The sequence below is a fragment of the Stagnihabitans tardus genome (genome assembly GCF_009925085.1).
GTDB classification, from domain to species: domain Bacteria; phylum Pseudomonadota; class Alphaproteobacteria; order Rhodobacterales; family Rhodobacteraceae; genus Stagnihabitans; species Stagnihabitans tardus.
Genome location: NZ_JAABNR010000006.1, coordinates 112224 through 225216 on the forward strand (window position 1 = coordinate 112224; position 112993 = coordinate 225216).

At 66.0% G+C, this 112993-nt stretch carries 104 protein-coding genes, 1 tRNA gene and 1 pseudogene (2 of these 106 only partly in view); 34 read left to right on the top strand and 72 right to left on the bottom strand.

Annotated elements, in window-relative coordinates:
• From ligA to sciP, 3 genes are all read right to left on the bottom strand, one after another.
• Window positions 1–189: the start of an NAD-dependent DNA ligase LigA gene (gene ligA, locus GV832_RS08010; protein ID WP_168774326.1), read on the bottom strand. It extends 1917 nt beyond the left edge of the window; 189 of the gene's 2106 nt are visible here — the first part of the coding sequence; it begins with the start codon at window positions 187–189; the stop codon falls past the left edge of the window.
• 614 nt (window positions 190–803) lie between these two features.
• A complete protein-coding gene (gene ctrA, locus GV832_RS08015; protein WP_168774327.1) occupies window positions 804–1514 on the bottom strand; it encodes a response regulator transcription factor CtrA in 711 nt (236 codons plus the stop codon).
• A gap of 89 nt (window positions 1515–1603) precedes the next feature.
• On the bottom strand, window positions 1604–1882 hold the full coding sequence (sciP, locus tag GV832_RS08020) for a CtrA inhibitor SciP (RefSeq protein ID WP_168774328.1): 279 nt from the start codon (window positions 1880–1882) through the stop codon (window positions 1604–1606).
• A gap of 127 nt (window positions 1883–2009) precedes the next feature.
• Here sciP and mnmA point away from each other — a divergent pair, with 127 nt between their 5' ends.
• Complete coding sequence (gene mnmA / locus GV832_RS08025) at window positions 2010–3140, top strand: tRNA 2-thiouridine(34) synthase MnmA (RefSeq protein ID WP_227754316.1); 1131 nt, start codon at window positions 2010–2012, stop codon at window positions 3138–3140.
• Between the two features lie 247 nt (window positions 3141–3387).
• Window positions 3388–4986, top strand: coding sequence for a peptide chain release factor 3 (locus GV832_RS08030; RefSeq protein ID WP_168774329.1), 1599 nt, complete (start codon window positions 3388–3390; stop codon window positions 4984–4986).
• 469 nt (window positions 4987–5455) lie between these two features.
• On the opposite strand, the gene GV832_RS08035 is transcribed toward GV832_RS08030, so the two are convergent.
• Window positions 5456–7126 (bottom strand): DEAD/DEAH box helicase, encoded by a 1671-nt coding sequence (locus tag GV832_RS08035; RefSeq protein WP_168774330.1) that lies wholly within the window; start codon window positions 7124–7126, stop codon window positions 5456–5458.
• 164 nt (window positions 7127–7290) lie between these two features.
• Between GV832_RS08035 and GV832_RS08040 the strand changes: the two genes are divergently transcribed.
• A complete protein-coding gene (locus GV832_RS08040; RefSeq protein WP_168774331.1) occupies window positions 7291–7806 on the top strand; it encodes a PepSY-associated TM helix domain-containing protein in 516 nt (171 codons plus the stop codon).
• A gap of 223 nt (window positions 7807–8029) precedes the next feature.
• Here the strand turns inward: GV832_RS08040 and GV832_RS08045 are convergent, their stop codons facing one another.
• The 30 genes and pseudogenes from GV832_RS08045 to GV832_RS08190 form a co-directional block, all read right to left on the bottom strand.
• On the bottom strand, window positions 8030–9715 hold the full coding sequence (locus tag GV832_RS08045; protein ID WP_168774332.1) for a ribonuclease J: 1686 nt from the start codon (window positions 9713–9715) through the stop codon (window positions 8030–8032).
• Window positions 9693–10487 carry a type III pantothenate kinase gene (locus GV832_RS08050; protein ID WP_168774333.1) on the bottom strand — a complete coding sequence of 265 codons (795 nt, stop codon included), beginning with the start codon at window positions 10485–10487 and terminating at the stop codon, window positions 9693–9695. The genes GV832_RS08045 and GV832_RS08050 overlap by 23 nt, the downstream gene beginning before the upstream one ends.
• Window positions 10488–10580: 93 nt before the next feature.
• A complete protein-coding gene (locus tag GV832_RS08055) occupies window positions 10581–11321 on the bottom strand; it encodes a biotin--[acetyl-CoA-carboxylase] ligase (RefSeq protein ID WP_168774334.1) in 741 nt (246 codons plus the stop codon).
• A 4-nt stretch (window positions 11322–11325) separates the two neighbouring features.
• Window positions 11326–12756, bottom strand: a complete 1431-nt coding sequence (nuoN, locus tag GV832_RS08060) for an NADH-quinone oxidoreductase subunit NuoN (protein ID WP_168774335.1) — start codon at window positions 12754–12756, stop codon at window positions 11326–11328.
• A gap of 9 nt (window positions 12757–12765) precedes the next feature.
• Window positions 12766–14319, bottom strand: coding sequence for an NADH-quinone oxidoreductase subunit M (locus tag GV832_RS08065; protein WP_168774336.1), 1554 nt, complete (start codon window positions 14317–14319; stop codon window positions 12766–12768).
• Entirely contained in the window at window positions 14319–16319 is a 2001-nt protein-coding gene (gene nuoL / locus GV832_RS08070) for an NADH-quinone oxidoreductase subunit L (RefSeq protein ID WP_168774436.1), read from the bottom strand. Before nuoL ends, GV832_RS08065 begins: the two co-directional genes overlap by 1 nt.
• A gap of 4 nt (window positions 16320–16323) precedes the next feature.
• Window positions 16324–16632, bottom strand: a complete 309-nt coding sequence (gene nuoK / locus GV832_RS08075) for an NADH-quinone oxidoreductase subunit NuoK (protein WP_168774337.1) — start codon at window positions 16630–16632, stop codon at window positions 16324–16326.
• A gap of 77 nt (window positions 16633–16709) precedes the next feature.
• Window positions 16710–17294, bottom strand: coding sequence for a hypothetical protein (locus GV832_RS08080; RefSeq protein WP_168774338.1), 585 nt, complete (start codon window positions 17292–17294; stop codon window positions 16710–16712).
• A gap of 166 nt (window positions 17295–17460) precedes the next feature.
• Window positions 17461–17964, bottom strand: coding sequence for a hypothetical protein (locus tag GV832_RS08085; protein ID WP_168774339.1), 504 nt, complete (start codon window positions 17962–17964; stop codon window positions 17461–17463).
• 30 nt (window positions 17965–17994) lie between these two features.
• On the bottom strand, window positions 17995–18609 hold the full coding sequence (locus GV832_RS08090; RefSeq protein WP_168774340.1) for an NADH-quinone oxidoreductase subunit J: 615 nt from the start codon (window positions 18607–18609) through the stop codon (window positions 17995–17997).
• Window positions 18606–19013, bottom strand: coding sequence for a carboxymuconolactone decarboxylase family protein (locus GV832_RS08095; RefSeq protein ID WP_168774341.1), 408 nt, complete (start codon window positions 19011–19013; stop codon window positions 18606–18608). Before GV832_RS08095 ends, GV832_RS08090 begins: the two co-directional genes overlap by 4 nt.
• A 4-nt stretch (window positions 19014–19017) precedes the next feature.
• Window positions 19018–19512 (bottom strand): NADH-quinone oxidoreductase subunit NuoI, encoded by a 495-nt coding sequence (gene nuoI / locus GV832_RS08100; RefSeq protein WP_168774342.1) that lies wholly within the window; start codon window positions 19510–19512, stop codon window positions 19018–19020.
• Between the two features lie 3 nt (window positions 19513–19515).
• The gene (gene nuoH / locus GV832_RS08105) at window positions 19516–20550 is read right to left on the bottom strand and encodes an NADH-quinone oxidoreductase subunit NuoH (RefSeq protein ID WP_168774343.1); all 1035 of its coding nucleotides are present in this window, start codon (window positions 20548–20550) and stop codon (window positions 19516–19518) included.
• 24 nt (window positions 20551–20574) lie between these two features.
• Window positions 20575–20958 (bottom strand): YNQ4 family lipoprotein, encoded by a 384-nt coding sequence (locus GV832_RS08110; RefSeq protein ID WP_435531752.1) that lies wholly within the window; start codon window positions 20956–20958, stop codon window positions 20575–20577.
• Window positions 20955–22973, bottom strand: coding sequence for an NADH-quinone oxidoreductase subunit NuoG (gene nuoG, locus GV832_RS08115; protein ID WP_168774344.1), 2019 nt, complete (start codon window positions 22971–22973; stop codon window positions 20955–20957). The genes GV832_RS08110 and nuoG overlap by 4 nt, the downstream gene beginning before the upstream one ends.
• Window positions 22974–23096: 123 nt before the next feature.
• Window positions 23097–23495 (bottom strand): DUF5333 domain-containing protein, encoded by a 399-nt coding sequence (locus tag GV832_RS08120; protein WP_168774345.1) that lies wholly within the window; start codon window positions 23493–23495, stop codon window positions 23097–23099.
• Between the two features lie 89 nt (window positions 23496–23584).
• Entirely contained in the window at window positions 23585–23926 is a 342-nt protein-coding gene (locus GV832_RS08125) for a hypothetical protein (RefSeq protein ID WP_168774346.1), read from the bottom strand.
• Window positions 23923–24240: a hypothetical protein gene (locus GV832_RS08130; RefSeq protein WP_168774347.1), complete on the bottom strand. Its 318-nt coding sequence runs from the start codon at window positions 24238–24240 to the stop codon at window positions 23923–23925. Before GV832_RS08130 ends, GV832_RS08125 begins: the two co-directional genes overlap by 4 nt.
• On the bottom strand, window positions 24237–25532 hold the full coding sequence (gene nuoF, locus GV832_RS08135; protein ID WP_168774348.1) for an NADH-quinone oxidoreductase subunit NuoF: 1296 nt from the start codon (window positions 25530–25532) through the stop codon (window positions 24237–24239). The genes GV832_RS08130 and nuoF overlap by 4 nt, the downstream gene beginning before the upstream one ends.
• Before the next feature lie 25 nt (window positions 25533–25557).
• Window positions 25558–25776 (bottom strand): DUF5337 family protein, encoded by a 219-nt coding sequence (locus GV832_RS08140; protein ID WP_227754306.1) that lies wholly within the window; start codon window positions 25774–25776, stop codon window positions 25558–25560.
• A complete protein-coding gene (locus GV832_RS08145; RefSeq protein WP_168774350.1) occupies window positions 25773–26006 on the bottom strand; it encodes a hypothetical protein in 234 nt (77 codons plus the stop codon). The genes GV832_RS08140 and GV832_RS08145 overlap by 4 nt, the downstream gene beginning before the upstream one ends.
• 10 nt (window positions 26007–26016) lie before the next feature.
• Window positions 26017–26718: pseudogene (gene nuoE / locus GV832_RS08150) on the bottom strand (NADH-quinone oxidoreductase subunit NuoE); the annotation flags it as partial.
• Entirely contained in the window at window positions 26718–27962 is a 1245-nt protein-coding gene (locus GV832_RS08155; protein WP_168774352.1) for an NADH-quinone oxidoreductase subunit D, read from the bottom strand. The pseudogene nuoE and the gene GV832_RS08155, both read right to left, overlap by 1 nt.
• 1 nt (window position 27963) lies before the next feature.
• Entirely contained in the window at window positions 27964–28557 is a 594-nt protein-coding gene (locus GV832_RS08160; protein WP_168774353.1) for an NADH-quinone oxidoreductase subunit C, read from the bottom strand.
• A gap of 3 nt (window positions 28558–28560) precedes the next feature.
• A complete protein-coding gene (locus GV832_RS08165) occupies window positions 28561–29091 on the bottom strand; it encodes a NuoB/complex I 20 kDa subunit family protein (protein ID WP_168774354.1) in 531 nt (176 codons plus the stop codon).
• Window positions 29082–29447, bottom strand: coding sequence for an NADH-quinone oxidoreductase subunit A (locus tag GV832_RS08170; protein ID WP_168774355.1), 366 nt, complete (start codon window positions 29445–29447; stop codon window positions 29082–29084). The genes GV832_RS08165 and GV832_RS08170 overlap by 10 nt, the downstream gene beginning before the upstream one ends.
• A gap of 629 nt (window positions 29448–30076) precedes the next feature.
• Window positions 30077–30976, bottom strand: coding sequence for an NAD(P)-dependent oxidoreductase (locus GV832_RS08175; protein ID WP_168774356.1), 900 nt, complete (start codon window positions 30974–30976; stop codon window positions 30077–30079).
• A gap of 5 nt (window positions 30977–30981) precedes the next feature.
• Window positions 30982–32544, bottom strand: a complete 1563-nt coding sequence (locus GV832_RS08180) for a trimethylamine methyltransferase family protein (protein WP_168774357.1) — start codon at window positions 32542–32544, stop codon at window positions 30982–30984.
• 64 nt (window positions 32545–32608) lie between these two features.
• On the bottom strand, window positions 32609–35056 hold the full coding sequence (locus GV832_RS08185; RefSeq protein ID WP_168774358.1) for a GcvT family protein: 2448 nt from the start codon (window positions 35054–35056) through the stop codon (window positions 32609–32611).
• A gap of 120 nt (window positions 35057–35176) precedes the next feature.
• Window positions 35177–37615 carry a GcvT family protein gene (locus GV832_RS08190; protein WP_168774359.1) on the bottom strand — a complete coding sequence of 813 codons (2439 nt, stop codon included), beginning with the start codon at window positions 37613–37615 and terminating at the stop codon, window positions 35177–35179.
• Between the two features lie 97 nt (window positions 37616–37712).
• Here GV832_RS08190 and GV832_RS08195 point away from each other — a divergent pair, with 97 nt between their 5' ends.
• Window positions 37713–38558, top strand: a complete 846-nt coding sequence (locus GV832_RS08195) for a LysR family transcriptional regulator (RefSeq protein WP_168774360.1) — start codon at window positions 37713–37715, stop codon at window positions 38556–38558.
• A gap of 45 nt (window positions 38559–38603) precedes the next feature.
• On the opposite strand, the gene hutC is transcribed toward GV832_RS08195, so the two are convergent.
• On the bottom strand, window positions 38604–39299 hold the full coding sequence (hutC, locus tag GV832_RS08200) for a histidine utilization transcriptional repressor HutC (RefSeq protein WP_168774361.1): 696 nt from the start codon (window positions 39297–39299) through the stop codon (window positions 38604–38606).
• Window positions 39299–40621, bottom strand: coding sequence for a formimidoylglutamate deiminase (locus tag GV832_RS08205; protein WP_168774362.1), 1323 nt, complete (start codon window positions 40619–40621; stop codon window positions 39299–39301). Before GV832_RS08205 ends, hutC begins: the two co-directional genes overlap by 1 nt.
• A gap of 67 nt (window positions 40622–40688) precedes the next feature.
• Between GV832_RS08205 and hutI the strand changes: the two genes are divergently transcribed.
• The 5 genes from hutI (at window position 40689) to GV832_RS08230 (ending at window position 45861) form a co-directional block, all read left to right on the top strand.
• Window positions 40689–41870 carry an imidazolonepropionase gene (hutI, locus tag GV832_RS08210; protein WP_168774363.1) on the top strand — a complete coding sequence of 394 codons (1182 nt, stop codon included), beginning with the start codon at window positions 40689–40691 and terminating at the stop codon, window positions 41868–41870.
• Window positions 41863–43389 carry a histidine ammonia-lyase gene (gene hutH, locus GV832_RS08215; protein ID WP_168774364.1) on the top strand — a complete coding sequence of 509 codons (1527 nt, stop codon included), beginning with the start codon at window positions 41863–41865 and terminating at the stop codon, window positions 43387–43389. The genes hutI and hutH overlap by 8 nt, the downstream gene beginning before the upstream one ends.
• A gap of 56 nt (window positions 43390–43445) precedes the next feature.
• Complete coding sequence (hutU, locus tag GV832_RS08220) at window positions 43446–45125, top strand: urocanate hydratase (RefSeq protein WP_168774365.1); 1680 nt, start codon at window positions 43446–43448, stop codon at window positions 45123–45125.
• A gap of 66 nt (window positions 45126–45191) precedes the next feature.
• Entirely contained in the window at window positions 45192–45485 is a 294-nt protein-coding gene (locus GV832_RS08225) for a DUF1330 domain-containing protein (RefSeq protein WP_168774366.1), read from the top strand.
• Between the two features lie 43 nt (window positions 45486–45528).
• A complete protein-coding gene (locus GV832_RS08230; RefSeq protein ID WP_168774367.1) occupies window positions 45529–45861 on the top strand; it encodes a DnaJ family domain-containing protein in 333 nt (110 codons plus the stop codon).
• Window positions 45862–46105: 244 nt separating this feature from the next.
• Here the strand turns inward: GV832_RS08230 and GV832_RS08235 are convergent, their stop codons facing one another.
• The 3 genes from GV832_RS08235 to GV832_RS08245 all read right to left on the bottom strand — a co-directional run bounded on the left by GV832_RS08235 (window position 46106) and on the right by GV832_RS08245 (window position 48422).
• Window positions 46106–47053: a PHP domain-containing protein gene (locus tag GV832_RS08235; protein WP_168774438.1), complete on the bottom strand. Its 948-nt coding sequence runs from the start codon at window positions 47051–47053 to the stop codon at window positions 46106–46108.
• 172 nt (window positions 47054–47225) lie between these two features.
• Window positions 47226–47867, bottom strand: coding sequence for a ChrR family anti-sigma-E factor (locus tag GV832_RS08240; protein ID WP_168774368.1), 642 nt, complete (start codon window positions 47865–47867; stop codon window positions 47226–47228).
• Window positions 47868–47870: 3 nt separating this feature from the next.
• The gene (locus GV832_RS08245; protein WP_168774439.1) at window positions 47871–48422 is read right to left on the bottom strand and encodes a sigma-70 family RNA polymerase sigma factor; all 552 of its coding nucleotides are present in this window, start codon (window positions 48420–48422) and stop codon (window positions 47871–47873) included.
• A gap of 191 nt (window positions 48423–48613) precedes the next feature.
• Between GV832_RS08245 and GV832_RS08250 the strand changes: the two genes are divergently transcribed.
• The 4 genes from GV832_RS08250 to GV832_RS08265 are packed head-to-tail and all read left to right on the top strand — an operon-like array spanning window position 48614 to window position 52057.
• The gene (locus GV832_RS08250) at window positions 48614–49909 is read left to right on the top strand and encodes an NAD(P)/FAD-dependent oxidoreductase (protein WP_168774369.1); all 1296 of its coding nucleotides are present in this window, start codon (window positions 48614–48616) and stop codon (window positions 49907–49909) included.
• Window positions 49906–50769, top strand: coding sequence for a DUF1365 domain-containing protein (locus GV832_RS08255; protein WP_168774370.1), 864 nt, complete (start codon window positions 49906–49908; stop codon window positions 50767–50769). The genes GV832_RS08250 and GV832_RS08255 overlap by 4 nt, the downstream gene beginning before the upstream one ends.
• Window positions 50766–51338, top strand: a complete 573-nt coding sequence (locus GV832_RS08260) for a DUF3833 domain-containing protein (RefSeq protein ID WP_168774371.1) — start codon at window positions 50766–50768, stop codon at window positions 51336–51338. The genes GV832_RS08255 and GV832_RS08260 overlap by 4 nt, the downstream gene beginning before the upstream one ends.
• Window positions 51335–52057: an SDR family NAD(P)-dependent oxidoreductase gene (locus GV832_RS08265; RefSeq protein ID WP_168774372.1), complete on the top strand. Its 723-nt coding sequence runs from the start codon at window positions 51335–51337 to the stop codon at window positions 52055–52057. The genes GV832_RS08260 and GV832_RS08265 overlap by 4 nt, the downstream gene beginning before the upstream one ends.
• Before the next feature lie 236 nt (window positions 52058–52293).
• Here GV832_RS08265 and GV832_RS08270 read toward each other — a convergent pair whose 3' ends face one another.
• Window positions 52294–53523: a transcription antitermination factor NusB gene (locus GV832_RS08270; RefSeq protein ID WP_168774373.1), complete on the bottom strand. Its 1230-nt coding sequence runs from the start codon at window positions 53521–53523 to the stop codon at window positions 52294–52296.
• 58 nt (window positions 53524–53581) lie between these two features.
• Here GV832_RS08270 and GV832_RS08275 point away from each other — a divergent pair, with 58 nt between their 5' ends.
• A complete protein-coding gene (locus GV832_RS08275) occupies window positions 53582–53785 on the top strand; it encodes a DUF1674 domain-containing protein (RefSeq protein ID WP_168774374.1) in 204 nt (67 codons plus the stop codon).
• Between the two features lie 108 nt (window positions 53786–53893).
• Here the strand turns inward: GV832_RS08275 and GV832_RS08280 are convergent, their stop codons facing one another.
• The gene (locus GV832_RS08280) at window positions 53894–54781 is read right to left on the bottom strand and encodes a cation diffusion facilitator family transporter (protein ID WP_168774375.1); all 888 of its coding nucleotides are present in this window, start codon (window positions 54779–54781) and stop codon (window positions 53894–53896) included.
• A gap of 184 nt (window positions 54782–54965) precedes the next feature.
• Here GV832_RS08280 and infA point away from each other — a divergent pair, with 184 nt between their 5' ends.
• The 7 genes from infA (at window position 54966) to GV832_RS08315 (ending at window position 59578) form a co-directional block, all read left to right on the top strand.
• The gene (gene infA / locus GV832_RS08285) at window positions 54966–55184 is read left to right on the top strand and encodes a translation initiation factor IF-1 (RefSeq protein WP_008028414.1); all 219 of its coding nucleotides are present in this window, start codon (window positions 54966–54968) and stop codon (window positions 55182–55184) included.
• Entirely contained in the window at window positions 55181–55756 is a 576-nt protein-coding gene (locus GV832_RS08290; RefSeq protein WP_168774376.1) for a Maf family protein, read from the top strand. The genes infA and GV832_RS08290 overlap by 4 nt, the downstream gene beginning before the upstream one ends.
• Window positions 55753–56787, top strand: coding sequence for a ribonuclease E/G (locus GV832_RS08295; protein ID WP_168774377.1), 1035 nt, complete (start codon window positions 55753–55755; stop codon window positions 56785–56787). The genes GV832_RS08290 and GV832_RS08295 overlap by 4 nt, the downstream gene beginning before the upstream one ends.
• On the top strand, window positions 56784–56987 hold the full coding sequence (locus GV832_RS08300; protein WP_168774378.1) for a DNA gyrase inhibitor YacG: 204 nt from the start codon (window positions 56784–56786) through the stop codon (window positions 56985–56987). The genes GV832_RS08295 and GV832_RS08300 overlap by 4 nt, the downstream gene beginning before the upstream one ends.
• A gap of 251 nt (window positions 56988–57238) precedes the next feature.
• Window positions 57239–57314, top strand: a tRNA-Phe gene (locus GV832_RS08305).
• A gap of 238 nt (window positions 57315–57552) precedes the next feature.
• Window positions 57553–57807: a helix-turn-helix transcriptional regulator gene (locus GV832_RS08310; RefSeq protein WP_168774379.1), complete on the top strand. Its 255-nt coding sequence runs from the start codon at window positions 57553–57555 to the stop codon at window positions 57805–57807.
• A gap of 4 nt (window positions 57808–57811) precedes the next feature.
• Window positions 57812–59578: a DUF927 domain-containing protein gene (locus GV832_RS08315; protein WP_168774380.1), complete on the top strand. Its 1767-nt coding sequence runs from the start codon at window positions 57812–57814 to the stop codon at window positions 59576–59578.
• 137 nt (window positions 59579–59715) lie between these two features.
• On the opposite strand, the gene GV832_RS08320 is transcribed toward GV832_RS08315, so the two are convergent.
• Window positions 59716–59895: a hypothetical protein gene (locus tag GV832_RS08320; protein ID WP_168774381.1), complete on the bottom strand. Its 180-nt coding sequence runs from the start codon at window positions 59893–59895 to the stop codon at window positions 59716–59718.
• 90 nt (window positions 59896–59985) lie between these two features.
• Between GV832_RS08320 and GV832_RS08325 the strand changes: the two genes are divergently transcribed.
• The 8 genes from GV832_RS08325 (at window position 59986) to GV832_RS08360 (ending at window position 73546) form a co-directional block, all read left to right on the top strand.
• Entirely contained in the window at window positions 59986–60960 is a 975-nt protein-coding gene (locus GV832_RS08325; RefSeq protein WP_168774382.1) for a recombinase family protein, read from the top strand.
• Between the two features lie 78 nt (window positions 60961–61038).
• A complete protein-coding gene (locus GV832_RS08330; protein ID WP_227754309.1) occupies window positions 61039–61452 on the top strand; it encodes a helix-turn-helix domain-containing protein in 414 nt (137 codons plus the stop codon).
• A gap of 7 nt (window positions 61453–61459) precedes the next feature.
• Window positions 61460–61675 (top strand): hypothetical protein, encoded by a 216-nt coding sequence (locus GV832_RS08335; protein WP_168774229.1) that lies wholly within the window; start codon window positions 61460–61462, stop codon window positions 61673–61675.
• A gap of 417 nt (window positions 61676–62092) precedes the next feature.
• Entirely contained in the window at window positions 62093–66349 is a 4257-nt protein-coding gene (locus tag GV832_RS08340) for a calcium-binding protein (protein ID WP_168774383.1), read from the top strand.
• Between the two features lie 948 nt (window positions 66350–67297).
• A complete protein-coding gene (locus GV832_RS08345; protein ID WP_168774384.1) occupies window positions 67298–67516 on the top strand; it encodes a hypothetical protein in 219 nt (72 codons plus the stop codon).
• Window positions 67517–67563: 47 nt separating this feature from the next.
• On the top strand, window positions 67564–67776 hold the full coding sequence (locus tag GV832_RS08350; RefSeq protein WP_168774385.1) for a hypothetical protein: 213 nt from the start codon (window positions 67564–67566) through the stop codon (window positions 67774–67776).
• Between the two features lie 889 nt (window positions 67777–68665).
• The gene (locus GV832_RS08355; RefSeq protein WP_168774386.1) at window positions 68666–69748 is read left to right on the top strand and encodes a GIY-YIG nuclease family protein; all 1083 of its coding nucleotides are present in this window, start codon (window positions 68666–68668) and stop codon (window positions 69746–69748) included.
• A gap of 1011 nt (window positions 69749–70759) precedes the next feature.
• A complete protein-coding gene (locus GV832_RS08360) occupies window positions 70760–73546 on the top strand; it encodes a DUF3427 domain-containing protein (protein WP_354001941.1) in 2787 nt (928 codons plus the stop codon).
• Window positions 73547–74417: 871 nt separating this feature from the next.
• Here the strand turns inward: GV832_RS08360 and der are convergent.
• The 5 genes from der to GV832_RS08385 all read right to left on the bottom strand — a co-directional run bounded on the left by der (window position 74418) and on the right by GV832_RS08385 (window position 82135).
• Window positions 74418–75881 (bottom strand): ribosome biogenesis GTPase Der, encoded by a 1464-nt coding sequence (gene der / locus GV832_RS08365; protein WP_168774387.1) that lies wholly within the window; start codon window positions 75879–75881, stop codon window positions 74418–74420.
• Between the two features lie 44 nt (window positions 75882–75925).
• Window positions 75926–77272 carry an outer membrane protein assembly factor BamB family protein gene (locus GV832_RS08370; RefSeq protein ID WP_168774388.1) on the bottom strand — a complete coding sequence of 449 codons (1347 nt, stop codon included), beginning with the start codon at window positions 77270–77272 and terminating at the stop codon, window positions 75926–75928.
• 11 nt (window positions 77273–77283) lie between these two features.
• The gene (locus GV832_RS08375) at window positions 77284–77964 is read right to left on the bottom strand and encodes a hypothetical protein (RefSeq protein WP_168774389.1); all 681 of its coding nucleotides are present in this window, start codon (window positions 77962–77964) and stop codon (window positions 77284–77286) included.
• A 26-nt stretch (window positions 77965–77990) separates the two neighbouring features.
• Window positions 77991–79859, bottom strand: a complete 1869-nt coding sequence (locus GV832_RS08380) for an ABCB family ABC transporter ATP-binding protein/permease (protein WP_168774390.1) — start codon at window positions 79857–79859, stop codon at window positions 77991–77993.
• Between the two features lie 482 nt (window positions 79860–80341).
• On the bottom strand, window positions 80342–82135 hold the full coding sequence (locus tag GV832_RS08385) for a LysM peptidoglycan-binding domain-containing protein (protein ID WP_168774391.1): 1794 nt from the start codon (window positions 82133–82135) through the stop codon (window positions 80342–80344).
• Window positions 82136–82295: 160 nt separating this feature from the next.
• On the opposite strand from GV832_RS08385, the gene GV832_RS08390 reads away from it, so the two are divergent.
• Window positions 82296–82796: an LOG family protein gene (locus GV832_RS08390; protein WP_265332505.1), complete on the top strand. Its 501-nt coding sequence runs from the start codon at window positions 82296–82298 to the stop codon at window positions 82794–82796.
• Here the strand turns inward: GV832_RS08390 and rarD are convergent.
• The 9 genes from rarD to GV832_RS08435 form a co-directional block, all read right to left on the bottom strand.
• Window positions 82751–83623 (bottom strand): EamA family transporter RarD, encoded by an 873-nt coding sequence (gene rarD / locus GV832_RS08395; RefSeq protein WP_168774393.1) that lies wholly within the window; start codon window positions 83621–83623, stop codon window positions 82751–82753. The genes GV832_RS08390 and rarD overlap by 46 nt on opposite strands.
• Before the next feature lie 173 nt (window positions 83624–83796).
• On the bottom strand, window positions 83797–84396 hold the full coding sequence (locus GV832_RS08400; protein WP_168774394.1) for a superoxide dismutase: 600 nt from the start codon (window positions 84394–84396) through the stop codon (window positions 83797–83799).
• Between the two features lie 210 nt (window positions 84397–84606).
• Complete coding sequence (locus tag GV832_RS08405) at window positions 84607–85020, bottom strand: hypothetical protein (protein ID WP_168774395.1); 414 nt, start codon at window positions 85018–85020, stop codon at window positions 84607–84609.
• An 87-nt stretch (window positions 85021–85107) separates the two neighbouring features.
• Entirely contained in the window at window positions 85108–85500 is a 393-nt protein-coding gene (locus GV832_RS08410) for a hypothetical protein (protein WP_168774396.1), read from the bottom strand.
• A gap of 297 nt (window positions 85501–85797) precedes the next feature.
• Window positions 85798–86361: a sarcosine oxidase subunit gamma gene (locus GV832_RS08415; RefSeq protein WP_168774397.1), complete on the bottom strand. Its 564-nt coding sequence runs from the start codon at window positions 86359–86361 to the stop codon at window positions 85798–85800.
• The gene (locus tag GV832_RS08420) at window positions 86354–89353 is read right to left on the bottom strand and encodes a sarcosine oxidase subunit alpha family protein (RefSeq protein ID WP_168774398.1); all 3000 of its coding nucleotides are present in this window, start codon (window positions 89351–89353) and stop codon (window positions 86354–86356) included. The genes GV832_RS08415 and GV832_RS08420 overlap by 8 nt, the downstream gene beginning before the upstream one ends.
• The gene (locus GV832_RS08425) at window positions 89350–89673 is read right to left on the bottom strand and encodes a sarcosine oxidase subunit delta (protein WP_168774399.1); all 324 of its coding nucleotides are present in this window, start codon (window positions 89671–89673) and stop codon (window positions 89350–89352) included. The genes GV832_RS08420 and GV832_RS08425 overlap by 4 nt, the downstream gene beginning before the upstream one ends.
• A gap of 16 nt (window positions 89674–89689) precedes the next feature.
• Window positions 89690–90199, bottom strand: coding sequence for a hypothetical protein (locus GV832_RS08430; protein WP_168774400.1), 510 nt, complete (start codon window positions 90197–90199; stop codon window positions 89690–89692).
• A gap of 64 nt (window positions 90200–90263) precedes the next feature.
• On the bottom strand, window positions 90264–91532 hold the full coding sequence (locus GV832_RS08435; RefSeq protein WP_168774401.1) for a sarcosine oxidase subunit beta family protein: 1269 nt from the start codon (window positions 91530–91532) through the stop codon (window positions 90264–90266).
• Between the two features lie 221 nt (window positions 91533–91753).
• Here GV832_RS08435 and ccmI point away from each other — a divergent pair, with 221 nt between their 5' ends.
• From ccmI to GV832_RS08450, 3 genes are read left to right on the top strand one after another with little or no spacing between them, the layout of a single operon-like run.
• Window positions 91754–92962 carry a c-type cytochrome biogenesis protein CcmI gene (gene ccmI, locus GV832_RS08440; protein WP_168774402.1) on the top strand — a complete coding sequence of 403 codons (1209 nt, stop codon included), beginning with the start codon at window positions 91754–91756 and terminating at the stop codon, window positions 92960–92962.
• Window positions 92959–93447, top strand: a complete 489-nt coding sequence (gene ruvX / locus GV832_RS08445; RefSeq protein ID WP_168774403.1) for a Holliday junction resolvase RuvX — start codon at window positions 92959–92961, stop codon at window positions 93445–93447. Before ccmI ends, ruvX begins: the two co-directional genes overlap by 4 nt.
• Window positions 93437–93670 (top strand): DUF1289 domain-containing protein, encoded by a 234-nt coding sequence (locus GV832_RS08450; RefSeq protein ID WP_168774404.1) that lies wholly within the window; start codon window positions 93437–93439, stop codon window positions 93668–93670. The genes ruvX and GV832_RS08450 overlap by 11 nt, the downstream gene beginning before the upstream one ends.
• 1181 nt (window positions 93671–94851) lie before the next feature.
• On the opposite strand, the gene GV832_RS08455 is transcribed toward GV832_RS08450, so the two are convergent.
• The 3 genes from GV832_RS08455 to GV832_RS08465 form a co-directional block, all read right to left on the bottom strand.
• The gene (locus tag GV832_RS08455) at window positions 94852–96120 is read right to left on the bottom strand and encodes a PAS domain-containing protein (RefSeq protein ID WP_168774405.1); all 1269 of its coding nucleotides are present in this window, start codon (window positions 96118–96120) and stop codon (window positions 94852–94854) included.
• A 67-nt stretch (window positions 96121–96187) separates the two neighbouring features.
• Window positions 96188–96454, bottom strand: a complete 267-nt coding sequence (locus GV832_RS08460) for a hypothetical protein (RefSeq protein WP_168774406.1) — start codon at window positions 96452–96454, stop codon at window positions 96188–96190.
• The gene (locus tag GV832_RS08465; RefSeq protein WP_168774407.1) at window positions 96441–99191 is read right to left on the bottom strand and encodes a [protein-PII] uridylyltransferase family protein; all 2751 of its coding nucleotides are present in this window, start codon (window positions 99189–99191) and stop codon (window positions 96441–96443) included. The genes GV832_RS08460 and GV832_RS08465 overlap by 14 nt, the downstream gene beginning before the upstream one ends.
• 480 nt (window positions 99192–99671) lie before the next feature.
• Here GV832_RS08465 and GV832_RS08470 point away from each other — a divergent pair, with 480 nt between their 5' ends.
• Window positions 99672–101522, top strand: a complete 1851-nt coding sequence (locus tag GV832_RS08470) for an ABC-F family ATP-binding cassette domain-containing protein (protein WP_168774408.1) — start codon at window positions 99672–99674, stop codon at window positions 101520–101522.
• A 217-nt stretch (window positions 101523–101739) separates the two neighbouring features.
• On the opposite strand, the gene GV832_RS08475 is transcribed toward GV832_RS08470, so the two are convergent.
• The 13 genes from GV832_RS08475 to GV832_RS08535 form a co-directional block, all read right to left on the bottom strand.
• Window positions 101740–102840, bottom strand: a complete 1101-nt coding sequence (locus GV832_RS08475; RefSeq protein WP_168774409.1) for a cystathionine gamma-lyase — start codon at window positions 102838–102840, stop codon at window positions 101740–101742.
• A complete protein-coding gene (locus GV832_RS08480; protein WP_168774410.1) occupies window positions 102837–103031 on the bottom strand; it encodes a hypothetical protein in 195 nt (64 codons plus the stop codon). The genes GV832_RS08475 and GV832_RS08480 overlap by 4 nt, the downstream gene beginning before the upstream one ends.
• Before the next feature lie 62 nt (window positions 103032–103093).
• Window positions 103094–103738: an SMC-Scp complex subunit ScpB gene (gene scpB, locus GV832_RS08485; protein ID WP_168774411.1), complete on the bottom strand. Its 645-nt coding sequence runs from the start codon at window positions 103736–103738 to the stop codon at window positions 103094–103096.
• Window positions 103735–104493 (bottom strand): segregation and condensation protein A, encoded by a 759-nt coding sequence (locus tag GV832_RS08490; protein ID WP_227754310.1) that lies wholly within the window; start codon window positions 104491–104493, stop codon window positions 103735–103737. Before GV832_RS08490 ends, scpB begins: the two co-directional genes overlap by 4 nt.
• Window positions 104480–105454: a glycoside hydrolase family 3 protein gene (locus GV832_RS08495; protein WP_168774442.1), complete on the bottom strand. Its 975-nt coding sequence runs from the start codon at window positions 105452–105454 to the stop codon at window positions 104480–104482. The genes GV832_RS08490 and GV832_RS08495 overlap by 14 nt, the downstream gene beginning before the upstream one ends.
• Window positions 105455–105489: 35 nt before the next feature.
• Window positions 105490–106437, bottom strand: a complete 948-nt coding sequence (locus GV832_RS08500; protein ID WP_168774413.1) for an SPOR domain-containing protein — start codon at window positions 106435–106437, stop codon at window positions 105490–105492.
• A gap of 71 nt (window positions 106438–106508) precedes the next feature.
• Window positions 106509–108251 carry an arginine--tRNA ligase gene (gene argS, locus GV832_RS08505; RefSeq protein ID WP_168774414.1) on the bottom strand — a complete coding sequence of 581 codons (1743 nt, stop codon included), beginning with the start codon at window positions 108249–108251 and terminating at the stop codon, window positions 106509–106511.
• Window positions 108252–108646: 395 nt separating this feature from the next.
• Entirely contained in the window at window positions 108647–109084 is a 438-nt protein-coding gene (locus GV832_RS08510; RefSeq protein WP_168774415.1) for a 3TM-type holin, read from the bottom strand.
• Window positions 109085–109095: 11 nt separating this feature from the next.
• On the bottom strand, window positions 109096–109707 hold the full coding sequence (locus GV832_RS08515; protein ID WP_168774416.1) for a holin-associated N-acetylmuramidase: 612 nt from the start codon (window positions 109705–109707) through the stop codon (window positions 109096–109098).
• Window positions 109708–109815: 108 nt separating this feature from the next.
• The gene (ccmE, locus tag GV832_RS08520; RefSeq protein WP_168774443.1) at window positions 109816–110259 is read right to left on the bottom strand and encodes a cytochrome c maturation protein CcmE; all 444 of its coding nucleotides are present in this window, start codon (window positions 110257–110259) and stop codon (window positions 109816–109818) included.
• Window positions 110260–110281: 22 nt separating this feature from the next.
• Entirely contained in the window at window positions 110282–111310 is a 1029-nt protein-coding gene (gene argC / locus GV832_RS08525; RefSeq protein ID WP_168774417.1) for an N-acetyl-gamma-glutamyl-phosphate reductase, read from the bottom strand.
• Between the two features lie 58 nt (window positions 111311–111368).
• A complete protein-coding gene (locus GV832_RS08530) occupies window positions 111369–112235 on the bottom strand; it encodes a DMT family transporter (RefSeq protein ID WP_168774418.1) in 867 nt (288 codons plus the stop codon).
• Window positions 112236–112872: 637 nt separating this feature from the next.
• Window positions 112873–112993, bottom strand: the 3' end of a protein-coding gene (locus tag GV832_RS08535) for a DUF1684 domain-containing protein (protein ID WP_168774419.1). 614 nt of this gene lie beyond the right edge of the window; 121 of the gene's 735 nt are visible here — the last part of the coding sequence; the start codon falls outside the window, past its right edge; it ends in the stop codon at window positions 112873–112875.

The window sequence follows — 112993 nt, forward strand, 5'->3', positions numbered from 1 at the left end:
GGCGCGCTTCAGATGCGGAAACCGCGCCTCGATGGCGGCGTTGCGGGCCTTGAGCGCGTCATACGCGGCGTCCGAAATCTCCGGCGCATCGGCGCCGTGGTAGGCCTGGTTGGCGCGGGCCAGACGCTCTGCCAGAAGCGCCAATTCGTCGCGGGCCTGCGCCTCGGTCATCTCCGCCAGATCTGCCATCTTCTCCCCCGTACCGCACCTTTGCCCGACCCTATAGAACCGGCCAGCGGTTTTCCAGAACCCCTCCCCAGCCAAAAGGAGCGGCTGCGCCGCAAGATCATGCCTCGCCTCTGGGGCTGCGCCCCAACCGGCTCAGGCGGCCCGAGCGGAGAGGGCAGGTCTGCGAGCAGCGAAGACGTCGTGGGCCCCTGGGAGGAAGCAGGGGCATGCCCCTCTGCTGGTTGCGCGAAACGGAGGGGCGGAGAGATGACCAGGGCAAGAAGGCTCCGCCCGCCAAGCGCCCATGGGCCAGAACGCGCGGAACTTTCGCCCGATATCCCCGCAGCGCCGCTTTCCGTCTCGCCCCCCTCTTTCACACTGGCTCAAATATCCCCGCCGGAGGCCGTCCTGAAATCCCCTGGATTTCAGGACCCGAGCCGGTTGGGCCGCAGGCCCAGAGGCGAGAGATAATCTTGCGCGCCTTGCGCGCTCAATTTGGCAAGGGCTGGTCCCATGGGAATGGCGTCGAAGCTCGAGCGCCACAGACCGACGACCTGCCCCTCAAGGCCCAGCCTTCCCGCCATGAAAAAGGGCCGGGAAAACCCGGCCCGAGGTGATGCGACGGAAGGTGAAACTCAGGCGCTGGCCGCGAGCTTCGGCTGTTCGTCCGGCGTGGGCTCGCGCAGCACATAGCCGCGGCCCCAGACGGTCTCGATATAGTTCTGGCCCCCGGTGGCCTCTGCCAGCTTCTTGCGCAGCTTGCAGATGAAGACGTCGATGATCTTCAGCTCGGGCTCGTCCATGCCGCCGTAAAGATGGTTCAGGAACATCTCTTTCGTCAGGGTCGTCCCCTTGCGGAGCGAGAGAAGCTCCAGCATCTGGTATTCCTTGCCCGTCAGATGGACGGTCTGGCTCTCGACCTCCACCGTCTTGGCATCCAGGTTCACGCTGATCTTGCCGGTGCGAATCACCGATTGCGAATGGCCTTTCGACCGCCGGATGATCGCATGGATCCGCGCCACCAGCTCTTCACGGTGGAAGGGCTTGGTCAGGTAATCATCGGCGCCGAAGCCGAAGCCCTTGATCTTGTTCTCGGTATCGTCAGAGCCCGAAAGGATCAGGATGGGCGTCTCGATCCGCGCGAGGCGCAGCTGGCGCAGGACCTCATGCCCCGACATGTCGGGCAGGTTCAGGTCCAGAAGGATCAGGTCGTAATCGTAAAGCTTCGCCAGGTCGATGCCGTCTTCGCCAAGGTCCGTGCAATAGACATTGAGGTTGGCATGGGTCAGCATCAATTCGATGCTGCGCGAAGTGGTGGGGTCGTCTTCCACAAGAAGGATTCGCATCTGTTGCTCCGTCGCGTCTCTTCGTTAACGACTTTGGCGGTCAATGGTTAACGGAGCGTTACTCTGCCAGAACGAAAACGGAAAACAACTTAAAGTTGTCGATATTTCTGGATCGAGGTGACGCGCAGCGCCTTTTCCCCATGTTTTTCCACGGCATCGCGCCAGAGGGCGAATTCTTCCTCGCTCAGGCTGTAGCGTTCCAGCACCTCGGACTGGGTGACCAGGCCATAGATCACCGCCTTGACGACGATGGCCTTGCGGCTGGCGACCCAGCGGCGGGTATCGACAGGCGGCAGATCGGCGCGGGACAGAATACTGCCATCCGGCAGGGTAATCTGGCGCGGGCCATCGACTTTCTTCAGATACATGAGCGGCGTTCCTTCAACGATTGGGCTGAAAATGCCGCAACTGACTTAAGCAAGGGTGAAGCCTGCCCTTGTTACTTCGGCGTTTTTTCCTATATTCCCCCGATAAATCCTCAAGATGGCCGCAATCATGCTGGACAAATCCCTAAATTCGCTGGGTTTCGCGAAACCGCCCAGCGAGACCCGCGTCGTCGTTGCCATGTCGGGCGGCGTCGACTCGTCGGTCGTTGCGGCCATGCTGAAGGAAGAGGGTTACGACGTCGTGGGCGTCACCCTGCAGCTTTACGACCATGGCGCGGCCTTGGCCAAGAAGGGCGCCTGCTGTGCGGGGCGCGATATCCATGACGCCCGCCGCGTGGCCGAGACCATGGGCTTTCCGCATTACGTCCTCGATTACGAGAACACCTTCCGCGAGGCGGTGATCGAGGAATTCGCCGACAGCTACCTGGCGGGTGCCACCCCGGTCCCCTGCATCCGCTGCAATGAGCGGGTGAAGTTCAAGGACCTGCTGGCCACCGCGAAAGACCTGAACGCCGATTGCATGGCGACGGGCCACTATATCCAGCGGAAAGTCGGCGCGGCGCCCGAGCTGCATCGCGCGACCGACCCGAACCGCGATCAGAGCTATTTCCTCTTCTCCACCACGCCCGAACAGCTGGACTACCTGCGTTTCCCGCTGGGGCACCTGGCCTCCAAGGCGGAAACCCGGGCCTTGGCTGCGAAATACGGGCTCTTGGTTGCCGACAAGCCCGACAGCCAGGACATCTGCTTCGTCCCGAACGGCTCCTACGCCGATGTGATCCTGAAGCTGCGCCCCGAGGCGGCCGACCCCGGCGAGATCGTCGACCTCGAGGGCCGCGTCCTTGGCAACCACAACGGCGTCATCCACTACACGGTGGGGCAAAGGAAGGGCCTGGGCGTGGGCGGCCTGGCCGAGCCGCTCTATGTCCTGCGCCTTGACCCCGAAAACCGCCGGGTGGTCGTGGGGCCGAAATCGGCGCTTGCCACCCGACGCGTGCCGATCCGCGAGGTCAACTGGCTGGGCGACCTGCCCTTCGACGCGGGGGAACACCACATCGAGGTCAAGGTCCGCTCCACCAAGCCGCCGCGCCCGGCGATCATCCGGCCGATCAGCGCCACCGAGGCCGAGGTCGAGCTTCTCGACCCCGAGGACGGCGTCTCGGCCGGCCAGGCCTGCGTCTTCTACGAGCCGGGATCGACCCGGGTCCTGGGCGGCGGCTGGATCTGGCGGGGGCGGTAGGCCCGGGGTATACCCCGGGCTACGCGGGTGGAGATGGAGCGCTTGCCTGTCAACCCCCGTCCCGGCGGCCAAGTCCCGGGGGGCGCTGCTCCCGGATCCCCGGGATATTTTCGGACCAATGAAATCGAAAGGGCAAGGCTCTTCTTCATTGGTCCAGAAATATCCCACGGGGAGGTCTGGAGGGGTGTGAAACCCCTCCAGAGCGCACCACATGGACCCGCGCTGCAAAATAGGCTACACGGCCCCCATGCTCGACAATGCCCCCAAACTCCCGCCTGAAATCGCCCGCCGCCGGACCTTTGCGATCATCTCGCATCCCGACGCCGGCAAGACCACGCTGACCGAAAAGTTCCTGCTCTTCGGCGGCGCGATCCAGATGGCGGGCCAGGTGCGTGCCAAGGGCGAGGCGCGGCGCACAAGGTCGGACTTCATGAAGCTGGAGCAGGAGCGCGGGATTTCCGTCTCCGCCTCGGCCATGAGCTTCGACTTCCGGCATTATCGCTTCAACCTGGTGGACACGCCCGGCCACAGCGACTTTTCGGAAGACACCTACCGCACGCTGACGGCGGTGGATGCGGCCATCATGGTCATCGACGGCGCCAAGGGCGTCGAAAGCCAGACGCGGAAGCTGTTTGAGGTCTGCCGCCTCCGCGACCTGCCGATCCTGACCTTCTGCAACAAGATGGACCGGGAATCCCGCGACACGTTCGAGATCATCGACGAGATCCAGCAGAACCTGGCGATCGACGTCACCCCCGCGTCCTGGCCCATCGGCGTGGGGCGTGACTTCATCGGCGCCTATGACCTGCTGCATGACCGGCTGGAGATCATGGACCGCGCCGACCGCAACAAGGTGGCGGAGTCGATTGCGATCAAGGGCCTGGACGATCCGGCCCTGGCCCTCCATGTCCCCGCCGATCTCCTGGCCAAGTTCCACGAAGAAATCGAGATGGTGCGGGAGCTTCTGCCGCCCTTCGACCGCAAGTCCTTCCTGGAAGGCCACCTGACGCCGATCTGGTTTGGCTCCGCCATCAACTCCTTTGGCGTCAAGGAGCTCATGGACGGCATGGGCGAATATGGCCCCGAACCCCAGCCGCAAAAGGCGGCCGAGCGCCATATCTCGGCCGAAGAGACCCCGGTCACCGGCTTCGTCTTCAAGGTCCAGGCAAATATGGACCCCAAGCACCGCGACCGCGTGGCCTTCGTGCGCCTGGCCTCGGGGCATTTCCAGCGCGGCATGAAGCTGATGCATGTGCGCTCGAAGAAACCGATGACCGTGACCAACCCGGTCATGTTCCTCGCCGCCGACCGGGAACTCACCGAGGAAGCCTGGGCCGGCGATATCATCGGCATCCCGAACCACGGCCAGCTCCGCATCGGCGACGGGCTGACGGAAGGGGAAACGCTGCGCTTCACCGGCATCCCCTCCTTCGCGCCGGAATTGCTGTCCACCGTCCGGGCGCTCGATCCGATGAAGGCCAAGCACCTGGAAAAGGCGCTCACGCAATTCGCCGAGGAAGGCGCCGCCAAGGTCTTCAAACCCATGATCGGCTCCGGCTATGTCGTGGGTGTCGTGGGCCAGCTGCAGTTCGAAGTCCTGGCCAGCCGGATCGAGGAGGAATATTCCCTCCCCGTCCGCTTCGAGCCCTCTCAGTTCACCTCCGCCCGCTGGGTGATGGGAGCGAAGGAGGCCGTGGAGGCCTTCGTCAATGTCAACAAAGGCCATATCGCCCATGACAGCGACGGCGACCTCGTCTACCTGACGCGCCTGCGCTGGGACATCGACCGCGTCGAACGCGACCACCCCGAAGTCAAGCTCACCGCCACCAAGGAAATGATGGCCTGAGGTCAGAGCCTCCGGCGGGGAAATTTGCACAAAGTTCATAGCAGGGCGCAAAGGCGTCCTGCTTTGTCTTTCGGACCGGGCGCAGATGAGTATTTGCGCCAAATTGAAAGCCGAAATCCGCCGCGCAACCTCCTGCTTCTGGCAAGGGCAGAGCGTATTTGCGCAAGCATGAAAGCCCAAGCCGCGCCATCCAGAGCCTAGAGCCATTCGGCTTTCAATTTGGCCCAAATATCTCCGGGGGGCCGAAGGCGGGGGCAGCGCCCCCTCCGCCCTCAAGTCCAAAGCCGCGCCCGACCTCTCCAGCCCCTCTTTCATACTGCCCCAAATAGACCGGGGGGCTCCGCAGGAGCGGGGGCAGCGCCCCCTCCGACCCCAAGCAAAAGGCGCGCCGGGTTCCCCCGACGCGCCCTCTTGATTTCACACTGACCGAAATATCCCGGGGGTTTGGGGGCAGCGCCCCCAAGCGACCTCAGGCGGCGTCGCTGTCTTCCGCGGCTTCATCCACGACCGGCGCCGCGATCTTGAAGCTGCGCAGGATGAAGTCCGGCACATGATCTCCCATGCCCACGATACGTTCGTGCTGGCCGGGATAAGAGCGGTTCACCGGACGTCCCTCGTCGCGGCGCTCGCCATAACGCTCGGAGCTGCGCTCGCCACTGCGTTCCGGCCCACGGTCAGAGCCCCCACGCGCGCCGTTGCGGTCGCGGTAGCCCGCGCCACCCGAACTGCGCTCACCCGTGCTGCGCTCCGCCTCGCGGCGCGGCTCGCGGACGGGCTCGGCGCGGGGCGCTTCGCGGACCGCTTCCACCGCCTCGGCCGGAGCGGCTTCAGCCTCGATCACCGGGATCGGATCGCGCGGTGCGCCAGAGCCGGAGCGGCTGCGCGAACGGCCGCCTTCGCTGCGACCAGACTCGCCACGGCCCCGCGAGGAGCCGCCACGCGAGGAGGAAGTCCGGGCACGGTCGGAATTCTCGGAAGCGCCTTCCAGCGCGCCCTCGGGCAGATCGGCGCGCGGAATGGCCATCTTCAACAGGCTCTCGATCTGGCCGATGTACTTGTCATCCGCCGGAACCGCGAGGGTGAAGGCCTTGCCGAGACGCCCGGCCCGGCCGGTGCGGCCGATGCGGTGGACATAGTCCTCCGGGTGCGTCGGCACGTCGAAGTTGAAGACATGGCTCACGGCCGGGATATCCAGGCCCCGTGCCGCAACGTCCGAGGCGATCAGCAGGCGCAGCGTCCCATCGCGGAAGCCTTCCAGCGTCCGGGTCCGCTGCGACTGGTCGAGGTCGCCATGGATCGGCGCCGCATCGAAGCCATGGGCTTTCAGCGACTTGGCCACCACATCCACATCCATCTTGCGGTTGCAGAAGACGATGGCATTGGTCAGGGCCTCACCCTCGCCGGTGATCAGCGCCCGCAGGGCGGCGCGCTTCTCGGTGAAGCTGCGATCCTTGCGCGAAGGCGTGAACTGGAAGAGCTTTTGCTCGATCGAGGTATTGGCGGTGGCCTGGCGCGCCACTTCGATCTTGACCGGGTCCTTCAGGAAAGCCTTGGTGATGCGCTCGATCTCGGGCGCCATGGTGGCACTGAAGAACAGCGTCTGGCGCGTCGGCGGGGTCAGGGTGAAGATGCGCTCGATATCGGGGATGAAGCCCATGTCGAGCATCCGGTCGGCCTCGTCGATCACCATGATCTGGACGCCGTTCAGCATCAGCTTGCCACGCTCGAAATGGTCGAGGAGCCGGCCCGGCGTGGCAATCAGCACATCGACGCCCCGGTCGATGGCCTTGTCCTGGTCGCCGAAGGAGACGCCGCCGATCAGCAAGGCCTTGGTCAGCTTGGTGTGCTTGGCATAGGTGTCGAAATTCTCGGCCACCTGGGCGGCCAATTCGCGCGTGGGGCACAGGACCAGCGAGCGCGGCATCCGGGCGCGGGCACGGCCCTGGCCCAGGATGGTGATCATCGGCAAGGAGAAGCTCGCCGTCTTGCCGGTGCCGGTCTGGGCGATGCCCAAAACGTCGCGGCCTTCCAGCGCGGGCGGGATCGCCTGTTCCTGGATCGGGGTCGGGGTCTCATACCCGGTTTCCGCCACGGCTTGCAGCACGCGGGGGTCAAGAGCGAGGTCAGCGAATTTGGTCATCAGCATCCTGAAGGCGGACAGGGCCGCCCATGCAAATGGGACGCAACTTCCGGGCGCCCCGGCGTCTGGGGCACAATGCCCCTCTGGCGCCATTACCGGAATTTGTCCACAGGGTCAACCTTGCATCCTTGAGGATTGTCCCTTGCTCTGCCATGGATGGGTGCATGTGGCACAGGCGTATCAAGACCTTGCATGGCTGGCTCGGGCTGTTCGCCTGGCCCTGGGTGGTGATGATCGCCCTGACCGGGCTTTACCAGAACCACGCCAGCGCCATCGACCCCTTTCTGCCGGGCGCCCCCCTGACCGAGGCGCAGCTCTCCGCCCTGCCCGCTTCACCCGTCACCGAGGTCGAGGCAAGCGCCCTCTTGACCGAGCCCGAACCCGTCACGGTCTTCGGCCGCCCCGGCTGGCAAGGCGCGGATGGGCGCGGCATCGACCAGGCCACCGGGGTCCGCTGGGAGCCCGGGCCCTGGATGACGCTCTGGCGCGACCGGGGGGGAGAGGTCATCGCCTGGCGGGTGGAGTGGCAGAAGCTCTTCCTGCGCCTTCACCGCGCGGGCTGGGCCGGGGAGAACCTGGGGACCTGGCCCGCCGACCTCGTGGCCCTGGCGCTGACGCTTTTCGGTCTCTCGGGGCTTTGGCTCTTCCTGGCGCCCCGGTTGCGGCGTTGGCGGAGGTAGACCCGGGGTATACCCCGGGCTACGCGGCGGAGAGAGAGCGCTGAAAGCACTCACCGCTTGCGGCTGGGACCCGGGGTGCCCCCGGGCTACGGGACCCGCCAGCCCGCCCAAGCGCCCCAAACGAAAAGGGCGCCAGGTCAAGACCCGCGCCCCTTGCCTCTTTCACATTGGCACAAATATCCCACGGGGGTCCGGGGGTGTGAAACCCCCGGGCTCTCTGCGCTCACTCCGCCGACAGGCGCGAGATCACGATGGTGACTTCCGGCTTCTTGCCGATCTCTTCCATGGCGACCTGGCGGACGACGCGCTTCAGGGCCTCCTCCAGCTTGTCGTCATCAGCGAGGATCTTGCGGCCCGCCGAGCCCACGAACTCCGCGAGGTCGCCTTCCAGCGTCTCGACGAAATCGCGCCCGCCCTTGCCGGTGGGGGGCAGGCCCATCATGTCAGCCCAGGGCTCGCCCAGGGCAGAGCCATCCTCGTCCACGATCATCGTGACCGTGACATGGCCGTTCAGCGCCATGCGGATCCGGTCTCGGATCACGCCGTCCATGGCGCCGACCAGGGCCGTGCCATCGAGGTAGACCCTTCCCATCTGGAAATAGCCGCAGACGCCCGGCACATCGCCCGTCAGATCGATCATGATCCCATTGGTCGCCACGACCGACTGGATCCCCGCATCGGTCGCGATCTTGGCATGTTCGCGCAGGTGGCGGTGCTCGCCATGCATCGGGATCACCATATCGGGCAACAGCAGGCGATGCACATGCTCCAGGTCCGGCCGGTTGGCATGGCCCGAAACGTGATAGAGCCCGCCCGACTCGTCCACGATCTCGACGCCCTTTTCCGAGAGCTGGTTGACCACACGGCCGATGTCACGCTCGTTGCCCGGAATGGTGCGGGAGGAGAAGAGGAAGGTGTCGCCTTCCCGCAGCTCCATCCCCAGGTATTTGCCGCGCGCGAGCTGGGCCGAGGCGGCACGGCGCTCGCCCTGGGAGCCCGTCACGATCAGCATCAGGTTGCCGCGCGGGATATCGACCGCCTCTTCCACGGTCACCGACTTGGGGAAGCGCTGGAGGATGCCGGATTCCTCGCCCGCCGTGATCATCTTGCGCATGGCGCGGCCGAGGAAGCAGACCGAACGGCCAGCCGCCTTGCCCGCCTCGGCCAGGGTCTTCAGACGCGCGACGTTGGAGGCGAAGGTCGTGGCCACCATCATGCCGGAGGCATTCTTGATCAGCTCGGAGAGATTGCCGCCGATGGAGCTTTCCGACCGCCCGGGGGATTTCGAAAACACATTGGTCGAATCGCACATCAGGGCCTTGATCGGACGTTCCTTGGCCAGGGCCTCGAAGACCTTGTCGTCCCAGGGCTCGCCCACGACCGGGTTGGGGTCGAGCTTGAAGTCGCCCGAATGGATGATCCGCCCGGCAGGCGTGTCGATGCAAAGCGCGGCGCTTTCCGGGATCGAATGGCTGACGGGGACATATTGCACCGAGAAGGGGCCGACCTCGATCGGCGTCATCGGGCCCACGACACGGATGGCATCGCGCGAAAGCCCCGCCTCCTCCATCTTGCCGCGCCCCAAGGCCGCCGTGAAGGGCCGCGCATAGACCGGCTTCTTCAACAAGGGCCACAGATGCGGCAGGGCGCCGATATGGTCCTCGTGGCCATGGGTGATGAAGATCGCGTCCAGCCGGTCCAGGCGGTCCACCAGCCAGGAGATATCGGGCAGGATCAGATCGACGCCGGGCGACGAGTCCATATCCGGGAAGGCCACGCCCATGTCGACCAGGATCAGGCGCTCGCGGTCCTTGGGGCCATAGCCATAGATATAGGCGTTCATCCCGATCTCGCCCGCGCCTCCGAGCGGCATATAGATGAGGCGGTCAGGAGAGGTCTTGGGGGCCATCGGGAAACTCTTTGTTATGGGCATGGATCAGGACGAGGCCATGCATGGTCAGATCATCTTCGACCGCGTCAAATAGCGTCGTGCCTTGCGAGAACAAGGAGGCGAGGCCGCCGGTCGCGATGACTTTCGCGTTGGGCGGGCGCTCCTTGCGGACTTCGCGGACGATGCCTTCGATCAGGCCGATATAGCCCCAATAGACGCCGGATTGCATACAGGCAACCGTGTTCGTGCCGATGGCGCGGGCGGGGCGGGCCACATCGACATGGGGAAGCGCCGCTGCCGCCATATGCAGCGCCTCGAGCGAGAGGTTGGCGCCAGGGGCGATGACGCCGCCGATATAGGCGCCGTCATGATCCACGACGTCGAAGGTCGTGGCGGTGCCGAAGTCCACCACGATCAGGTTGCCGCCATGGCGGGCAAAGCCTGCGACCGTGTTGACCAGGCGGTCGGGGCCCACCGTGACGCCCTGATCGACGCGCGGGGCCTGCGGCAGGCGGCATTCGGGCTTGCCCACGACCAGGGGGCGGCAGTTGAAATAGCGGTTGCACAGGACGCGGAGGTTGAAGACCACGCGCGGCACGGTCGAGGAGATGATGGCCTCGGTCACATCGGCCTCGGTCTTGGTCAGCGCCATGAGGCTTTGGAGCCAGACGAAATACTCGTCCGCCGTGCGCTTGTGGTCGGTCGAGATGCGCCAGGTGGCGCGGAAGCGGGTGCCGTCCCAGATCGAGAAGACGGTGTTGGTGTTGCCGCAGTCGATGGCGAGGAGCATGGGGCTTGTCCTGGAGCTTGGGCTTTTGCGGCAAGCCCGGGGGTTTCACACCCCCGGACCCCCGTGGAGATATTTGAGCCAAATTGAAAGGCGTTAGAAGAAGACTTCGGCGGCGGGGATGGGCGTGAGGCCTTGCGCGGTTTGCAGGAGGAGGGCGCCGGTCTCGTCGAGGCCCCGGAAGGTGCCGTGGAGGGTCTGGCTGCCGGTGCGGGCGCGGATCGGTTCGTTGAGCTTCGCGGCGTTCTGGAGCCAGGCTTCGCGAAGGGGGGCGAAGCCCTGGGTTTGGAAGAGGCGCTCCCAGTGGTCATAGGCGGGGGCGAGGGCGTCGAGGAAGGTCTCGGGCGTGACGCGCAGGCCGGTGGCGGCGAGGAGCGTCGTGGGCGGCAGGGCATCGGGGTCGAGGAGCGCGGGATCGGGGGCGGCGATCAGGTTGACGCCGATGCCGATGGCGAGACAGGGCAGGTTCGCCTCCAATAGGATCCCCGCGATCTTGGCGCCGTTGCAGAGCACGTCATTCGGCCATTTCAACGCGAAGGCCTGGGGTGTCTCGGTCAGGCTGGTGAAGGCGTCGCGGAGCGCCAGGGCGGCGGCGAAAGAGCGGAGCGCCACGGTGGCGGGGGGCTCTGACGGGGCCAGAAGCAGCGAGGCGTGGAAATTGCCGCGCGGAGAGGCCCAGGCCCGGGCCCTCCGCCCCCTGCCCGCGCTTTGCTCATGGGCCAGCACCCAGGCCGGAAACGACTCAACGCCCATGCGGAGTGCATGGGCGTTGGTGCTGTCCAGGGTCTCGAACAGGTGGCGGCCGAGGCCCACTGGCCATTGGGGCTTGGCCGACACGCGCTTAACCGATCAGCGCCTGGGCCGCCGCCATCGCCGCGGGCTCCAGCCCGAAGAGATTGAGCACCGCCGCCAGGATCACGAAGGCCACGCCGAAGAGCGCCACGGCCTCCATCGGCGAGCTGCGCGACTGCGATTGGCCCTCGGTGGTGCCGAAGTACATGTAATAGACGACGCGCAGGTAGTAGAAGGCGCCGATCACCGAGGCCACGACGCCCGCCACCGCAAGCCAGGTCATCCCGGCATCGACGGCGGCCTTCAGCACGTAGAACTTCCCGAAGAAGCCCAGCATCGGCGGCACACCGGCCAGCGAGAACATCAGGATCAGCACGGCCAGGGCCTTGCCCGGCGACCGCTTGGCGAACTGGTTCAGCCCCTCGATATCCGAGACGGGAACGCCGTCCTTTTGCAGCGAGAGGATGAAGGCGAAGGTGCCGATGTTCATGGTCACATAGATCGCCATGTAGATCAGCATGGCCTGCACGCCGTAGGCCGTGCCCGCCGCCAGGCCCATCAGCGCAAAGCCCATATGGGCGATGGAGGAATAGGCCATCAGGCGCTTGATGTCCTTCTGCCCGATGGCCGCCACGGCGCCCACGAACATCGAGACCACCGAAAGCGCCGCCAGGACCTGGGCCCATTGGCCGGGGATGCCGCCGAAAGCGTCCCAGGTCAGGCGGCCGATCAGGGCCATGGCCGCCACCTTGGGGGCGGTGGCGAAGAAGGCGGTCACCGGGGTCGGCGCGCCCTCGTAGACGTCGGGGGTCCACATGTGGAAGGGCGCGGCCGAGATCTTGAAGGCCAGGCCCGAGAGCATGAAGACCAGGCCGAAGATCAGGCCCACGGGCAATTCGCCCTGCAGGGCCGTGGTGATGCCCGAGAAGAGCGTCGTGCCGGCATAGCCATAAACGAGGCTCGCGCCGTAAAGCAGGAGGCCCGAGGAGAGGGCGCCGAGGACGAAATACTTCAGCCCCGCTTCGGTCGAGCGCAGGCTGTCGCGCTGGATCGAGGCCACGACATACAAGGCCAGCGATTGCAGCTCGAGCCCCATGTAAAGCGCCATCAGGTCTCCGGCCGAGACCATGGCCATCATGCCGACCACCGAAAGCGAGATCAGCACCGGGTATTCGAAGCGCGCAATCCCGCGCTTGGCCATGAAGCTTTGCGACATGACCAAGACGGCCGCGGCCGAGAGAAGGATCGTCACCTTGGCGAAACGGGCGAAGGCGTCATCGGTGAAGAGCCCGCCGAAGGCCGTGGCCGAGCCCTCGCGCGTGCCGATCAGCACCGCCAGGGCCACCATGACCGCCGCCGTGGCCCAGGTCAGGAAACCGGTCATCCCGTCTTTCACGGTATAGACCGCCAGCATCAAGGCCCCCATGGCGTAAAGCGCGAGGAGCAGTTCCGGCAGGATGGTTGTCAGGTCTTGGGTCATCTCTGCCTCTTAATGCGATTGTTCTTCGGTGACAGCGACCGGAGCCGCCTCCACCAGGGGCACGGCGGCCCGGACATGGGTGACAAGGGCGCCGACGGCGGGCCCGGTGATATCGGTCACCACCTTGGGATAGATGCCCAGAAGCAGCGTCATGATGATCAGGGGGGCGAAGATCGCCCGCTCCCGCCGGGTCATGTCAGAGATGGTCTTCAGGCTTTCCTTGACCAGGGCGCCCAGCGTCACGCGGCGGTAAAGCCACAGGGCATAGGCCGCCGAAAGGATCACGCCGGTGGTCGCGATCGTGGCGATGACCGTATCGACCTGGAAGATGCCCATCAGCGTCAGGAACTCGCCGATGAAGCCCGAGGTGCCCGGCAGGCCCACGTTCGCCATGGTGAAGAAGAGGAAGACCAGGGCATAGGCCGGCATCCGGTTCACGAGGCCACCATAGGCGTCGATCTCGCGGGTGTGCATGCGGTCATAGATCACGCCAACACACAGGAAGAGCGCGCCGGAGATGAAACCGTGGGAGATCATCTGGAAGATCGCGCCGTCCAGGCCCTGCTGGTTGGCCGTGAAAATCCCCATGGTCACGTAACCCATATGGGCAACCGATGAATAGGCGATCAGCTTCTTCATGTCGTTCTGCGCCAAGGCCACCAGCGAGGTATAGACGATGGCAATCGCCGACATCCAGAAGACCAGGGGCGCCCAAAGCATCGCAGCCTCGGGGAACATGGGCAGCGAGAAGCGCAGGAAGCCATAGCCGCCCATCTTCAACAGGATCGCGGCCAGGACGACGGAACCGGCGGTCGGCGCCTGAACGTGGGCATCGGGCAGCCAGGTATGGACCGGCCACATCGGCATCTTCACCGCAAAGCTCGCGAAGAAGGCGAAGAAGAGGAGCGTCTGCATGCCCCCCATGACCGTGATGCCAGCCACCACCATGGGCTCGGAGGCGAAGTCATAGGTCATCAGCGTCGGAATGTCGGTGGTGCCCGCCACGAAATACATCGAGACCATGGCGACCAGCATCAGGACCGAGCCGAGGAAAGTGTAGAGGAAGAACTTGAACGAGGCATAGATCCGGTTCACCCCGCCCCAGATGCCGATGATCAGGAACATCGGGATCAGGCCGGCCTCGAAGAAGAGGTAGAAAAGCACCAGGTCCAGCGCCGTGAAGACGCCCAGCATCAGCGTCTCCAGGAGCAGAAACGCGATCATGTAGTCCTTCACCCGGTCCGTCACGCCCCAGCAGGAGGCGATGGTGATGGGCATCAGGAAGGTCGTCAGCATCACGAAAAGCACCGAGATCCCGTCGACGCCCATCTTGTAATGCAGCCCCATGATCCAGGGCCGATCCTCGACGAACTGCATGCCGGTGTTGGCGGGGTCGAAGCCCTTCAGCACCAAAAGCGAGACGAGGAAGGTGAGCGAGGTCGCGAACAGCGCCAGCCACTTGGCATTGCGCTGCGCCGCCGGATCATTGCCGCGCAGGAAGACCGCCAGGATGACGGCGGCCACTGCCGGGATGAAGGTGATGATGGAGAGGATATTGGACATCAGTGCGAAGCTCCGGCGATGGAGACCCAGGTGATCAGGGCAGCAACGCCCAGGACCATCGCGAAGGCATAGGTGAAGACATAGCCCGATTGGGCGCGGCCCGCGAGCCGGGTGAAGTAGGGGATGATCCCCAAGGCAACGCCATTCAGCGAACCGTCGATGATCTGCTCATCGCCACGCTTCCACAGGAAGCGCCCCAGCGCCTTGGAGGAGCGGACGAAGAGCATGTCGTAGAGCTCGTCGAAATACCACTTGTTCAAGAGGAACTGGTAGAGCGGCTGAAGCTCGCGCACCCAGATGGCGGGCAGCGAAGGCTTCCAGACATAGAAGGTCAGCGCGGTCAGAAGGCCCAGAACCATGGCCACGAAGGGCGAGACCTTGACCCAGGTGGGCGCCTCATGTGCGGCCTCAAGCACATGCATCCCCGGGCCCATGGCGATGGCGCCCATCGAGACGGCATGTTCGCCCTCGCCCTCCGTCATGGCGAAGAAGTGGAGCATCGTATGATGGTCGCCGAAGAAGTCATTGTACCAGAGCATGCCCGCAAAGACCGCACCCAAGGCCAGCACCACCAGCGGCAAGGTCATGACCCAGGGGCTTTCATGGGCATGGTCATGGGCGTGATGGTCGCCCCGCGCCTTGCCGAAGAAGGTCAGGAAGATCAGGCGCCAGGAGTAGAAGGAGGTCATGCAGGCCGCCGCCACCAAGAGCCAGAAGCCATAGGACGACCCGCCGGCATAGACCGACTCGATGATCGCGTCTTTCGACAGGAAGCCAGCGAAGCCGATATGGGTGAGCGGGATGCCGACGCCGGTGATGGCAAAGGTGCCGATCATCATCATCCAGAAGGTCAGCGGGATCTTCTTCCGCAGCCCGCCATAGTTCCGCATGTCCTGTTCGTGGTGCATCGCGGTGATGACCGAACCGGCGCCGAGGAAGAGCATGGCCTTGAAGAAGGCATGGGTAAAGAGGTGGAACATCGCCGCGCCATAGACGCCCGAGCCTGCCGCCGCGAACATGTAGCCCAGCTGCGAACAGGTCGAATAGGCGATCACGCGCTTGATGTCGTTCTGCACCAGGCCCACGGTGGCCGCGAAGAAGGCGGTCGAGGCGCCGACCACGACGATCAGGGCCTTGGCCTCGGGCGCATATTCATAAAGCGGCGACATGCGGCAGACGAGGAAGACGCCTGCGGTGACCATGGTTGCGGCGTGGATCAGGGCGGAGACCGGGGTCGGCCCCTCCATCGCGTCCGGCAGCCAGGTGTGCAAGAGCAACTGCGCCGACTTGCCGCAAGCGCCGATGAAGAGAAGCACGCCGATCAGGTTGGCCGCGTTCCAGTCGGTCCAGAGGAAATGCAGGTTGGTCGTCGCCAGCTCGGAGGTGCGGGCAAAGACCTCGTCGAAGCGGATCGAGTCGGTCAGGTAGAAGAGTCCGAAGATGCCAAGCGCAAAGCCGAAGTCGCCCACGCGGTTGACCACGAAAGCCTTGATCGAGGCGGCGGTGGCCGAGGGCTTGCGGTAGTAGAAGCCGATCAGGAGGTAAGAGGCGACGCCCACGCCCTCCCAGCCGAAGAACATCTGCACCAGGTTGTCGGCCGTCACCAGCGTCAGCATGGCGAAGGTGAAGAACGAGAGATAGGCGAAGAAGCGCGCCCGATAGGGCTCGTCATGGCCCCAGTTCTCGTCATGGGCCATGTAGCCCCAGGAATAGAGATGAACCAGCGCCGAGACCGAGTTCACGACGATCAGCATGATCGCGGTCAGCCGGTCGAGCCGGATCGACCAGTCGGTCGAGAGCGAGCCGGACTGCACCCAGTCCAGAAGCACGATCTGCTGCGTGACCCCGTCGAAGGTCAGGAAGGTGTACCACGAGAGGCCTGCGGCCAGGAACAAGAGGCCGGTGGCAACCAGCTTGGCCGCCCGCTCGCCGATGATGCGCCAGAAGAAGCCGCAGATGATGGCGCCGACCAGCGGCGCGAGAAGGATTACGGTCGGGATCATGTCAGCCCTTCATCACATTGGCGTCTTCGACTTCGATCGTGCCGCGGTTGCGGAAGAACACGACCAGGATGGCAAGGCCGATGGCGGCCTCGGCGGCGGCGACGGTCAGGATCAGCATGGTGAAGATCTGCCCCACCAGGTCGCCCGACATCGAGGAAAAGGCCACCAGGTTCAAGTTGACCGCCAGCAGCATCAATTCGATCGACATGAGAATGACGATCACGTTCTTGCGGTTGAGGAAGATCCCGAAGATGCCGATGACGAACAAAGCCGCCGCCACCGCGAGATAATGTTCCAGTCCGATGTTCATTCGTCAGTCCCTCCGGGAGATTTGCCCCGTTTCATTTCCATCGCGGGTTTTCCCCGCCACCCGAGGCCTGGGGCCCCTTATTTCGACCCGGGAGACCCGGGGTAGAAGAGTTTGCACGCCCGGCGCATCGGATAATGCTGCCAAGGCGCCCATCGATCGCCCTCGGATCCCTTGATGACATATCGCAGGTCATTGGCTTCGGCAGCAGCAGTCAGGCTTTCGATAGAGGCGGAGCCATCGACCCGGATCTTGCCACGCGGCGCAAGGATTTCTTCAACGAGATAGGCTGAGACCCCAGCGATCACGGGCGTATTGGGGACTATGGGCGGCGCCTCCCCCCTGAGCGAAATCGCTTTTCCATCCAGGCAAGAGGTCACGACGAGATACTGGGTAACACGGCACCCCGATTTTTCGCGAACAAGCTGCGAAACAAGGCCATTGCCAAGGTCTGCTACAGGCGCACCAGAGACGGTGTCGCGCCCATATTCCCCAGGCTCACTGTCAGCGTTGACGAAACTGCCATCCGCAGAAAAGGCGATAAGATTGTTCCAGCGGTCGGTCAGGAAAGAACAGGCGGCAGCCGGGCCAGCAGACAGAAAAACGACGACGCCGAGCATCGCTGCCCGTCCTGCCGTCTTGATCTGAGCCGCCGTGGTCACCATGTCTTCCTTCACAAGCGGTGCGCCTGAGCTCACCCTACGCGGGAGGCGGGTTGCGACCCGCCCTGCCCCTGTCTTCCCGGGCGCGGTGCGCTGAAGCGCACCCTACGCGCTACCCGCCCCGCCTGCGTAGGGTGCGCTTCAGCGCACCGCCACCCGTCACAACCCGTCACTTCCAGAGGCTGCGCGCCTCGGGATAGAAATCGTCGCAGCCGCATTCCGCCCGCGCCGCCTTGTCGTCGCCCACCTTCGGCAGCTTGCCGCTGGTCACCTCGTAGCCCGCCTGCGAGGCCAGCCCGGCGAAGAGATCACCATTCGCCAGCTTGCCCTGCTTCTTCAGCTTGTCGACGAAGGCGAACATGTCGCCGCTGGCCGGGATGCCCTTGGAGCTGTCCTTCAACAGATACTCCGCATTCAGCTGCACGATGGCCCGCGTCGCGCAGTTGATCAGCGAGAAGCGCTCTTTCAGACCATCGGCATTGGCATCCTCGGTCTTGAAGCCGACGAAGCCGTTGCCCAGGTCCATGGCCGGGTATTCCTTGTGCACGCCGAAGCTGTTCTTGGCCTCGGACCCGCAATGCGGGAGCTGCTTGATCGTTTGCAGGGTCGAATCCTGCGCCATGGCCGCGCCAGCCGCCAGGATCGCCAAAGTCGCCAGAAGAATACGCATCATCACCCTCCGAAAAACGCGAGCCCTGCCCGCTTACAAACCCTGGCCCGGCTTGACGTCCACCATCTCCAGCGCCTTGGCCGGATCGCGCCACATCTGGTGCAGGACGTTTTGCCGCTTGATATCCTTGCGATGCCGGAGCGTCAGAACGATGGCGCCGATCATGGCGACCAGAAGGATCAGACCCGACAGCTGGAAGAGATAGAGATAGGTGTCATACATCAAGAGCCCGAGCGCCTTGGTGTTTTCCGTCACCGCCGCATCGGGCGTCACGGCCTGGCGGAGCCCCATTGCCCCCTCGGAGGTCGCCCAGGCGCCGAGGCCGAAGCCCAACTGGATCAGCACCACCACCGCGACCAGAAGGCCCAGCGGCATGTATTTGACCATTTCGGATTTCAGCTCGGCGAAGTCGACGTCCAACATCATGACGACGAAAAGGAACAGAACCGCGACGGCGCCGACATAGACGATGATCAGAAGCATCGCCACGAACTCGGCCCCCAAGAGCACCATGAGCCCCGCCGCCGAGAGGAAGGTCAGGATCAGCCACAGGACCGAATGGACCGGGTTGCGCGAGAGCGTCACCATGAGGGCCGCCACGACCCCCACGATGGAAAAGGCATAGAATGCCAGAACTGCCACAGTCATTCGGGGCTCTCCTCGGTTTCGGCAAAGACGGCGCGTGCGGTTTCCAGCGCCTTCTGCGTGGCGGGCAAGCCGCCGAACATGGACATCTGCCAGATCGTCTCGGCGATCTCGCGTTGGGTGGCGCCGGCTTTCAGCGCGTTCTGGATGGTCAGCCGCATCTGCGGCTCCCCGACCGGGCCAAGGACGGTGAGGGCGGCGACCGTCACCAGGAAGCGCGTGCGCGCGTCCAGCCCATCGGGGTTGAAGGTCTTGCCGAAGAAAGCCTCGATCATTTCCTTCGGCATCGAAGGGAAGAACTTCTCGAAGGCCTTGGGGTCTGCGCCAATGCCCCCGGTGAAGGCGCGGGCCATCTGCTGGCCGCTCTCCATCATGGTCTGGAAGAATCTGGCGAAATCTTCGGTCATTGGGTCACCGATAGGGCGCGTCGAGTTCAAGATTGCGGGCGATCTGGGCTTCCCAGCGCGCGCCGTTGTCCAGGAGCTTTTCCTTGGTGTAGAAGAGCTCTTCCCGCGTCTCGGTCGCGAATTCGAAATTCGGCCCCTCGACGATGGCATCGACCGGGCAAGCCTCCTGGCAGAAGCCGCAGTAGATGCATTTGGTCATGTCGATGTCGTAACGCGTGGTGCGGCGCGAGCCGTCTTCGCGGGGTTCGGCATCGATGGTGATGGCCTGGGCCGGGCAGATCGCCTCGCAGAGCTTGCAGGCGATGCAGCGCTCTTCGCCATTGGCATAGCGGCGCAGCGCATGTTCGCCGCGGAAGCGCGGCGACAGGGGCCCCTTTTCATGCGGATAGTTCAGCGTGGCCTTGGGTGCGAAGAAGTATTTCATCCCCAGGCCGAAACCCTTGATGAAGTCCATCAGCAGGAAATACTTGGTCGCACGACCCCAATCGACAGATGCCATGGATCAGCCCCCCATCGTGTAGCGGGCCCAGAACGACCCAAGGATTTCGAACTTCGCCAGGAAGGCGATGATGACGACCCAGCCCAGCGACATCGGCAGGAAGACCTTCCAGCCGATCCGCATCAGCTGGTCATAGCGGTAGCGCGGGACGATGGCCTTCACCATGGCGAACATGAAGAACCAGAAGACCATCTTGATCAGCAGCCAGCCGAAGCCATCCGCCACCCCGGGGATGGGCGAGAGCCAGCCGCCGAAGAAGAGGATCGACAGAAGCGCGCACATCAGCCAGATCGCGATATACTCGCCCGCCATGAAGAGAAGATAAGGCGTCGAGGAATATTCCACCATGAAACCGGCGACGAGTTCTGATTCCGCTTCGGGCAGGTCGAAGGGCGGGCGGTTGGTCTCGGCGAGCGCCGAGATGAAGAACAGAACGACCATCGGCAGGTGGGGCAGCCAGTACCAGCCCAGCATGCCGTAACCCGTGTCCTGCGCGGCCACGATATTGCCGAAGTTCATCGAGCCGGTCGAGATGATGATGCCGATGATGATCAGGCCCAGCGAGACCTCGTAAGAGATCATCTGCGCGGCAGAGCGCAGCGCCCCCAGGAAGGGATATTTCGAGTTCGAGGCCCAGCCGCCCATGATCACGCCGTAGACCTCGAGGCTGGAGGCGGCGAAGACGAAGAGGATCGCCACGTTCACATTGGCGAGCACCCAGCCGTCATTGAACGGGATCACCGCCCAGGCCAGGACCGCCAGCACGAAGCTCAGCATCGGGGCGAGGAAATAGACCGGGCGATCCGCGCCCGCAGGCACCACGATCTCTTTCAGGATGAACTTCAGCGCATCGGCCACGGTCTGCAACAGACCCCAGGGCCCCACCACGTTCGGACCGCGCCGCATCTGCACGGCGGCCCAGATCTTCCGGTCGCCATAGACGAGGAACAGAAGGCTGATCATGACGAAGCCCACGATCAGCAGGCTTTGCAGCGCCATCAGCACGCCCATGCCCAAGGTTGTTTCGAAGAATCCCATGTCTCCGTTCCCTTCTTTCGGCCCTCAGACCGTCGGTATTCCCTGCGCGGCGCAATCGCGCACCGTCACTTCCGCATCGATGTTGCGCAGCCCCAGGGGCAGCGCCGCCGAGATGGTGTAAACCGCATCTCCGCGCCAAATTCCACCGCTTTCCGCGATATTGGTCCGCAAATGACGCGCGAACCCATAACCGCGGATCAAGGCATACTGCGCCGCAGCGCAACGGGCATAGGCTGCGACATCGTCCTTCGCCCTTGCCCCCTTCATCGCCACCCGGAAAGTGACCAGATCATCGTCCATGAGGATGGTCTGGACACCCTGATACTCCGGGTGGAAGTCGGATTGGCTCTGCTCCGCGCCGGTGGCGCAGCCCATGAGGGCCAGGAGGACCAGAGCCCGCTTCATCATTCCGCCGCCAGCTTGGTCATGCGGGCGGCATCCATCGCCGCAAGTTCGCCCATCGTGGTCGAGGCGCGGGCAATCGGGTTGGTCAGGTAGAAGGACCCGCGCGACAGACGGAAGCTCGCCGCCCCCATGTCGCGCAAGTTGACCGGCGTCCAGCCATTGTCGGCGACCTGGTCCACCGCGCCCAGGTGCGGATGCGCCGCAACCAGGGCCTGACGCAGCTGCGCCAGGCTGTCCCAGGGAAGCTGCTTGCCCGCCTCGGCCGAAAGCGCACGCAGGACGGCCCAGTTCTCTTTCGCCTGCCCCGGCGCGAAACCGGCGCGCATGGCGAGCTGAGGCCGGCCTTCGGTGTTCACGAAGAGCCCGTTCTCCTCGGTATAGGCCGCCCCCGGCAGGATCACATCGGCGCGGCTCGCACCGCGATCGCCATGGCTGCCCTGGTAGATGACAAAGGCGCCAGCGGCGATATCCACCTCGTCGGCGCCAAGGTTGTAGATCACATCGGCGCCCTCGGTGGCGGCCAGAAGGCCCCCCTCGGTCACCGCGCCCACATCCATGGCCCCAACCCGCGAGGCCGCCGTATGCAGGACCAGGAGCTTGGCGTCCTGCGAGGCGGCAATCGCCATGGCATGGGCCAGCACGGCCTCGCCATCGGCCTCGTTGATCGCGGATTGCCCGACGATCACAACGCCGCCCGCCGGACCCTTGTTGGCCAGGGCAAAGGCCAGGTGATCGGCCAGGGCTTTGCGGTCCGTGCCGAAGTGGTGGTAATCATAGGTCAGGTCCACGGCCTCGCCGATCAGACCCACCTGGGCGCCCTTGGACCAGGCCTTGCGGATCCGGGCGTTCAGCACCGGAGCCTCGTTGCGCGGGTTCGACCCGATGATCAGGATCCCCTTGGCCGTGTCGATATCGGAAATCCTCGCCGTGCCGACATAGGCCGAGCGGTTGCCAATCGGCAGCCGCGCCCCATCGGTGCGGGATTCCACATGGCCGCCGAAGCTTTCGACCAGGGCCTTCAGCGAGAAAGCCGCCTCGACCGGGGCGAGGTCGCCCACCAGGCCCGCCAGCTTCTTGGCACCAGAGATCGCCTTGGCCGCAGCCTCCAGCGCCTCGGGCCAGGTGGCCTTCCGCAGCTTGCCGTTCTCACGAATGTAAGGCGTGTCCAGCCGCTGGCGGCGCAACCCGTCCCAGATGAAACGCGTCTTGTCCGAGATCCATTCCTCGTTCACGTCATCATGGTTGCGCGGCAGGATGCGCATGACTTCGCGGCCCTTGGCGTCGATGCGGATGTTCGACCCCAGTGCGTCCATCACGTCGATGGATTCCGTCTTGGTCAGCTCCCAGGGACGCGCGGTGAAAGCATAGGGCTTCGAGGTCAGGGCGCCGACCGGACACAGGTCGATGATATTGCCCTGCAGGTTCGAGGCCAGCGTCTCGTTCAGGTAAGAGGTGATCTCGCTATCTTCCCCGCGCCCCGTCTGGCCCATCTGGGTGATGCCCGCGACTTCCGTCGTAAAGCGCACGCAGCGGGTGCAAGAGATGCAGCGCGTCATCTCGGTCTTGACCAGGGGGCCGAGGTTCAGGTTCTCGCTGGCGCGCTTGGGCTCGCGATAGCGCGAGAAGTCCACGCCGTATGCCATGGCCTGGTCTTGCAAATCGCATTCGCCGCCCTGGTCGCAGATCGGGCAGTCGAGCGGATGGTTGATCAGCAGGAATTCCATCACGCCTTCGCGGGCCTTCTTGACCATGGGCGTGTTGGTCTTGACTACGGCAGGCTCGCCATTCGGGCCGCCGCGCAGGTCGCGGACCTGCATGGCGCAAGAGGCCGCAGGCTTGGGCGGGCCGCCCACGACCTCGACGAGGCACATGCGGCAGTTGCCCGCGATGGTCAGCCGTTCGTGATAGCAAAAGCGCGGCACCTCGATGCCCGCGACCTCGCAGGCCTGGATGATGGTCATCGCGCCATCCACCTCGACCTCGATGCCGTCGATCAGCACTTTCTTCAGGTTCGACATGCCCATGCACCCTTCATCTTGACGCCGACAGGGCTGGCCCCCGTTTGGCGTGTTCTTCCTTCTTCGGCGCGCCAAAGGCAACATCGCCCAAGCCCGCCCACATAAATTCTTTCCGCGCCCCGGTCATTGCGACGACCTCAGAAGGCTGCCCGCCAGGGTCCCCGCCGCGATCTCGGCCCGGCCTGCCACGCAATAGCTTTCGACATCGCCTTCCTTGGCCCCCGCCTTGGCGAGGTAGCTGGCGGCAAGGGCCTTGATCCGCGCCTTTTCGGCAGGGTCCTTGAGGAAAGCCTTCACCTCGGCTTCCGAATAGCCCTGCGCGATGGCATAGGCCTTCAGGTCGCTCATCGCGCCCAGCACCACGAACATCCGCGCCGAGATCGAGGGGCAGGTGTTGCGGATCACATCGCCCACGCGGGCGGCCAGAAGCACGTCGGTCACATGGGCATCCGCCGCGATCTTGCTTTCGGCAAAGGCGGGAGCGGACAGGGACAGGATCAGGGCAAGGGTCAGGCTGCGCATGGGTTTCTCCTTTTGGGAAGAAAACCCTGCGGCCCTGGCGCCCGTCATGCCATCACGGGGGCGCGTCTTGCGGGTGATATCCGATATCCTCATGCGCAATCCCCGTCGAAAACCCAGGAATTGGGCTGCGAGAAGCGCCCCATGGCCGTGGCCGAAAAGCCCCGGTTGAACTGCGCGCAATAGGCTTCGGCCGCCTTCTTGGCCACCAGCCCCTCGGAATAGTCGAAATCGCGGCCCATGCGGGTGACGCGGAATTCGAAGCCATGGGCGGTTTGCGTGCGCGAGACGGAATAGTCGAAAGGATCACGCCGCACGAGCGAGGACCTGCCATCGACCAATGGCAGCGTCAGCGGACCATCCGCGCGGTTCTGCGGGATATCGGCGGGCAGGCAGCCCGAAAGCGCAAGGGTCAGGGCAAGGGCGCGCTTCACAGGCAGGCCCCCCGCCAGGTCCAGGCACGGGCCCCGGCCTCGACCTCTGCCGGAGCGAATCTGCGGCCAAGGACTGCGCAGGCCTGGCGACCCGCCGCCTCGGCCATGCGCTGATCGACCCGGGCCCGGTCGGCAAGCTCGACGGTCACATCGCCCGCCCCTGCCCCCTTGGTCCCGGCGACGGCCACGCGCCACAGCACCCAGCCCGAGATCACCGGAAACCGCACCGCCAGCGCGCCCTTCGTATCGGCATGGCAAACCGGGGCCGAAAGCCCCAGTGCCAGCACCAGAAGAACGCGCGCGCCCCGCATCATTCGGCCGCAATCGCCGAGAGACGGCCGGTCTTCCTGGCCTTGATCCGGTCCTCGATCTCGCCCCGGAAGGCGCGCACCAGGCCCTGGATCGGCCAGGCCGCCGCATCGCCAAGGGCGCAGATCGTATGACCCTCGACCTGCTTGGTGACCGACAGAAGCATGTCGATCTCTTCCAATTCCGCGTCGCCCGTGACGATGCGGTTCATGACGCGCATCATCCAGCCCGTGCCCTCGCGGCAGGGCGTGCACTGGCCGCAGGACTCGTGCTTGTAGAACTTGGAAAGCCGCGCGATGGCCTTGATCACATCGGTGGACTTGTCCATGACGATGACCGCCGCCGTCCCCAGACCCGAGCGCTGTTCCCGCAGCCAGTCGAAATCCATGATGGCGTTGTCGCACTGCTCCTTGGTCAGCAAGGGCACCGAGGAGCCCCCCGGGATCACCGCCTTGATATTGTCCCAACCGCCGCGCACGCCGCCGCAATGGGTCTCCAACAGTTCCCGGAGCGTGATCGACATCGACTCTTCGACCACGCAGGGGTGGTTCACATGGCCCGAGATGCCGAAAAGCTTGGTGCCGGTGTTGTTCGGACGGCCAAAGCTTGCAAACCACTCCGCACCCCGGCGCAGGATGGTCGGAACCACCGCGATCGACTCCACGTTGTTCACCGTGGTCGGGCAGCCATAAAGCCCCGAGCCCGCCGGGAAAGGCGGCTTCATCCGGGGCATGCCCTTCTTGCCCTCAAGGCTCTCCAGCAAAGCGGTCTCTTCGCCGCAGATATAGGCGCCGGCGCCGTGGTGCAGGTAAAGGTCGAACTTGTAGCCCGAACCGCAGGCGTTCTTCCCAAGGAACCCCGCCTCATAGGCCTCGTCGATGGCGCGCTGCAGCGCCTCTTTCTCGCGGATATACTCGCCACGGATATAGATATAGCAGGCATTGGCCCCCATGGCGAAGGAGGCGATCAGGCAGCCCTCGACCAGGGTATGGGGGTCATGCCGCATGATCTCGCGGTCCTTGCAGGTGCCGGGCTCGGATTCGTCGGCATTCACCACCAGGTAGGACGGCCGCCCATCCGACTGCTTCGGCATGAAGGACCACTTCATCCCCGTCGGGAAGCCCGCGCCGCCACGACCACGCAGACCCGAGGCCTTCATGATGTCGATGATCTTGTCGCGGCCAAGCGCCAGGATGCCCGCCGTGCCATCCCAATGGCCCCGCTTCATCGCCCCTTTGATCGAGCGGTCGTGCATCCCGTAGAGGTTGGTGAAGATGCGGTCCTTGTCGTCAAGCATCCGTCTGCTCCTTCATCTCCGGCCGTCAGGGCCTGTTTGTCTGGCCCAGACGCCAGAGCCGGTAAGTTGCGACCAACGTCCAGAAGAACGCGGCCAAAGCGGCGAGATCCGCCAGCAAGGCATATTTCGGCGGCCAGCCATATTGCGCCCCGATCTCCTGCACGATCAGCCAGAGCCCCATCGTCGCCACCAGGGCGACACCGATGCGCTTGGCCATCCGCGCGCGGAGATCATCCGCGCTCAATGGTGCCCGTGCCCGTGATCGTGGTCGTGATCCCCGGAGGCAGGCGCCTCCCAGAACTGTGCCAGGAGCACGGAGAAAACGACGAAGACGCCAAGCGCCAGAACCACCGATCCGGTGATCGGCGCGCCGAACCAGCGCGCCAGGGCCGCCGTGACAACAGCCGCCACCAGGGCCCAAAGCCAGCCGCCGGGGAAAGGGCCGTCGCTCTCGATATGATCGTGATGATCCATGTTACGCCTGCACCCAAGGAGTGGTGATCGGAACTTCCGTCCCGTCGATCCGCTTGACCGTATCGCCGACATCGACCGCAATCTGGGCCGAGCCGTTGTATTGCGTCTTGCCGCTTTCGAAATCCTTCAGCGAGGTCAGCCCCCCCAAGGGCTCCGAGGCATAGCGGCCATTCTGCGGACCGGGGACCGGAACCTCGCCCTTGCCGAAGCGGGCGATGAGGTCGCGCAGCTTGTCGGCCGTCAGGTCCTCGTAATAGTCCTTGCCGATCTGGGCCATGGGCGCATTGGAGCAAGCCCCCATGCACTCGACCTCTTCCCAGGAGAACTTGCCATCGGCCGAGACCTGGTGGGCAGAGGGCGCAATCAGCTCCTTGCAGACCGCGATGAGTTCTTCGGCGCCGCAGATCATGCAGGAGGTCGTGCCGCAGACCTGGATATGGGCCACGGTTCCAACCGGTTGCAGTTGGAACATGAAGTAGAAGGTCGCCACTTCCAGCGCGCGGATATAGGCCATGCCGAGCATCTGGGCCACATATTCGATGGCGGGACGGGTCAGCCAACCCTCTTGCTCTTGCGCCCGCCACAGAAGCGGGATGATCGCCGAAGCCTGACGACCCTCGGGATATTTCGAAATCTGCCCCTTGGCCCATTCGAGATTCTTCTCGGTGAAGGCGAAAGAGGCGGGTTGGTCTTTATGCAGGCGGCGCAGCATCAGCGGTCGACCTCTCCGAACACGATATCCATGGTGCCGATGATGGCGGCGACGTCGGCCAGTTGGTGGCCCTTGCACATGAAGTCCAGCGCTTGCAGGTGCATGAAGCCCGGGGCGCGGATCTTGGAGCGCCAGGGCTTGTTGGTGCCATCAGCCACGAGATAGACGCCGAACTCGCCCTTGGGCGCCTCGACGGCGGCATAGACCTCACCAGCGGGGACGTGGAAGCCTTCGGTGTAAAGTTTGAAGTGGTGGATCAGGCTTTCCATCGAGGTCTTCATCTCGGCGCGCTTCGGCGGCGAGACCTTGCCGCGTGCGAGCACGTCGGTCTGGGCGGCAGGCTCGCGCAGCTTGGCGGTGGCCTGGGTGATGATCTTCACCGATTCCTCCATCTCGGCCATGCGGACGAGATAGCGGTCATAGCAGTCGCCGTTCTTGCCCACGGCCACCTTGAAGTCGAATTCGTCATAGCATTCATAGGGCTGCGCGCGGCGCAGGTCCCAGGCCAGGCCCGAACCCCGCGCCATGACGCCCGAGAAACCCCAATCCTGGATGTCCTGCTCGGAGATGATCCCGATATCGGCATTGCGCATCTTGAAGATGCGGTTCTCGGTCAAGAGCCCATGCAGGTTGTCCAAAGTCTTCTGGAACTGCGCGGCCCAGGCGTCGATATCGTCCAGCATGCCCTTGGGCAGGTCCTGGTGGACGCCACCGGGGCGGAAATAGGCGGCGTGGAGACGGGCGCCACAGGCGCGCTCATAGAACTCCATCAGCTTTTCACGCTCTTCAAAGCCCCACAAAGGAGGGGTCAGCGCGCCCACGTCCATGGCCTGGGTCGTGGTGTTCAGGATGTGGTTCAGGATCCGCCCGATCTCGCAGAAGAGCACCCGAATGAGGCTGGCGCGGCGGGGGATCTGGATGCCCGCCAGCTTCTCGATGGCCAGGCACCAGGCATGTTCCTGGTTCATCGGCGCCACATAGTCGAGGCGGTCGAAATAGGGCAGGTTCTGCAGGTAAGTCCGGCTCTCCATCAGCTTCTCGGTCCCGCGATGCAAGAGACCGATATGCGGGTCGCAACGCTCGACGATCTCGCCGTCAAGCTCCAGCACCAGGCGAAGAACGCCATGCGCCGCAGGGTGTTGCGGGCCGAAGTTCAGGTTGAAGTTGCGGATGCGCTGCTCGCCCGTCTCGCGGTCGGTCGTGCCATCGTCATAGGCATTCACGCGGATATCGCCGTCCATCATCTCAAGCCTTCTTTTCATCGCCCGGAAGGATGTATTCGGCACCCTCCCACGGCGACATGAAATCGAACTGCCGGTATTCCTGCACCAGCTTGACCGGCTCGTAGACAACGCGCTTCAGCGCCTCGTCGTAGCGAACCTCGGTATAGCCGGTGGTCGGGAAGTCCTTGCGCAAGGGATGGCCGCGGAAGCCATAGTCGGTCAGGATGCGGCGCAGGTCGGGGTGGCCCGAGAAGAGGATCCCGAACATGTCGAAGGTCTCCCGCTCCATCCAGTTGGCGGAGGGGTGGATGCCGATGGCCGAGGGGACCATGTCGGTCTCGGCCACGGAAGCCTTAACGCGGATGCGCGCGTTGGTGTACATCGAGAGGAGGTGGTAGACGACCTCGAAGCGCGCGGGCCGCTCGGGGTGATCAACGGCGGTGATGTCGACGAGACTGTTGAACCGGCAGGCCTGGTCGGCCTTGAGGAAAGACAGCACCGGCAGAAGATCGGCCAGGGTGACGACCACGGTCAGCTCACCGAAGGCGATTTCCGGGCAGACTTTCTCGCCCAGTTTTTCGACCAGGTGGGCCGAGAGATTTTGCAGCTTTTCCATGGGTTACCTCACCAGGGTGCCGGTGCGGCGGATCTTCCGCTGCAATTGCAGGATGCCGTAAAGCAGTGCCTCGGCCGTGGGCGGGCAGCCCGGGATATAGATATCCACCGGGACGATGCGGTCGCAGCCACGGACCACCGAGTAGGAATAGTGGTAATAGCCGCCGCCATTCGCGCAGGAACCCATCGAGATCACGTAGCGCGGCTCGGGCATCTGGTCATAGACCTTGCGCAAGGCCGGCGCCATCTTGTTGGTCAGCGTGCCCGCCACGATCATCAGGTCGGACTGGCGTGGGCTCGCGCGGGGCGCGGTGCCGAAACGCTCGAGGTCATAGCGCGGCATGGAGACATGGATCATCTCGACCGCGCAGCAGGCGAGACCAAAGGTCATCCACATCAAGGAGCCGTTGCGCGCCCAGTTGATCACATCCTCGGTCGAGGTGAGCAGAAAGCCCTTGTCCTGCAGCTCGGCATTCAGGGCCTGGGTGGCAACCTCGCGGTCCACCCCCGCAGCGTTTCCGGTCATCACGCCCATTCCAAGGCCCCCTTCTTCCATTCATAGGCGAAGCCCACGGTCAGCACGGCCAGGAAGACCATCATCGACCAGAAGCCCAGCATCGAGATATCGGCAAAAGCCACGGCCCAGGGGAAGAGGAAGGCCACTTCCAGGTCGAAGATGATGAACAGGATCGAGACGAGGTAGAAGCGCACGTCGAACTTCATCCGCGCATCGTCGAAGGCGTTGAAGCCGCATTCATAGGCCGAGACCTTTTCCGGGTCGGGATTGCGCACCGCGAGGACGGCGGCGGCCAGGATCAGGATGATCCCAAGGCCGACAGCCACGGCCAAAAGCACGAGAATGGGGAGGTAGTCGCTTGAGAGCGTATCCACGAAGGGCTCCTTCAACCGGATTGAACGGGCATGGCGCGCCCGCAGCATTGGGCTTGGGTTTAGCGCCGTGGTGGGGCGGGGTCAACCAAGGGGAGGTTAATTTGACCCCGGGGGCAAAGATTTTGCGGTTGCCAAAGGGTTGAAGGCGCTGGTGTTTTTCTTGAGTGTTTTTATCGGGAATGCAGGTGCTGTTGGCGCTAACGGAGCGCGGGTCGGGGGGCTGTCTGCCCCCCGGCGCCTTTCAGGCGCTCCCCCCGAGGATATTTGCGCCAGTGTGAAAGGAAAGAGGCGTTCGGCTTGAGGCAGCCGCAGGTCTTCTCTCCCCCGCCGTCCCGGGCTTGACCCGGGACCTTGACGCTTTGGACTTGCGCGCGGCGCAGGTCTTCTCTCCCCCGCCGTCCCGGGCTTGACCCGGGACCTCGATGCTTTGGGGGCAAGCCTGCCATGCTCCAATCCTGCGGCCCCACGCGACTCGGGGGGCTCTTGCGGGTCGAGGTCCCGGGTCAAGCCCGGGACGGCGGGGATTAGGGGCAGCGGTGTGCCCGGCTGGGGACGCGGTGCAGCCAGGGTCGCCCTGCGAAACCCGCATGGCCCGGGATCGTGACCCCGGGGCCCTCTCAAGGGCGGGGTTACTCCAGCCGCGCCGGGAAGCCCGGGGCGCGCAGGTCGACCCCCAAAGCATCCTCCAACAGCTTGACGATCTGCGTCGATTGCGCCGCCCCGCCATAGACCGCCTTGCCCTTCAGGAAGGTCTGGTTGGTCATCGAGGCCAGGTCCAGGGGCACGCCGAATTCGCGGCCAAAGCCCATGGCGAAGCCCAGGTCCTTCAAGGCCAGGTCCATGGTGAAGGCGATGTCATAGGACCCGTTCAGGATCAGCTGACCTTCCGTCTCATGGACGAAAGAGGTCCCCGAGGAAGCCGCAATCGCCTCCCAAGCAGTCTTGAGGTCGAGGCCGCCCTGCTTGGCCAGCATCAGCGCCTCTCCGTCCGCCACAAGGTGGATGAAGGCCAGCATATTGGTGATGACCTTGATCACCGCGGCCGAGCCCAAGGGCCCCATGTGGAAGATCCGGTTGCCGATGGCCTTCAGGGCCGCCTCGTGCAGGTCATACAAATCCCGGTCTCCGCCGACCAGGACCGTGATCTCGCCCCGTGCCGCCAGGTGGACACCGCCCGTGACCGGCGCCTCCAGCATCCGCACGCCCATGCTCCGCGCCAGGCCCGCGAGCCGCAGCACATCGTCGCGGCCGAGGGTCGAGTTCTCGACCCAGGTCGCCCCGGGCTTCATCGCGGGCAGGACCTGGGCCAGCACGGCCTCGGAGACCGCCGGAGAGGGCAGGCAGGTGAAGACATGATCCACCTGCCCCGCGAGTTCGGCGGGCGTGGCGGCCGGGGTCGCCCCCATCTCCACCAACCGCTTGGAGAGCTCCATGTTGCGGTCGTGGACCACGACCTCGTGGCCCGCGCGGATCAGGCTGGCCGCAAGATGGCCGCCGAGGTTTCCAAGTCCGATATAGCCGTAGCGCATGGGGATCACCTGAAATGCATGGGATATTTGGCGCGGATCGCCGCGTCGATGGCTGGGTCGATCACGTTGCCCGCCTTGGCCCAGATCTCGTTCTTGCGGCGGATGGCCGTATCCAGAAGCACGGGCTTGCCGGCCTCGTTCCACTCTTTCGGAGACATGCGGTTGGCGACCTTGGGATAGACATATTCGGTCTGCATCAGCTGCAGGGTCTGTTCACTTCCCAGGTAATGCCCCGGGCCCCCAAGGCAGACCTGCTTCATCGCCTCGATCGAGGTATTGTCCTCGGTCACCTCGATGCCCCGCACGCAGCGCATGGCCTGGCCCAGAAGGTCATCGCCCATGATCAGGCTTTCGTGACAGAAGCCCAAAAGCGAGGCATGCATCCCCACCGCCTCATAGCACATGTTCAAGCCCGCCAGACCCGCGAGCGTATTGGTGATCCCCTGCTCCCAACCGGCCTGCATATCGGGGAGCTTGCTGTCCGAGATCCCCGAAGCCGCCCCGCCCGGCAGGTTGTAGAACCGGTGCATCTGCGCGCAGCCCGCCGTCAAAAGCGCCTGTTCGGCCGAGCCCCCCGACATGGCGCCGGTCCGCAAGTCACTGACAAAGGGCCAAGTGCCAAAGATGAAGGGCGCACCCTTCTTGATGGCGTTGACATAGACGACGCCCGCCAGGCATTCCGCCATGGCCTGCACGATGGCCAAGGCGATGGGCGCAGGCGCCGTCGCCCCCGCCTGCCCTGCGCTGAGGAGCAGCATCGGCATGCCGCGACGGACGCAATCCTCCATCACCCGGCAGGACTCTTCGGCGAATTTCATCGGAGGCACGACGAAGCAATTGGAATTGCTGACGAAAGGCCGCTCCAGCCATTTCTCCTCGCCCCCCGCCACCATGTGCAGGATGTCGAAGGCAGGCGCCACCGCTTCGGGGTCAAAGAACGATGTCCCCACATGCTTCCGCGTGCCAGCCAGGCAGGCGTAAAGCGTGTTCAGGTCCATGTCGCGGTTGTCGATGACATCGCGGCAAACCATGGTCCGCTGATAGAAATGGATGTTGTCCAGATGCTCCACCAGCCGCGCCGCGTCATAAAGATCCTGAGCGGTGGAATCGCGATACTCATGCGTCACCGGATCGACGATATGCACCGCCGCCCCCGCCGTGCCGAAATGCACATTGGTCCCCGACAGATGCAGGTCATGCCGAGGGTCCCGCGCATAAAGCGTGATATCCCGCGCCGCCACCGCCAGCATATCCTCGACGAGCGCCCGCGGAAAGCGGATGCGCCCGTCATCGCCCAAGACCGCCCCGGCGCCCGTCAGGATCTCCACCCCTGACGCCGGAGCATTGGAAAACCCGATGACCTCCAAGGCCTGCAGGGCAGACTCATGGATCTTCGCCATCCCCGCCTCGGTCAGGGGCCGATACTGCCCCCCCGCCATGCCGCCACGGATCGGCCGCACATCATCGGCCAAGGGCGCCGCCCGCAGGGCCACCCGCGCCGAGCGCCCGCCCGACCTCCCCGAAGCCCTCGCCCGCGCCGGTTCGCAAACCTCTCCGATATCGCTCATCTCATGGCCTTTCATACTGGCTCAAATATCCCGGGGGTCCGGGGGCAGAGCCCCCGGCGCTTGGTCACCCGCGCACGCGTTCCGATTTGGGGTCATACATCGGCACCAGCGACGCCACCGCCTCATGCCGCACCCCCGCCACTTCGATCTGGTAGGAGGACGCAAGGACCTCCTCCGCCTCCTGACCCTTGCAGGGCACATAGCCCAGACCCACGGCGCCGCCCAAGGCATGGCCATAGTTGCCAGAGGTCACCGGCCCGACGATCTTGCCATCGCGCACCACCGCCTCGTTGTGGAACAACAGCGGCTCGGGGTCCTTCAGGCGGAACTGCACCAGGCGCCGGTTCAGCCCCGACTCCTGCTTGCGCAGAACCGCCTCGCGCCCGATGAACCCGGTCTTCTTCTTGCCGACCGCAAAGCCCAGGCCCGCCTCCAGCACATGATCCTCATCGGTGATGTCATGGCCCCAATGGCGATAGGCCTTCTCGATCCGGCAGGAATCCAGCGTGTGCAGCCCGCAGAGCTTCACCTCCGGAGCGGCCTCCATCAGGGCCTCAAAGACATGGGCGGTCTGGTCGGCGGGGACATAAAGCTCCCAACCCAGTTCCCCCACATAGGTCACGCGGTGCGCGCGGCCGAGGCCCATGCCAAGCTCGATCTCTTGCGCCGTCCCGAAAGGAAAAGCGCCGTTGGAAAGGTCATTCGGCGTGATGCGGCTCAGCACCTCGCGCGATTTCGGCCCCATGACGCAAAGCACCGATTCCCCCGCCGTCACATCGGTGACGACCGCGAAGTCATCCCCGACATGGCCCCGCAGCCAGGCGAGGTCCTTCTGCAAGGTCGCCCCCGGCACAACCACCAGGTAAGAGGTCTCCGACAGCCGCGTGACCGTCACATCCGCCTCGATCCCGCCCTTCGGGTTCAGGAACATCGTATAGACGATCTTGCCCGGGGCCACATCGACCTCGGCCGAGCAGACCCGGTTCATGAAGCGGCAAGCATCGCGACCCTCAACCCGGATCTTGCCAAAGGAAGTCATATCGAAAAGTCCCACGCTCTCGCGCACCGCCATATGCTCGGCCTTCTGGTTCTCGAACCAGTTCTGCCGCTGCCAGGAATAGCGATATTCCCGCTCCTGCCCCTCACGGGCGAACCAATTGGCCCGCTCCCAGCCCGCGACCTCGCCAAAGACCGCGCCGCGCGCCTTCAGGTGTTCATGGATCGGAGAGCGCCGCACCCCGCGCGAGGTCGCCATCTGCCGATAGGGGAAGTGGTCGGCGTAAAGCAGCCCCAGGGTCTCCGAAACCCGCTCCTTGAGGTAAGCGCGGTTCTTCTGGAAGGGCTGGGCGCGGCGGATATCGACCTCCCAAAGGTCGAAGGGAGCTTCGCCCTCGGTGATCCAATGGGCGAGCGCCATGCCCGCGCCGCCCGAAGAGACGATCCCGATCGAGTTATACCCGGCCGCGATCCAATAGCCCTGCACCTCGGGCGCGGGCCCCAGGTAATAGCGGTCATCGGGGGTAAAGGACTCCGGCCCGTTGAAAAACGTATGAATGCCCGCGCTTTCAAACAAGGGCATCCGCTTGGTGGCCATCTCGAGGATGGGCATGAAGTGGTCCCAATCCTCGGGGAGCGTATCGAATTCGAAATCGGCCCGGATGCCCCCCATGCCCCAGGGCTTGGCCTTGGGCTCGAAGGCGCCGAGCATCATCTTGCCCGCGTCCGACTTGTAATAGGCGCATTCATCCGGCACCCGCAGGACCGGCAAGTCCCCCAGCCCCTTCACGGGCTCCGTCACCAGGTAGAAATGCTCGCAGGCATGCAGAGGCAGCGTCACCCCGTTCTGCGCCGCAAGGTCCCTGCCCCACATGCCGCCGCAGTTCACCACCACATCGGCCTCGATATGGCCAGGCCCCTCGGGTCCTTCATAGTCCACCCCGGTGACCTTGCCCCCGGCGGTGGTGATCCGCGTCACCGATGTCATCTCGAAAATCTGGGCGCCCTTCATCCGAGCCCCCTTGGCGAGCGCCATGGCGATATTGGCCGGATCACACTGCCCATCCAAGGGCAGCGCCACCGCCCCCACGACATCGCCCACTTCCAGATGCGGATAGCGCGCCTTCACCTCCGACGGAGAAATCTCCGCCACATCCACCCCGAAAATCCGCGCCACCGTGGCCTGACGCAGCAATTCCTCATGCCGCTCCTTCGTCAAAGCCACCGAGATCGAGCCCACCTGCTTCATCCCCGTGGCCACCCCGGTCTCGGCCTCGAGCCCGCGATAGAGGTCCGCCGAATACTTCGCCAGCCGCGTCATATTCGCGCTGCCCCGCAACTGCCCGATCAAGCCCGCCGCATGCCAGGTCGTGCCCGAGGTCAACCGCCGCCGCTCCAAGAGCACGACATCCGTCCAGCCCGCCTTGGCCAGGTGATAGGCCACCGAGCAGCCGGACACCCCGCCCCCCACCACAACCGCCCGCGCCTTGTTCGGTATCATAGTTCCGTCTTTCATCTTTTCATAAATATCCACGGGGATTTTCAAGGGGAGCGTGCTCCCCTTGAAGCGGGGGGCTCGGGGGGCGGCAGCCCCCCGAACGCGGGGGTCCGGGGGCGGCAGCCCCCGGCTCCGGTCTCACGCGCGGATGCGCTCGTTCTTGGGGTCCCAAAGCGGCTGATCGGCCATGACCTTGGCCGGATAGCGCGCCCCGAATATTTCCACCTCGACCTCGGTCCCCGGCAGGTTGACCTCCGTCTTCAGCATGCCGAGCCCGATACAGGCCCCGACCCTGTGCCCGTAGTAACCGCTCGTCAGCTCGCCCACGATCACGCCATCCTTCCAGATCGTCGCCATATAGGGCGGGTCCTGCTCGCCCGCCTCGATGACGAGCGTGCAGAAGCGCTTCGCCACCCCGCGCTGCTTTTCGGCCTCCAGGGCCGCCTTGCCGCGGAAGCTCTTGCCCCAATCGACGAACCGCTCCAGCCCGCCCTGCAGCACGGTGTAATCGGTCGACAGGTCCCCCTTCCAGGCGCGGTAGCCCTTTTCGACCCGCAGCGAATTCAGCGCGAACATGCCGAAGGGCTTCAACCCCAAGGGAGACCCCGCCGCCATCACCGCATCGAAGACCTTTGCCGTCACGCCCACCGGCGTGTGGATCTCCCAACCCAGTTCGCCGGCGAAACTCACCCGGAAGAGCCAGACCTCCTCCCCCGCGATCTTCGCCTGCTGGAAGGTCAGCCAGCCCTTGGAGAGGTCGGCATCCGAACAGGCGGCGAGTATCTCGCGGGACTTGGGCCCGGTGAGGATCTGGCAGGACCAGGCTTCGGTGGCATCCATGAGGCTCAGGCCCGGGGCGAGGTGGCGCAGAAGCCATTCCTTGTCATGGGACTGGGCGGTCGCGGCGGTGATCAGCAGGAACTGCTCCTCCCCCATCCGCGCCACCGACATTTCGGTGACGATCCGCCCCTTGTCATCGGCGAAATAGGCGAGCCCCAGGCGGCCAACCGAGGGCAGCTTGCCGGTGATCTGAGCGGACAGCCACTCCGCCGCCCCCGCCCCGGTCAGCATGAAGCGCGAGAAGCCCGGCAGGTCGAGGATCCCGGCGGCATCGCGCACGGCCTCGCATTCCGCCTTGACCGCGCCGAACCAGGGGCCTGCGCGGTCCCAGGTGCGCTGGGATGCCTCGGTGGTGTCATCGCCGGGGCGGGCATACCACAAGGCGCGCTCCCAGCCGTTATAGGGGCCGAACTGGGCGCCCATGGCCTCGGTCCGGTCATGCACGGCAGAGAGCTTTTTGCCGCGACCCTCGGGCCAGGCGTGGTGGGGGAAGTGGATGGCATATTCGTGGCCATAGACCTCCATCCCCTTTTTGACGCAATAGTCCGGGTCCTCGAAGCCCGTGAAGCGGCGGGGATCGCAGGACCACATGTCCCATTCGGTCGCCCCTTCCGTCACCCATTCGGCCAGGACCTTGCCCGCGCCGCCCGCCTGGCAGATGCCGAAAGTGAAGACGCAGGCCTCATAGGCGTTCGGGAGCCCCGGCATGGGCCCGATCAGCGGATTGCCGTCGGGCGTATAGGGGATCGGGCCGTTGATCACCTTGGTCAGGTTCGCCTGCCCCAGCAAGGGCACCCGCGCCATAGCGTCGTTGATATGCCACTCCAGCCGCTCCAGGTCGTCGGGGAAAAGCTGGAAGCTGAAATCATCCGGGAAAGGGTCGGACTTCTCGACCCAATGGGCCTTGCAGTTGCCCTCATAGGGGCCAAGGTTGAAGCCCATCTTCTCTTGGCGGAGGTAGTAAGAGCTGTCCACGTCGCGCAGCAAGGGCAGCTTGTGGCCGACCTCTTTGCTCCAGCTTTCCAATTCCGGGATCGTGTCGAAGAGCATGTATTGATGGCTCATCACCATCATGGGGAGTTTCCGGCCGAACATCTCGGCCACCTTGCCGGCATAGTAACCAGCGGCATTCACCACCTTTTCGCAGCGCACTTCGCCCTTGGGGGTGACCACGACCCATTCGTCGCCCTCGCGACGGACGGAGGTCACCGGACAAAAGCGCTCGATCTTTGCCCCCATCTGGCGGGCACCCTTGGCCAGCGCCTGGGTCAACTGCGCCGGGTCGATGTCGCCGTCATAGGGGTCATGGAGCGCGCCGGTCAGGTCATGGGTCTCGACGAAGGGATAAACCCGCTTGATCTCGTCGGGGGTCAGGATGTTCAGGTCCATCCCCTGGTAGCGCCCCATGCCAACAACTTTTTGGAACTCCATCAACCGTTCCCGGGAATGCCCCAGACGGACCGATCCCGTGACATGGTAGTTCATCGGATAATCGACCTCCTGGCCCAATTTCCGATAGAGTTCCGCGCTGTAGCGCTGCATGTTCATGATCGACCAGGAGGAGGAAAAGGTCGGCACATTCCCCGCCGCATGCCAGGTGCTGCCAGCCGTCAGCTCGTTCTTTTCCAGAAGCAGGCAATCCGTCCAGCCCGCCTTGGCGAGGTGGTACAGGGACGAGACGCCGACCGCGCCGCCTCCGATGATGACGACACGCGCTTGGGTTGGGAAATCGGACATGGGCGCCTCCTGCTTGACCCTTTATCCCCCGATGCGGCCCGGCTTTCAATTCGGGCGAAACCCCGCTATTGATCGGAAAATCCGATCAGAGGCTCAAATGCAGATCGAACTCATCGAGACCTTCCTCGACCTGGTGGAGACCCGCAGCTTCCACCGCACCGCCGAGCGCCTGTCGGTGACGCAGTCCACCGTCTCGGCCCGGCTTGCGGCCCTGGAAACGGCCCTCGGCGCCCGCCTCTTCACAAGGTCCCGGGCGGGCACTGAACCGACCACCGAGGGCACCCGCTTCGAGCCCCATGCCAGGATGCTGCGCCACGAATGGCACCAGGCGCGGCGGCGCATCCAGGTGCCGCAGCGCGCGGCGCATCTGGTGCGGGTGGGCATCCAGAACGACCTTTCGGCGCTTTACCTCGGCGGCTGGGTCGCCGATTTCCGCCGCGCCGCGCCCGACACCGCCTTTTACATCGAGCCCGATTACTCGAACCAAATGTGCATGGACCTGTTGCACGGCACGCTGGATTTCGCCGTGATGTTCTCGCCCAAACCCCATCCCGACCTGCATTTCGATTCTGTCGGAGAGGTGGGCTACGCGATGATCTCGACCGAGACCGACCGGATGGAGGGCCTGCGCCCCGAGACCTTCGTCTTCGGCCATTTCTCCCCGGCATTTGAGGAGATGCACCGCCAGCTTACCCCGGACCTGGCCCAGGCGCCGGTGTCGGTGGGCCAGTCGGCCTCGGTGGTCTCGCTGATCCTGGCCTCGGGAGGCGCGGGCTATGTGCTTGAAAAGACAGCGGCAGAGCTCGTCACCCAGGGCCGCGCGCGCCGGGTCGAGGATGCCCCGGCGCTGCGTCAGCCGATCTATGCCGCCATGCATTTGCGCGACCGGATCACGCCGCTGCACCGGCGCCTGACACGGATCGTCGGGCGGGCGCTGGCGTAGGGTGGGTGCAACCCACCGTCGCGCGGGCGGTGGGTTGCACCCACCCTACACCACCGTCTTCACCCGATAGCCCGGCGCATGGGTCAGCCGCACCCAGGTCACCGGCGCCGCCTCCCCCCAGGTGCAGCGCTCCGTCACCAGGACCGGCGTCGCGGGGTCCAGACCCATGGCGCGGCCCACTTCCTCCCCCGCAGCCTCCGCCGAGAAGGCGATGTCGCCCGTGACGAAGGGCACATGCGCCACCAGCCATTCATTCGCACTGACCGCGCCGAAATCCGGGCGCGGATCGGGCAGGACGCCCGGGTTCAGCCAGCGCAGCTCATGGGCAAAGGGCCGCCCATCGGCCAGGTGCAGCGTCTCGAGACACAGCATCGCCCCCTGCGCCTCCCCCCCCAGGATCGGCCAACCCAGTTGCGCGGCAATCGCAACGGGCGGGCGGCTGATCTCTTCGCGCAAGAGCCTTATGCCGTAAGCCTGGCCCCTGCCCTGGACCTCGGCCCGGATCACCGGAATGTCGAAGGTCGCCCGCCGCACCGGCAGCGCCGCCACCCGCGTCCCCGCCTTGCGCTTGCGCTCCAGGACCCCGGCGCGGGCCAATTCGGTCAAGGCGCGGTTCACCGTCGCGCGGGAGACGCCGAATTCCTCCGCCAGCGCCTCCTCCCCCGGGATCACCGCGCCGGGCGCCCAGGCCCGGGCCCGGATGCGCGAGAGCACCTCGGCGCGGATCTCTTCCCAGCCCATCAGAGCGCTTCCGAGAGCCGCGCCATGACGGCGGCAAAACGCGCCCGCACCGCGTCCCGCGCGATATGGCGCCCCCCGGTCACGATATGCCGCCCGGCCGACCAGAGATCGCTGACCATCCGGTCATCCCCCGCAAAGGCAAAGGTATCAAGCAGCCGATCCCCCTGCCGCCCCGCCATGTCCGGCCCCGAGGCGTCCAGCGCCAGCAGGTCGGCCCAATCGCCCACCCTTATCGCGCCGGATTGCCGCCCCGCCGCCTGGGCCCCGCCCTTGACCATGCCCTCGAAGATCACCCGTCCGACCGAGCGCTGATCGGCCAAGACCGCCCGGGCTTTGCCCCCAAGCCGCTGCGAATATTCCAGCATGCGGATCTCCTCCGACAGGCTGATCCGGATATTGCTGTCCGACCCGATGCCGAAGGCGCCGCCATGGGAGAGATAGCGCGCCCCGTCGAAGATCCCGTCGCCGAGGTTCGCCTCGGTGATCGGGCAAAGCCCCGCCACCGCCCCCGAGCGCGCGAGGCCCTCGGTCTCTTGCGGGGTCATCTGGGTCGCATGGATCAGGCACCAATCCCGGTTCGCGCCATGGTCCAGCACCCATTCCACCGGCCGCGCGCCCATGAAGGCGCTGACCTCTTCGACCTCGGCCACCTGTTCGGCCACATGGATATGGACCGGCCCCCTGGGCAGGTGAGCGAGGCTCTCCGCCCGCACCGCGCGAAGGCTATGCGGCGCGGCCCCTAGACGGTCATCTGCCCGCGTCAGATGCCGGGCCGAGGCCTCGTGCAACGCCACGAAGCTGTCAAGGTCATTGCCGAACCGCAGCTGGCCGCCTTGAAGCGCGCGGTTGTCGCAACCGCCCCGTTCATAAAGCACCGGCAAGAGCGTCAGCCCCAGGCCCGTCTCGCGCGAGGCCTGCGCAATCCGCCCCGCCATCTCTGAGAGGTCGCTGTAAGTCTGGCCGCCAAGGCCATGATGCAGATAGTGAAACTCCGCCACCGCAGCATAGCCCGCCTCGGCCATTTCCACCATGACCTGGGCCGCGATCACCTCGACATCCTCGGGCGTCAGACGCTCCAGGAAGCGATACATCAGGCTCCGCCAGGTCCAGAAAGAGTCCTGACCCGCCGTCCGATACTCCGTCAACCCGGCCATGGCGCGTTGAAAGGCATGGGAATGCAGGTTCACCGGCGCCGGAAGCAGCACATCGACCGAGGCCCCCGTGCCGTGACCCACCGAGACGATCCGGCCACCCTCGACCTCGACCACAACATCCCTGGCCCAGCCCTCGGGCAAGAGCGCCTCTTTCGCCGCGATCCGCATGGAACCTCCTTGACGCCGCATTATGTCCAGACATAATACGAAATAACCCAGACATAAGGCAAGTCAAATGAGTCGCCCCCTCGTCCTGACCAATGCGACCCTCGCCACGATGGAGAGCGGCTATGGGCTTGGCCCGACGGCGCTGGTGGCAGAGCAAGGCGTGATCACCTGGCTGGGGCACGACCTGCCCGAGCGCTTCGCCCCCCTGGCGCAGGACCTGGGCGGCGCCCTTGTCACGCCGGGCCTGGTCGACGCGCACAGCCATATCGTCTTTGGCGGCAACCGGGCGGCGGAGTTCGAACTGCGGCTGAACGGGGCGAGCTATGAAGAGGTGGCGCGGGCCGGCGGTGGCATCCTCTCGACCGTGCGCGCCACGCGGGCGGCCTCCGAGGAAAGCCTTCTGGAACAGTCGCTTGCCCGGGCCGATGCCCTGATTGCCGGGGGCGTCACGACGCTGGAGATCAAGTCGGGCTACGGGCTGACCGTGGCGGACGAGCTGAAGATGCTGCGCGTGGCGCGCGAGATCGGGCGCGCCCGCCGCCTGCGCGTGGTGACGACGCATCTCGCCGCCCATGCCATTCCGCCCGAGTACCAGGGCCGCGCCATGGCCTATATCGAGGAGGTGGCCGTGCCCTCCCTGCGTCTGGCCGTGGACGAGGGTCTTGTGGATGCCGTCGATGCCTTTTGCGAGAAGATCGCCTTCCAACCCCATGAGGTGGAAGTGCTTTTCCAAGAGGCCCGCGCCCTTGGCCTGCCCGTGAAGCTCCATGCCGAGCAGCTCTCCGACCTCGGAGGCGCCGCCTTGGCCGCCCGCCATGGCGCGCTCTCGGCCGATCACCTGGAATATCTCTCCCCCGAGGGGATCGCGGCCATGGCCAAGGCGGGCACGGTCGCGCAGATCCTCCCCGGCGCGTTTTACACCCTGCGCGAGACGCAACTCCCCCCCATCGCGGCGCTCCGCGCGGCGGGCGTGCCCATGGTCGTGGCAAGCGACTGCAATCCCGGCTCCTCGCCGATGACCTCGCTGACATTGGCGATGAACATGGCCTGCACCCTCTTCCGCATGACGCCGCTGGAGGCCCTGCAAGGCACCACCATCCACGCCGCCCGCGCCCTTGGCCTGACCAGCGGCATCCGGGTCGGCGCGAAGGCTGATCTGTGTCTCTGGAACGCCACGCATCCCGCTGAACTCTCATATAAAATCGGCCAGACCCCCTTGGCCCGCATCTTCGAAGGTCACCATGACTGAGATCCTGATCCCCGGCCAAACCTCCCTTGCCCAGCTGGAGCATATCTGGCGGACCGAGGCCCCCGCGCGGCTGCACGACAGCGCCCGCCCCGGCATCGAGGCCGCCTGCGCCCATATCGCCAAGGCCGCGGCGGGCAGCGCCGCCGTCTATGGCGTGAACACCGGCTTCGGCAAGCTCGCCAGCCTGAAGATCGCCCCGGAAGACACAGCCACGCTTCAGAAAAACCTGATCCTGTCGCATTGCTGCGGCGTGGGCGCGCCGATGCCCCGCCAGACCGCCCGCCTGATGATGGTCCTGAAGCTCCTCTCCCTCGGCCGAGGCGCTTCCGGCGTCCAGCCGCAAACCGTCGCCCTCCTCGAGGCCATGCTGGAGCGTGGCGTCACCCCCGTGATCCCCGCCCAAGGCTCCGTCGGCGCCAGCGGAGACCTCGCCCCCCTCGCCCATATGACCGCCGTGATGATCGGCCATTCCGAGGCCGAGCACCAAGGCCAGATCAAATCCGGCCTCCAAGCCCTTCAAGACGCAGGCCTTTCCCCCATCACCCTCGGCCCCAAAGAGGGCCTGGCGCTGATCAACGGCACGCAGTTCAGCACGGCCTATGCGCTCGCCGGCCTCTTCGGCGCCCAGAACGCCGCCCGCAACGCGCTGGTCACCTCCTGCCTCTCGACCGACGCGATCATGGGCTCCACCGCGCCGCTGCACCCCGAAATCCACGCGCTGCGCGGCCAACCCGGCCAGATCGAGGCCGCCCGGATCATGCGCGCCCTCCTTGACGGCTCCGAAATCCGCGAGAGCCACCGTGAGGGCGATACCCGCGTCCAGGACCCCTATTGCATCCGCTGCCAACCCCAGGTCACCGGAGCCGCGATGGATGTCATCGCGCTGGCCGCAAGAACCCTCGAAATCGAGGCCAATGCCGCCACCGACAACCCCCTGGTGCTCTCGGATGGCCAGATCGTCTCCGGTGGCAACTTCCACGCGGAACCCGTTGGATTCGCTGCCGATATGATCGCCATGGCGATCTCCGAGATCGGCGCCATCGCGCAGCGTCGCGTCGCCCTGATGGTCGACCCAACCCTCTCCTTCGACCTCCCCGCCTTCCTGACGCCAAAGCCCGGCCTGAACTCCGGCCTGATGATCGCCGAGGTCACCACGGCGGCGCTGATGAGCGAGAACAAGCACCTCGCCCATCCGACGGTGATCGACAGCACCCCCACCTCCGCCAATCAGGAGGACCATGTCTCCATGGCCGCCCATGGCGCCCGCCGCCTCGGCCAGATGGTGGATAACCTGAACGTCATCCTGGGCGTCGAGGCCATCACCGCCACGCAAGGCATCGACTTCCGCGCGCCGCTGAAAACCAGCCTCCCCCTGCAACGCGCCGCCCAAAAGCTGCGCGAGACCATTCCGCCCCTCGGCGATGACCGCTACATGGCCCCCGACCTGAAAGAGGCCGCGCGCCTGATCGAGACCGGCGCCCTCACCGAAGCCACCGGCATCCAATTCATCTTTTCATAAATATCCCACGGGGGTCTGGGGGTGTGAAACCCCCAGCCCGTGCCGAAAGGACCGACATGACCCGCCACAACACCCGCGACATCTACCCCGCCACCGGCACCGAGATCACCGCCAAGTCCTGGCTGACCGAGGCACCCCTGCGGATGCTGATGAACAACCTCCACCCCGACGTCGCCGAAAACCCCCACGAGCTGGTGGTCTATGGCGGCATCGGCCGCGCCGCCCGCACCTGGGAGGATTTCGACCGCATCTGCGCCGCCCTCCGAGACCTCAACGCCGATGAGACCCTCGTCGTCCAATCCGGTAAACCGGTGGCCATTGTCCGCACCCACACGGACGCCCCCCGCGTGCTGATCGCCAATTCCAACCTCGTCCCCCATTGGGCGACCTGGAAGCATTTCAACGAGTTGGATGCCAAGGGCCTGATGATGTATGGCCAGATGACGGCCGGGTCCTGGATCTACATCGGCACGCAGGGCATCGTGCAGGGCACCTACGAGACCTTCGCCGAAGCGGGCCGCCAGCATTACGAGGGCTCGCTCAAGGGCCGCTGGATCCTCACCGGCGGCCTTGGCGGCATGGGCGGCGCACAGCCCCTGGCCGCCGTCTTCGCGGGCGCCTCCTGCCTCGCCGTCGAGGTCGACGAGACCCGCATCGACTTCCGCATCCGCACGAAATACCTCGACGCCAAGGCCAAGACCCTGGACGAGGCGCTGGCCATGATCGCGGAATGGACCGCCAAGGGCGAGGCGAAATCCGTGGGCCTCCTCGGCAATGCCGCCGAGATCTTCCCCGAGATCTACGCCCGCATGGCCAAGGGCGGCATGCGCCCCGATATCGTCACCGACCAGACCTCGGCCCATGACCCGCTGCACGGCTATTGCCCGGCGGGCTGGACCCCGGCGGAGTGGCGCGCCAAGCAGGAGACCCACCCGGAGGAGGTCCAAAAGGCCGCCCGCGCCTCGATGCGCGCCCATGTCGAGGCCATGGTCGCCTTCTGGAACGCCGGCGTCCCCACGCTGGATTATGGCAACAACATCCGCCAGGTCGCCAAGGAAGAGGGCATGGAGAACGCCTTCGCCTTCCCGGGCTTCGTCCCCGCCTATATCCGCCCGCTCTTCTGCCAGGGGATCGGCCCCTTCCGCTGGGTGGCGCTCTCGGGCGACCCCGAAGATATCCGCAAGACCGATGCGGCGATGAAGCGCCTCTTCCCCGAGAACCAGCACCTCCACCGCTGGCTGGACATGGCGGGGGAACGCATCGCCTTCCAGGGCCTGCCCGCCCGCATCTGCTGGATCGGCCTCGGCGACCGCCACCGCGCGGGGCTGATGTTCAACGAGATGGTGGCCAGCGGTGAACTCAAAGCCCCCATCGTGATCGGCCGCGACCACCTCGACTCAGGCTCCGTCGCCTCTCCCAACCGCGAGACCGAAGCCATGAAGGACGGCTCCGACGCCGTCTCTGACTGGCCGCTTCTGAACGCCTTGGTCAACACGGCCTCCGGCGCCACCTGGGTCTCGCTGCACCACGGCGGCGGCGTCGGCATGGGCTTCTCGCAGCACTCCGGCGTGGTCATCGTGGCCGATGGCACGCCCGAAGCGGCCAAGCGGCTCGAGCGCGTCCTTTGGAACGACCCGGCCTCCGGCGTCTGGCGCCATGCCGATGCGGGCTACGAGATCGCCCGCGACTGCGCCATCGCGAACGGCCTGCGCCTGCCCGGCATCCTCGGCAATTGAGTCAATTACGCTAACCGATCGTTAATGGTTTTGCCCGATCTTCGGGCAAAACCGAAATAGGCCGCCATGCCCGTCACTGTCCTTGCCCATCTGACCGTCGCCGAGGATCAACCCGTTGCGCTGGCCGCCTATTTCAAGGTCACCCAACCCCTGCTCGAAGCCGCCGGCGGCCGAATCATCAAGCGCTTCCGGCTGACCGATCCGGTCGTGGGCCAGATGCCCTCGCAAACCGTGGTCATCGTGGAATATCCCTCGCGCGCGGCGGTGGCACAGGTCTTCGACAGCCCGGAATACCAGGCCATCATCCCGATCCGCGACATTGCCTTTCCGACATACCGGATATCCATCGTCGAAGAGTGACAGGCCCCGCCCGCAGGTCTAGACTGACGACCGGAGGTGACCCATGTCCTGGCTCTCGCGTCTCGCCGAAAGGCAAATCCTGAAAACCCAGCTCAAGGGCGGGTTGCAGGGCCTTGAGGGCGAAGGCAAACCCCTGCCCGACCGCCCCGGCGATGCCTTTGTCAGCGCGGGCGATGCGGCGGGCTTCCGGATCATGGCCCAGGCCGGGGTCCTGCCCGAGGAGATCACGCTGAAAAAGCAGGTCCAGGCGCAGGCCGCGCTCCTAGCCACCCTCCCCGAGGGACCCGAGCACAGGCAGGCCATGGCCAAACTGGCCGAGCTTCAGATGCGCCAGGCCATCGCCGAGGAATCGCGCCGCCGCTTCCTGAAAGGGTAAAAGGCGCGACGCCCCGCATCCAGGCAGGCCCAGCCCAAAGTCCGGCCGACAAAGCCCAGGATCGTCTGTCACCCGCAGCCGCATTGCGCCGCCCAAGACACGCTCCGCCTCTTCCCGCGCAAGCCGCTCCCCGGGCCCCGTCTTTCATCTTTTCACAAATATCCCGGGGGGAGAGGCCGCAAGGCCTCGGGGGGCAGCGCCCCCCCGAATGCATCTCTTGCGGCAAAGCCGCTCCGCTTGGGTCTCAGACGCGCGGGTTCTTCTCCACCGCTCCGGTCCAGATCGGGTTCGACCAGGCCCGCTTGCCCGCCGCATCGATCACCGCGGCCCGGACCCAGGGCGAGTTGTTCAGCCGCTCCAGGGGCACTTCGCCCCGCGTCAGGCTCTCGCCATGGACGGCCTTGGCCCCCGTCCCCCAGCCGATCGCCACGATGGACCGCACGGCCGAGCATTCGACGACGAGTTTCCCATCCTCGACCCGCACATCGCGCAATTCCGGCCCAGTGGAGGAATAGAAGGCCCCCGCCTTCAAGGCCGCAAGCAGGGCCTCGGGCGTGTTCTCTTCCGCCTTGACCATGGTCCAGCCGCCGAAATGGTCGGGTTCCGAGAAATGCGCATCATCCGTGGCGATCAGCGTCAGGCGCCGCCCCTCGGTCAGAAGCTGATCGGCGACGAAGAACCCATCCGCCCGGTCACAGCCCATGGCGCAGCCGTGGTTATAGATCTCGACCGCATGGGCGGCGGAGATCGACCTGGCATCGTCGAAGGTCAGCGAGGACCATTGCGGATGGGCAATCGCCACGAAGGCCCCCGCCGCCACGGCCCGCGCCGCGATCTCGGGCCCCGTCTCCTGCCCCGCCACCGGCACGAAATCCGGCGTATGCGAGGGCGCGAAGTCGGGCGGGAGCCCCACGGCCAGGATATGCCAGAGCTCGCCGTTTTCCATCGCGCCCGAATGCAGCTCGGCGCCGAGGATCGTGGTGAAGTCGCGGTCGCGGAAGCCTGTCGTGTCGGTGATCGGATAGCCGAAGCGGCCGACGAAATGGTCGGTCAGGGCGATGAAGTCATAGCCCTCCGCCTTGTAGCGGCGGCAGACCTCGGCGGGGGCAAGAACTCCATCCGAATTGGTCGAATGGGTGTGCAGGTTGCCGCGCCAGAAACGGCCGGGATTGGTGAAGGCGGGAAGGGTCAGGGTCATGGGATCACTCCGGTTTTTCCCATGGTTACACGCTGGGCCATGACGCTTCCACGACAGAAGCGACGCAGTCCCAGGTCGCAGACGCAAGCCGACGCGCCAGCGTCGGCCCCCCGGAGCCCGAAGTGCCCCCGTCTCACCCGCGCCAAGGTGTCAAGCCAGCGCCCCCTCAGATGCGGAAGAAGGGCTGCATCAGGCGCGGGATGAGATCGGTGAAGCGCAGGGGCGCATCGGTCACGGCCAGGCAAATGCAATCCACCCCGGGCTCTGCCACGGGCTGATGCTCCAGCTCTTCGCCCGCAATCTCGACATCCCCCGGCCCGAAGCGGTCCGTGGCATCGCGGAAGGCGCCTTGCAGCACCAGGGTCAGCTCGCGCCCCCGGTGGCCGTGGTCGGGAACGGCCTGGCCCGCCGGAATATGCAAGAGCCGCGCCGAGGCCCTGCGCGAGGTGGGAAGGATCGCCTGCCGGACCCCCATGCCCAAGGTCCTCCATTTCACCGCCTCAAGATCGCCGCCGACATAGTCCAGAAGCGGCGCCGGAAGCACCGACTTCGGCGCCCGCGCCACGGCGCGCGGGGCCTGCGCCACACCGCCGATCCGCGCCATGGCCCGCGCCAGCGCGTCATCGGCCATGGCGGCGGTCTCTTGTTCCAGCACCGCCCCGCCGAGAACCTCATAGGCCATCAGCCGCGCCCGGCATTCGTCGCACATAGACACATGGGTGGCCACGATCAGCGCAAAGGCCTCGGGCAGGTTTCCCGCCGCGTGACCCAGGAGCAGGTCTTCCGAAAGATGGTGGCGAATCGTCATGTCTTACCCTTCAGCCAATCGAGCCCGCAGGCGGTCCAGCGCCAGGCGGATTCGCGATTTGATCGTGCCCAGCGGCAGCCCGGTCTCGGCCGCGATCTCGCTTTGGCTGAGATCGCCCCAATAGGCGCGCTGGATGAGGCTGCGCTGCTTTTCGGGCAGCTCGCCCAAGGCCGCGGCCAGGCGGCGGTTCTCTTCGGCCGTGGCGTAAAGATCGGCCTGGTCCGGCTCTTCTTCCAGGTCCCAGGGCGCCGGTTCCGCCTCGGGCCTGCGGTCGCGGCGGATCATGTCGATCATCCGGTTCCGCGCGATGGTGAAAATCCAGGTCGAGACCGAGGCCTTGACCGGATCATAGCTTGCCGCCTTCTGCCACAGCGTCGCCATGACATCCTGGGCGCATTCCTCCGCCAGGGCCGCATTGGCGCCGTTCTTGATCAAAAAGGCCTTCACCCTTGGCGCGAAATGCCGGAACAGCACGGCAAAGGCCGCGCGATCGCCCGCCTTGACCGCCGCCATCTCGGTGATCCAGTCGCCCTGCACCCGTGCTGTCCCCGCCATTGCCGCCTGACCCGCAACATAGGCGGGCGGATCGAAAAGGCCAGAGCGGGTTTGCGGCATCACCAACATGAGCTTTCTACGCCGCAACTTCCGGCCCGGATCACCCGGGGCGAAACTTTTCTTCCCGCCCCCCCGTTGGTGATCCAAACTGACCCGGCAGCCGTATCAGGCTGACAACACCAGGAGAGACCATGCCCTTCGAGACCCGCTTCCCGCCCTCCCGCATCGCTGTCATCGGCGGGGGCATCTCGGGCCTCGCGGCCGCCCATCTCCTGGCCAGCGATCACGCGGTGGTGCTTTTCGAGGCGGCGGACAGGCTCGGCGGCCATGCCCATACGGTCTGGGCGGGGAAGCGCGGTGACCAGCCGGTCGACATGGGCTTCATCGTCTTCAACCGGGTGAACTATCCGCTTCTCTCCGGCCTCTTCGACCGGCTCGGCGTGCCCGTCGCGCCCTCGAACATGAGCTTCGGCGCCTCGATCCAGGGCGGAGAGATCGAATATGGCCTGAAATCGCTGAGCTCGCTTTTCGCGCAGCGCAAGAACGCCTTCAGCCCCTCTTACCTGCGCATGCTGGCCGATATCCTGAAGTTCCACCGCAAGGCCGACCAGGTCCTGCGCCCCGGCATGACGCTGCGCGACCTCCTCGCGGCCCTTGGCACCTCCGACGCCTTCCGCGACCATTACATCACCCCCTTCACCGGCGCGATCTGGTCCACGCCCACCGAGGGCGTCCTCGACTTCCCCGCCGAGGCCCTGATCCGCTTCTTCGTCAACCATGGCCTGATGGGCGTCTTCCGCCATCACCAATGGGAGACGGTCAAGGGCGGCTCCATCGAATATGTCCGCCGGGTCGAGGCCGACCTGACCCGCCAGGGCGTCGAAATCCGGCTCAAGGCCCCCGTCGCCGCTGTCCGCCGTCTGGCCGAGGGCGTCCTTGTCCGCGCCGAGGGCGGCGAATGGGAGGCCTTCGACGAGGTGATCTTCGCCAGCCATTCCGACCAGACGCTCGCCATGCTCGCGGATGCCACCCCGTCCGAGACCAAGGCGTTGAAGGCGATCCGCTACCAGCCCAACACGGCGATCCTGCATTGCGACGAAAGCCTCATGCCGCGCTCGCGCCGGGCCTGGGCCTCCTGGACCTATGCCGAGCCCAAGGGTCCGCGCGCCCCGCGCATCGACCTGACCTATTGGATGAACTCGCTGCAACCCATCCCCAAGGAGGACCCGCTCTTCGTCTCCTTGAACCCCAACCGCGCCATCGACCCCGCCAAGATCTACGAGACAAGGACCTTCCACCACCCGGTCTATGACCTTGCCGCGCTCAAGGCCCAGGAGGAGATCCGCGCCTTCAACGGCACCGCATCGACCTGGTTCTGCGGCGCCTGGATGAAGAACGGCTTCCACGAGGACGGCTTCGCCTCGGCCCATGACGTGGCCCTGGCCATCCGCGCCCGCCGCCCGGCCCTGGTCGAGGCCGCCCAATGAACGACCAGCCAACCGCAGCCTCCCCCAAGGCGCCCCCTTCCTTTCAAATTGGCACAAATACTCCCGGGTGGGTCGGGGAGGGCAGGCAGCCCTCCCCGGGTCTGCCGCCAGCGCCCGCCCTGCATCTGCGCGGCCAGACCGTCCACTCCCGCACGGGCTCCGTCGCCAATGCCTTCCGCTATGGCATCGACTATGTCCTGACCGATGCCGAGGCCGCAGCCCCTGGGCCTTGGGCCTTTTCCCGCAACCGCGCCAACCTCGCCAGCCTTCACGACCGCGACCATGGCGGGCCTCCTGGCCAGGGCCGGGGCGCCCCTTGGGTGCGTGAGACCCTCGCCGCCCATGGCCTCCCCGCCCCCAGCCGCATCCGGCTGCTGGCCCAGCCGCGCATCCTGGGTCATGTCTTCAACCCGGTCTCCTTCTGGCTTTGCGAGGATGACACGGGGCTGCGCGTCGTCGTGGCCGAGGTCACCAACACCTATGGCGACCGGCATTCCTATCTCTGCCACCGCGACGACCTCGGCCCCATCGGCCCCTCGGACCGGCTGAGCGCGCAGAAGGTCTTCCATGTCTCGCCCTTCCAGGACATCGCGGGGGGCTATGTCTTCCGCTTCGACATAAGGCCCGACCGGCTGAACATCGTGATCGAGCACGAGGGCACGCGGGGCGGGCTGACCGCGACGCTGTCGGGGCGTCTGGCCCCCCTGACCTCGGCGGGCCTGATCGCGGCGAGCCTGCGCCGCCCCTTCGGCTCGCGCCGGGTGCTGGCGCTGATCCACTGGCAGGCCGTCAAGCTCTGGTGGAAGGGCGTCCCCTTTCGTCCCCGCCCCACTCCCCCGACCAACGAGGTGTCCCGATGACCGAAGTCCTTCTGATCCTGGTGGGCCTTTTCTTGGGCCTTTGGGGGGCGGTGGTGCTCCTGCCGCGCTTCATGGGCTTCATCAGCCAGCGCCCCGCAGATCACGCGACGCTCTCCCCCGCCTTCGACCCCAGGAAGCACCTGAACGGGCCGATCCTTTGCGAAGGCGTGGTCTATGGGCCCCTGGGACGCGTCTCTTCCCGCTTCGTCGCGCATATGGAGGGGCGCTGGGAGGGCAATCGGGCGGTCCTGTCGGAGCGGTTCTTCTATGACAGCGGCCGCACCCAGGACCGCGAATGGCGGCTGACCTTGGGCAACCAGGGCCTGGTGGCCGAGGCCGATGACCTGGTGGGCCCGGGGCGCGGCGTGGTTTCGGGCAATGCGGTGCAGATGAAATACCGCATCCGGCTCGCGCCCGAGGCGGGGGGCCATGTGCTGGATGTGGTCGACTGGATGTACCTGATGGACAATGGCACGATCATGAACCGCAGCCAGTTCCGCAAGTTCGGCATCAAGGTGGCCGAGCTCATCGCCACGATGCGCCCCCATCCCGAAGCGGTGGCCGCGTGAAAGGCACATATTGGCTGATCGGCGCCTCGGAGGGTCTGGGCGAGGCGCTTGCCCGGGCGCTGCACAAGAAGGGCGTTTCGCTGGTGCTTTCGGCGCGCAATGGCGAGAAACTGGCGGCGCTGGCGGCGGAACTGCCCGGCGCGCGGGTCCTGGCCTTGGATGTCAAGGATGCCGCCGCCGTCCAGCACGCGGCCGACATGCTGGGAGAGATCGACGGCATGGTCTGGCTCGCAGGCGTCTACTGGCCGATGAGCGCGGAGGCCCTGGAGCCCGCGCCCTTCCTCGAGATGTGCGACGTGAATTTCATGGGCGCCGCAAGGGCGGTGGCGGCCGTCGTGCCGGGGATGGTGAAGCGGGGCCGCGGGCATATCGTGCTGACGGGGTCCCTGTCCGCCTTTCGCGGGCTGCCGGGGGCCATGGGCTACCAGGCCTCCAAGGCCGGTTGCATGGCGCTGGCGGAAAGCCTCCATGCCGATCTGCGGGGGACGCGGGTCAAGGTGCAACTCGCCTCGCCGGGTTTCATCAAGACCAGGCTGACGGCGAAGAACCAGTTCAAGATGCCCTTCCTGATGGAGCCCGAAACCGCCGCCGCCGAGATGGTGACCCTGATGGAGAGCCCCCGCTTCGCCCGGCATTTCCCGAGGGTCTTCTCCTGGCTCTTCCGTTGCAGCCGGTTCCTGCCGGATTGGGCCTATTACCGGGTCTTTGCGCCGAAGTAGCCCGGGGTATACCCCGGGCTACGGGTTGCGGCAGCGCCGTTCCCGGCGTCCGGTCTGTGCCTGGCAGTGTCATCTTCTCCCCGCCGCCCCGGGCTTGAGCCCCATGGCCTCGACGCGAAAAACGCAACGTTGACCGCCCCTCACCGCTCAAAGGGTCGAGGCCATGGGGCTCAAGCCCGGGGCGGCGGGGGGAGAGAGGGGGCCTCAACCCTCCAAACTCCAAACCTTCCAAATTCTCAGCCCTGCAAGGCGGCCATGTAAAAGCCGTCCATCCCGCCCTGTTTCTCCCAATAGTCCGGGCGCAGGCGCAGGCCATGTGCGCCCCACCAGGCGGGATCGACCCCGGGCAAGGCGGGTTTCACCGCCCGCATGCCAAGGTCAGAGAGGCGCTCGGCCTGGGCCTCGCCCTCTTCGGGCAGAAGCGAGCAGGTGCAAAAGACCATCCGCCCGCCCTTCTTCAGCCAGCCCCGGGCGCGGTCGGCCAGCCTGGTTTGCAAGGCGGCCAACTCGCCGACATCGCGCTCTTGGCGCAGGTAAGGCAGGTCCGGGTGGCGGCGGATCGTGCCGGTGGCGGAACAGGGGGCATCCAGAAGGATCGCGTCGAAAGGCGCCTCGGGCGTCCAATGCAGGGCATCGGTCACCACGATCTCGGCCTTGAGCCCCGTGCGCGCCAGGTTCTCGCGCAGCCGCGTCAGGCGGGGTTCGGAGATATCCAGCGCCGTGACCTCGGCGCCGAGGTCGGCGAGCTGCATCGTCTTGCCCCCCGGCGCCGCGCAAAGGTCAAGGACACGCAGGCCCCGCACATCGCCCAGCATCTTGACGGCCATCGCGGCCGCCGCATCCTGCACCCAGAACCGCCCCTCGGCAAAGCCCGGCAGGGTCGAGACCTGGCCCGAGGCCATCCGCAAGGAGCCATTGGGCAGGACCACCGCCCCCGCCGCGGCCAGGGACGCGATCTCGGCCTCGGTTGCATCCGCCCGCAGGGTCAGATCGATGGGCGGGGTCTTGGCGAAGACGCGCTCCATCCCCTCGACCGCGCGGCGGCCATAAGAGGTGGTCAGAGCCTCGCGCAGCCAGTCGGGCAGGCGCTGATCGCCCTTGACCGCCTTGGGATCGACCCGGCGCAGGACGGCGTTCACCATGCCCGCAAAGGCCGGGTTGATCTTCTTGGCGGCCTCGACCGCCTCGTGGACCACGCCGTGGGGCGCCTCGCCGGTCACCAGCTCCAGAAGCCCCAGCCGCAGGACATTGCAGACCGGCAGGGGCGGGGCCTTCTTCAACAGCGGCAGAAGCGCGCGGTCCAGCTGGCCCATCTGGCGCAAGACGCCCGAGGCGAGGCGCTGGGCCCGGGCGCGCTCGGGGGCCGAGAGCGCCTCCAGCACCGGGGCCTGGTCGGCCAGGCTCTCCCCCGCCTCCATCACCCCCGCCAACAAAGCCAATGCCGCCGCCCGCGCCCGATCTGCCATGCCACTTTCCCTTCGCTTTTCCGCCCTATATCCTGAAACGGAGACGGAGAAAGCCCCGATGCCCCAAGAACCTGCCGAAGACCTGCCGAAATCCGAAGAAGAGCGCGTCCTGCCGCCCGCAGCCCTGCGCGCGCTGGCCGAGGCGGAAGAGCGGCGCAAGGCCGAAAAGCCCGCCCTGCCGCCCGAACTTGGCGGCCCCAAGGGGCTGGAGCCCACGCGCCACGGCGATTGGGAGCGCAAGGGGATCGCGGTCGATTTCTGAACGGCGGGGAGACCCCCGCCCGGGCGCAGCGCCGCCCTGCGGCGCCCCGACCCTGCCCGGGCCGAGCGGGGATGGGTGGGCGGGAGCGAGGCCCGGGTAGGGTCGGGTTTACAGGACCACGATGCCGGAATGCTTGGCCTTGTGCTCGGGCTCGACATGGATGGTGATGACGCAGCCCTCGATCAGCGCCTTCAGCGCCGCCTCGACCCGGTCGCACATTTCATGCGCCTCGATCACGGTCATTTCGCCCTTCACCACCAGGTGGAACTCGATGAAGGTCGCAGGCCCCGCCGCCCTCGTCCTCAGGTCATGCGCCTCGACCGCCCCCACGGCCTCGAGCCCGATCACCCGCCGCACCTCGGCCAGGACCTCTTCGGAGAGGCTTTCATCCAAAAGCCCCGAAAGGCTCTGGCGCATCACCTTCCAGCCTGACCACAGGATGTTCAAGGCCACCAGCCCCGCCAGCGCCGGATCGGCCCAGGTCCAACCGGTCTCCAGCGCCAGAAGCACCCCCAAGGCCACCACGACCGAGGAAACCACATCCGACAGAAGGTGCTTGCCATCGGCCACCAAGGCCGGAGAGCGGTGTTTCCGCCCCTGGTGGATCAGCACCCAGCACCAGATCCCGTTCAAGACGCTGGCCCCGGCATTGACCAGGATCCCCGCGATCGGCGCCTCCAGCACGCGGGGCGCCATCAGCCCCTCATAGGCCTGTTTCATGATCAGCAAGGCCGCCACGATGATCATGACGCCTTCGAGGATGGCCGAGAAGAGCTCGGCCTTGTGATGGCCGTAAGGGTGGTTGGCATCGGCGGGCTGCGAGGCATAGTGAATGGCCACAAGCGCCGCCACCGCCGTCACGACATTGACCGTGCTTTCCAGCGCATCCGACAAAAGCGCCACCGAGCCCGTCATGACCCAGGCCAAAAGCTTCAGCCCCAGGACCACCAGCCCCACGGCAATGCTGCCCGCCCCCAGTTTCATCGCCTTGGACATGGTCTCTCCGCCTTCGTCAGGGGAGCGGCCCTAGCAAAGCCCGGCCCCCAGATCAACCTTAGCCCGATGCAAGCCCGCCATGCAGCCGCCTTTTTCCCTTGAAAACGGCGAAAAACAGGCGCATAGCACCGCCCATGCCTGCGATCCGCCCCGGACGCGGGCCAATCCTCTTTTCGGAGTGACCATGGCCAAGGAAGAACTGCTCGAATTCCCCGGTGTCGTCAAGGAACTCCTGCCCAATGCGACATTCAAGGTCGAACTCGACAATGGCCATGAATTGATCGCGGTGATGGCAGGCAAGATGCGCAAGAACCGCATCCGCGTTCTGGCCGGCGACAAGGTGCAAGTGGAAATGACCCCCTACGACCTGTCGAAGGGCCGCATCAACTACCGGTTCAAGTGAGGCTGATCCTCGGTTCCGCCAGCCCGCGCCGCAAGGACTTGCTGGCGCAGCTGGGGATCGTGCCGGACGCGATCCTTCCCCCTGACATCAACGAGGACCCGGGGCCGCGCGAGCTGCCCCTGCCCTATTGTGCAAGGCTCGCCCGGGAAAAGGCCGCCGCTGTCGCCTGCGAGCCCGATGATCTCGTGCTCTGCGCCGATACGACGGTGGCGCTCGGCCGCCGGATCCTCGGCAAGCCCGCCAATGCCGTCGAGGCCGCCGCTTTCTTGGCGCTGATGTCGGGCCGCCGCCACCAGGTCATCACCGCCGTGGCGGTGAAGCGCGGCGAGAGGCTCTGGGCCCGTGAGGTCACCTCGCAAGTCCGCTTCAAGCGCCTGTCCGAGGTCGAAATCGCGGCCTATGTCGCCTCTGGCGAATGGCAGGGCAAGGCGGGCGGCTATGGCATCCAGGGGCTCGCGGGCGCCTTCATCCCCTGGATCCAGGGCTCCTTCTCCGCCATCATGGGCCTGCCCGTGGCCGAGACCGCAACGCTTTTGGCCGCCGCCGGCTGGCCGGTTTGGAGACAGTCATGAACGGCCGTGTCATCGTCCTGGACGAAATCCAGGGCCGCAAGGCAGCAGCCCTGATCTCCGAGGGGCGGCTTGAAGAGCTGCTCATCGACCCCGAGGACGACACGCCGCTCCCCGGCGCCATCTACCGCGCAGTGGCCGATCGCCCGATGAAGGGCATGGGCGGCATGTTCGTCAAACTGCCCCAGGGCTCGGGTTTCCTGCGCCAGACCGATGGCCTCGCCCCCGGTCAGCGCATTGTGGTCCAGGTCACCGGCCCCGCCGAGGAGGGCAAGGCCCTGCCCGTCACGACGCGGCTCCTCTTCAAGGGGCGGCTTGCCATTGTGACGCCCGAGGCGCCGGGCCTGAACATCTCGCGCCGCATCCGCGACGAGGGCCTGCGGGCCGAGCTCCAGGCGCTCGCCGATGCCGCGATGGAGGGCTCCGCCCATGGGCTGATCCTGCGCTCGGCCGCCGAGGAGGCCGAGGCCGAGGAAATCGCGGATGAAGTGGCCGAGCTGCGCCAGATGGCCGATGCCGTGACCGCCGATCTGGACGGCGGGCCGGAGCTTTTGGTCGAGGGCGCCTCGGCCCATGACACCGCCTGGCGCGACTGGGAGGCGGCCGATGAGGTCGTCACCGAAGGCTTCAAGCGCCTGGGCGTCCTGGAGATGATCGACGACCTCTTGTCGGCGCGGGTCGACCTGCCCGGCGGCGGTCACATGATGATCGAGCCCACCCGCGCGCTGGTCGCTGTCGATGTGAACACCGGGCCGGATGGCTCTCCGGCGGCAAGCCTGAAGGTGAACATCGCCGCCGCCCGCGACCTGCCGCGCCAATTGCGGCTGAGGGGTCTGGGCGGCCAGGTCGTGGTGGACTTCGCGCCGATCCCCAAGCGCGACCGGGCGATCCTCGACCAGGTCCTGAAGGCCGCCTTCAAGTCGGAAGGCGAGACCAACCTGCCCGGCTGGACGGGCCTCGGGCTTTACGAGCTGGTGCGCAAGCGCGACCGGCTGGCCTTGGCTGGATTGATGAAGACGGGGATGGCAAAGTGAGCTGCCCGATCTGCGGCAAGGCCGCCCCACCCGAGGGTCAGCCGCCGAAATACCGCCCCTTCTGCTCCAAGCGCTGCGCCGACATCGACCTTGGCCGCTGGCTGAACGAGGATTACCGGGTGCCCGCCCAGGCAGAGGACGATTCCGCCGAGGTCGATTCCCCCGACCCCGGCCAAAACCCCGCCCGCCGCCCGATCTGAAGCGGCTTTCCGCCGCGTCCCGAGCCCGGATCCACGCCCCGCAAAGCCTTTGGGCCTGCGGGGTGATTTCATTTCAGATCAGCCTGTTGCGCGGGTTTCTTCAAGTAATCTTGGGCCTGTGAGGCACCCATCTCCTTCCCCCATAAAACTTTTCGCGCCGAAGTTCATTTTTCTGTCAAACCCCTCTGGACAGGCGCATTCCCCTGACGTATCACCCCGCCATCCGAAGGACAGAGACGTCCACACAGTGTGCCCAGATAGCTCAGTCGGTAGAGCAGCGGATTGAAAATCCGCGTGTCGCTGGTTCGATTCCGGCTCTGGGCACCACTCCTTCCCATTGAAAACAAAGATGTTTGTGTTTCGCGTCCGGCGGGATGTGCCTTTATTGTGCCGTCCTGGACAACATATGGACAACATGACGCGAACCTCGGGCAGTGGACCGGCACAGGCTCGATCTTGCTTCTGCCCGCTGTTCACGAAAAAGAGATCCAATCCGGACGCAGCGCAGTGATCAGGTTGCTATCATGAAGGCGAGGCTTTGCGGCCCGCCTTCAGGAGAACCCGAATGAACGCCATCACCCCCATTCCCCGCCCCTACCTGACCGAGCAAGAGGTCGCAGACCGCTTCAACGTCTCCACCGCGACCATCCGGCGCTGGATCCGCGAAGGCGCGTTCCCCAGAGGACTGCGCATCGGAACTGGAACCACGCGGTGGCGCTTGTCCGATATCGAGGCCTATGAAGCCTCCCTCACCTGGGCCCTTTGCACCATGCCCATGGACGTCGCCCTCGACTTCGGTGCAGCTCAGACCGAGGTGTAACGACATGGGACAGATGATCACGCTCACCCGCGACGCCTGGCGCGAAGTGGATCCCGCTGATCCTTCCACCGCCGTCGCGCATGCCGATGGCATGCCCCCGGGGCTTGAGCTCCTCCCCGACGGCCTGTGGCAGACCGCCCCGGACGGCAAAACGCATCGTATCGGCTCCTGGCTCGTCATCGAGGCGCTCTTCAAGGAGGCCGTCGGACAGGGCTGGGGCAAGGTCGTGGTCATCACCGACCCCGATGGCACCCGCCACCGCCTGACCTTCCTCGATGGCGAGATTGCGACGAACTGGAGCAAGGTGCTCTCTACCCTCCTGAATGCAGGTTACCAGCTGGGGGAGGCCCCGGACGCTGGCAAGCGGCTTCAGCGGGTCTTGCAGGCCTGGCGGCCGCAGGCGCGGAGGTCCCGTATCGGCCGGATCGGCGTGCATTTGACGCCGCAGCCCTGCTTCGTTCTGCCCACCGGGCAAGTGATCGGGGCCGAGGGACTGGTCGCCGATGCCGCCGCGACCTCTGCAGCCGCAGATATGCAGCCCGCAGGCAGAATCGAAGACTGGCGCGAGCAGATTGGCGCGCTGTGTTCCGGCAATCCCCTGATGATCATGGCCGTGTCGCTGGCCTTCTTCGGCCCGGTCCTCGGCCTCGTCGACCCTGACATGGGCGGCGGCTTTCACCTCGGTGGCTCCAGCTCGCGGGGCAAGTCCACGATTGCAGAAGTCGCCGCCTCGGTTTGGGGGGGGCCGCGCCTCCGCCGCAGCTGGAACGCCACGGCCAACGGGCTCGAAGCCCTTGCGGTCGCCCATAGTGGAACTCTCCTGATCCTGGACGAGATCGGCGAGGCCGCGCCCAAGGTCATTGGCCGTGCGATCTATGCGCTGTCGAATGGGGCGGGAAAGGGTCGGATGACCTCTGAGGCGGGGCTGAGGGCTGGCGAGAGCTGGGCGCTTGCTTTCCTTTCGACCGGGGAACTTGGCGTGGCGCGCAAGCTTGCAGAGGCCGGGGTGGATATCATGGCCGGCCAAGCGGTGCGCTTGATCGAAGTGGCCGCGGATGGGCGCCGCTTTGGCGCCTTCGACACGCTTCATGGCGCAAGGGATGGGGCGGCCTTTGCAGACCTGATCAAGGCGCAGAGGCTTCGCTTCCATGGCACGGCGGGCCCCGCCTTCGTCGAGGCGGCCTTTGCCGATGTGGAGGCCACACGCGCGCAGATCGGCACCCTGGCGCAGAATGGCATGGTCCGGATGCGCAAGGGCCTTGGCGTCGAGCCCGATGGCCAGATGCTCCGCGTCTTGAAGCGCTGTGCCCATGTGGCCGCCGCAGGAGAGCTTGCCACCCGCCACGGCCTTACGGGTTGGGCAGCAGGTGAAGCCGAAAACGCACTGGTCGAGGTTTTCGAGGACTGGCTGGCCGCCCGCGACGATGGCTCGACTTTGGCCGCGACCCTCCACCTTCAAAAACTGCGGTCCTGGCTGCGGGATCATGACAGCGAGATCGCGGAGCTTCCTGTGGTCAGTGTGTCCAGAACGAAAGGGTGGAAGGACAAGGAGAGGATCTACCTTTCGCCGGAGGCATGGGTCGAGATCCATGGCCCCAGCCATGCATCTGTCTCGCGGGTCCTCGAGGGTGCTGGTGTTCTCGAAACCGGCGACGGGCGCAACATCGCGGCTCGTGCCCCGCGCGCCATCCCCGGACGACCCAGGGTCTACCGTTTGAGGCGGGCTTGCGTCGAAGGCGTGGCCTCCCCTGACGGAACACACATGGAATGAGCCCCGACGGCCGGTCGGACCGCTCGGACCAGATGGTCCGACTGGTCCGACATTGTTGAGAGGGAACATCCACACCTTTGGACAAGCTATTGCTCTGCTTGATTTTTACGCGGAGACGGCGTAAGATAAGTAAATGCTTATCTTAAGGCCAGATCATGCGTGCCGCCTTTGACCCTTCGAGCCTGACACTGCAACTCCAGGCCGATAGTCGCCTTGGACAGGCCCTTCTGATCCACGTCGATCAGGCCCTGCAGTCCGCCGACCGTCTGCCAAACCACACCCCCCATCTGCTCCTCGCTCTCACTGTATTTGGCCAACTTGCCCCTTGGCTCATCGAGCTCTCGCTGCCTTGGTAGCCCCAGGCCCAACCGTCTGCCAAGCCACACCCCTCACCTCATGGCTCCCCCATGTCCCAGATCGTGTCAGACCTCCCCCGCCTCTTGATCGCTTATGCGAGAGTCTCGACCGATCAACAGAGCTCGGACCTTGATGGCCAGATCCGGGACTTGAATGTCGAGGCTGACCAGAGAGGCTATCCCTTTCTCGAGATCCATGAGGATGTCGGATCAGCGCACAAGCCCACCGCCGTGAACGACCTTCCCGGCCTGAAGGCGGCGCTGAAGCGCGCGGTGGAGCTGGGCTCTGGTTTGGTGATCCGGGACCCAAGCCGCCTGTCACGCAACCTGAAAGAGTTCCGCGAGCGCATCGCTCCAACGAGTGTGCCGATCCATTCGCTTGAGCATGGCCGCATTCTCTCGGTCGCAGAACTCGAAGGAGAGATCCTGAAGGCGGAAAGGGACGCGGAATCAATTGGCTCCGGCACGAAGCTTGCTTTGGGGATGAAGCGGAAGTCGAGGCCCGACAGTGCCGAGATGCGCCGCCGCGCGCAAATCGATGTGCAGAACCGTCAGTTGCAGGTGATGGAAGACATCATCGTCGGCAAGAGGATCCTCCGGGACAATCCTGCAATCACCGCACGGCAATTCGGGGAAGAGCTGATCCGGAATGGGCGCCGCCCGCCCCGCGGAGATCACTTCACGCTTTTGACCGCCCGGGAAAGGTTGCGCGCCACGAAAGCGGAAATTGAGCTCGAGGACGAAGAGGATGATTTCCCGGGCGAGATCGGCGCAGGCGGGGCTTCCGGCATGGCCGCTGGCGATGAGCCGCTCAGCGCTGCTGACGATCCTGCTGCGGCCTGCGACGATGCGCGGAGCGCTTGTCAGTCGGGGTGCCTGGGGCTGGAAGACAGGAAACGCGCGCAGCAGGCTTTTGGAGACCGCTCCCCGGTCCCCACGCAAGGATGGCAGGCAACCGTCCACGGCCCTCGCATCGGGCAATGCGAACCGGAGCCGCAGGAGCGGCCTCCGCCGGGCAGAACCTGATCGACTTGGCTCAGATCTTCCCCACGTCATCGCCATGCTTCGGAACGCTATGATCAAGAAGAGAAACATCTCTTCTTGATGGAGACCAAAATGCCGAAAAAGCCCTTCGCGGACAGCAAACTCGCACGTTTCGTGGATCAACGGATCCTTGAGTTGCGGCCCAAGAAATCCCAGGCCGAGATCGCCGAAATCGCGGGATTCACCAACGCGAATTTCCTCTCGATGGTGAAATCCGGCGTGTCGAAACTGGCCATCGACCGCGTGCCCGCGCTCGCGAAGGCGCTCGAATGCGATCCCGCGTATCTTCTGCGGCTCGCGCTCGAACAGGCCGAGGGAAACACGGCCGCTGTGGCCATCTTTGAGATCCTCGGCGATCCGATCAGCGAAAACGAACGCGGCTGGATCGCCGAGATCCGCGATGCGAGCGGCGACACCGATCCGCGCTTGACGCAGCGCAGCCGGATCGCCCTACGCACCATCTTCTTGAAATGAGGCCGCGATGAAGAGCTTCGACGACTTCCTTCTCGCATCGCACGCGCCCCTGACCGAGGCCGAACGCGGCTGGATCGACATCCTGCGCGCCATCCATCCAGGCGGCGTGCCGAGGCCCGGCTTGAGATCGGCTCAGCTCCTGCGTCGCGTCCTGGGCGTGCCGGCCCCTGACGATGAGGTCTTTCGACATGGCCAGGAAGAACAGCACCCGAATGGGGGTTAGTCGACGTTACCTCAGAGGCCGCTGGGGGGGGCAAGGCGATACCTCCTGCCCACGAATAGGTCACTCCGCAACCACCTGAAAATGCTGTCTTTGGTATCGAGCGCCACAGATGCACACGCGAAGTTACCAATGAGAGTCGCTCGAAACCGCAGCCACTCTTTCAGGTCGAGACCGTTCCAGCGGGCCCATTGAAACGTCGGGGATCGGAGCTTTTGCAAAACACGCCCAACCCCGAAATCAACCATGGATTGCAATGCCTTGCTCCCAAACGGCCCAAGCTGAACGGGGGGAAGAATCCTTGACCGGCGGGAATCGCCATGCAACGTTTTGACTGTCCGTATGAAACGGCGAACCGCCCAGAATTGATTTTCAGGCAATCGGCGATCCTGCCGCGTTTCCATGCAAAGGAATTTCCAGATGACCTCATTGACCCTGGCGGCCTTGAGCCCTGCCGTGACCTATTCCGAAGGCGCGGTGAATGCCGGCGCCCAGCTCATTGATACCGAGGTCACGCTTTCAGGTCCCTCGGATGACTACACGGACGGCAACCTGACAGTCAGCGGGCTGTTGGCCGAGGATGTGGTGGCTTTGCGCAACCAGGGCAATGGGACGGGCGAGGTCGGGGTCAGCGGGACCATCGTCACCTTTGGCGGAGTGGCGATCGGCAGCCTTTCGGGCGGCGCGGGCAGTGCCTTTGTCGTGACCTTCAACGCCGATGCAACGACGGCCGCGGTTCAGGCGGTGATCGAAAACCTGACCTATGCCACGACTTCGGATGCGCCGACCTTGCACCGGACGCTGACGGTGAATGTGACCAATGCGGCGGGTGAGGATTTGGGTGTTGGCCCCGACAGCGAGCAGGGATACACCCTGTTGACCGGCAACGCAGACCCGTTCCACGGCGCGGCCACCAACCTCTTCAGCCGCCCGGCGCTGGTCGATTTCGACACGGATGGCGACCTCGACGTGGTGGTGGGCGAATACTTTGGTCCGCTGCACAGCTTTCGCAATGATGGCGCGGCGGGTTTCACGGAGCTGAAAGGCGGCGACAACCCTCTCGCCTCGGTGACCGGCGGCATGTTCGCCCCCCTGGCCCCGCCGAATTTCACCGATCTGGACGGCGACGGCGACCAGGACCTGGTGATCAGCAACCTGGGCGGCAGTCTCTCGACCTATGAAAATGACGGCGCGGGGGCTTACACCGAGCTGACCTTCTCGGACAATCCTTTCGACGGCTTCAACTTTGGCTTTTTCGCCGGCGTGACCTTTACCGATCTGGATGGCGATACGGACCTGGACATGGTCGCCTTTGCCGACCCGACGAATGTCTTCGTCTATCTGCGGGATGCCTCGGGCACCTTCGTCTATGCGCCCTCCGGCAGCAACCCGCTGGATTCGGTGCTCGGGCTTGGCCTTGGGATGCCTGCCTTCTTCGACATGAATGGCGACGGGGCGCTGGACCTGATCGCGGGGGGCAATGACGGCGGCCTTCATGTCTTTATGAAACAGGCGGCGGGCGGCTACCTCGAGGCCACGGGCGCGGCCAATCCGCTGGCGGGTCTTGTGGTCGACAAGGATGCCAGCCTGTCGATCGGCGATGTCACCAGCGATGGCTTGGCCGATCTGGTGGTGAACGATGCGAGCGGTCAGGTCAGGGTCATTGCGCGCTATCAGACTGCGGGCGTTGGCGTCGAGGTGACGGTGACGCCGGAAAACGACGGTGCGCCGACGGGCACCCTGCCCGCCTCGGTCCAGATCGTCGAGGACACCGCCACGGGGCTCGACCTCAGCGGCATGACCTTTGCCGATGTGGACAATGATGTGCTGGAGGTTACGCTTCTGGCCGCGCAAAGCTCGTTCCTTTTGTTGGGGGCGGTTCCGGCGGGGATTGCGATTTCGGGCAACGGCGGCGGCTACCTGCGGCTGACCGGCTTGGCGGCCGATCTGAACGCCTGGCTTGCGACGCCGGGCGTGATCGGCTTGCGGGGCGCGACCGACGCCAGCGGGGTGGCGGCGGACCGGGTGACCGTGCAGGTCGAAGACGGGACGAGCCCGACCGTGACGCTGGGCCCGATCCTTGTCGACATCCAGAATGTCAACGACGCCCCCGGCTTTGTCTCGCCCCTCGGCACGGTGACGGTGCCCGAGAATGACGCCAACGCGGGCGTGTTCCTGTTTCCGACGCTGGTGCTGTCCGATCCCGATGGCAACATGGCGGGTGGCGGGCTGACCATCACGGGGATTCTGGCCGAAGAGACGATCTCGCTGCGCGAAGGCAACATCAGCCTCTCGGGCGCCGATGTGGTCTTTGGCGGGCGGGTGGTGGGCCATGTCTCGACCGGGACGGGAAGCTTCCATGTCGATTTCACCGCGGATGCCAGCCTGGCCTCGGTGCAGGCCGTGTTGAGCGCGATTGTCTATCACAACAGCTCGGACGCCCCGGTCCGGCACGACATGACCATCGAGATCATCGACGGCAATGGTGCGAACCTGGGGGGCGTGGCGCCCTGGACCTATGCCCAGGTGCCGAAGTCCGGCCAATTCAACGGCATACTTGCAGACGACGCCGGCCCGCTTTTGATGATCGATTTCGACCGCGACGGCGATCTGGACCTGGCCTTCGTCGATGGCGCGCGGAACCTCAACGTCTATGAGAATGTGGACGGCGTGATGACGCGCTACGGCAGGGAGCCCCTGGACCTTACGGCCTCGAACGGCGCGCCGCTGCAAAACGTCACGCTGGTCGACCTGGATGGCACGGGTTCGCTTTACGCCCTGGCGCTGGACCCCTTGGGGCAGTTCCACACATTTGCCCCGGACCCGGTGGACGGGACCTATGCCGAACTGACCGGCCTGGACGATCCCTTTGGCGGGCTGACCGGCGTGGTGGGCACGCCGGGCTTTGCCGATCTGGATGGCGATGGCGACCTTGACATGGCGATGGCGGGCAAAGACGGCGCGCTGCATGGCTTTGAACGGATCGGCGCGGGCTTTGTCGAGATGACCGGGGCGGCGGACCCTTTCGCGGGGCTCGGCACTCCGGGACTTCAGGGGCTGGCGCTGGGTGATCTGGACGGCGATGGCGACCTGGACCTCGTGGGCCTCGATGGCACGCTCAGCCTTGTCAGCTATATGAACAACGGCGATGGCACCTGGGCCGCCTTGACCGGCGCAGGCTATCCTTTCGACAATGGCGCGGTCTTTGCCTTTGTCAGCCCGACGCTGGCCGACATTGACGGAGATGGCGACCTGGATCTGCTGGTGCCGGATGCCTTCGACAACATCCAGACCTTTCTGAACACCACCCAGCGTGGCCAGGTCTTTACCCTGGACATGACTCCGCAGAACGATGCGCCGGTGATCACGGCCGCCCCCACGCAAATGACCCTGCGCGAGGATATCGCGGGCCGGGTGGACCTGAGGACCCTGCGCCTGTCGGACCCCGACCAGAACGACCCCGCAATCGCTCTGACCCTGAGTGCCTCGCAGGGGAGGCTTTCGGCCACCGCGGACCTCGGCGTCCAGGTCTTGCTCAGCGGCCAAAGCCTGGTGCTTTACGGCACGGCCAGCCAGATCGAGGCCTACCTGGCCAGCCCGGGGCGGGTGCAATACCTTGGCGCGCCCAATGCCTTCGGGCTTGGGGCCGCGACCTTGACCCTGACGGTCAGCGATGGTCACGACCAAAGGGATGGCGGAACGATCGTGCTGGACATCACCGAAACGGTCGATGTGCAAATCGGCAGCGCCTTGGTCGACGTGCTGTGGGGCGATGCCGGGCGCGACCGGATCGACGGGATGGGCGGAGACGACCTGATCCATGGAGGCGCGGGCCCCGACCGGCTGACCGGCGGCACGGGGTTCGACACGCTGGATTACAGCGGATCGCGTTTTGTCTGGATCGACCTGAACATCGGGGTCTCGGGCAACCAGCGCGCTGCGGCGGGCGATGCCTCGGGCGATGTCATCTCGGGCTTCGAGGCGGTGATCGGGTCGGATTTCGACGACCGGCTGAGGGGCGATGCCGGGGCCAACGGGCTTTACGGCGGGGCGGGTGACGACCTGATCCGGGGCGGAGCCGGGTCCGACACGATGGAGGGCGGCGCGGGGCGCGACACCTTGGACTATTCGACGTCACAAACCGGTGTCGTGGTCCAATTGATCACCCGGGCCTCTGGGCTGCAATCGGCGCGGGGTGGCGATGCCGAGGGCGATGTCATCTCGGGCTTCGAAGCCATCATTGGCTCGGGCTTCGACGATATCCTGACCGGCGACACGGGAAACAACTCGCTGAGCGGCAAGGACGGCGCGGACCGGCTTGCGGGCGGCGCCGGGCGCGACCTGTTGACCGGGGGCGAGGGAGCGGATGTCTTTGTCTTCAACACGGCGCTTGGGTCTGGCAATCTCGACCGGATCACCGATTTCACCCAAGGCCTGGACCGTGTCCTTCTGGAGAACATGGTTTTCCTTGGCCTTTCCACGGGCGTCCTGCTTGATGCAGCCTTCCGCAGCAACACGACGGGCCTGGCCGAGGATGCCAGTGACAGGGTGATCCATGACAGCGCCACCGGGGCCCTGTTCTTCGACGCGGATGGGTTGGGAGGCCAAGCGGCCGTGCGCTTTGCCACGGTATCGGCGGGCCTGGTGCTGGATCACACGAGCTTCTTCGTCCACTAGCTCTCAGGGGCTGATCTCGTCTGCCTGACGCTCGCGCGTCTGACCGAGTAGCAAGCCATCCTCAACCACCGGAAGGCGCTCTGAGATGAGGGGAAGGAATGGAATGAGGGAGGCACCGATGCGCCTGACATTAGGCAAACATCTATGACCCAATCGGAGGTCATCTCTCTCCGTGATGTGAACGCCCGAGATCAGTCAAACGTCAACTTCAAGGAAACGAACGAAGGATGGAACGCCTGGAAAACTTGACCAAGACAGTTACATGATCCGCTAGGCTGTGAGGCTGCCGAAAAACGTGGGGAACATCAGACGCAAACCACGCTTGCTCGTGCATCGAACCGTGGAGGTTTCGCCCGCGCGCCAACATAAACGTTCTCCGTCAACCCCGCCCTCGACCTTCCGTTCCGCCCCCTATTGCCTGCAGCCTGCTTGCCGAGATCCTTTCCTCGACCACAGGCACACAGAATAAGCGCATGCCGGGATGTGCTTTCGACGCGCCGCAAGGCGCGCTCTTTCTCTGAGTAGCGTGAGCGATCCGCCCGGACTGATCGCCAACTTTGGGGCTGGGCACCACGCTCAGCCCTTTTTTTGCGAATAGGCCCCGGCTGCCGTGAACACGCACATGGACCCGGACACGATGTTCCTCGTGAATGCCCCAGATGCAAGCGGTGGTGATCTACCCAGCCGCCCGTCCCTCTGGTGAACTCGAACGTGCTGCGGGGGGCGCTGACCTCCAGAGGCAAGGCCATTTACTCTTGGTGCCCTCATCTCTGACGCCAATGGGACCAAGGTCCTACACTCAGTAGTCATTTTTCCGCCGAAGATCACAATAGGCATACAAGATCGCGCCGATGTGACCGGCGCACTGGGCCAAGGTAGTAGCGCGTTAAGCCGATGTTAAGACCTGTGACTGAAATCTAACCATAGGCTTCAGAACGGAGAACCAAGATGGATAACCAGGAAAACTGGACACTTGCTCTGACTGCCGCCTCTGTCGCGGAGGCGGAAGGTTTCACCGAGACCGCGAAGGCCTTCGCCGAGATCGCCGCGATGGAGATGGACGTCACCGCGCTTTTCGATGGGCCGTTCAACCTGGACGACATCAGCGCTCCAGAGACCGTCGCGCCGGGCCCTGAGCCCATCTTTCGCTCGGTAAGACTTCGTTAAGCAAAGCCAGAGAAGCTGTCCTTGGGACGAAACCGTCGAGGGACACGATGGAAAAGCTGGAATGGATGCGGGACGTGTTGACCCGGATGGAGATCGACGCAACCAAACGCGGGTGGGTCGAGATGATCGAGCAGATCAACGCTACCCGCGCGGTGCTCACCGCTGAAGCTGCCTTGCACAAGCAGCCAGAAAACGTGATCCGGATCGACTTCCGATCGGTTCGCAGCACGCGGCATCCGCAAATCAGCGTCTTTCCCTGAACATTGCCAGCAAAGAACTTCGTGTTCCCGTGTAGCGGCGACGAAACACTTGAGTTGCTTGGGTCACTGAAAGGTGCCCAATTCCAGCCGAACAAGCAGGTGAAAAGCGCCGCTGCCAGCATGAGAAAAAGGGGCCCAGTGGGAAGCACTGCGTTAGCCCTCACAAGTAACCAAGGTGCTGGCGCTCCGATCGATCCGACTGCTCCGACACATGGGCGAGGAAGGCCTTTCATCACCGCCCCCTCCTTCTCAAGTCGGTGCACCTGCACATCCGACCCGCACAATCTGACCTGCCGGGAATCGGTCGCATCTGGGGTCACCGATCTGACCACACCCTGCCCCGCCAGGAATGGCCAGACGAAGTCCTAGAAGCGGGTCGATTGGACGAGGGGGATGGTCCCCGGCGCCGCGATGCGGGGAAGCCCATAAACTTCCGCAGGGTGCGCAGGTCATCAGCCAGGAAAACCATCCAATCGCACCTGGCAGGGATAACCGCTAGATTGGTTTTCCGGGTCCGCGCAGGAGATAGGCACAGCAACACGCTCTTGGGGGTTTTGACAAAGTGGCGACGTCGGGGTTGCTCTTCGGCTTTCCCCAGCGCTCAGCAAACCAGATGCCCCCACCCAAAAGGACCACGACAGATCCGGACACCAGCGCCAACGCCTCCCCGTCGAACCAACTTGAACGGAGCCGACTTTGCGGTGAGGATCGAAGCGATGGACGGGCATACTGCCGAAGACGCGTAAAGTCGGGGCGATTGGAAGAAGAACGCGACGATGATTGAGCTCCCTGCCCAAGTCGCTTTTGCCCAAAAGCCTTGGCATGGCGCTCCAAGTCCTGTTGCCTGTTCCATTAAGGACAAGACATTTCGATGAAGGCCTGAAGAAGCATGATGGAAAATGAAGCGCTGAGTGTCGCCGATCTCGTCCGGCTTGGCTTTTGCAGGATCGGGCGGTGGACGCTGACGGAGGACGCCCTTGGTCATGGCGCAACCGATGCGCATCCTGACAGAGAGAAGATCCTGGCCACATCCCATGCGCTTTATGCCTTCGCCACCGGCGAAAAGGTTCTCTACATCGGCAAGACGGCCCAGGGTCTGGCAAGGCGCCTCGCGGGTTACAGCAGGCCAGGGGCGACCCAGGCCACGAACCGCAAGTGCCATGGCCTGATCCGCGCGGCGACCTTGCGCGGAGAGGCGATTGACCTCTACGGCTTCGCCCCGCCCACCGACATGGCCTTCCTCGGCTTTCCCGTAGATCTCGCCGCAGGTCTGGAGGACGTCTTGATCCGACGTTTTCGACCCGCCTGGAACGGCGGAGGCGCGCAATCTGTCCGCAGGGCGATCCACGTAGGCGAACCACCATCCGCGGAAAAATTGAACTCGGAGCAGGCGACCTTCTCCATCGCGCTGTCGGCCACCTATTGGGAGAAGGGCATCGTCAACCCCGGCGTCGCGGTCAGCGACCTTTTCGGGGCCACCGATGCCGATCTGACGATCAGCTGTGCGCTTGGAATGTTGGCTGCAAACCGGCAGGGCGCAGATCAATCGGCCCCGACATGCGCGACCTTTGTGGGAACAAAGCCCGGTCAGAGTTCGCAGTGTGGCCTGCAATTGCTTGCCGAACCAGCTCGCGGCCTGCGGGTCGGGACTCCCGCACGGTCGAAAGGCCCGGAACCTTCGCCACCCGCGCTCAGCTGGCGGATGACTATTGGAGCCAGGCTGCGCCTCTGCAAGACGGAAGTTCTCGCGCCGGGCGCTGGCAACGGATCATCTGGCCTCTATCGCCCGCAGACAGGAATATCCGCATTTGAAGCTGCGGCTCACATCATATCCCACCATGAACAGGGCCTTCTCCCACTGAGAGAGGTCAGGCGCGTCTTTTCCCGCCTCTTCAACCGTCTGTCGCAGAAGACGGCTGGGATCGCGCATCATCCGCGCGTGATTCTGGTCCATATCCTGACCGAACAATGACCGAAACTCGAAGGTTGCGTCGCTGGGATCCCGTTTGTTCTGCTGCCCCGGAATCTGCGTCTGCGATTCCCCCCAAAGAAACGCCAACTGGGCCGGGACGTCCCCTGCCTCCCGTGCGTGCAGATAATCCCGCGCCAAGAGCCCGAGTGCGGCACCGACGCGGCCGTCGTAGATGATCAAATTGTCTGGACTGGCTGCGGCATAGACCTTGGTCATCGCCGAATTCATCAAGAGATCTATTGCACTGAAGGGTTCAAGCCCAGGTTCTAGCCCGCGAAGATGTTTCACAGCCCGTTTGATATCTTGGCAGAGTTTGCTCTCGAGTGCGCGTTGCTCTACCCAGCACCGTGATCGGTTGGGGCCGTTCCTGTTGGGCCTCCCAACCCCACCCCAGTCGAAGATTTGCCCACAAATCGCAGCGGCACCCCGGTCGTCACCATGCTCAAGGGCATCCTGCAAGGCGATGGAGAGTTCAGGAAAGTTCCCCGGCCAGCAGTAGTTCTGCGCGGCCTTTCGCAAAGAATTGCGTCACCATGCTCAAGGGCATCCTGCAAGGCGCTGGAGAGTTCAGGAAAGTTCCCCGGCCAGCAGTAGTTCTGCGCGGCCTTTCGCAAAGAATTGCAATGCCAGAAAGTTCGTTGCCCCGGTCCTCTCGGCCCACGCCAGCTCGTCCAGGCAGCGTGATGCGTCACGCGATAGCAATGGTGAAATCCGTGCACCCCTCGATCAAGCAAGAACGCCGAAAAGCGCGAGAAATCATCGTCCATTGCAAAGCTCCTTTCTCCAAACAGAGAGGCAAGATAAGCGAAGCGGGCTTTTGCGGCTAGGACTCGAAGGCGACCGAAGGCTTTTTCATGCACTGTCGCAACGTTTGATGGGCCTCGAGGACAACGAGATTGCCACCCTAAGGCTCCAGGCGGGGCCTGGACAAAGCCCGGGCCATGGCTAACCTGGGCCCGGAAAGTTATCGGAATCCCCCTATTGTCCTGCCCCATCTGTTCGAACCCCGACGTGATCGCCGCCCCGCGCCATGTGCCCCGTTGGGCCGAGATGTCGGCTCCGGAACAATTCGCCATGCTGGCCCGGCTGGGTGAGGCCCTGGGGTCAGGTTTGCCGGGGTTCCATGCCAGTTCCGAACATGGGCATTTCCATCTGGCGCCCTCGGTTCCCGCAGGAACCCGGCTGACGACCGGGGGAGCGGACCCTCTTTTGCCCCTCCTCCTGCGCGATATCGACCTTGCCAAACAGGTCGATCTTGCCGTGGCCTTCGCCATGACCTCGGGCGTCAAGCTGCTTCTCCCCTGGTTCCGCGATCTCCTGGCGCGCGGCGGGCGGCTGAGGATCGTCGTGGGCGATTACCTCGACGTTACCGAACCGCAGGCGCTTTGGCAGATCCTGGACCTGGAGGCGCAGGCTTTTGTCCACGAGACCGGCACCGGCTCCTTCCACCCCAAGGCATGGCTTTTCCGCGCCGAGGATCGCACGGGGCGCGCGGTGGTTGGGTCATCGAACCTCAGCCAGACCGCCCTGACCTCTGGCGTCGAATGGAACCTGCATTCCGAGGGCGCGGCCGATGCCGTCGAGGCCGCCTTCGAGGAGCTTCTCCGCCATCCCAAGACCAGGCCCCTGACGCCCGATTGGATCGAGGCCTATGCCGCCCGCCGCGATCCGCCACCCGCCAGCGTCAAGCTGGTGGCCGAAGAGCCGCTCGTGGCGCCCCCAGAACCGCACCCGATCCAGGCCGCAGCCTTGGAGGCCCTGAAGGACACGCGCGCCAAGGGCCATGGCCGGGGCCTCGTCGTTCTGGCCACCGGCCTTGGCAAGACATGGCTGGCGGCTTTCGATAGCGCCCCCTTCGCCCGGGTCCTCTTCGTCGCCCACCGCGAAGAGATCCTGACCCAGGCCATGACCTCCTTCCGCCGCATCCGTCCCGACGCCCGGATCGGCCGCTATGACGGGACGGAAAAGGACGCCTCGGCCGACCTGGTCTTTGCCTCGATCCAGACCCTGGGCGCCGCAGCCCACTTGCGTCGCTTCTCCCCCGACGCCTTCGATTACATCGTGGTGGACGAGTTCCACCATGCCTCCGCCGCCAGCTATCGCGGGCTCTTGGCTCACTTCACCCCGCGTTTCCTCCTGGGCCTGACCGCCACGCCCGACCGCAGCGATGGTGCCGACCTCTTGGCCTTGTGCGAAGACAACCTCGTGTTCTCGGCAGACCTTTTCCAGGGGATCGAGGCCGGGCTTCTCTCGCCCTTCGCCTATGTCGGCGTGCCCGATGACATCGACTATGGCCAGATCCCCTGGCGGTCGAACCGCTTCGACCCGGCGGAACTGGAGGCCAAGCTTGCGACCGAAGCCCGGGCCGAGAATGCCTTCCAGGAATGGCAAAAGCACCGCGCCGGGCCTGCGATCGGCTTCTGTTGCTCCATGCGCCATGCCGATTTCATGGCGGAGTATTTCCGCGCCAAGGGGATCAAGGCGGCCTCGGTGCATTCGGGCCCAAGCTCTGCGCCGCGCGCCTCGTCGCTGTTGGACCTGCGCGAAGGGCGGCTCGAGATCCTCTTCGCCGTCGACATGTTCAACGAGGGCGTCGACCTGCCCGAGGTGGCCACGGTCCTCATGCTGCGCCCCACCGAGAGCGTGATCATCTGGCTGCAGCAGCTGGGTCGCGGCCTGCGCAAGCTGCCGGACAAGGTGCTGAAGGTGGTGGATTACATCGGCAACCACCGGATCTTCCTGACCAAGCTGCGCGCCCTCCTGGGCGGAGGCCCCGGCGACCGCAGCCTCTCGCAGCGGCTGGACCAGGCGATGACGGGCAGGCTGGAGCTGCCGCCGGGCTGTTCGGTGACCTATGAGCTCGAAACCATCGAGATCCTGCGCGGCCTTCTGCGCCCGAAGGCCGCCAGTGACGAGCTGGAAGCGCAATACCGCGACTTCCACCTCCGGAACGGCCTCCGCCCCACGGCCTCCGAGATCGCGGCCATGGGCTTCGATCCGGCCAGAACCGGCCATGGCGGCTGGTTCGACTTCGTGCGCGACATGGGCGACAGCGTGCCCCCCGCCTTGACGACCCACGGTGGCCTGTTGCGGCAGGTGGAGCGCGAGGCGACGATCTCCCGCGAGGACCTGACGGCGCTGGAGGTCATGGCCGGAGGCGGCACCACCACGCGCGGCCTAAGGCTTTGGGCCGTCTCGCCCTTCTTTCGGCATGCCGATACGGGTTTGACGCTCGCCCGCCATGGCGAGGGTCTGGGCGAGATGATCGCAGAGCTGGCAGATTGGCGGCTGGCCCAGACAAGGGCAAAAGAGGCTGCGGAGGCCCCTGCCCTTTATGTGACAGGGCCGGAGCTTTGGCGCGAATACTTCCGGCAGGACATAGCAGGGCTCTTTGGTTTGAAGTTCAACGAGCCGGCTTGGCGTCAGGGTATAGTCCCACTTGGGAAAAGGCTCATCCTGCTCACGACCCTCGAGAAGGAAGGAATGTCTGCCGGGCATGAATATGATGACCGCTTCCTGTCAGCCCAGAAAATGCAATGGGCCAGCCAGAACAAGACGCGCAGGACCTCACTGCAGGGGCGTATCCTCAACGGCACCGAACCAGGCGGCGAAGTCCATCTCTTTGTTCGGAAGACCAGCAAGCGGGGCTCCAAGGCCGCCCCCTTCCTCTACTGCGGCCGCCCCAGGTTCTTGTCCTGGGAGGGCGAGGCCCCGATCACCGTGACCTGGGAGCTGCAGGAAACGGTGCCAGCACAGTTGCGCCGGGCACTGGGCGTTCCCGAGGAAGCCAAGCCTTGAAGACCGCAGGCGAGCACGCCACACAGACCATGCAGCTCCTGCCAATGGGCCGGTCTAGCGGCCGGCGCCGTCGATCCAGCATTTTGCCTGGGGTGAGGCGCTTGGGATAGTGCTCCACCATCCGCTCCAGGGCCGCGACCTTCTTGCGCCTGGCCCGCAGGGGTCTCAGGGTTTCCCCTGGCACGTCCAAACCCGTGACCCGCTTTCGGACATTTGCCCCCCCCTCACCCTCGACGCCCGTTCTGTCGATCAAGCGATGCAGCGCCCCCCGATGGGGATGTTCACGGCAAGGGCGCATGGTCTCGGCTGAGCATGCCGCGTCGGCATCTCCAATCCCGCGCCGACGCGGCGAAAAGGCCCTCGACGAACCCGGTCGTTTGCCGCAGCGCCATCCTCCCCTGACAGCCGGGCTGCTCCGCAGCGTTGCCATGGAGGGCCCCGCTTGCCGGTCGGGAGCAACCCAGGTCGTCAACGGCCCACAGCGCTTGGGGCGTTCACGATGGGCTCGGAGCCATGGCGCCTCGGGGACGGCATCGCCCGTGCCCCCTTCATTCCCCCCCGCCTTGCGAGGGACGTTCAAGACCCGGGTGCCAACGACGCTGAACAGATGTCCGCCGGATCGAGCGCCAGGACCTTGCCTCTTGACAGGAGCAGGATGCCGCCCGCCCCAACCGGCCTCAATCGCTTCGACGATCTGGCGCCCCTGTCCTTCCATGACGCGGAAAGGGGCCGGTTCCCTTGCGCAGCGCGCCTCGCAAAAGGCCCCAAGGCCCCTTGCCCCGAGCCGGTTGGGGCGCCAGCCCCAGAGGCGAGACAAGGGAATGAGGGCGCTCTTGCGCCCTCTCCTCATGGTCGCCCCATGGCGCCGCGCTCAGCCCTTCTTGTCGATATGCTTGCGCAGCCGCGAGGGCGCGTGCCACTTCGGGTTCTTGAACGGGTTCTTGTCGCCCTGGCTGCGCAGCGTCAGGCGAATCGGGGTGCCCGGCATGTCGAAATGGTCGCGCAACCCGTTCACCAGGTAGCGGCGATAGCTGTCGGGCATGTCCTCGGGATGCGAACACATCACCACGAAACCCGGAGGCCGCGTCTTGACCTGGGTCATGTAGCGCAGCCGGATGCGCTTGCCGCCGGGGGCGGGCGGCGGGTGGGCCTCGGTCATGGCGCCCAGCCAGGTGTTCAGCCGCGCCGTCGAAATCCGGCGGTTCCAGACCGCATGGGCCTTCAGGATCGCCTCGTGCAGCCGGTCCAGACCGCGCCCCGTCTTTCCCGAGATCGTAACCAGCGGAGCGCCGCGCAGCTGCGGCAGAAGACGTTCGAACATCTCCTTCAGCTCGGCGAGCTTCTCCTGCTTTTCCTCTTCCAGGTCCCATTTATTGATGGCGACGACCACCGCCCTGCCTTCGGTCTCGGCAAAGTCGCAGATGCGCAGGTCTTGCGTTTCAAACGGAATCTCGACGTCCAGAAGCACGACGACGACCTCGGCAAAGCGCACGGCGCGCAAGCCATCGGCGACCGAGAGCTTCTCCAGCTTCTCGACCACCTTGCCCTTCTTGCGCATCCCCGCCGTGTCGAAAATCCGCGTCGGAACGCCGTTCCAATCGGTCCGCACCGAGATCGCGTCGCGGGTGATCCCGGCCTCGGGGCCCGTCAGCAGGCGGTCAAAGCCCAAAATCTTGTTGATCAACGTGGACTTGCCCGCATTGGGCCGCCCGATGACGGCAATCTGCAACGGGTGCTTGTCCGAAGGGGTCCAGCTCAGGTCCTCTTCTTCGCTCTCGGCCTCTTCCTCGGAAATCTCGACCTCGACGATGGGCGCGTCCTCGACCGCGCGGGCGGCGAACTGCTCCTCAAACGGCAAAAGCGCGCGGTAGAGGTCGTCGATCCCCTCGCCATGTTCCGCAGACAGGCGGATCGGCTCGCCGAGGCCCAGGGACCAGGCCTCGATGGCGCCGCCGTCGCCCGCCTTGCCCTCGGCCTTGTTCACGCCAACGATGACCGTCTTGCCCTTCTTCCGCAGGATCTCGGCAAAGGTCTCGTCCGAGGGGGTCACGCCGACCCGCCCGTCGATCAGGAAAAGCGAGATATCTGCCATATCCACCGCCCGTTCCGTCAGGCGCCGCATCCGGCCCTGAAGGCTGTCGTCGGTGACCTCTTCCAGGCCGGCCGTGTCGATCACGGTAAAGCGCAGGTCGAAGAGCTTCGCATCGCCCTCGCGCAGGTCGCGGGTGACGCCGGGTTGGTCATCGACCAGCGCGAGCTTGCGCCCGACGAGGCGGTTGAAGAGCGTGGACTTGCCCACATTGGGGCGGCCCACGATGGCGAGCGTAAAAGACATGCGGCTTCCTCGACAGGGAAAATGTCCCTTACATCAGCTTTCCCTCAGCGGAAAGCCAGAAGTTGCCCCCGCCCCGTCACGACGAAGATCATGCCCTGCGCAAGTGCGGGCGCCGAGGCCGCGCCACCCGGCAAGGCGACATCCGCCACCAGCGACCCGTCCTGCGGCGCAAAGCCGCGCAGGCGCCCGTCCGAGCTTGCGACCCAGACCCTTCCCCCGGCCAGGACCGGCCCATAGCTCGCCGTGATGCGGCCCTGGCGCTTGGGCTTGGTCTGGTCGAAATAGGGCAGGCCCGAGGCCCAGATCTGCGACCCATCCGCGCTGGAAAGCCGGACCAGCGTCGCCTCGTCGTTCACGACGAAGACCGAGCCGCCGAAGACCAGGGGCGCGTTCATGGCGCCCTCGGGCGCGTCCCAGATCACCTGGCCCTGTTGCAAGGACCAGGCCCCGGTGCGCCCCGCCGCCGTGCCCGCGAACATCATCCCGCCCGAGACGACCGGATCGCCCGTCACCGTGCCCGAAACCGCATAGCCGCGCCCCAGACGCTCGCCGCCGGCATAGGCGTTCCAGACCGGCTGACCGGTCGAGGTCTCGACCGCCATCATCAGGCCCGAGGCAAAGGGGAAGACCACCAGCGCGCCCGATTGCACCGGGGCCGCGCCGCCGTCGACATGCAGGTTCGAGAGGTTATCCACCCCGACCGCCGTCCAGACCACCCGGCCCGAGGCCGCGTCGATCGCCCAGGCCGTGCCATCATCAGCCGCGACATAGACCCGCCCATCGGCCAGCAAGGGCGCACCCGAGGCCTGCGCCCCAAGCCTTTGGCGCCAGACCACCGCGCCCGTGCCCGCATCCAGGCCCACGACCTCGCCATAACCCGTCACCGCATAGGCCCGCGCGCCATCGGCGGCCAGGGACCCGCCCGAGATGCCGCCGCTGCGGTCAAAGGTTGCATTCACATCCGCAGACCAGAGCCTTTCACCCGCGACCGAGACCGCCGTCACATGGCTTGCCCCGTCCATCGCAAAGACCCGGCCACCGGCCACGACCGGAGCCGCCGTGATCCGCGACCTCTTGCCCGAACCCGCGCCGATATCGACGGCCCAGGCCAGTGCGGGCTGGGCCGAGAGGGCGCCATGCACGCCGGTATGACCCGCATTGCCGCCCCTCTGGCCCCAATCGCCATTCGACACCATGCCGGGCAGGGAAATCGCCGCCGAGACATTCTCGGGCCGATCCGGCGGGGCTGCGGGGTCAGGCACGGCCTCGCTTGGAACCGAGGCCTCCAAGGGCGCGCGCAGGGGAAAGCGCGTGCCCTCCAGGATGCGGTCGCGCTGGCAGGCCGAAAGCGCCAGGGTCGAGATCATCAGACCGAGAGCCAGCCGTTGCATGAGCGTCTCCTTCAGCCCGCCTGGGGCATGACCCCTTCGGGCGCGATCTTTTCGGGAACCGTGCCGCCCAGGGCCACGATGACCTGCTCCAGCCGCTGTTTCATGCCAAGCGGCGCTTCCTGGTCCTGGTGAAGCGCAAGCATCGCCTCCAGCGCCTCGGGGGTCTTGCCCTCTTCCAGGAGGAGATAGGCCAGGGCCTCTTCGGCCAGGGTCCGCATCGGGCGACCCGGCACGACCAGCGCGGTCAGGGCGGCGCGGCGGTCGGCCAGGGCCATGTCGGCCCCGGCCAGCGAGACGCGCTTGATCACGGCAAGGTCGCGGTAAAGCTGCGGCTGGGTGGCGTCATTCGACAGCGCCTCCAGCGCGGCGAGCGCGCCCTGCTTGTTACCCTCGGGATCGGCCGCCTTCAAGAGGTCAAGCACCGCCTTTTGCCCGCCATCGGCCGGGATCGCGGCCAGGGCCGTGGCGCGGGCAGCGGGGTCCTGGATTTCCAGCGCCGCCTGGACCGCATCACCAAAGCCCTGGGCCCGCGTCGCCTCTTTCGCCTTCTGCCACTCGGACCAGGCCGCGCCGCCGACGATGCCTATGACGATCACTCCGCCGACCCAGCCCCATTTCCGGAAGGTCGCGTAAAGCTTGTCCCGGCGCACGGCCTCGGTGACTTCATCGACGAAACTGTCCTGCGAGCTCATGCCGCCTCCCCTGCTTTGGTCCCGTCTTATCCTTTGGCGGGAGCCCTGCCAAGCCCATCCGCCTCGGGTGCGACCTCGACCTCTTCGGCCGACTGCCGCTCCCACATGGCGGCATAGCGGCCGCCAAGGGCGAGGAGCTCGTCATGCGTGCCGCGTTCGGCCACTTCGCCCGCCTCCAGCACCAGGATCAGGTCGCTGTCGGCGATGGTCGACAGGCGGTGCGCGATGGTGATGACCGACCGGCCCTGCCCCATGGCGTTCAGGCTCTCCTGGATGTCGCGCTCGGTCTGGGTGTCCAAGGCGCTGGTCGCCTCGTCCAGCACCAGGATCGGCGGGTTCTTCAAGAGCGTCCGGGCGATGCCCACGCGCTGCTTCTCCCCGCCCGAGAGCTTGAGCCCCCGTTCCCCCACCTTGGCCGCATAGCCATCGGGCAGCGAGGTCACGAAGTCATGGATCCGGGCGGCCTTGGCAGCGCGGATCACGCCCTCCTGGCCCTCATCCGGGTTGCCATAGGCGATGTTGTATTCGACCGTGTCGTTGAAAAGCACCGTATCCTGCGGCACGACCCCGATGGAGCGGTGCAGCGAGGTTTGCGTCACCTGGCGGATGTCCTGGCCGTCGATGCGGATCGACCCCGCGCTGATGTCATAGAAGCGGAACAGAAGCCGCCCGATGGTCGATTTCCCCGAACCGGAGGAGCCCACCAGCGCCACCTTCTGCCCCGGCTTCACCGTGAAGGAGACGCCCTTCAGGATCGGCCGGTTGGCGTCATAGGCGAAGTGCACATTGTCAAAGGCGATCTCTCCGGCCGGAACCTTGAGGTCGGGCGCGTTCGGCGCATCGACGATCTCGGCCGGCTGCGACAGAAGGCCGAACATCTCGCCCATATCCACAAGCGCCTGGCGGATTTCGCGGTAGACCGTGCCGAGGAAGCCCAGGGGCAGCGTGATCTGCATCATATAGGCATTGACCATGACGAAATCGCCCACGGTGAAGCGGCCTTGCTGCACGCCCATGGCCGACATGACCATGACGGCGATCAGGCCCGTGGTGATGATGACATTCTGGCCGACGTTGAGCATCGAGAGCGACTGCCCGGTCTTGACCGCCGCCTGTTCGTAAAGCCCCATGGCGCGGTCATAACGCGCGGCCTCGCGGGCCTCGGCGCTGAAATACTTGACGGTTTCGTAATTGAGCAGGCTGTCGATGGCCTTTTGATTGGCATCGGTGTCCTGGTCGTTCATCGCCTTGCGGATCTTGACCCGCCATTCGGTGATCTTGAACGTATAGGTGACATAGGCCGCGATGGTGACCAGGACCACGGCCATATAGGTCAGCCCGTAGTAAAGCGCGAAGATCACCGAGACCATGGTCAGTTCCAGGATCAGCGGGATGATCGAGAAGAGCATGAAGCGCAAAAGGAAATCGACGCCCTTCACGCCGCGCTCGATGATGCGCGAGAGGCCCCCGGTCTTGCGGGTGATGTGATAGCGCAGCGAGAGGCGGTGGATATGGGTGAAGGTCTCGTAGGCGAGCTTGCGCAGCGCGCGCTGGCCCACGCGGACGAAGACCCAGTCCCGCAGCTCGCCGAAAAAGACCGAGCCCATGCGGGCAAAGCCGTAAGCCACCGTCAGCCCGACCGCGCCGAAGAGGAGGACGCCGTCCTTGCCGGTCTCCCCGGTCAGGGCATCGACCGCGACCTTGTAGAGCCAGGGCGTATAGACCGAGACGATCTTGGAGATCAGCAGGAGCAACAGCGCCAGGATGACACGGCGTTTGACCCAGGCCTCGCCCTCGGGCCAAAGATAGGGCGCGACGCGCTTCATCGTTTGCCAGCCATTGGCCGGGGCCTTGACCATGTCTTCCGAAGTGGCAGAGGTTGTGACGCGACGCATGGCTCGATCCTTCACAGGCTTGGGAGATTGGCCCGGAAAGCAAGCCAGGCGGCCCAGGGGCCTTAGGTGTGACAGGCCGGGGACGAAGTAAAGCCCCCAGCCGGGAGTTTTGGGAATCTTATTCTGTGATGGGGCGGGGAGACAGAGCCCGCGACCAAGACGGGCGGTCACCTCGGGCCCCTGCCCGGGGCTTTTGCCCCGCAGCCTCCCCCGGTGGTCCGGGACACCGAGGCCCCCCGGCAGTCGGCAGGGCCAAGGGCGCCGATCCGGGCGCGGCGTATCCGTCGGCGGAGCCCGCCACTGGGCAGAGGCGCCCCTTGGGGCTTCTATTCGGCCTCCTGCCCCGCAGCTTCCCCCGGTGGCCCGGGTCACCAAGATCCCCCGGCAGTCGGCAGGGCCAAGGGCGCCAATCCGGGCGCGGCGGATCAGTCGGCGGAGCCCGCCCTATGCGAAAAGGGGCCCCCTGGGGCCCCTTTGTCGGTTCACTCTTTCGGGATGGCGAAGACCTGGCCCGGATAGATCAGGTCGGGGTCGCGGATCTTGTCCTTGTTGGCATCCCAGACCTGCACATAGAGCATCCCGTCCCCCAGCTCGCGGTTGGCGATGCCCCAGAGGGTAAAGCCCGGCTGGACGGTGACCGAAACAAAGCCCCCGGCCTGAGGCGCAGGGTCGGCGGCGGGCGCGGTGGCCTCCGTCGCAGTGGCGGCGGTTTCAGGCGCGGCATCGGCCGCAGGCTGGGCCCCGGCCTCGGCCGTGGTCGCAGAGGCCTCGGCGGCAGGCTCTGCCGACTGCGCCGCAGGGGCTTCGGAACTTGCCCCCTGCTCTGCCGACTGGGTCTCGGTCGTGGCGGAGGCGGTCCCGGTGGAGGCCGCATCGGTCGTGGCGGTGGTGTCCGCAGCCGGATCGGCGGCGGCGGTCGCGGTGCCTGCCGCTTCAGTGCCCGCAGCTTCGGCACTGCCGGTTTCGCTGGTGCCAGTTGCGCTGGCGGCCGTCTCGGTCCCGGCGTTATCGCCGGTGCCCGTGGCCGCAGCCGTCCCAGCGTTATCGCCGGTGCCCGTGGCTGCATCCGTCCCGGCGCTGTCGCTGGTGCCCGTGGCACTGGCGGCTGTCCCGGCGCTGTCGCTGGTGCCCGGAACCGCGCCCGTCTCTGCCGACTGTGCCGCCGTCCCCGTCGCATCCGACGTGGGTCCTGCCGACTGATCCCCGGAGGCTTGCGCGGCGGCCGCCAGGGCCTCCACCGTCTCACGCTTGAAAGGGGTCTCATAGCGCGAGACGACCTTGCCCGTGGCATCCATCTCGTCGACCCGCAGCGTATGGACCCCGGGCGCGATCCCGGCCTGGGTCAGGTTCCAGCCGCCCTCCGCCCCGATCTTGACCGCAGCCCCAAGGGCCGCGTTGTCGAGGTAGAGCTGCACGAGGTTGCCAGGGCTCCCCTTGCCGCCGAATTGCACGGCATCGGGCGAGGGATAGGCGATCGTGTCGATCGTGACATTGCCCGTGACGCCTTCGGCGGGGGATTGCAGCACTTGGGCGCCCGCCTCACTCACGGCCAGGGCCGTGGTGCCGGAGGTCTCGGTGCCAGCAGCGGTCGTCTCAGCGCCCACAACCTCAGCGCCCGCAGCCTCCGTGCCCGCCGTCCCGGAGCCCTCTGTCGCCGCCGCCCCAGCCTCGGCCGCCGCCGCCGGAGCCTGCACGGTCTGGGCAATGGCCACGCCCGAGCCCACCTTCACCACCGTCCCATCGGCGAGCGTCGCGGTCATGGTCATCAGCCGCCCCGCCCCGCCGCTGGAGAGACCGAACATGGCGACGAACTTGCCGGCCTCGTCGGCGGTGGCGGCTGCGATCTCGGTCCCGTCCAGCAGGATCGAGACCTTGGCCCCCGGCGCCACCTGGCCCGCGACCACCGTCTGGCCATCGGGATCGACGCGGACGATGTCGAAACGACCGGCTTCTGGCACGGCTGCGGGATCGGGCGCCTGGGCGGGCGCATCAGGAGCCGCCTCGGTGGCCGCCTCGGTGGTCGTCGCGTCCGACTTCGGCGCCTCGGCGGTGGTGGCATCGGCCTTGGGCGCCTCCGCCCCAGAGCTGGCCCCCGAACTGGCCCCAGAGCTGGCTCCCGCCTCTGCCCCCGCATCGGCCTTCTCGGCAGGGCCCTCCCCCGGCCCCTCTCCGGGCCTCGCCCCAAAGATCTGATACCCCCCAAGCCCGAAGAGGATCGCGATGATCGCCCCGACCGCCGCCTTCGTCCCCGGACCCATATCCTTCCAAGCCGCCATTCCGTCCCCCTTGCGCAGGGGCGCATCTGCCGCCGCCCTCTGCTTTCCTTCATGCTGAATCACGGTTATGCCTTGGTCACCGCAGGAATCCAGAGTTTTCCCCATTATGCCCAGCCAAACCCCCGCTCGCCCGTCGCTTTGTGTCTTTTGTGGCGCGAAGATGGGGGTCAACCCCGCCCATGCCGAGGCCGCCCGGCGCCTGGGCCAGGCCATCGCGGCCCAGGGCTGGCGGCTGGTCTATGGCGCGGGCGACGTGGGGCTGATGGGCGAAGTGGCCCGCGCGACCCAGGGCGCGGGCGGGGCGACCTTCGGCGTCATCCCGGTGCATCTCATGCAGATGGAGGTCGGCAAGCGCGACCTCTCGACCTTCGTCGTCACCGAGACCATGCATGAACGCAAGAAGGTCATGTTCATGAATGCCGATGTCATCGCCATGCTCCCGGGCGGGGCGGGGTCCTTGGACGAGTTCTTCGAGGTCCTGACCTGGGCGCAGATCGGCCTGCACCAGAAGCCCATCTGGCTCATCGACGTGGCGGGCTATTGGCACCCCCTGGTGGCGCTTATCGATCATGTCATCGCCCAGGGCTTCGCGGCGCCCTCGCTGCGCGACCTCTTTCAGGTGCTGACGCTGGAGGAGGTCTGCGCGCGGCTGGAAAAGTAAAGCGCGATGGCGCCCCAGATCAGGGCCAGGGCAATGCCATGCCAGGGCGAGACCGCCTCTCCCATGATCGCCCAGGCCGAGAGGAACTGCAGCGAGGGGTTGAGATATTGCACCAGCCCCGAGGTCGCCATGGGCACCCGCGCCGCGCCGTAGGAAAAGAGCACCAGCGGCAGGCCCGAGATCGGCCCCGCGACAGGCAAGAGCACCGTGTGATAAAGGTCGCGCCCGAACCAGCCCGCCCCCTGCCACTCCTGCCAGGCCAGCCACAGGACCAGGGGTGGAGCGATCAGCAGGACCTCGGCCAGGACGCCGATCATGGCGGGCACGCCCAGGCCGCGCTTGACGGCCGCATAAGCCGCGAAGCTGAAGGCCAGGGCCAATGAGACCAGGGGCGCGACCCCAAGCCCAAGGGTCAGGACCAGGACCGCCCCCGCAGCCAGCGCAAGGGCCCAGGCCTGGCGCCGGGCCAGGCGTTCATGAAAGAGCAAGGCACCAAGCCCCGCCGAGACCAGCGGGTAGATGTAATAGCCCAAGGAGGCCTCGACCGCCCGGCCGCCCGAGACCGCCCAGATGAACAAGAGCCAGTTGAACCCGATGAGCAAGGCGGCCAGGCAAATCCGCCCCGCCTGCGCCCGCAAGGCCCAAAGCGCCGCGCCCTGCCCCGCGATCCAGACCCAGGCCCCGAACATGACCCCGGTCCAGATCGTGCGATGCGCCATCATCTCCAGCGCAGGCACTTCCGGCATGGCGTGATAGTAAAGCGGCGCAAAACCCCAGATGGCACAAGCCGCCACGATCGCCCAAACCCCAACCCGCTCTGATGTCATCTTGGCACAAATATCCACGGGGTTTCCAAAGGGGAGCGTGCTCCCCTTTGGGCGGGGGGCTCGGGGGGCGGCAGCCCCCCGATTTGGGGGGTGCGGGGGGCGGCAACCCCCCGCTTCCGCGCATCAAAAAGCCCGCCTGTCAAGGCGGGCTGATTGATGCGCAAGCGGTCCGGTTACAGACGCGCGGCGACCTTTTCCCAGTCGACCAGCTTGTCGAGGAAGTTCGACAGGTAGGCCGGGCGCTTGTTGCGGAAGTCGATGTAATAGGAATGCTCCCAGACGTCGCAGCCCAGAAGCGCGGTCTGGCCAAAGCACAGCGGGTTGACGCCATTCTCGGTCTTGGTGACCTTCAGGGCGCCGGAAGCATCCTTCACCAGCCAGGCCCAGCCCGAGCCGAACTGGCCCGCACCGGCGGCAGCGAAGTCTTCCTTGAACTTGGCGACCGAGCCGAAAGCCTCGACCAGCGCCTTTTCCAGCGCGCCCGGCATCACCTTGCCGCCCGGCCCCATGATGTCCCAGAACAGCGCATGGTTCCAATGCTGCGAGGCATTGTTGAAGATGCCGTTCTGCGCCACGGCAGTGGCGTTATAGGTGCCCACGACGATCTCTTCGACCGACTTGGTCTCCCACTCGGTCCCGGCGATCAGCTTGTTGCCGTTGTCGACATAGGCCTTGTGGTGGATGTCGTGGTGATATTCGAAGGTCTCTTTCGACATGCCCAGCGAGGCCAGGGCGTCGTGCGCATAGGGCAGATCGGGAAGGGTGAAAGCCATGGGTCAAGCTCCTGTTTGCGGGTTCCGCCTCAATAAGCTTGCAGGGCGCGGGAAGGTCAAGGTCCGGCAGGGAAAATTCCGCGCCGGACCGGCCGAAATCGGGCGGCCCGCCCGGGGGTCCGACGGCGGCAAGGCCGCGCCGCGGAAAGGGGCAAAGGGTTCGCCGTGGCCCGCGCCCCCTTCAGACCGCCCCCTTCACATCCCCGGGCCTCACTTCACCTTGCAACTGCCCCTGGCGTCGAAATTGTTGGAATAGCCCAGCGGCTTGACGGCCATCACCGCCCCGTTGTCGGCCTTGAGCCAGGTCAGGCGGAACTGGAGCCGCGCCGCCTGCACGGCATCGGGAATGGTCAGGTCCCAGGTGAAGCTGACCTGGTTGGCCGAGGGCTTGCGCACCTTGGCCTCGATCGGCCCGCCGTTCCAGCCCTGGATCGCTTCGTCTGCGGCCCGCGCCGTGCCCGCTGCCTCGTCGTAGTCGATCACCACCCGCTTCGAGATCCAGCCCATGGCATCGGCACCGGGCTGCAAGCTGCAATCAAGCACCACGGCGCCCGCCGTCATGGGCATCAGGCCCAAACCCGCAACAAGCCCCGCCCAAAGCGCGCGCTTCACGAAAAATCCCATATCAAATCCTCTGGTTCATCAGGACGGGGCAAAGCGCCCCTGGGCGAAGTCTTGCCCAGAGCCTTCTGAAATGCAACGGGTTTTCGTTCAAGGCAGGCGGCAGAGACCAAAGCCCTCGGCCACGGCATCGCCCAGCATCAGGGCCTTGATCTCGACCTTGCCATCGGCCCGCATGAGCTCTGCCTGAAAGCCCACGCGCTGCGGATTGCCCCAGCGGTCCTTGACATCCAGCTCCCAGGAATAGACCACCCGGGTCGCCTCATCGCGGACCTGGGCCACCAGGGGCCGCCCCTTCACGCGGTCGATCAACCCGTCATAGACCTGGCCCGTGACGGCGCCGGGCGTGTGGTCGAAGAGGTATTGCGGCTCGATCAACCCCTCCAACCCCTGCCCGCGCCGCAAGCGACATTCCAGGATCTCGGCCCCCGCCGCACCAGCGGAAAGCCCCAGGAGCGCCCCTCCGACCAGCCCAAGGGACAAGCCCCATACCCCGCGCCCCAGAAGGCGGGAGACCACTCGATACCCCAACATGACAAGACCCCAAGCCTTACACCCGGGGTCAGCCTGTTCCCTTTTCGGTCTCAGGTCCAGTTAACGGATCGACTTGGCCGCAAGCTCCGCAATTCCGCCGCAATTGCCAGGCGGCAAAAGGACTTGGGCCCCATGACAGGCCAGGAACCGGCGCCCGTGTCCGCCCCGGGACCTCATGCCCAAAGGGGGCCGCTTGCGCCCCCTCCGCCGCCGCAGCCTGCGGAAAGGGGCGACCCGCGCGCGGCGTCAGGCCAGCTCGGCCCCAGGCGCGGCCGAAGCGGTCAAAAGCCCCATGACGTAAGCGGCCACCGAGCGGAAACAGACGAGGGTGAAGCCCCCCTCCTCCGCCCAGACCGCAGCCGCCACCTGGGCCGCGCGCGAGCGACGCAGCTCGTTCGGCGCGAGGCTGGCCACGTCGATAGGCCCAAGCTTGGCCACGACCTGCCCCGCCTTCTCGCCCTCGATCCGGAAGACCGCGCGGGCATCCGAGACATCGACGGCCAGGTGATGGCTGCCCTTCAGAGCCTGGGCCAAGTTGGCCAGGGCGCCCGAGACCTCGGCATAGGGCACGAGGATCAGGTATTCGTCCGGGCTCATCCAGCCCGCGCCTTTCGCGGTCGTGCCGGTGATGCGGCGCTGCTCGGGCAGCGCCAGGCCGAGGGACGCGAAAGCGCCCTCCAGCCCCGGAACATCGCGCTTGGCGCGCAAGCTGATCATCCCCAGGGGGCCGATCTCGCGCACCTTTGCGAAGCCCTCGAAAGAGGCACCACCCAGGGGGCTTACCGATTGGGCGTTGACGGCATCAGCCATTCTGCTTCTCCCCTTCCTTGTCATAGAAGACCGGGTCGACGACCTTGGCCTTGATGGGCTGGCCCGTGATGGCGCTGAACTCGACGACATCGCCCATGCGGGAGAGACCGCCCTTGATCAGCCCCATGGCGATGCCCTTCTTCAGCGTGGGCGAATAATAGGTCGAGGTCACCCGGCCCTGGACATTGCCCTGCCCGTTGGCATTCACCCCCGGCGCGAGGATATAGGCACCGTCGGGGATGACCGAGCCGTCCAGCGTCTCGAAGCCCGCAAGCTTCCAGCGGTCGGGCGAGGCGAGATAGGTCCGCTCCTGGCCGCGCTTGCCGAGGTAATCGGCCTTCTTCTTGCTGATCGCCCAGCCGAGGTTGAGGTCTTGCGGGATGACCGTGCCATCGGTCTCGTCGCCCATCATGATGAAGCCCTTCTCGGCCCGCATCACGTGCATGGCCTCGGTGCCATAGGCCACGATGCCGTGCTCTTGACCGGCTTCCATCAGCGCCTCCCAGAGCGCCAGGCCGTGACCGGCCGGGACGGCGATTTCGTAGGAGAGCTCGCCCGAGAAGGAGATGCGGTGGACGCGGACGGGAAGGCCTGCAAGCGTGCCCTCCTTGAAGGTCATGAAGGGCATGGTTTCGGCGGAGACATCCATGCCGCCGAGCTTTTCCAGGACCTTGCGGGCTTTCGGGCCAGCGACGGCGATCTGGGCATATTGCTCGGTGACATTGGCGGTATAGACCTGCCAGTCCCACCATTCGCATTGCAGCCAGTCTTCCATATGGGCATGGATGCGCTCGGCGCCGCCGGTGGTGGTGTGGCAGAGCCAGGTGTCTTCATCCAGGCGAATGACGACGCCGTCATCGGTCAGGAAGCCCGCCTCGGTGCACATCAGGCCGTAACGGCATTTGCCGATCCCGAGGTTCGACATGACATTGGTGTAGAGCATGTCGAGGAAGCGGCCCGCATCCGGGCCCTTGACGATCAGCTTGCCCAGCGTCGAGGCGTCGAGGAGGCCCACACCACTACGGACGGCGAGGATTTCGCGGTCGACGGCCTGGCTATGGGTCTCGCCGCCCTTCGGGTAGCAATAAGCGCGGCGCCAGAGGCCGACGGGCTCCATATAGGCGTTGTGCTTCAGGTGCCAGTCGTTGATCGGCGTCTTGCGGAGCGGCTGGAATATCTCGCCACGGGATTCGCCAGCCAGGGCGCCCAGGGTGACGGGCGTATAGGGCGGGCGGAAGGTCGTGGTGCCGACATTGGGGATATCGGTGTTCAAGGACTGGGCGAGGACCGCCAGGCCGTTGATATTCGAGAGTTTCCCCTGATCCGTCGCCATGCCGAGCGTGGTGTAGCGCTTGGTGTGTTCGACGGACTCGTAGCCCTCACGCGCGGCGAGTTGCACGTCCGAGACCTTCACGTCGTTCTGGTAGTCGAGCCACATCTTGGAGCGCAGCTGGATCGGCGCGCCCTGCGGCATGGTCCAGACTGGCTCCAAGGGCGCCTCGTCGGAGGGCGCTGCCTGGGCTGCGACCCCTGAAGGGGTCACGCCTGCGGCAGCGGCGGCGCCTTGCGCCGCGTCCGGAAGGATGGCGGTCGCTTGCAGGTGACCATTGGCCGCTCCCACCGCGTAGACGAGCGCCTGGCCGTCATGCGAGGTCGGCGGCTTGGTGGCATCGGGGCGGAACATGGCTTGCGCCTCGTCCCAGAGAAGCTTGCCGCCGCAATGGGACCAGAGATGGACGACGGGGGACCAGCCGCCCGACATGGCGACCGCATCGCAGGCGATCTCCTCGAGCACCGCGCCTTCGCCGGCTTGCAGGCAGATGGCGACGCCGGTGACGCGCTTGCCGCCCTTGACCTTGGCGATGGCCTTGCCGGCCTCGACCCGGATGCCCATGGCGCGGGCCTTGGTCGGCAGCGGGCCATTGGCCGAGGCCCGGGCGTCGAGGATCACGGGGACCGCGAGCCCTGCCTCTTTCAGCGCGATGGCGGTGCGGTAGGCGTCGTCGTTGTTGGTCACGACCACGGTGCGGTCACCGGGGGAAACCGCCCAGTTCACCACGTAATCGCGCACCGCCGAGGCCAGCATGACGCCGGGGATATCGTTGCCCGCGAAGGACAGGGGACGTTCCAGCGCCCCGGTGGCGGCGACGATGCGGGTGGCGCGGATCCGCCAGAGACGCTTCTTCGGGCGGCCATCGCCCGGGGTGTGATCGGCCACGCGCTCTTCGGCGAGGATATAGCCGTGGTCATAGACGCCCGCCGCCATGCAGCGGGTCTTCAGCGTCACATTGGGCATCTTGGCCAGGTCGGCGACGGTGGCGGCGATCCAGTCCGCCGCCGGGCGGCCGTCGATCACATCGCCATCGACCGGGGCGCGGCCGCCCCAATAGGGCGTCTGCTCCAAAAGGATGACCCGCTTGCCCGCTTGGCCTGCGACAAGCGCGGCCTGGAGGCCAGCGATGCCGCCGCCTGCGATGAGGACGTCGCAGAAGTCATAGGCCTGTTCGTAATGGTCGGCATCGGCCTCCTTGGGCGCTTTGCCCAGGCCCGCGGACTGACGGATCACCGGCTCGAAGACATGCTTCCAGGCGAAACGCGGATGGATGAAGGTCTTGTAGTAAAAGCCCCCCACCAGGAAGCGCGCGAAGGCGTTGTTCACCGCGCCCACGTCGAATTCAAGGCTCGGCCAGTGGTTCTGGCTGGAGAGCTCGGCACCCGCGTAAAGCTCGGTCGTCGTGGTGCGCTGGTTGGGCTCGAAACGGCCGCCCTGGCCCAGGTGCACCAGGGCATTGGGCTCTTCGGCACCCGAGGCCACGAGACCGCGCGGACGGTGATACTTGAAGGAGCGGCCGAGCAGCATCTGGTCATTGCCCAGAAGGGCCGAGGCGAGCGTATCGCCCTGGTAGCCCTTCAGGCGCTTGCCGTTGAAGACGAAATCCAAAGCCTTGGAGCGGTCGAGAAGACGGCCCCCTTTCGACAGACGGGTGCTCATTGGAAGCCCTTCCAGTCAGGCCGCTTGGCCTTGATCTTGTCTTGCAACGCTTGCGGCGGGGCGGAGACCTGTGCGGGATAGGTGCCGAAGACCTCGAGCGTGGCCGTGCAGCGCGCGGCGAGGAACCACTTGCCGCAGCCATAGGCATGGCGCCAGCGTTCGAAATGCACGCCCTTGGGGTTCTTGCGGGCGAACATATAGGCCTCGAACTCTTCGTCGGTGGAACCGGGGCCGAAGCGCTTCAGATGCGCCTCTCCGCCGGGGGAGAGTTCGGTTTCTTCGGCCTTCACCCCGCAATAGGGGCATTCAAGGATCAGCATGGTTGGTCCTTTCGGTTCAGGAGGGGCATGTCCATGCCCCGCAGTGCAGACGGTTCAGCATCAGGTCGCCGTAACCCCATTGCAGGGTCGAGACGAAGACCGAGGCCACTTCGGTGACGCGGGCCTGGGTCGCGCGGCGGTCGAGACGGGCGAAGAGCCGGCCCACGGCCTCGAGCTGGTGGTCGAAGTCACGGGCGGCGATCTCGGGGTCTTCGGGCTTGGCATCGCGCAGCATCAGGGGGCGGCCCTCGATGTCGCGGAGGTTCGAGCGCAGCGCCAGCACAAGGCCCTTGGTCAGGTAGGTCTGGTAGCTCTGCCGCGCCGAGGTGGTGACGGCGAAGGCCGCGAGCACGAGCCCCGTGCCGACCGCGCCCGCCCGGGAGAAATGCCCGGCATCGCCCGCGATCAGCGCCAGCGCCGAGACACTGAGCCAGACGGCCAGCGCCCCGATCACCAGGAGGCGCGAGCGCGCGGCCAGGCTTTCGGCCGCGAGAAGCTGGTCGACGATCTGGTCGAGGGTTTTCATGGGGCCGCCCGCCGGGGGCTCTGCCCCCGGACCCCCGGAGTTTTTGGGCCAATTTGAAAGCGCATCAGTGCGCCACCCCCGCGGCGACCGACTCGTCGATGAAGCGGCCTTCCTTGAAGCGCCACATCGAGAATTCTTCGGCCAGGGGGCCCGGTTCGCCCTTGGCCATGAGTTCCGCCATGGCCCAGCCCGAGCCAGGGATGGCCTTGAAGCCGCCGGTGCCCCAGCCGCAGTTCATGAAGCAATTGCCGAGGGGCGTCTTGGAGATGATGGGCGAGCGGTCGCCGGTCATGTCGACGATCCCGCCCCATTGCCGCAGCATCTTGAGGCGCGAGATCATCGGGAAGGTCTCGATCAGGGCGCGCAGGGTTTCCTCGATATGGTGGAAGGAGCCGCGCTGGGTGAAGTTGTTGAACCCGTCGGTGCCGCCGCCGATCACCATCTCGCCCTTGTCGCTTTGCGACATGTAGCCATGGACGGTGTTGGCCATGACGACCACATCCATGCAGGGCTTGATGGGTTCCGAGACGAGGGCTTGCAGGGCGACCGCCTCGACCGGCAGGCGGAAGCCCGCCATATCGGCCACCTGGCCCGAATGGCCCGCGACCACGATGCCGAGCTTCTTCGTCTGGATATAGCCCTTGGTCGTCTCGATCCCCGTCACCACGCCACCCGCCGAGGTCACGCCCTTGACCTCGCATTGCTGGATGATGTCCATGCCCATGGCCGAGCAGGCCCTGGCATAGCCCCAGGCCACCGCGTCATGGCGCGCCGTGCCGCCACGCGCCTGGTAAAGCGCCCCAAGGATCGGATAGCGCGGACCGTCGATGTTGATGATCGGCACCAGCTCCTTGACCTTCTGGGGCGAGATCCACTCGGTCTCGACGCCCTGGATCTTGTTGGCATGCACCGTGCGCAGATAGCCGCGCACCTCGTGATGGGTCTGGCCCAGCATCAACAGGCCCCGGGGCGAGAACATGACGTTGTAGTTCAGGTCCTGCGACAGGGTCTCATACAGCGAACGGGCCTTTTCGTAGATCGCCGCCGATGGGTCTTGCAGATAGTTCGACCGGATGATCGTCGTATTCCGCCCCGTGTTGCCGCCGCCCAGCCAGCCCTTCTCGATCACCGCGACATTGGTGATGCCGTGGTTCTTGCCAAGGTAGTAGGCCGTGGCGAGCCCATGGCCCCCGGCGCCCACGATCACCGCGTCATAGGATTTCTTCGGCTCGGGCGAGGCCCAGGCCTTCTCCCAGCCCATGTGCCAGGACAGCGCTTCCTTCGCCAGGGCGAAGACGGAGTAGCGTTTGGAGGGTCTCGCTTGGGCGGTCATAGGGGGCCTCTGGTCTTTGGGGCGATGCCTATCCATGGCAGGCAGGGCGGTTTTATCTGAGCCCTCAAACGTCACAATGGGGAAAATTGCGACAAGATGTCGGAGAATGTGGGTTTGGCCCGATCACAAGCAAGAGGGTCGGACAATCTGACCCTGCCTTTGGCCTTTTGCAGGACGGGGGCACAGGCTAATCAGGGGCCAAGACAAGCGAAGGGCCCAAGATGATCACGTTCTGGATTTCGGCAGGGGCCATGTGCCTGATGGTGGCGGTGGTGCTCTTCCAGGCGCTGCGGCGCGGGGCGGCTGACGAGGGTCCGGCCGATGTCGCGATCTACCGCGACCAGTTGGCCGAGGTGGCCCGCGACGAGGCGCGCGGCACGATCAGCCAGGACGAGGCCGCGCGGCTGCGGCTTGAAGTCTCGCGCCGCCTGCTCGAGGCCGACAAGCGCCAGGCCGAAGCGGGGGGCGCCTTGCCCGCCTGGCTGCCGGGGGCGGTGATCGCGGGGCTTCTGGCGCTGGCGGTGTTCCTCTACAACGGCGGCGGTCCCGTGACGGGGCTTGGCGCACCGGGTTACGAGGACCTGCCGCTGGCCCTGCGCCTGTCTCAGGCCGAGGAGGCCTATGCCGCAAGGCCCTCGCAGGAGGCGGCCGAGGCCGCGCGCGACCCCTGGGTGGCGCCCGAGGGCACCGATGCGCAGACGCTGGAGCTGATGGACAAGCTTCGGGCGGCGGTGGCGGGGCGGCCGCAGGATCTGACGGGCCATGAGCTTCTGGTCGAGAACGAGATCAAGCTCGGCAATTTCGCCGGGGCGCGCAAGGCGCAAGAGGGGATCCTGGCGATCAAGGGGGACAAGGCCGGGGCCGAGGATTGGCTGCGGGCGGCCGAGCTGAAGATCTATGCCACGGGCGGCGTGGTGACGCCCGAGGCCGAGGCCGACCTGGGCGAGGTCCTGGGCCGCGACCCGCAGAACGGCGCCGCGCGCTTCTGGCTTGGGCTGATGGCCGCGCAGGTGGGCCGCCCCGACCGCGCCTTCCAGATGTGGGAGCCGCTCCTGGCAGAGGGGCCCCAGGATGCGCCCTGGATGGAGCCGATCCGCAGCCAGATCGAACAGGTCGCGGCCGCGGCGGGCGTGCCCTATGCCCTGCCCGAGACTGGCCCCTCGGCCGAAGACATGGCGGCGGCGGCCGAAATGTCGCCCGAGGATCGTCAGGCCATGATCGAAACCATGGTCGCGGGGCTCGAAGAGCGGCTGATGGCCGAAGGCGGCCCGGTCGAGGACTGGGTCAAGCTGATCAACGCGCTGATGGTGCTTCAGGCGCCTGACCGCGCCAAGGCGGCCTATGCCAAGGCGCGGGCCGATCTGGCCGCCGATCCCGGCGCCATGGCGGCCTTGAAGGCTGCGGCCGATGCGGCGGGGGTTGCGGAATGATCCTGCCAGGTATCGCAGAGTTTGCCGCCGCCCTGCCCCGCCACGGCGCCCTGGCCGGGCTCGACCTTGGGACGGTGACCATCGGCGTGGCGATCTCGGACACAAGGCGCCAGGTCGCCTCGCCCTTCTCCGTCATCAAGCGGGTGAAATTCACCCAGGATGCGGCGGCCCTGCTGGAGATTTGCCTCAAGCGCGAAGTCGTGGGCCTGGTCCTGGGCCTGCCCCTGAACATGGACGGCTCGCGCGGGCCCCGCGTGCAATCGACCGAGGCCTTTGCGCGCAACCTTGAAAAGCTGACGGCCCTGCCCATCACCTTTTGGGACGAGCGCCTGTCGACGGTGGCGGCGGAACGGGTGCTCCTGGAGGCGGATGCGTCGCGAAAGCGTCGCGATCAGGTGGTCGACCAGGTGGCGGCGGGCTATATCCTGCAAGGGGCCCTGGACCGCATGGTCTTCGGCGGCATGGGGGGATCTGATGTCCGATGAGGTCTGGAAACGCGCCGAGGTCGAAAGCCCCTGCGTCAAGATCTGCGTGATCCACCCGGCGGCGCGGATCTGCGTCGGCTGCTATCGCTCGATCGACGAGATCTCGCGCTGGGGGGGGATGAGCGCGGCCGAGCGCACCGCCGTCAAGGAGGCCCTGCCCGCCCGCGCCCGGACCCTGACCCAAAGGCGCGGCGGCCGCATGGGGCGCAGCACGCCGGAGTGACGCGAGGGGCGCCCGCCCTGCGCGGGGGGCGGCTGGCTTGGCCGGGGTGCTTTCAGCCTTGCGGATGGCAGGCAAGGCGCTGCCTTGGCGGCAACGCGCTTGGGGCGTGCTGTCCGGGGATGGCCAATCGTCCTGGGACCGCAGACCCAGCTCTCGAGACGCCCCGCCCGCGCCAGGCCAGGTGCCCCGGGCTGCGGCAGGCCGTCCAGACCCTTCCGGGCGGCCAGGCTTGCGCCTCCGCGGCCTGTCCGCCCATGACCCATGCCCCTCACCCCGGGGACATCCGCATCCGTGACATGCGGACCGCGCCGCCTTGCAAGGCCCGGCCAGGGGATGCGCCCGGTCCGCCATGAAAAGCGCCGCAGCACAGGACGGCCAGGCGGGGGCAAGCCGCGACCAGGCCTTTGGTTTTCAGGTTGCGGTGTCCGGGCAAGGGGTCGCCCAGGATTGAGCGGCGCAAGGAGGGTGGAACCTTTCGTCAACCGTGGCAAGGCGCGCTCGCGCCGACAGGCCCGGGGCCGGAAAGCGGCGGGCTCGAACCGGGAGGGGGCTCAAGGGCGGCAAGGCCGCGACCCGTCCTGCCGCCCCATCGGCGAAGGCCGAGGCAGGCAATACCCCGGTCATGCCATCCGCTTGGCCCGAGCCCGCCATCGTGAAGCGGCTGCGGCGTCGCGCCGGTCGCCAGAGCACACGCCTGCGTCAACAAGACGAGGGGCAAGAGAAGCGGCGCCTCCCCGGCCCGTCAGGGCAGCCCCCCAGCCAGGGCCAGGGATGCCCAGAAGGCCCCATCCCTTGGCCAAGGGAACCCCCTCCCCCCAGTCGGCAGAGCCCCCCGCAACGGATGACCATGCCCCACCAGTCGGCAGGGCGCCTCTCCCAGTCGGCAGAGCACGCCGCAACGGATGACCATGTCCCATCAGTCGGCCGGGCCCCTCCCCCAGTCGGCAGAGCCCCCGCAACGGATGACCATGCCCCAACAGTCGGCAGGGCCCCTCTCCCAGTCGGCAGAGCCCCCGCAACGGATGACCATGTCCCATCAGTCGGCAGGGCCCCTCTCCCAGTCGGCAGAGCCCCCGCAACGGATGACCATGCCCCACCAGTCGGCAGGGCCCCTCTCCCAGTCGGCAGAGCCCCCCCCCTCAACAATTGCCCTTGCCCCCCAGTCGGCAGGGCCCCTCCCCTCAGCCCTGGCGCGGGGGTTTGCGGCGGGAGCGGCCTCGGAAGCCTTCGCGGATCTCGGACATGCCGCGGTCAATCGTGGCGGAAAGGTCGGTGATCCGTGCCAGGACCGAGGAAATCTCGCCGTTCAACTCGTGCAGCGAATCGACCGTCGTGCGGATGCGGTCGCCCTCGGGCCCGAGCCGCGCTCCCTCGACCTTGCCCATCACGGTCACCGTCTCGAGGCTCAGCATCGAGCGACGCAGCTCCGCCCCCGCCCGCTCGATCGCCTTGGCCAGGTCGACGGCCGCATCGATCGCCGCCAGGGCCTCGGCGTCGTAGCGGTCTTGCAGGGCTTGCAGGTGGCCGGCCTCGGCCTCGGGGTCCAGGCCCGACCCCGTCCAATCCTCGGCCGCGACGAGATAGCTCATCTCGCGCTGCAATTCGGCGCAGGTCACGAGGAAGATCGCCCTTTCGAACTGGTCCGACATCCGGTTGCACAGGCTCTGCTTGCCGGCGGTAAAGGCGTTGATCTGCGCCATCGTGTCCAGCGTGCCGGACATGTAAAGCCCCGCCACCGCGCCCAGCGGCCCGCCCTCGGGCTCGAGCCGGGCGGCCAGGATCGAGAGGTTGGTGGGCAGGATCTTGACCCCCTCGAAATCGGTCTGCAAGCGGCGCTGGCTGGCCATGGAATCCATCAGCCCCTTGGAGATTTCGGCGATGGTGGTCTCTGGCAGGGGAGAGCTTTGCGGCATTTGCACCGCGCGTTCCGCATATTCGGCCCGAAGTGCCGCGCGCATGAAGGCGGGATAATCGGCATGGCCCAGCTCGCGCAGCGCGGCGAGGATCTGGTCCACCCCCTCTTCGATCGACTGGCCCGCAGCCTCTGCCGCAGCGACCTTGGCGTAGAGGCTGCGCACCGTGGCAAAGACCGGCGAGCTGGGTTTCAGCCGCACCGAGAGATAGCCGCCGTCAAAGGGCAGGATCGTGGCCAGGACCCAATAGGGCTGGCCATTGGCGGCGCGGTTGCAGACATAGGCCACGGCAGGCTCGCCGGTTTCGATCAGCTGCCACAGGATGCGGAAAGCGGCCTTGGGCGTCACGGGATTGCGCACGATCTTGTGCGGAGCGCCGATGAGCTCGGGCCAGGCATAGTGGCTGACGCGCTGGAAGACCTGGTTGCCCGCCAGGATCACCCCGCGGTGATCGGTGCGCGAATAGAACAGCTCTTCGAGGCCGAAGGGGACTTCCTCGCCATCGGTCGCCGGGCTGGACTGCACGCCACCATCCATTGTCTCATCCTGAAGCTAGGGCTGGACGACATCTAGCAGCAAGACGTAAACCGGCGGTGAAGATGGCTCAGGCCATCCGTCCCACCCGCCCCCCGCGCCGCTTGGGCGCCTCGGGCGGGGCCAAGCCCGCCTGCAGCGTTGCTGTCATCGGGTGATCGGGCGCGCCTGCGGCGTAATGGTCCAGAAGCACGCGGATGGCGGCGGGGTGATCGGCATCGACCCGCAGGCTCAAGGCCCAGTCCATGAAGATCGACCGGCATTCCCCCGGGGTTATCCCCTCGATCCGGTAGCTTTCGCGCACCAGGCCCTTGGGATCGGCTTCACTCAGTTCCATCGCGCGTCTCCATCACCTTGTCGATCACCCGCCCCGCCCTGGAAGCAGCCTCTGCCAGGGCCCAGGTCAGGGCCTCGGCGCTGGCTTGCCCCGTCTCGCGCAGAAGAAAGGCCCGCGCGCCCTCTCCGAGCGTTTCAGGCGAGACCCCGCGATCCGACAGCAGACGACCGGCGGCCTGGGTCTGCCAGAAGAGCCTTGCCGCTTCCTCCAGCGCCTGCTTCTCCGTTTGCGACAGGTGGCGCCCCCGATCTGACGCGAGCTGGCGTTCGACGCTGCGGGCGGGGCTGGCGGCGATCAGCGCCAGGGACTGGGCGCAAAGCTCGATATCCATCAGCCGGCCAGGGCCGTTCTTGGCCTCCCAGGGGCCCTGGGCCGGCTTGGCCTCGGCCAGGCGGGCGCGCATCTCGGCCACATCGGGCAGGACACGGGCGCCCTGGCCCTTCTCGGCCAGGACCTCGCGGCGGAAGGCCTCGACTTCGGCGGCAAGATCGGGCGGACCGGCGAGGACCCGGGCGCGGGTCAGCGCCAGGTGTTCCCAGGTCCAGGCCTCGTCCCGCTGATAGGCGCGGAAACTGTCCAGCGAGGTCGCCACCGGCCCCTGGCGACCGGAGGGACGCAGCCGCATGTCGACCTCGTAAAGCCGCCCCTCCGGGGTCTGCGCGGTCAGCGCCGTGATCATGGCTTGCGTCAGTTTCGCATACCAGGGCCTTGTGGCCAAAGGCTTCGGCCCTTCGGAGCTCTCGACCCCATCCGCGTCATATATCACGATCAGATCGAGGTCTGAACCGGCATTCAGGCGCGCGCCCCCAAGGGAGCCCATGCCCACCACCACCGCCCCCCGCCCGGGCGGCGGCCCATGGCGCCGCGCGACCTCGGCCGTGACGAGCGGCCAGAGCGTCGCCACCACGGTCTCGGCCAGTTCGGCATAGGCATGGCCCGCCTCGAAGCCGTCGATGAGGCCGCGCAGGTGATGGACGCCCACCCGGAAATGCCATTCCTTCAGCCAGATGCGCGAGAGACCCAGGACCTGTTCGTAATCGGCACCGTTCAGACGCCGGGCGAGGTCGGCCATCAGCCCCGAGCGCCCCGGCCAGGGCGCAAAGAAGGAGCCGCCGATGACCCCGTCAAGCACGCGGGCATTGCGCGAGAGGTAAAGCGCGAGGCTCGGCGCCGTGGCGCAGATGTCGACGATCAGGTCCACCAGCGCCGGGTTGGCCTCGAAAAGCGCGAAGAGCTGGACACCGGCGGGCAGGCCCGAAAGGAAGCCGTCCAAGGCGCTCAGCGCCTCTTCTGGGGCTGCGGCGCGCATCAGCCGTGTCAGGAGCCCCGGCTTGATCCGCGCAAAGATCGCCTGGGCGCGGTCGGAGCGCAGCGCGGGATATTGCGCCCAAGCCTCCACGATGGATTGGGCCTGGGGCGAGAGCTCGGGCATGGGCTCGGCGGGGGCGGCGGGGGCGAAGAAGCCCTCGGTCAGGGCTTCGACGCTTTCGATCCGCGCGAGGAAAGAGCTGCGGAACTCGGTCTCGGTCATGCCGCAGAAGGACGCGATGCGGGCGATGCCTTCGGGAGAGGTCGGCATGGTCTGGGTCTGTTCGTCCAGCACCATCTGCAACCGGTGTTCGACCTCGCGCCAGGTGCGGTAGGCCTGGGTCAGGTCCCGGCTGACGGTCTCGGGCAGCCAGCCCTTTTCGGTCAGGGCTTGCAGCGCCGCTTCGGTGCCACGCGGGCGCAGGTCGGGGTCGCGCCCCCCCGCGATCAACTGGCGGGTCTGGGCGAAGAACTCGATCTCGCGGATGCCGCCGGGGCCGAGTTTCACGTTATGGCCCTCGACCTTGAGGGGCCCGTTCAACCCCTTGTGGTCGCGGATGCGCAGCCGCATGTCATGGGCGTCCTGGATCGCCGCATAGTCCAGGTGGCGGCGCCAGACGAAGGGGGTGAGGGCTTTCAGGTAGCGCTCCCCGGCCGCGATATCGCCCGCGCAGGGCCGCGCCTTGATATGGGCGGCCCGCTCCCAGGTGCGGCCCTCGGCCTCGTAATAGGCCAAGGCCGAGGCCATCGAGAGGCAGACCGGCATGACCGAGGCATCGGGGCGCAGCCGCAGGTCGGTGCGGAAGACATAGCCATCTTGGGTGATGTCGGAGAGGAGGCCTGTCATCTTGCGGGTGACGCGGATGAAGGCCTGGCGGGCCTCCATCTCGGTGCCGGGGTGGAGGGTCTCGTCAAAGAGGCAGATCAGATCGATGTCGGAGGAGTAATTGAGCTCATGCGCCCCCATCTTGCCCATGGCGAGGACCACCATGCCATGGGGGCCGGGGGGCAGCTTGGCCCTACGGACCTCTTCGGCGACCAGATGGGTCAGGCAGGCCTGGACGGCGGCATCGGCGAACCGGGTGAGGCTTTGGGTGACCCGGGAGAGGTCCCAGACCCCGCCGAGATCGGCGAGCCCCGTGAGCAGCGCAATCCGCCGCTTGGCCTGGCGCAGCGCGGGGCCAAGGGCGTCGCCAGGGCTTTGCGTGAGGCTGGCCAGGACCTGGTCGAAGGCCTGCTCCGGCGCGGTCTCGAGCGCGGGGTCGAGCCAGGCCTGCTCCTTGACGAGGAGGTCGCGCAGGAAGGGTGAGCAGGAGGCCGTGGCCGCGATGAGGTCGGCGGCGGGTCCGGGATGGCGGGAACGGGCCTCTGCGGCTGCGGGACGGTCGAAGACCAGCGGCTGGCGGGTGATGCGGGATGCGAAGGACATGGGGATTTGTGGGGCCTGGGGCGCGCGAGGTCAACCGGGGAGGGATTGCGCCGCCTTCGGCGTCGCCCCACCGGGGGGCTGCCGCCCCCCGCCCCCCCCGCTTCAAGGGGAGCCATGCCACTGGTTTCTTGAACCAGTGGCGAAACCAGTGGCAAACCCCTTGAAAATCCCCGTGGATATTTGGGCCAAGTTGAAAGGGGATGGGGAAAGCTGTGAGTATTTGAGCCAAATTGAAAGCATGGGCCTGCGGATCAAGAAAGCGCGTATTTGAGCAAATATGAAAGCGGCAAGTCGCGCCTCCCCCTTTCAACTTGGCCCAAACGTCCACGGGGTTTCCAAAGGGGAGCGTGCTCCCCTTTGGTTGGGGGGTTCGGGGGGGGTGCGGGGGGCGGCAGCCCCCCGCTTCGGGCGACGCCGTCAGGCGGCGCAATCCCTCATCTCCCCTTGACCCCAAGCCCCCCTTGGGGCAAGCGGGGCCCCATGCTGAAAATCGATGACCTGAACTATTCCGTCGAAGGCCGCCCCCTGTTCGAGGGCGCCACGGCCACCATTCCCACCGGCCACAAGGTCGGCATCGTGGGGCGCAACGGGGCGGGCAAGACGACGCTCTTCCGGCTGATCCGGGGCGAACTGGCGCTGGAAGGCGGGGCCATCACCATTCCCCAACGCGCCCGCATCGGGGGCGTGGCGCAGGAGGTCCCCTCCTCCTCGACCTCGCTCATCGACACGGTGCTTGCGGCCGACACCGAGCGCGCAAGCCTGCTCTCGGAGGCCGAAACCGCCCAGGACCCGCACCGCATCGCCGAGATCCAGGCCCGGCTTTCCGACATCGACGCCTGGTCGGCCGAGGGCCGTGCGGCCTCGATCCTGCGCGGCCTCGGATTCGACGCGGCGGCGCAACTGCGGCCCTGTTCGGATTTCTCGGGCGGCTGGCGGATGCGGGTGGCCTTGGCGGGGGTGCTTTTCGCGCAGCCCGACTACCTGCTTCTGGACGAACCGACCAACTACCTCGACCTCGAAGGCGCGCTCTGGCTGGAGAGCTATCTCCAGAAATACCCCCATACCGTTCTGATCATCTCCCACGACCGCGGGCTCTTGAACCGGGCGGTCACCTCGATCCTGCACCTGGAAAACAAGAAGCTCACCCTCTGGGCAGGCGGTTACGACCAATTCGCCCGCCAGGTCCAGGAACGCCGCGCCAACCTGATGGCCGAGGCGAGGAAGCAAGAGGCCAGGCGCGACCACCTCCAGGCCTTTGTCGACCGCTTCAAGGCCAAGGCGTCGAAGGCCGCCCAGGCGCAGTCCCGCGTCAAGATGCTGGAGAAGATGACCCTGATCACTCCGCCCGAAGAGGCGAAACAGGTCGTCTTCACCTTCCCCGAGCCCGAGGAACTGGCGCCGCCAATCATCAACCTCGATGGCGCCTCGGTGGGCTATGGCGGCCCGCCGATCCTGAAACGCCTGAGCCTGCGGATCGACCAGGACGACCGCATCGCGCTTCTGGGCCGCAACGGCCAGGGCAAGTCGACGCTGTCGAAGCTCCTGGCGGGCAAGCTGATCGCCTCCGAGGGCAAGATGACGCGCTCCTCGAAACTGCGCATCGGCTATTTCGCCCAGCACCAGGTGGACGAATTGCACCTGGATGAGACGCCCCTGCAGCATGTCCAGCGCCTGCGCAAAGACGAGGCGCAGCCGAGGCTCCGCGCCCGGCTCGCGGGCTTTGGCCTGATGGCGGAGCAGGCGGAGACCGTGGTGGGGCGGCTCTCGGGCGGGCAAAAGGCGCGGCTCTCGCTGCTCCTCGCCACGATCGACGCGCCGCATCTCCTGATCCTCGACGAACCGACCAACCACCTGGATATCGAAAGCCGCGAGGGCCTGGTGGAGGCACTGACCGAATACAAGGGCGCGGTGGTGCTGGTCAGCCATGACATGCACCTCCTGAGCCTAGTGGCGGACCGGCTCTGGCTGGTCAAGGACGGGGCGGTGACGCCCTATCCTTCCGACCTCGACGCCTATCGGGCAGAGCTCCTCGCGGGGGAACCCTCCGACAAGGCGCCCAAGGTCGAGAAGGAAAAGCCCAAACGCGCCAGCCGCGACGAGGTCCTGGCGCTGCGCGCCGAGGTCCGCAAGGCCGAGGAGCGGCTCGCGAAACTCAACGACATGCGTGACAAGCTGGCGACGAAACTGGCCAATCCCGAGCTCTACGAAGAGGCGCGCAAGGGCGACCTGGCGGTCTGGAACGGGAAATATGCCGAGGTGATGGAAGCCCTGGACCGCGCCGAGGAGCTTTGGCTTTCGGCCACCGAAAAGCTGGAAAAGGCCGAGGCGTGAGGAAAGCGCTGCGGCGGGCGCGGAGGTCCGCCAGGACCTCCGCGCCACCTCCCATGGAAAAGCCCGCATGCGCAGCATGCGGGCTTTTCCATGGGACCCCGCGGTAGCGCCAAGGGGCCGATGATCGAAGATCATCGGCCTCCTCCGGAGAGGTTGCGGAGGATCTTCGATCCTCCGCAACCTCTCGGACCCCGGTCTTCAGAACGGGCGATGCGGCTCAGGCGTCGAGCGCTTCGGCCAGGGCCGACCACAAGGCCTCGACCGGCTCCACCCCCACCGACAACCGGATGAAACCCGGCGCCACGGCATCGCCCCAGCGCGCCCGGCGCTCTCCGGCCGAATGGGTGCCGCCGAAAGAAGTGGTCTGGGTCAGGTAGCGGCAGCGGTCGAGGAAGGCCTCCGCCTCGGCCTCGCCTTCCAGCTCGAAGCTGATCAGGAAGCCGAAATCCGACATCTGCGCCTGGGCGACCTTGTAGGAAGGATCACCGGCCAGGCCCGGGTAACGGACCGCCCTGACCCTTGGATGGGCGGAGAGCCGCTCGGCCACGACCATGGCGCTGGCGCACATGCGCGAGAGGCGGACCTCAAGGGTTTCCAGACCCCGATGCAGAAGCCAGGCCTCGAAGGCGCCGGGCACGACGCCGGCGAGTTTCCTCCACTCGGCCACCCTGGCCATCACCCCGGCATCCCGGCCCGCCACATGGCCGTAAAGCACATCCGAATGGCCGCCGGGTGCCTTGGTATCGGCCGCCACGACCAGATCCGCCCCAAGGTCCAAGGGACGCTGCAACAAAGCCGTCATCGTCGTGTTGTCGACGATGAGCCTGGCCCCCGCCGCATGGGCGCGCCGCGCCACCACCGCGATATCGGCCACATCCAGCCCCGGGTTCGACGGCGTCTCGAGAAACACCACCGCAGCCCCGGTGAAATCCGCCCCCTCCATCGCCGTCGTCGCCACATAGCGCGCCTTGACGCCAAACCCGGCCAGGAACCGGTCCGCCAAGAGCCTGGTCGTGTAATAACCATCCTCGGGCAGGATCACCGTATCCCCCGCGCTCAGCGTGGCAAAAAGCGCGGCCGAGATCGCGGCCATGCCGGAGGGAAAGCCCACGACCGGGGCGCCCTCCAATATCGCCAGCTGCTCTTCGACCTCTTCCCAGGTCGGCATCGCCATGCGGCCATATTTGAAGGCCGCGCCCTCGAGCCCTGCCAGGTGGTAGGTCGTGGCCGAGACCAAGGGAGGCGCCACGGGATCGCCCTGCCCCAGGCGCTGCCCGCGATGGTGCAGCATATCGGCAAAGCGGCGGTCATTGGTCATTTCAGGAACCTTCTGGCGATGGAGGCCGCCTGCCTGGCGCGCCTCCCGTTCTGCTTGGCGGCGCGGTATTGCTGCCGCTCTTCACGCGACATCTGGGAGGGATCGCGCCCGCCGCGTGCCAGGTGGTCGATGCCCCGGCTCATCACAAGGCCGATGAGGCGGTTGAAGATCATGCGCAGGATGGCGTCCATCTCGTCTCCTTCCGGCCTTCCGGCCACAATACGGGTTCGGGCGCTTGTGCCCGGGTTGCGGTTCAGTCCTCGAAAAGCTCGGTCTGGCCCGGGCTTTCGACCTCGTCCTCATCATCTGGGGTCTCGGGCTGCCCAGGCAAGGGGCGGCTGTCCAGAAGTCCTGCGGCGCGGAGCTCCTTGATCCCCGGCAGGTCGCGGGCGCTTTCCAGGCCGAAGTGGTCGAGGAAGGCTTCCGTCACGACAAAGGTCACCGGGCGGCCCGGGGTCATGCGACGGCGGCCAAGGCGGATCCAGTCGAGCTCCAGGAGCAGATCCACCGTCCCGCGCGAGACCGCGACGCCGCGGATTTCCTCGATCTCGGCGCGGGTGACGGGCTGGTGATAGGCGATGATCGCGAGCGTTTCGATGGCAGCGCGGGAGAGCTTGCGCGGCTCCACCGTCTCCTTGCGCATCAGGTGGCCGAGGTCGGGGGCCGTCCGAAAAGCGTAAGCGTCGCCCACGCGGACCAGATGGACCCCCCGCCCCTCATAGCGCTTGCGCAGGTAGACCATGGCCTCGGCAGCATCGCAGCCCTCGGGGAGGCGGGCCGAGATCTCGGCCATGGTCAGAGGCTCGGCCACGGCGAAGAGGATCGCTTCGATCATGCGCTCCTGTTCGGCGATGGGCGGGGCCTCGAAGAGGCTCTTCTCGATCGGGTCCTGGCTCATTCGCCCTTCCGTTTCAGATAGATGGGGGCAAAGGTCTCGCCCTGGCGCAGGTCGACCTGGCCGCGCTTGGCCATCTCGAGGATCGCCGCGAAATGGGCGGCCATGGCGGAGCGGCGGCGCGAGGGCTCCTCGCCCCAGCCCTCGGGCAGGAAAGAGGTCAGGTCGGCCCAGGCGCCCATGTAACCGATGAGGCCCCGCATCCGGTCCAAAGCCTGTTCCATCGTGTAGACATTGTGGCGGTCGAAAGCGTAAGGTCTAAACTCGTCGCGGGTCCTGATGCGGGCATAGGCGCGCATCAGGTCCAGGAGGCTCGCCTCCCATTGCACGGTGCGCAAATGCGCCAGGGCCTCGGGCGCGCCACGGGGGAAGAAGTCGCGCATTTTCTGGTCGCGGGCCATCAGCCGGGCAGCGGCCTCGCGCATGGCTTGCAACCGCTCCAGCTGAAAGGCCAGGTGAAGGGCGAGGTCTTCGGCGCTTGGGCCCTCTTCGGTCGGGTCGGGGGGCAGCAGCAGACGGGATTTCAGATAGGCGAGCCAGGCGGCCATGACGAGGTAATCGGCGGCAAGCTCGATGCGCAAAGCCCGGGCCTTTTCGACGAAGCGCAGGTATTGTTCGGCGAGGCCCAGGACCGAGACCCGGCGCAAATCGACCTTCTGGCTGCGCGAGAGCGTCAGGAGGAGGTCGAGCGGGCCTTCAAAGCCCTCGACATCGACGATCAGCGCATCTTCGGGTTCGAAGTCGTCAGTTGGGGCCATGAAACGCATCCGGCATGATGGCGCGAAGGTCGCGCTCTGCCTGTCGGATGTCAACCGATGCCTTGGGACGATTGGCGATGACCTTCTCGGCGCGGGCACGCGCTTGGGCGGTCATCTCGCCCGCCTCATGCGCCACGGCCTGCATTTCCGCAAGCACGCCCTTGCAGTGCAAGGCGATATCGACGCCCGCATCGATGCTGGCGCGGGTGCGCTGACCAAGGTCGCCCTTCAAGGCCTGCATGTTCAGATCGTCGGTCATCAGAAGGCCCTGAAAGCCGATCTCCTCGCGGATCGCCCGGATCATGGCGGGGGATTGCGTGGCGGGGCGCTCCCCGTCCCAGGCGGTAAAGACCAGATGCGCGGTCATGGCCATGGGCAGGTCGCGCCACGCCCGGAAGGGGGCGAAGTCATGGGCATTCACCTCCTCGCGGGAGGCGGTGACGGTGGGGAGCTCGTGGTGGGTGTCGACCTCTGACCTTCCATGGCCGGGGAGGTGCTTCATCACCGGCATCACGCCCGCCATGAGAAGCCCATCGGCCACGGCACGGCCCAAGCGCGCGACGGTGGCGGGGTCGGAGCCATAGCAGCGGTTCTTCAGGAAAGGATGGGTTTTCCCGGTGATCAGGTCGCCCACCGGAGCGCAATCGGCGTCGATGCCGACATCCAGCAATTCCGCGCCCAGGATCGCATAGCGCAGGCGCAAGGCCTCTTCGGCGCGGGGGCCTGCGGCGGTCACGAAATCCAGGGGCGGGGTCCATTCGCGCCAATGGGGCGCGCGCAGGCGCTGGACGCGGCCGCCCTCCTGGTCCACCAGGATGGGCGCATCGCGGCCCACGGCCTCACGCAGAGAGGCGGTCAGGCGGCGGACCTGGTCAGGGCTCTCGACATTGCGGGCGAAGAGGATGAAGCCGAAAGGGTCGAAGTCGCGGAAGAAGGCGGCCTCATCGGCCCCAAGGACCATGCCCTCGCAGCCGAAGATCGCAGCACCCTTGCCGATCACTTCTTCACCACCGGGATACAGTCGGTGACATTGGACGGCAGACCCTTGCAGAACTCCCGCGCCTCATCCAGCGAGGCGTAACCTTCCGCCCGCAGGCGATAAAAGTTGCGCCCGCCCGATTGCGCGGCCTCGATCATGGGCGTCAGGTCGCCCATGACCTCGGGGAAGGAGGCCAAGAGAACGCCGTAACGGTCGCGCGCCGCCTCGGGGGTCTCGAAGACGCCGAACTGCACGAGCGGCGTGCCGGTTGGGATGGCTGCGGCCTCGATCGTCTGGAAGTCAGCCGGAACCGGGGAGGGCTCGCTTTCGCCCGAGACGGTCTGCACGGCCTTGAGCTGCATCCCGCCACCCAGGGCCTGGGGCCGCGCGGCAGGGCGCAGCGAGACGCGGATCACGTTGGGATTGTCCAGCACCGAGCCATCGGGCTTCATGAAATCCTGGTCGGGGGTCGGTGCGGCCGGGTCGATCAGGGCCATCTCCAGCGAAGAGGCGTTCTCGGGATCGGCCAGCATCAGGCGCGGCTGCACGGCGGGGACCTCTTCGGCGAGGACAGGCGCCGCGTCCTCGGGCATCAGATCGGCTGCGGCGGGGGCCAGGGTGATCTCTTCGGCCTGGGGCACGGGCGAGCCCATGGCGGCCACGGCATTCACGGTCAGCCCCTGGTTCAGCGCCTGTTGCCCGCCCGGATCGGCCGGGGAGATTCGCATCGCCCCCGCCATGGCGCGCATCACCGGAACCCCGGTCACATCGCGCACGGCCAGCTGATAGCCCCAGACGCCAAGCCCCAGGATCAGCGCCACCGACGAGACCGCGCCCGCGATATGGACCCAGCGCCGGGCCTTGTCGCCAAGCGCGCCAAGGCCCGCAGATTGCGGCTGGTCATAGCCTTCGAACTGGTCGAAATCGTAATCCGCCATATGCCTCACCTCGCGGAGGCGATACATGCCGCCCCCTGTCTGACTGCTCTGTTACCCCCTTGCCCGGGGGGGTTGGTCTTGTCGGTCGGGGCGGCTTGTTACCGCATTTCCTCGACCGGTTTGACGCCAAGGATAGCGAGACCGTTGGAAATCACAACGCCCGTCGCACGCGCCAGCGCAATTTTCGCCTGGGTTGTGGCTTTGTCGTCCTGCACGAAGCGCAGCGAGACATCGTCATTGCCCTTGTTCCACAGGCCATGAAGCTCTGACGCCAGCTCGTAAAGATAGAAGGCGATGCGGTGCGGCTCGTTGCCCTTGGCGGCGATCTCCACCTCGCGCGGGAATTCGGCGATGGCTTGCGCCATGTCGATTTCAGCCGGATGGGTCAGGATCGAAAGGTCGGCCTTGGCCAGGGTGGCGTCCGAGACGTCGATTCCCGCCTCACGCGCCTTGCGCAGGACCGAGTTGATCCGGGCATTGGCGTATTGGACGTAGAAGACCGGGTTGTCCTTGGACTGCTCCAGCACCTTGGCGAAGTCGAAATCCAGGGCCACGTCGTTCTTGCGCGTCAGCATGATGAAGCGGGTGACATCGGCCCCCGCCTCGTTGACCACGTCGCGGAGGGTCACGAAGGTCCCTGCCCGCTTGGACATCTTGAAGGGCTCGCCGTTCTTGTAAAGCTTCACGAGCTGGATCAGCTTGATATCCAGCGGCACCCGGGCGTTGGACAGCGCCGCAACGGCGGCCTTCATGCGCTTGACATAGCCGCCATGGTCGGCGCCGAAAATGTCGATCAGCTCGTCAAAGCCGCGTTGGACCTTGTCGAAGTGATAGGCGATATCGGGGGCGAAATAGGTCCAGGAGCCGTCGGATTTCATCACCGGGCGGTCGACGTCATCCCCATGCGCCGTCGAGCGGAAGAGGGTCTGGACCCGGGGCTCCCAGTCTTCGGGCGTCTTGCCCTTGGGCGGTTCCAGCACGCCTTCATAGATCAGGTCATGGTCGCGGAGCGTCTGGATCGCGGCCTCGATCTTGCCGGTGCCGTAAAGCGCCTTTTCGCTGGAATAGACATCCATCTGGACGCCGAGAAGGGCCAAGTCCGAGCGGATCTCGGCCATCATCAGCTCGGTCGCGATCTCGCGGATCTGGGCGAGCCAGGCTTCCTCGGGCTGGTTCAGAAGGCTGTCGCCGAAGCGGGCCTTCAGCGCCTCACCCACGGGGATGAGGTAATCGCCGGGGTAGAGGCCTTCGCGGATTTCCGGGGAGAGGCCATTGGCCTCGCGGTAACGCTCATAGGCGGAGCGCGCCAGCACATCGACCTGCGCGCCGCCGTCGTTGATGTAATATTCGCGGGTGACGTCATAGCCCGCAAAGGCCAGGAGGTTGGACAGCGCATCGCCCACCACCGCGCCGCGCACATGGCCCACATGCATGGGGCCAGTCGGGTTGGCCGAGACGAATTCGACATTGACGCGGCGGCCCGCGCCCAGGGTCGAGCGGCCGAAGCCCGCGCCCTCGGTCAGGGCGGAGAGGATCACGTCCTGCCAGACGAGGTCCGAAAGCCGCAGGTTCAGGAAACCGGGGCCTGCGACAGAGGCCTCCTTGATGCGGGGATCGGCGCCCAAGCGGGCGGCCAGCGCCTCGGCAATGGCGCGGGGGGCGAGGCCCGCAGGCTTGGCCAGCACCATGGCCGCATTGGTCGCCATGTCGCCATGGGCAGGGTCTCGCGGCGGCTCGACCGCCACATTGGCGAAGTCGAGACCCTGGGGCAGCGCGCCTTCAGCGGTCATCGCGGTCAGTTCGGCCACGACAAGGGCGCGGAGATCGGCAAAGAGGTTCATTTGATCAAGTCCTGTTCTCTTGGGTTCGGGATGCCAGAGGCGGGCCAAGAGGTCAAGGACGGGGCGGGGATTTGGCCGGGGCCTTGGCGCAGGAAGGAAGAGCCAGAGGGGGGCTCGCCCCCCTCCGGACCTCCCCATGAGATTTTTATGCCAAGGTAAACGGGGATTGGGAGGCTGGTGGGCTTTTTCGGGCAGAACGGGAGGGTTTCACACCCTCCCCGATCTTTGGCGGCAGACCCCGGGAGGGTTTCACACCCTCCCGGACCCTCCCGCGGGATATTTGTGAAAAGATGAAAGGGGAAAGGCGCGCCGGGGGGGCCGGGCGCGCCTTGGGGGAGATCGGGGCTTCTCGTGCCGCCGCGTAGCCCGGGGTATACCCCGGGGCTGCGGCTGGGTCAGGACTTCGGCGGGGTCTGGCGGCGGTAGAAGGCCTCGCGCGAGCCGAAGAAGAGCGTGATGACCGCGCCCGCAAGCCACCAGAGCGGCTCGGGGATGGCCGAGAGCGCCTCCATCCTTGCCTCGAACCAGGCGGGGGCGATCGCGGCCACGAGGAAAAGCGCCACGGTGGTGAGCGCCAGGATCGGGCGCGGCAGGCGGTTCAGTGCGTCGATCAGGTGGTCGTAGCCCGGTTTCGCCTTGGGGCCGACCTGGGGGGCGGGCATGGCCGGGATGGCGCCCGAGGCCACGGCCTTGTCGAGCTGGGCCGAGAGGAGCTCGGCCGTGGTCTCGATCGTCTGGGCCGCATCTTGCGCCTTGGCGCCCAGCGTGGCGGTCTTTTCGGCCAGGTCTTCGGCCAGGTCATCGGCCTTGCGGGCCAGGGTGGACAGGTCCATCGGATGCTCCTTCAGTTCCAATGCGCGACGCGGGCGCGGTGTTGATCGGGGGTCAGGTGCAGGGCGGGAGAGATGAATTCCTCGGCCCTGGTGATCCAGCCGCCCTTGCCGCCGTCCTTGCGGCGGGCGTATTTGCGGCTGGCGGGGCGGGCATCGGCCAGCGCGTAATAGAAATCGCGCCGCGCCAGGCCATAGGCATCGACGAAGGCGGTGGCGCCCTTGGCCATCTCGGCCCGGGTCGCGGCGAGGGTCTTCGGGCCCAAAAGCCCGTCGTCGGTGATCTTGTGGCCGCGCTTGATCAGGACGCGCTGCAAGAGCTTGACCGCCATGACCCCGGCATTGACATACATGTCGAAGACCGAAGCCTGCAGCGCGGGCGGCAGGGTGCCCAGCCCCGGGCGGTCGAAATAGCGGGTCAGGAAGATCTCGACGGCCTCGGATTTCTCCAAAAGGCGCACGTCGGACGGGTCGATGCGCCCGTCGTGGTTCAGGTCGCGACCCAGCGCGCGCATCGTGTGGATCGTCACGCCATACTTGGTCGCCCCGCCCGGGTCGTCGGGGTCATTCACATAGCCGCCCTCGCGGGCGACGATCTCATTGGCGATGTCTTGAATGGAAAGCATGTCGGTCCCCTTTCGGTTTCCGACAGGCTGCGACGGGCAGGTTAATTTGCGTTAACCGATGCGCGCGGTGGGCGGCTGAAGCACTGCCCGCCCAGGCGGGCGGCGCGCCTATTGCGAGGGCGCGACGTAGACGCCCTGCTCTTTCAGCGAGTCGATGACTTCCTTGGGCATATAGGTCTCGTCATGCTTGGCGAGGATCTCGGAGGCCACGAAGGTATCGCCCTGCATCTGCCCCGTGGCCACCACCCCCGCACCCTCGGCGAAGAGGTCGGGCAGGACGCCCTTGAAGGTCACCGGCACGGTCTCGTTGCTGTCGGTCACCTTGAACGAGACCGTCTCGCCCTGCCCCCGCTGGAGCGACCCGACCTCGACCAGGCCGCCCAGGCGGAAGACCTCGTTCGGAGAGGGCGGCTCGGTCGTCACCTGGGTGGGCGAGCGGAAGAAGTTGATGCCGTCTTGCATCGCATAGACCATCAGCACCACCGAGGCGATCAGGGCGGCAAAGGTCAAAAGGATGATCTGGATGCGGCGGGTCTTCTTCAGCCCCTTCATTCCGGCCATTTGGTCCTCTCAATCACGGGAAGATGGGGGCGAGCGTCAGGCCCATGGTCTCGGGCAGGCCCAGCATCAGGTTGGCGTTCTGCAGCGCCTGGCCGGAAGAGCCCTTGTTCAGGTTGTCCAGGACCGAAACCACGACGGCGCGCCCCGGAATCCGGTCGCCGATCACGCCGAGGTGGCAGTAGTTCGAACCCACGATATCGCGGGTCGAGGGCAGTTGGCCGAAGGGCAGGACTTGCAGGAAGGGCTCGGAAGCGTAAGCGCTTTCAAGGGTTTGGTGGATGGTCTTCGCGTCGCCCTTGACATAGACCGTGGCGAGGATCCCCCGGTTCATCGGCAGAAGATGGGGCGTGAACTGCACCATGACCGGGCGCCCGGCGATCTTGGAGAACTCCTGGTCGAACTCGCCCAGGTGCCGGTGTTTGCCGCCGGCGGAATAGGTATGGGTGCCGCCAGAGAGCTCGGCGTGAAGCAGCATCTCCTTGGGCGTGCGGCCCGCGCCCGAAACCCCGGCCTTGAGGTCGATCAGGATGTCGTCGAGGTCGATCACCCCCGCGGCAATCAGCGGACGCAGCGCGAATTGACCCGTGGCCGCATTGCAGCCCGTGCCCGCCACCAGCCGCGCCGATGCGATCTCGGAGCGGTAGAACTCGGTCAGGCCATAGACGGCCTCGGCCTGCAGATCGAGCGCTTTATGCGGCGCACCATACCACTTTTCATAGGCCGCCGCATCCCGCAGCCGGAAATCAGCGGAGAGGTCGACGATCTTCAGGTTGCGCGGCAGGGCCGAGATGACCTCTTGCGTCGTGCCATGCGGCAGCGCGCAGAAGCAGAGGTCGACCTGGCTGAAGTCGATCTCGTCGATCTTGCAGAGCCGCGGCAGGTCAAGGTGGCGCAGGAAGGGAAAGACCTCGGCCATAGCCATCCCCGCCTTGCGATCGGCCGAGAGCGCGGTGATCGTCATGTCGGGATGAGTGGCGATCAGGCGGACCAGCTCTGCCCCGGTATAGCCCGAGGCGCCGAGGATGGCGATGCGGTGGGTCATGTCGGCTCCTTCTGCGCTTTGGGCCCTCATGTGGCGCCAAGACCCCTGCGATGCAAGCCTATTCTTGGGACTTTGGCGGGGTCCGGCCCAGGGTCGCGAAGAAGTGTGTCACCCCCGCGACAAGGATGACCGCGCCGCCGATCAGCGTGGGGGTGGGTGGAAGCTCGCCGAGGCCCGCCAGCACCCAAAGCGGCGCAAAGACGGCACCCATCAGCCCCAGAAGCCCCGCCTCCGCCGCCGTGACGCGCGAGACGGCGGAGAAGATCAGGATATTGCCGAGGCCGAGTTGCAGGAAGCCCAGGGTGGTCAAGACCGCCCAATCCGGCGCGGAAAGGGCGCCGAAGCTCGCAAAGGGCAAGGCGAGGAGGCCCGAGCCCAGGACCGTGGCGGTGATCAGCGGCAGGACCTCGATCTGCGGTGCGCGGCGCAGGATCAGGACATTGGCGCAGTAGCCCAGCACCACGACCAGGGCCAGGACATCGCCCAGGTTCACCCCCTTGAGCCCGCCCGAGACCATGATCGCAATGCCAAGGAGCCCCGCGAGGGCGGCGATCAGCGTGGGCCGGTCGGGGCGCTCTTTCAGGAAGCCCCAGGCGAGGAGCGCCGCGATGAAGGGGGCGGTCGCGAAGATCATGAAGAAATTCGCGGGCGAGGTGAATTTCAGCGAGAGGACATTCAGCACCATCCCGGCCGAATTCATCACCGCAAAGCCAAGGCCCCAGGGACCGATGGCCCTCAGCGCCGCAAAGGGGCGGCCCCGGGTGACCAGCGCCAGGACGGCGAAGAGGAAGCCAAAGGCCAAGAAGCCCCGCGCCGAGGCCGTGGTGAAGCCATCGGCCGTGGTCAGGCGGGTGAGGAGACCGGAGGAACTGTCCACCGCAGAGCCCGCGAGGAGAAGGAGGAGGCCGTTTCGGTTGCGGGTCATCAGGGCCTCTCGAGCGGGTTTCTTCTCCGGGCAGGCGGGGGGCTGCCGCCCCCCGCACCCCCTGCCCAAAGGGGAGCCATGCCGCTGGCTTCTCGGACCAGTGGCGAAGCCAGCGGCAAACCCCTTTGGAAACCCCGTGGATATTTGGGAAAAGATGAAAGGGGAAGGGGGAGGATCAGGGAGAGGTCTTGCGGCGTGCGGGGGCGGCAAGGCGGCGCCGGGAGCGGTTTTTTCTTCGGCCAAGCTGGGGGCTGCCGCCCCCCGCACCCCCCGCCTCAAGGGGAGCACGCTCCCCTTGAGAAACCCCGTGGATATTTGGGCCAAGCTGAAAGGGGAAAATGTGACGAGAGATATTCCGGGGAGGTCTGAAGGGCCCCTTGGGTCCCTCGAGGCGGGGTCAGGGGCGCGGCAGCCCCGGCACCCGCCTTAAGGGGAGCCATGCCGCTGGCTTCTCGGACCAGTGACGAAACCAGCGGCAAACCCCTTGAGAAACCCCGTGGATATTTGGGCCAAGCTGAAAGGGGAATGCCAGACAAGCATGTGCCCAAGCATAAATGGAGGGGGTCCGGGGGAGGCCCTGGCCTTCCCCGGGCGGGGGGCTCGGGGCGGGCCCGCGGCCCCCCGAACTTGGGGCGGCTCAGACCTGGCCCAGCCGCATTTCCCCGGCCTCGATGGCGAAGGGGAGGCGGTTTTCGCGGGGTGGCAGGGGGCAGATGGCGAAATCGGTGAAGGCGCAGGGCGGGTTATGGGCGCGGTTG

Excerpts from the sequence above, each read along its gene's own strand:
- ctrA (WP_168774327.1), bottom strand. The coding sequence starts at position 1,514 with ATGCGAATCCTTCTTGTGGAAGACGACCCCACCACTTCGCGCAGCATC.
- sciP (WP_168774328.1), bottom strand. The coding sequence starts at position 1,882 with ATGTATCTGAAGAAAGTCGATGGCCCGCGCCAGATTACCCTGCCGGAT.
- mnmA (WP_227754316.1), top strand. The coding sequence starts at position 2,010 with ATGCTGGACAAATCCCTAAATTCGCTGGGTTTCGCGAAACCGCCCAGC.
- GV832_RS08030 (WP_168774329.1), top strand. The coding sequence starts at position 3,388 with ATGCTCGACAATGCCCCCAAACTCCCGCCTGAAATCGCCCGCCGCCGG.
- GV832_RS08035 (WP_168774330.1), bottom strand. The coding sequence starts at position 7,126 with ATGACCAAATTCGCTGACCTCGCTCTTGACCCCCGCGTGCTGCAAGCC.
- GV832_RS08040 (WP_168774331.1), top strand. The coding sequence starts at position 7,291 with ATGTGGCACAGGCGTATCAAGACCTTGCATGGCTGGCTCGGGCTGTTC.
- GV832_RS08045 (WP_168774332.1), bottom strand. The coding sequence starts at position 9,715 with ATGGCCCCCAAGACCTCTCCTGACCGCCTCATCTATATGCCGCTCGGA.
- GV832_RS08050 (WP_168774333.1), bottom strand. The coding sequence starts at position 10,487 with ATGCTCCTCGCCATCGACTGCGGCAACACCAACACCGTCTTCTCGATC.
- nuoN (WP_168774335.1), bottom strand. The coding sequence starts at position 12,756 with ATGACCCAAGACCTGACAACCATCCTGCCGGAACTGCTCCTCGCGCTT.
- GV832_RS08065 (WP_168774336.1), bottom strand. The coding sequence starts at position 14,319 with ATGTCCAATATCCTCTCCATCATCACCTTCATCCCGGCAGTGGCCGCC.
- nuoK (WP_168774337.1), bottom strand. The coding sequence starts at position 16,632 with ATGAACATCGGACTGGAACATTATCTCGCGGTGGCGGCGGCTTTGTTC.
- GV832_RS08080 (WP_168774338.1), bottom strand. The coding sequence starts at position 17,294 with ATGGTGACCACGGCGGCTCAGATCAAGACGGCAGGACGGGCAGCGATG.
- GV832_RS08085 (WP_168774339.1), bottom strand. The coding sequence starts at position 17,964 with ATGATGCGTATTCTTCTGGCGACTTTGGCGATCCTGGCGGCTGGCGCG.
- GV832_RS08090 (WP_168774340.1), bottom strand. The coding sequence starts at position 18,609 with ATGACTGTGGCAGTTCTGGCATTCTATGCCTTTTCCATCGTGGGGGTC.
- GV832_RS08095 (WP_168774341.1), bottom strand. The coding sequence starts at position 19,013 with ATGACCGAAGATTTCGCCAGATTCTTCCAGACCATGATGGAGAGCGGC.
- nuoI (WP_168774342.1), bottom strand. The coding sequence starts at position 19,512 with ATGGCATCTGTCGATTGGGGTCGTGCGACCAAGTATTTCCTGCTGATG.
- nuoH (WP_168774343.1), bottom strand. The coding sequence starts at position 20,550 with ATGGGATTCTTCGAAACAACCTTGGGCATGGGCGTGCTGATGGCGCTG.
- GV832_RS08110 (WP_435531752.1), bottom strand. The coding sequence starts at position 20,958 with ATGATGAAGCGGGCTCTGGTCCTCCTGGCCCTCATGGGCTGCGCCACC.
- nuoG (WP_168774344.1), bottom strand. The coding sequence starts at position 22,973 with ATGTCGAACCTGAAGAAAGTGCTGATCGACGGCATCGAGGTCGAGGTG.
- GV832_RS08120 (WP_168774345.1), bottom strand. The coding sequence starts at position 23,495 with ATGCGCAGCCTGACCCTTGCCCTGATCCTGTCCCTGTCCGCTCCCGCC.
- GV832_RS08130 (WP_168774347.1), bottom strand. The coding sequence starts at position 24,240 with ATGATGCGGGGCGCGCGCGTTCTTCTGGTGCTGGCACTGGGGCTTTCG.
- nuoF (WP_168774348.1), bottom strand. The coding sequence starts at position 25,532 with ATGCTTGACGACAAGGACCGCATCTTCACCAACCTCTACGGGATGCAC.
- GV832_RS08145 (WP_168774350.1), bottom strand. The coding sequence starts at position 26,006 with ATGGATCATCACGATCATATCGAGAGCGACGGCCCTTTCCCCGGCGGC.
- GV832_RS08155 (WP_168774352.1), bottom strand. The coding sequence starts at position 27,962 with ATGATGGACGGCGATATCCGCGTGAATGCCTATGACGATGGCACGACC.
- GV832_RS08160 (WP_168774353.1), bottom strand. The coding sequence starts at position 28,557 with ATGGAAAAGCTGCAAAATCTCTCGGCCCACCTGGTCGAAAAACTGGGC.
- GV832_RS08165 (WP_168774354.1), bottom strand. The coding sequence starts at position 29,091 with ATGGGCGTGATGACCGGAAACGCTGCGGGGGTGGACCGCGAGGTTGCC.
- GV832_RS08175 (WP_168774356.1), bottom strand. The coding sequence starts at position 30,976 with ATGCGCTACGGCTATATCGGACTTGGAAACCTCGGCGGCCATCTTGCG.
- GV832_RS08180 (WP_168774357.1), bottom strand. The coding sequence starts at position 32,544 with ATGAGCGATATCGGAGAGGTTTGCGAACCGGCGCGGGCGAGGGCTTCG.
- GV832_RS08185 (WP_168774358.1), bottom strand. The coding sequence starts at position 35,056 with ATGAAAGACGGAACTATGATACCGAACAAGGCGCGGGCGGTTGTGGTG.
- GV832_RS08190 (WP_168774359.1), bottom strand. The coding sequence starts at position 37,615 with ATGTCCGATTTCCCAACCCAAGCGCGTGTCGTCATCATCGGAGGCGGC.
- GV832_RS08195 (WP_168774360.1), top strand. The coding sequence starts at position 37,713 with ATGCAGATCGAACTCATCGAGACCTTCCTCGACCTGGTGGAGACCCGC.
- hutC (WP_168774361.1), bottom strand. The coding sequence starts at position 39,299 with ATGGGCTGGGAAGAGATCCGCGCCGAGGTGCTCTCGCGCATCCGGGCC.
- GV832_RS08205 (WP_168774362.1), bottom strand. The coding sequence starts at position 40,621 with ATGCGGATCGCGGCGAAAGAGGCGCTCTTGCCCGAGGGCTGGGCCAGG.
- hutI (WP_168774363.1), top strand. The coding sequence starts at position 40,689 with ATGAGTCGCCCCCTCGTCCTGACCAATGCGACCCTCGCCACGATGGAG.
- hutH (WP_168774364.1), top strand. The coding sequence starts at position 41,863 with ATGACTGAGATCCTGATCCCCGGCCAAACCTCCCTTGCCCAGCTGGAG.
- hutU (WP_168774365.1), top strand. The coding sequence starts at position 43,446 with ATGACCCGCCACAACACCCGCGACATCTACCCCGCCACCGGCACCGAG.
- GV832_RS08225 (WP_168774366.1), top strand. The coding sequence starts at position 45,192 with ATGCCCGTCACTGTCCTTGCCCATCTGACCGTCGCCGAGGATCAACCC.
- GV832_RS08230 (WP_168774367.1), top strand. The coding sequence starts at position 45,529 with ATGTCCTGGCTCTCGCGTCTCGCCGAAAGGCAAATCCTGAAAACCCAG.
- GV832_RS08240 (WP_168774368.1), bottom strand. The coding sequence starts at position 47,867 with ATGACGATTCGCCACCATCTTTCGGAAGACCTGCTCCTGGGTCACGCG.
- GV832_RS08245 (WP_168774439.1), bottom strand. The coding sequence starts at position 48,422 with ATGGCGGGGACAGCACGGGTGCAGGGCGACTGGATCACCGAGATGGCG.
- GV832_RS08250 (WP_168774369.1), top strand. The coding sequence starts at position 48,614 with ATGCCCTTCGAGACCCGCTTCCCGCCCTCCCGCATCGCTGTCATCGGC.
- GV832_RS08255 (WP_168774370.1), top strand. The coding sequence starts at position 49,906 with ATGAACGACCAGCCAACCGCAGCCTCCCCCAAGGCGCCCCCTTCCTTT.
- GV832_RS08260 (WP_168774371.1), top strand. The coding sequence starts at position 50,766 with ATGACCGAAGTCCTTCTGATCCTGGTGGGCCTTTTCTTGGGCCTTTGG.
- GV832_RS08270 (WP_168774373.1), bottom strand. The coding sequence starts at position 53,523 with ATGGCAGATCGGGCGCGGGCGGCGGCATTGGCTTTGTTGGCGGGGGTG.
- GV832_RS08275 (WP_168774374.1), top strand. The coding sequence starts at position 53,582 with ATGCCCCAAGAACCTGCCGAAGACCTGCCGAAATCCGAAGAAGAGCGC.
- GV832_RS08280 (WP_168774375.1), bottom strand. The coding sequence starts at position 54,781 with ATGTCCAAGGCGATGAAACTGGGGGCGGGCAGCATTGCCGTGGGGCTG.
- infA (WP_008028414.1), top strand. The coding sequence starts at position 54,966 with ATGGCCAAGGAAGAACTGCTCGAATTCCCCGGTGTCGTCAAGGAACTC.
- GV832_RS08295 (WP_168774377.1), top strand. The coding sequence starts at position 55,753 with ATGAACGGCCGTGTCATCGTCCTGGACGAAATCCAGGGCCGCAAGGCA.
- GV832_RS08310 (WP_168774379.1), top strand. The coding sequence starts at position 57,553 with ATGAACGCCATCACCCCCATTCCCCGCCCCTACCTGACCGAGCAAGAG.
- GV832_RS08315 (WP_168774380.1), top strand. The coding sequence starts at position 57,812 with ATGGGACAGATGATCACGCTCACCCGCGACGCCTGGCGCGAAGTGGAT.
- GV832_RS08325 (WP_168774382.1), top strand. The coding sequence starts at position 59,986 with ATGTCCCAGATCGTGTCAGACCTCCCCCGCCTCTTGATCGCTTATGCG.
- GV832_RS08330 (WP_227754309.1), top strand. The coding sequence starts at position 61,039 with ATGGAGACCAAAATGCCGAAAAAGCCCTTCGCGGACAGCAAACTCGCA.
- GV832_RS08335 (WP_168774229.1), top strand. The coding sequence starts at position 61,460 with ATGAAGAGCTTCGACGACTTCCTTCTCGCATCGCACGCGCCCCTGACC.
- GV832_RS08340 (WP_168774383.1), top strand. The coding sequence starts at position 62,093 with ATGACCTCATTGACCCTGGCGGCCTTGAGCCCTGCCGTGACCTATTCC.
- GV832_RS08345 (WP_168774384.1), top strand. The coding sequence starts at position 67,298 with ATGGATAACCAGGAAAACTGGACACTTGCTCTGACTGCCGCCTCTGTC.
- GV832_RS08350 (WP_168774385.1), top strand. The coding sequence starts at position 67,564 with ATGGAAAAGCTGGAATGGATGCGGGACGTGTTGACCCGGATGGAGATC.
- GV832_RS08355 (WP_168774386.1), top strand. The coding sequence starts at position 68,666 with ATGATGGAAAATGAAGCGCTGAGTGTCGCCGATCTCGTCCGGCTTGGC.
- der (WP_168774387.1), bottom strand. The coding sequence starts at position 75,881 with ATGTCTTTTACGCTCGCCATCGTGGGCCGCCCCAATGTGGGCAAGTCC.
- GV832_RS08370 (WP_168774388.1), bottom strand. The coding sequence starts at position 77,272 with ATGCAACGGCTGGCTCTCGGTCTGATGATCTCGACCCTGGCGCTTTCG.
- GV832_RS08375 (WP_168774389.1), bottom strand. The coding sequence starts at position 77,964 with ATGAGCTCGCAGGACAGTTTCGTCGATGAAGTCACCGAGGCCGTGCGC.
- GV832_RS08380 (WP_168774390.1), bottom strand. The coding sequence starts at position 79,859 with ATGCGTCGCGTCACAACCTCTGCCACTTCGGAAGACATGGTCAAGGCC.
- GV832_RS08385 (WP_168774391.1), bottom strand. The coding sequence starts at position 82,135 with ATGGCGGCTTGGAAGGATATGGGTCCGGGGACGAAGGCGGCGGTCGGG.
- GV832_RS08390 (WP_265332505.1), top strand. The coding sequence starts at position 82,296 with ATGGGGGTCAACCCCGCCCATGCCGAGGCCGCCCGGCGCCTGGGCCAG.
- rarD (WP_168774393.1), bottom strand. The coding sequence starts at position 83,623 with ATGACATCAGAGCGGGTTGGGGTTTGGGCGATCGTGGCGGCTTGTGCC.
- GV832_RS08400 (WP_168774394.1), bottom strand. The coding sequence starts at position 84,396 with ATGGCTTTCACCCTTCCCGATCTGCCCTATGCGCACGACGCCCTGGCC.
- GV832_RS08405 (WP_168774395.1), bottom strand. The coding sequence starts at position 85,020 with ATGGGATTTTTCGTGAAGCGCGCGCTTTGGGCGGGGCTTGTTGCGGGT.
- GV832_RS08415 (WP_168774397.1), bottom strand. The coding sequence starts at position 86,361 with ATGGCTGATGCCGTCAACGCCCAATCGGTAAGCCCCCTGGGTGGTGCC.
- GV832_RS08420 (WP_168774398.1), bottom strand. The coding sequence starts at position 89,353 with ATGAGCACCCGTCTGTCGAAAGGGGGCCGTCTTCTCGACCGCTCCAAG.
- GV832_RS08425 (WP_168774399.1), bottom strand. The coding sequence starts at position 89,673 with ATGCTGATCCTTGAATGCCCCTATTGCGGGGTGAAGGCCGAAGAAACC.
- GV832_RS08430 (WP_168774400.1), bottom strand. The coding sequence starts at position 90,199 with ATGAAAACCCTCGACCAGATCGTCGACCAGCTTCTCGCGGCCGAAAGC.
- GV832_RS08435 (WP_168774401.1), bottom strand. The coding sequence starts at position 91,532 with ATGACCGCCCAAGCGAGACCCTCCAAACGCTACTCCGTCTTCGCCCTG.
- ccmI (WP_168774402.1), top strand. The coding sequence starts at position 91,754 with ATGATCACGTTCTGGATTTCGGCAGGGGCCATGTGCCTGATGGTGGCG.
- ruvX (WP_168774403.1), top strand. The coding sequence starts at position 92,959 with ATGATCCTGCCAGGTATCGCAGAGTTTGCCGCCGCCCTGCCCCGCCAC.
- GV832_RS08450 (WP_168774404.1), top strand. The coding sequence starts at position 93,437 with ATGTCCGATGAGGTCTGGAAACGCGCCGAGGTCGAAAGCCCCTGCGTC.
- GV832_RS08455 (WP_168774405.1), bottom strand. The coding sequence starts at position 96,120 with ATGGATGGTGGCGTGCAGTCCAGCCCGGCGACCGATGGCGAGGAAGTC.
- GV832_RS08460 (WP_168774406.1), bottom strand. The coding sequence starts at position 96,454 with ATGGAACTGAGTGAAGCCGATCCCAAGGGCCTGGTGCGCGAAAGCTAC.
- GV832_RS08465 (WP_168774407.1), bottom strand. The coding sequence starts at position 99,191 with ATGTCCTTCGCATCCCGCATCACCCGCCAGCCGCTGGTCTTCGACCGT.
- GV832_RS08470 (WP_168774408.1), top strand. The coding sequence starts at position 99,672 with ATGCTGAAAATCGATGACCTGAACTATTCCGTCGAAGGCCGCCCCCTG.
- GV832_RS08475 (WP_168774409.1), bottom strand. The coding sequence starts at position 102,840 with ATGACCAATGACCGCCGCTTTGCCGATATGCTGCACCATCGCGGGCAG.
- GV832_RS08480 (WP_168774410.1), bottom strand. The coding sequence starts at position 103,031 with ATGGACGCCATCCTGCGCATGATCTTCAACCGCCTCATCGGCCTTGTG.
- scpB (WP_168774411.1), bottom strand. The coding sequence starts at position 103,738 with ATGAGCCAGGACCCGATCGAGAAGAGCCTCTTCGAGGCCCCGCCCATC.
- GV832_RS08490 (WP_227754310.1), bottom strand. The coding sequence starts at position 104,493 with ATGGCCCCAACTGACGACTTCGAACCCGAAGATGCGCTGATCGTCGAT.
- GV832_RS08495 (WP_168774442.1), bottom strand. The coding sequence starts at position 105,454 with ATGGTCCTTGGGGCCGATGAGGCCGCCTTCTTCCGCGACTTCGACCCT.
- GV832_RS08500 (WP_168774413.1), bottom strand. The coding sequence starts at position 106,437 with ATGTATCGCCTCCGCGAGGTGAGGCATATGGCGGATTACGATTTCGAC.
- argS (WP_168774414.1), bottom strand. The coding sequence starts at position 108,251 with ATGAACCTCTTTGCCGATCTCCGCGCCCTTGTCGTGGCCGAACTGACC.
- GV832_RS08510 (WP_168774415.1), bottom strand. The coding sequence starts at position 109,084 with ATGGACCTGTCCACCCTGGCCCGCAAGGCCGATGACCTGGCCGAAGAC.
- GV832_RS08515 (WP_168774416.1), bottom strand. The coding sequence starts at position 109,707 with ATGCTTTCCATTCAAGACATCGCCAATGAGATCGTCGCCCGCGAGGGC.
- ccmE (WP_168774443.1), bottom strand. The coding sequence starts at position 110,259 with ATGAAGGGGCTGAAGAAGACCCGCCGCATCCAGATCATCCTTTTGACC.
- argC (WP_168774417.1), bottom strand. The coding sequence starts at position 111,310 with ATGACCCACCGCATCGCCATCCTCGGCGCCTCGGGCTATACCGGGGCA.
- GV832_RS08530 (WP_168774418.1), bottom strand. The coding sequence starts at position 112,235 with ATGACCCGCAACCGAAACGGCCTCCTCCTTCTCCTCGCGGGCTCTGCG.